Raw genomic sequence first — 115,343 nt, forward strand, 5'->3', positions numbered from 1 at the left:
TTGGAGGATTAGCTCAGCTGGGAGAGCACCTGCCTTACAAGCAGGGGGTCGGCGGTTCGAGCCCGTCATCCTCCACCATTTCTAAATGCCGGTGTAGCTCAGTTGGTAGAGCAACTGACTTGTAATCAGTAGGTCGAGGGTTCGACTCCTTTCGCCGGCACCATTTAGAGAGCCATTAGCTCAGTTGGTAGAGCATCTGACTTTTAATCAGAGGGTCGAAGGTTCGAGTCCTTCATGGCTCACCAGTTTTATAAAATTATACATACTGTCAGAGTAAATAGATCTTAAGCATTTTGCGGAAGTAGTTCAGTGGTAGAACACCACCTTGCCAAGGTGGGGGTCGCGAGTTCGAACCTCGTCTTCCGCTCCAAAATGCCGGGGTGGCGGAACTGGCAGACGCACAGGACTTAAAATCCTGCGGTGAGTGATCACCGTGCCGGTTCGATTCCGGCCCTCGGCACCATTTTATAAATCTTATCTCTAATAATGCGCGCCCGTAGCTCAATTGGATAGAGCGTCTGACTACGGATCAGAAGGTTGTGGGTTCGACTCCTGCCGGGCGCGCCATAATATATTTTTACTGACATATTCGGAATGTAGCTCAGCTTGGTAGAGCACTTGGTTTGGGACCAAGGGGTCGTAGGTTCGAATCCTGTCATTCCGACCATTATTAATGGGGCCTTAGCTCAGCTGGGAGAGCGCCTGCCTTGCACGCAGGAGGTCAGCGGTTCGATCCCGCTAGGCTCCACCATTTATATTTTATTCCCTTTGGAGGTATACCCAAGTCTGGCTGAAGGGATCGGTCTTGAAAACCGACAGGCGGGTAACACCGCGCGGGGGTTCGAATCCCTCTACCTCCTCCATTTTTAATATTTTTACTTTAGATGTTGGTCCCGTGGTGTAGCGGTTAACATGCCTGCCTGTCACGCAGGAGATCGCCGGTTCGATCCCGGTCGGGACCGCCATTTTTTTTATGGGTTTGTAGCTCAGTTGGTAGAGCATTAGATTGAAGCTCTAAGTGTCGGCGGTTCGATTCCGTCCAAACCCACCATACTATGGGCCTATAGCTCAGCTGGTTAGAGCGCACGCCTGATAAGCGTGAGGTCGATGGTTCGAGTCCATTTAGGCCCACCATAGTATTATTCCGAAGTAGCTCAGTTGGTAGAGCATCCGGCTGTTAACCGGCAGGTCGCAGGTTCGAGTCCTGCCTTCGGAGCCAATATTGGCCCGTTGGTCAAGTGGTTAAGACACCGCCCTTTCACGGCGGTAACACGGGTTCGAATCCCGTACGGGTCATATACACTTGAAAGAAAACACATTGCAGATTTTGCAATGTGTTTTTTGTTAATTTAAAAATGAATTCAACATATGGAATTATTTGAAATACTGAATGTTAAGGAGTTTGAAGAAATGAGTATGATAGTCTATATAGGCTTTAATTTTCCGATAAAACTAAATGAAGGTGATGTAGAACATGAATATGAAGTTGACTATGTTTGCCCCGATGCAGAACATCTTAACATAGTTAAACAAAAGCATTTTACGACACCTTATATCTTTGAGATTTTACAATTTGCAAATCCTATTTGGGAATTGACGGACTATAATAAGGCTTATTCTCCACATAACTATGAAAAATCCAAAAAAAATTTTCTCGATTTATGTCATTATCTAAAAGAATTGCTCCCGAAAGGTGATATTTGTGAAATATACATCTGCTGGGACGGAGAAGAAAATGAAGAGCTAGAAGTTGAATTGAAGATTAATTTAAATGATTTACAAATTGAAGCCATTGAAATATATGAAAAGTGCTTTATTCATTTAGAAAACTAAAAGGTTAAATTTAGTATGAGTATTGTCATGAAAGGAAAATAATTAGAGGAACTTAATTTGCTGAGCTCCTCTAATTATTTATTTCAAAGTCAACAATTAATTTAACAGAGCCTTTTATTTAGTAAAGGGAAAAATGAAGGTTACCTGATAGACTGTCCAGCTGTAATGAGGCCATACAAATAGTAAATCATACAGCTATTACAACTTTATACTTTAATAAAAAACATCCTACAGACAAATCGCTTTCGGCATGGACGATTTATCGATGTAGGATGTTTTTTTGAGATATATTATAAAAGGGATGCGTGGAAAATTGTTCAAAGTTCAATTGTTATACTGTGTGATTATAAATGAAGAATTTTACGATCTATAAAAATTGGGCAGAACTTTTATAGATGCTGCATTAACGGAATGCTGCTTTAAATTCTCCAGTCACTTCCTGGTGCCCATTATTCGATTCATATGCTTGCTCGATTTCTAGTTCAAAACGATCCATAATCGGAATATCGTTTACAGAGAATAAGTAGGAATCTTTAGAAGCAAAGTGCTCATACCAAGCCCAGTTTGGAACTACGAAATAATCGCCTTTCTTCCAATCGAAGCGTGTACCATTTATAACCGTGTAGCCTTCACCTCTATGCACCTGATAAACAGTAGAGTGCGTGTGGCGTAAAGCCTTTGTATGCATGCCGGCTGGTAAGTGCTGCATACGTGTACCTAATGTCGGGTTGGCTGCTTTACCTGTAGAAGGATTAATATATTCAACAGCAAAACCATGATGCGGGTCCGGATCAAATGACATTAAGCCATTAATTCCTTCAACCGTACGATCCCATTTATAGTTGGCAAGTGGTGCTACTGTATACTTGTCATCTCCGACAGGGCGTACCATTCCTCCACGATAACGCTTTTCCGTGAAGTTATCCGGAATATTCGGCTCTTGTAAACCGCCTTCATAAGGATCGAAGAAAGTACCGCCGATTCCGTATAAAGTCGGGATATCCAGCGCGTCTGTCCATAACATCGGCTCATCGCCAACGTGTTCATGCCCGTGCCATAAACCTTTAGGTGTAATTAAAAAGTCGCCTTCCTCCATGAAAATACGTTCGCCTTGTACGATTGTGTAGGCGCCTTGTCCTTCAGAAATAAAGCGCAATGCTGATTGAGAGTGACGGTGAGATGGGGCTTTTTCACCCGGCAACAGCATTTGGACCGCTACGTAAATCGTTTGTGTAGTAGATGCCCAACCCCATGGCTGACGATATGTTAATCCTGGATTTTGGAAATAGATTGCACGACGTTCTCCACCACGATCTGGTGTAAAGATTTGTGCTGCTTCGCCCATTTTCTTTTTAATTAGTTCATCACTCCAAAGGTAAGCTTGTGCTTGTGGCTTTGGTGTATGATTCATAATTTCCGGAATGGCTTCCCAAAGTGGACCTAAATGATATTGTTCAATGTCTTTCGTAAAATCCTTTACCGTGTCACTTTTCATAAACTCTTTTACTTCTTCTGATACTCCTGCCATACATCTTCACTCCTTTAATAGTAATTGTTTGCAAAAAGAAAACCGTTTACCGTCCTGAAATGTTATACACCTACAGGAACGTTTGCAGCAGCCACTTTATTTTCCAATGCGCCAACTTTATCAATTTCAATACGGACAACATCGCCGTCTTTCAAGAAAGTCGGAGGATTCATTGCAACCCCAACACCACCTGGAGTACCTGTTAAAATTACATCACCCGGCTCTAATGTCATTAAGTTAGAAAGGAAAGCAACTAGCTTTTGTACAGAAAATACTAAGTTAGCCGTGTTCGTTTGCTGGCGTACTTCGCCATTCACTGTCAATACAACAGATAACCCTGATGGATCCGGTAATTCATCAGCTGTTAATAAATAAGGTCCCATCGGTGCAGAACCGTCTACTGTTTTACCTTGCAGCCATTGTAATGTACGACGTTGAATATCACGATAAGTCACATCGTTCGTAATTGTATAGCCGGCTACGTAATCCAGGGCGTCTTCTTCTGAAACATTACGGGCTTGTTTGCCAATAACAAATGTAAACTCTGCTTCATAATCAAGCTGTTCAGAAATCGGATAGAATGGAATATCATCATCCGGACCTAAAAGTGTGTTGGCAAATTTAGCAAAAATAACGGGATGTGTTGGCAATTCACGGCCCATTTCCAGAATATGTTCACGGTAGTTGTGACCTACGCAAATGATTTTTCCTGGATTTAATACTGGTGCTCCAACATGTACTTCGTTACGATCAAAAACCGCTTTTGTAATAGAAGCATTTGGATTCTCTAAAATGAAGTCGACAGCTTGTTGCGCCAATTCAATAGTTTTTTTCCCGCCTTCATAAATTCCATCTGTAGTTGCCGGCACATAAGCATGGGCAATTTCCTTATAACGATATTCACCTTCTGCTTGCAATTTCGCTTCAAAAGCATGGTTTAAATCGATTACTTGTTCCTTCACAATCGCTCCAGCACGTGTAATACCGTTCACTGTATAGTTGACTAATTTCATAGTTATCCTCCTTTATCGAAATAGAATACAAAGTTCTCTATTTAAAGAAAATATAAAGTACTTTAGGTAGTAAAGTCAATATTTTTCAGAAAAATCTTTTAAATAAGTGATTTAGGACCTATTAAAATCAATTAATTATCAGTAAATTTAGAAATATTATTGACAAATGTTTCTCTTTTACGTTACATTTTCATTATAAGTAAACAAAGTTCTCTATTTATAGAATCGGAGGTAATGATATGACAAATATTAGTGATGTAATTGTAGTTGGTGGGGGAATTGGCGGTTTAGCGACAGCGCTTTCAATAGTACAACGCACAGATAAAACGGTAGCAGTATTAGAACAAGCACCTGCATTCGGAGAAATAGGAGCAGGTATCCAATTAGCACCTAACGCACTGCATGTATTGGACCAATTAGGTGTTAAAGAAGAAATATTGAATGTAGCGGTCGTACCGAAGCGCTTAGTGCTAAAAGATATTTATACGGCAAAGGAATTAGCTGTACTTGATTTGACTGACGGTTTCCAGGAGCGTTTCAAGCAGCCGTACGTTGTATTGCACCGCTCGGATCTACACCGTGTTTTATATGAAGCATGTTTGAAAAATAACCGTATTTCATTTAAAAACGATGAACAAATCCAAACAGTATCACAAACGCCAGGTCAAGTAACGATTACTAACCAACGTGGTGAGTCCTATACAGCAGAAGCAGCAATCGGGGCAGATGGTATTAAATCAAATGTACGTAAGCTATTTTCTCAAGACGAAATGATCTGTTCAGAGTATGTAGCATACCGTGGGACATTACCGATTGAAGAGATTACTGCTGAAGGCGATATTGCAATGGATGACGTTATTATGTGGATTGGACCAAACTTACACTTAGTACAATATCCTGTTCGTCGCGGTGAGTTATATAATCAAGTCGTTGTGTTCAAAACATATGACTATAAACCGGAAGGCGATTGGGGTACACCGGAAGAAATGCAACAACGCTTTGAAGGTGCACATCCGGATGTAGAACGTGCGTTAAAATATATTTCGACTCAATTCCGCTGGCCGATGTTCCACCGTCTTCCAATTGAAAACTGGACAGATGAAAATGTAACACTATTGGGAGACGCGGCTCATCCAATGCTTCAATATTTAGCACAAGGCGGTGCTCAGGCACTTGAAGATGCATATGTATTAGGCGAAGCTCTGGAAAATGAAGCAACATACAATGAAGCATTTCTACGCTACCAGAAAGAGCGCCAGCCGCGCACAGCAATGGTACAAAATTCAGCGCGTCGCTGGGGTGAAATTATTCACGCAAATACAGCTGACGACCTTGACCGTGCGCTTGTGTTATTACGTGATCATTTATTCGGCAGTCACAAGGAAACAAACTATGATGTAGCAGACTTTTTATATAATTACTTCAACACACGCAAAAGTGAAGTTAAGAGCTGAATAAGGGAAAATTAAAAAGAGAAAGGGGATTAGTTCCCTTTCTCTTTAAAGCCATATACAGTCGACATTTCTTTACTCATATCAATAATTTGCTGCATCATTTCAGATGAAGTGTCTGTAGGAACGTCCTCTTCAAAGCCAACAACTGTGATGGCACCGACAAGCTCATTTTTGTAATTGAGTATTGGTAAACCGATAGAGGAAACATGACGGACAAGAGGCTCGTGTGCAAACGAAAACCCGTTTTTGCGAATTCCTTTCAGCTCGCGTTGAAAAGCCGCAACATCAAAATTGGCAAGTTCATTTTGCTGAGCTTCAATCCAGTTCGTAATTTCCAAGGAATTAGCATAGGCCGCAAAAATTTTTCCTGTAGATGAATTAATCGGCAGTTTCGTACCGACTTGCGCACCGATACTTAAGCCAAAATTCGTATTCCAAATATTTGTGATAACCGGGGAATCATTTACCCAAAGCGATAGCAAAGTCGTCATATTTGTGAGATTGCTAAGTTCTTTAAAATAGGGTGTAAGGCGTTCGATAAAATCGTCGTTTTGCATGGCAGCATTCCCGTATTCCAAAAATTTATAGCCGAGTGAATAGCTACCGGTCTTTTGATCACGATAAAGCAAATCTAACTGGATAAGTGTATTTAAATATTTATAGAGATTACTTTTAGAAATGCCTGTTTGTTCCTGAATATCGGAAAAACGTAGTGGGTGGTCGCTTTGCGCAACGACATCGATAATTTGAATACCTAATGCTAATGATCCGATTGTAGTACTGCTTGACATAGTATTCTATTCACCTTTCTTAAAAAGTCATTCAAAATAAGGAGATTATATCATGAAAACTAATGTTATGGAAAAGAAGTTTGAAAGTTTCGAGAAAAGCATCAATAGTATGGTTGATCTAATAAGTGTAACAGAGAAGGATGTGCTGTATAAAAAACCATCCGAAGAAAAATGGTCGGTTATGCAAATCGCTGCTCATATTATTGAAGCAATCGAGTTTTGGGTAGCCGATTTAGAAGCGTTATTAGTCGTACCAGGAGCAAAATGGGGACGTAACCATGAACATGTCCGTCGTTTAGCGGCGGTAGATGTAAATTATGTAGCGACTGTTTCAAAGGAAGAAGCGATTGAAAGGCTCAATGCGCTCATTCCTTTAGTGAACGAAAGCTTTGCAAAAGTGCAACAGGAAGATTTAGAAAAAACTGCACCTAGCTACAACCCGAATTTTGATGGCAAGCCGTTATCATTTTTAATCAACCATCTAATTATTTTGCATACTGAAAGTCACGTAGGGCAAATGCAGCGCCATTTAGAATTGGTACAGCCGCAAAAGGTAGAGTAATAATGGAAGTATCCACTGTTTGATGTGCGTATAGTAAGGTATTATAAAGATACAATAGAGGGGCTGTCTGGAATGAATTTCGGGGCATGCCCTTTCTGCGTATAAAACAGTGGAAGCAGGTGGAAAAGTGGATGCAATAATAAAAACAGGGAATAAAGCAGTCTATCCGATTATTTTCCCTTCTGACTATAGTGGATTGGGGAGTATTAACTGTTATGTCTACCAAAATGGAGAAGACTATACATTAATCGATGCGGGCATTAAAAATGAGGAATTTGAGCAGTTTTTTTATAGGAAATTGAAAGAATATAATATAGAAATTAATCAAATTACCGGTATTATTTTAACTCATTTTCATAATGATCATATCGGGGTAGTAAATCAAATAACGAATGATTACCCGATTCCTGTCTATGCCAGTGAAATTGCCATTCCTCGTTTGAAGTGTGAGCATGATTATTTACAGCAGAAGCTTAGCTTTTACTATGATTTGTATGAGCAATACGGGGTACCAGAATTTGGACGTGAACGAATGGCAAAAATGGAGAATACCCTTCAAAATAAAGAACAGGTGATGATCTATCCACCGATTATGAAACTGGAAGACGGGCAAGAAATCGGAGGATTACGCGTAATGACTGCTCCTGGCCATTCACCGGATTCAATTTGTTTGTTTGATGAGGAGACAGGATGGCTATTCGCGGGGGACTTTTTATTGGCTACTGGTATGACGAATGCTTTAATCGATCATGACGAATCAGGAGACATAACAAACCCGATTAGCCAATATATAGACTCGATTGAAAAAATGAAAGCATACAATGTGCGCACTGTATTTGCCGGACATAAAGAGATTTATGAAAACTTGAATGAAGTGATGGAGAAAAGCTTAAGTAAAATAGAATACAAGCTGCAAAAGGTTGTATCCAAAATAGGTGAAGGAAATCATACGGCGAAACAATTAGGAGATGCAATCTATGGTGCCCGTTTTGCGAAGTATTTTACATTTATAATTTCAGAAATTATCGGATTAACGCTCCTGGCAGAACAGCGCGGTTTGATTGTGCGTGAGTTGCGGGACAGGGAATGGTATTTTACCGTTACAAGTTTGATTGAAAAATAAATGTAAACAGCTGCCCGGGAGAGGCAGCTGTTTTTGTTATAGCGTATTATTTCCATCTCACATAAAGTGTCGTCGGAGTCGTTTGAGGTTGATTCCATTTTGCGAAAGCTTTTGTATACTTACTCGTTGTATAAAGATTGTTCAGCGGTTTTGTATTGATACCAAATTCATATTTAGCAGATGCTTTATTAATGTCGGCGGATTTAATAATCGTTGTTTTCTTACCTTGTAATGTAATGGTTTTCAGCGGATTCATAAGCACTGAACTGAACTCTAATGACTGGACATTTGCAGGCACTGTCAGCTTTGTTAGCTTATTATTGAAAAACGCACCATTGCTGATTGTCGTTACTTTAGAAGGAATCGAAACCGAGCTTAGCGCATTGTTCGCAAACGCAGCTTCTTTCAATACTTTTATATTTTTAGAAATTTGGACTGATTTTAATTTGTTATTAGCAAATACATACGGTCCCATCGCTGTTACACTGTCCGGTATGACGAGGGAAGTTAACCTGTTCATATCAAAGGCATGCTGGCCCATTGATGTTAACCCGTATTTTAATGAAACAGATGTTAAAGCATTGTTTATGAATGCATATTGTTCGACAACTTTAATGTTTTTAGGAATCGTCACTTTAGTTAAATTATTATCCGCAAATACAAAGCTTTCAATCACAGTTAGTTTTGACGGAATGGTGATTTTAGTTAATTTATTATCGCTAAAGGCTCCGTACTTAATACTTTGCACATTTTCCGGGAGTGTTAGCGATGTTAATTCGTTTGTTTCAAAAGCTTGGTCACCAATTAGCTTTAATGTTGCCGGGAATTTCACAGATTTAAGTTTATTTGTATGAAAAGCGAATCTTTCAATGGCCACGACAGATTTTGGAATCGTTACATCTGTTAGTTTATTGTTGGCAAATGCATTGGCCGAAATAGTTTTTAATCCATCTGACAACGTTAATGCAGTTAAACTATTAAAGGCAAATGCATACTGTCCTATATTTGTTACGCTGTTCGGTAATGATAGGCGCGGCAGCTTATTGTACTGGAATGCACTGTGGCCAATTGTCTGTAATGTATTCGGTAAAGTTAAACTTGTGATGCCATTGTTCGCAAAAGCGAAGTCTGGAATGGTTTTAATCCCTTTGCCGACTTTTACTTGTGACAAGCGGTTTGCGTAAAAGGCTTTTTTGCCAAGGTGCGTAACAGAGTCTGGGATCGAGACGCCGGCAATTTTATTATTGCTGAATGCTTCCTTACCAATTGTTTTCAAGTTGTTCGGTAAGACAAGAGTTTTCCCCCAAAATATGTTTTCACTGAAGCTGAACGCATTGTTGCCGATTACTTCCACACTAGCAGGAAGTTGAAGCGGCATATTTTTATCGTAATTAACGGATGCAAATGCATAAGGTCCGATAACACGAATTGTATTTGGTAGTGTTACACTAAATGGCTTTTTATTCATTGCGTTGTCAGTAGCTGAAACGATGGCGTGTTTAGTTGTAAAGGCAAATGGTGCGATTTCTTTAACGGGAATGCCGTTGATGGCAGCCGGAATATTGAATGACTCAGCGCCTGCGTTTTCATCAAAGCCGGTAATTTTAATTTCCTGTTTTCCGTTATGTTCGGTAAAGGCATAATATAAATTTTCATATTGGTAGTCTTGATTACTTTGTAAATGAGCAGGCAAAATCACCTCTACATTACGATCGCTATATAGAGTGCCGACGATTGATGCACCAATTGATGTGACAGAATCCGGAACAGTAAGGAATGAAATGGAATTCCCCATAAAAGCTTCTGTCCCGATTTCTTCAAGTCCGGCTGGCAATGTAACGTTTTGAAGGGAGTTATTTGTAAATGCTCCATCACCGATTCGTTTCAACGTTTTGGGAAAACTAACGGTATGGACGATTCTCTCTTCATAATCAGGCGCATCATAATTAAACCATTCTGTATCAATCGCAAAAGCATTATCCGCAATTTCCGTTACAGGAAAGCCGGCGATTGTTTCGGGAATAGTTAAATTTTTTGGTGCAGAAGAGCCAATAATTCGTACCTCTTGTTTTCCATTTTCAGCTGTAAAAATTACATAATGAAAATTTTTGTATGTCTCATATGGTGCAGCAGTTGCAGAACTGCAAAATCCGATAATAGAAACGAGCATTAACGCACAGGAGATAATGATTTTTTTCATAGGTTAAATCCTTTCTTTATTTTGGAATTAACGTACAGACGGATTATTTGGAAATAAGTTTCAAAATTAAATAAATATTATTTAATGGTAAATTACAACTTGAAAAGGTTCCTGCCACCTTATTAGACAAGAACCTTTTTGCTACTCTAAAGTGAGCGTTCCACTATATGTTGTTCCTTGATCACGGCCGGCTTCACAATAAAACTCGGTTGTTTTAATTGTCTTATTAGTAAGCCGTTCGAATTCAATAACACAACGGTCACCATCTGCTGTTTTGGATAACCGCGCTTTTGTATCGGTTGTGAATGTCGCTGTTCCTTCAATAGTGCCTGATGCCCAGCCGTCATACGTATAATAGATCAATTGGAAACCGGTTTTCGTACTATTAGAGATTGTTAATACACGCCCCTTTGAATCCAAGTCTCCTTTCCCGTAAGTATGAAAATACGTATACTCGCCGTCCCAAGTTTTATTTGGCTTCTTGTCGGCAGCAGGGGACCAGTTTGCACCTGCGCGTAATGAGCGATCTAGCATATTGCGGGCTGAGGTAGCACGCTGATAAAGAGGGCTATTACTAGCAAAGCTTTCTTCTGCTATGTCAGAACGATAAAAGAAGTTTTTATTTTGCATGTTATAAAAAAATAGAACAAGCTGTGCACGCGTTAAATTATTTGTTGTACCGAAAAAACGCTGTAAATTAGTTTGCTCATACTTTGCATTTTGTCCGTTAGAAATATGATGATCGAGTAAAAAACGGATTGCTTTATTTAAAGTCGTTTGTCCATCTGCTATATAGGCAATTGCCTGTGCAACAGTCCCACGCTTTACAGCAGTTCCTCGGAAGTTGTTATGAAAATAGCCGTTTAAAGGTACTTGATAGGCAGCAAGCGTATTATAGTTTGCATCAGATGGGATCGCTTTCGGTGTGAACTTTTCCAGTTCTCCCGAGACAGGCTCCAAATCAAAGTATCCTACTAAAATTTGGGCAAATTGTTGTTCTGTGACCGGTTGGTTTGGACGGAATGTACCGTTAGCATAGCCGTTTATAATATTGAAATCATATGCCCATTTAATCGCATCATACGCATAATGGTCTGATGGAACATCTTTAAACACTTGCTTCGCTGCCAATGAGTTAGCCGGAAAAGTAAAAAAAGATAGCCCTAAAATAATAGAAATAAATGCTAAGTAGAAGCGTTTCATAAAAAAGCCTCCTTTATAATTGGATTAATTTTACTTTAACATGACTTTCTCTGAATTCCACTTACTTTATATTCTAAAATAGGGGATAAGAGCCGATATAATAAATACGGTATATAAAATGAGATAGGTAGTGATACATATGAATAAATCGAAGTTAATGCTAGCTGCTTTAGTTGCAATCCCAGTAAGTGTTGGCATGATGGGGGAAGTAGAGGCGGAGCAAACCGAAATGTTGGGAGACACTCTCTCAACGCCTGTAGATATTAACAAAGCGATAGGAAGTTTGAATACAAACTCGACTAGACTGGAACTAGAAAAAGTTCAGGAAGCTTATAACAATCTTTCGCTGGAATTGCGCCAACAAATTAATAACTTCGGCAAAGTGGAAGTACTTTTGGAAGACTTGGAGAAGAAGGAAGCGCAAATCGCCAATCGTATCGCCGCCGAAAAAGTTACCGAAATGATTCAAACATTCAACGATGAGCCAACGCCTGCTGAGATTAGTGCAGCCAGAAAAGCTTACGATGCATTAAATAGCGAGGCAAAAAAGCTAGTGGATGAGCGAGTAGTTACAAACCTGGAATACTTTGAAAGCCGTTTAGCTGTGCAAAAGGGCCAAGCTGAAAAAGAAGCAAAAGTCGTGATGGATCGCATTAAACGTATCGATAAAACAAAATATACCGAAGCTCAGATCAAGAGTATTCGGCTGGCGTACAATTCATTGAGTGATTTTGCGAAGTCGTTTGTAACAAACCTCCATCTATTAATTGATGGCGAGAATTATATTATTTATCAAAATACGGTTGTGAAGCAGGCAAAGCTTGATGCCAATGCATTTGATGTATACATGAACGATATTAGCCGCAGCTCGACGACACAGGAAATTGCGAGAGCTCGTTCCCTTTACAACAATTTATCGGCGGAAGCGAAGAGACATGTAACAGCGTTGGAAAAGCTTGTCCGCCTTGAAACTATGTGGAGAGATCCGCGTTATATTGAACTTGTTTATACGTATTACCCTGATTATATTCATGAAATAAAGCCAGGCGGAGTAGTCATTGAGAAGCCGGCATACGACCCGCTTTACATTCCGGACGATTCCGCAAGTACAGTGGCAACAACGATTCCAAAAACGGCAAACTGGTCCCAATATGAAACAATGACATACCAAAATGGGCGTTATACAACACAGATTACCGCTTCTCAAGTGAAAAACATCGCAGACCGGAATATGCGCTTAAAAGCAGGAGAGATTGAAATCGTTATTCCTACATCTGAAATACAGACTTCTAAAGCAACTGTGGGTGTATCTTTAAATGTGACGAATAATCAGCTGCACATCCAATTTACTGAAGGAAACCGTGCAAAAACATTTGAAAGTACAGTAGAAGTTCATGTTCCGGTAGCTAAATTAAAAGCGAATACTTCGCAAGTTATTCAACGTGTTCTATCAACCGGTACATCACCGGCATCATTTAAAGTGGATGGCTCAAAATTCATTATCCGCACAGTGACAGGTGGTACTTTTAAAGCATCGAACAGCCAAGTTATTTACACGGATATTCCGAACAATGATCAAGGACGTGCGATTCGAGAGCTGACAAAGCGTGGCATATTATTTAATACGAAAAGCCGACTAGTTCAAAGCTATAAACAAGTAAGCAAAATCGATGCAGCAGTGATGATTGCATCTGCACTTGATGTATCAAGTAACACTAAATCAAAATATTTGGATATAGCAAATACCCAGCAGTTAAAACTAGTTCAAGGTTTATTGGAAGCAGGTATCATGAGCGGGGCCACATCGAGCCGTTTCGCACCTAATGCCTCGCTAACAAAGCAAGAAGCAGCCATCATTATTGCCAACATGTACCGCTATTTAAATCAGGATTTGGCAAAGGCGTATAATGAGTTAAACTTCAGCTATCCGGATGTAACAAACCTGACATTGGAAGCACGTCAAAGCATTGCGATTTTAGAGCTGTTTGGGGTTGTTGATGGGGCAGGTCCGTTTAATCCTGAGAAAACATTATCACGCGGCGAGTTTGCTGAACTATTTTACAATGCATTAATAGCAATCGATTACTTATAAAATTCTCAAACCTATGATTTTCTATCCGGAAATCATAGGTTTTTTTAAGAAAAAAATCGCTAAGCTGAAAACGGAAAAACTGTCAGATCTTCTGACAATTCCTTTGCAAATACGCTATAATTAACAACTACAGCACACATGCACAAAAGGAGTTTTCGCATGGTCTATTTATCGATGATTTTCTTCAAAATTGTTGCACCGATTTTAATTTTGCTTATTATAGGTTCCATATTACAGCGCAAATTTCAGTTTAACCTTAAAGCATTATCCCATCTCATTACATACTGTTTCATGCCGGCAGCGGTGTTTATCAATATTTATGAAACATCCATTGAAATGAGTGTGCTCGGACAAATTACAATTTTTATTATTTTATTTATCGGTGCGCAAATGCTGTTAAGTCAGCTGCTCGCAAAACTGTTAAAACTTGATAAAAAGGAATCGGCTGTTTTTAAAAACAGTGTTGTACTTATAAACTCCGGCAACTATGGGATTCCGGTTGCCCAAATGATTTTCGCGACCCAGCCAATTGGGGTAGCGATACAAGTCATTCTTGTTATTTTTCAGAATATGACGACGTATACATATGGCTTGTATAATTTAATTTCATCAACAAAATCAGGAATTGCAATTGTCCGGGACTTTTTGAAAATGCCGATTGTCCATGCGCTTATTATTGGCGCGGCATTAAATTACTTTCATGTCCCGATTCCGGAAACGTTTAGTATTCCACTTGAACATATTGCAGACGGATTTGTAGCGGTTGCACTTATTACATTAGGGGCACAGCTTTCTACAATCGAAATGCGTTCGATGTTCAATAAAACCATTTTTGTCAGCTGCTTTACACGGTTAATAGTCGGCCCGGCAACAGCACTTCTTATTATTTTTGCATTGGGCTTAGACGGGGTAGTGGCACAGTCGCTATTTATCGCAAGTGCATTCCCGACATCGAGAAACAGTTCGAGCTTGGCACTTGAGTATGATATTGAATCGGCAACAGCAGCCCAGACAGTACTGTTTTCTACGATTATCAGCTGTTTAACAGTGACGTTTGTTATTTATTTATCGACAATATTATTTGCATAGATAGCGTTAAAAATATTTGTAAGAAACGGTTACTTTTAAAAATTGATTGGAATGAAGGGCGACTCCAACGGGAACAGCAAAATTTATTTTGCGACGAAAGCGAAGCGACAGGAGCACCGACGCCTGAGACTACAGGCTCTGGCCGTGCCCGCGGAAAGCGTCCCGGAATGGAAATCAATTTTACGCACAGCTAAAAAACCCATTTTTCTCATAGAGAAAAATGGGTTTTTGGGTTATGTGGTAGCTCTTTTCCCATAAAAAAAACCGCAAGTATCCCCTCAGATACTTGCGGTTGTAAGCGATTATAGTTGGATATCAATAACGCTTTCGTAATCTAGTAAAACTAAATTATTGAATAGCTATTGAATTTAACAATTTGAGCAAGAAGCTAAATTCATAGAGTAAATCTTAGTACATACTTACCGTATTAGCGTATGGGTTTGAAAGGTCCATACCATCTAATGAAAGACCCATTGCCTTCGCTACACCTTCACCATATGCTGGATCAGCTAAGTAGCAGTGTAAAATGTGACGACGTTTGATGAATTCTTCAACACCGTTCATTTCAGCAGCAGTTGTTTCAAATAAACGTTGTTGCTGTTCCGGTGTTTGAAGACGGAATAATTTACCTGGTTGCTCGAAGTAGTTGTTGTCATCTTCACGGAAGTCGTAGATGTCAGCTGGCCCATCAAGAGCTAATGCAGGATCTTTATATTGTGTTTGACCTTGTAGGGCACCGTAGCTATTTGGATAGTAAGTAATAGCTGCACCACGGTTTCCGTCAGCACGGCCTTGTCCATCACGGTGATATACCATGAATGGGCATTTTGGTGTGTTTACAGGAATTTGGTGGTGGTTAACGCCTAAACGGTAACGAGTTGCATCTTGGTATGCGAATAAACGAGCTTGCAACATACGGTCTGGTGAGAATGAAATACCAGGGACAACGTTTGATGGAGCGAATGCAGCTTGCTCAACATCAGCGAAGTAGTTTTCCGGGTTACGGTTTAATTCGAATTCCCCAACTTCAATTAGTGGGTACTCAGACTTGTACCAAACTTTTGTTAAATCGAATGGGTTGTCTTTAGAGTTGCGAGCTTGCTCTTCAGTCATCACTTGGATGTACATTTTCCATTTCGGGAAATCGCCTTTTTCGATTGACTCGAATAGGTCACGTTGTGAAGATTCACGGTCTTTACCGATAATTTCAGCAGCTTCTGCACCTGTTAAGTTTTCGATACCTTGTTGAGAACGGAAGTGGAATTTCACGTAAACGCGTTCGCCAGCTTCGTTGATCATTGAGTAAGTGTGAGAACCGAATCCGTGCATTTTGCGGTAGCCGTTTGGAATACCACGGTCAGACATTACGATTGTTACTTGATGTAATGCTTCAGGTAATGAAGTCCAGAAATCCCAGTTTGAGTTACCGTTGTGCATGTTTGTTTTTGGATCACGCTTAACAACGTGGTTTAAATCCGGGAAGTGTAATGGATCACGGAAGAAGAATACAGGTGTGTTGTTACCAACCATATCCCAGTTACCCTCTTCAGTGTAGAATTTTAATGCGAAACCGCGAATGTCACGCTCAGCATCAGCCGCACCGCGCTCACCTGCTACAGTTGAGAAACGTGCGAACATTTCTGTTTTCTTACCAACTTCAGAGAAGATTTTTGCTTTTGAATATTTTGTGATGTCATGAGTTACAGTAAATGTACCGAATGCACCTGAACCTTTTGCGTGCATACGACGCTCAGGAATTACTTCACGGTTAAAATTCGCTAATTTCTCAATTAGGAATACGTCTTGTAATAAGATCGGGCCACGGCGACCAGCTGTTTGAGAATCATCGTTCGATACTACTGGAGCACCAGTAATTGTTGTTAAACGTTCGTTTGTCATGTATAGTTCCTCCTAAATCTTTTTGAAAAACTCTTCATAAATAATATAACAAATCTAAATCATAATTTCTACTAGATTATAATAATTCTTTTTAAGGAATCTTTATATTAAAGAATTAGTTATTAATAATGGATATTAAAGAAGATTCTGATAACATAGTTTTCTAGTAAATTATACCTTTTATTAGCAAGAAAAGGTAAATATTACTCCGCATTTTAGTTAATAATAGCTTTTTATTTATTAATCGACAAAGGTGGGGAGTTCTCCTATTATTTCCTATATAATAAAAGCGACTACCATACGAAAGGACATGGTTATGCAACTTATATTAACTTTTATCATTTTGGCAGTTACGATTATCTTATTTACGACGAATCGATTGCGGGCAGATCTTGTCGCAGTAATGGCATTATTATCATTTGTTATATTAAATATTTTAACACCTGCTGAAGCGCTGGCAGGATTTTCGAATTCTGTAGTCATTATGATAGCAGGGCTATTTGTTGTCGGGGCAGGTATTTTAAGAACAGGACTTGCTGGTATGGCAGGAAATCTACTATTGAAATGGTCGGGAGATAATGAGCTCCGTCTCTTTATTTTGCTGCTGGTCATCGTCGCAATTGTCGGGGCGTTTATGAGCAATACTGGTACGGTCGCGTTAATGCTGCCGATTGTAGTTTCGATTGCAATCAGCATTAAAGTCAGTCCGTCCAAGTTTTTAATGCCGCTATCCTACATTGCGAGCATGTCGGGGCTGATGACATTAATTGCATCGCCGACAAACTTGATCGCTTCACAAACACTCATTGATCATGGCTTCGAAAAACTTGGATTTTTCACGATAACTCCAATAGGAATTATCGCGACGATTACCGTTATTATTTATTTAGTATTAGTACGTAATGTGCTGTTACCTAATGAGGAAAACCGATCTCAGTCAAATGCGGGATATAAGCTCTCTCCAAAGAAAATTGCCAAGGAATACGATTTGCATGATAAGCTGTTTCGCGTTGTCGTTAATGAGCATTCAACAATCTCGGAACAAAGGCTCGCTGATTTGAAACTTCCGGCAACCTATCATATTTATATTATGAAAATAAAACACGGTGCTGTGCAGGAAGGGCTTAATTTAAGGCCGATGACGTACCAGGAGCTGGCGGGACCGACAAGTATTATTCATGTTGGAGACGAGCTGTATGTACAAGGTTTGGCCGATGATGTAGCACAGTTTGCCCATGATTTTGCATTAACTGTTCAGCCATTTGAAGATCATGCGAAAGAGCTCGTTACGAAGAAAATCGGTGTAGCGGAAGTGTTATTAACACCTCAATCACGTCTTATTAAGGAAACGGTTAGTAAAATCGGTTTCCGTGAAAAATACAACTTAAACATTTTAGGAATCAACCGTAAAGGCGAATATTTATTGAAGAACATGGCCGATCAGAAGCTGCGTTTCGGTGATGCGATTTTAGTGCAGGGAACATGGGATGAAATTGAGCTGTTGTCCCGCGAAACACAGGATGTGGTCGTAGTAGGGCAGCCGCGCGAATTAGCAGGAGCTATTGCAGCAAACGGAAAGGCACCGATTGCCGGTATTATCATGCTGCTGATGATCGGGCTTATGGTGTTTGAAGTATTTGATGCTGTCATTGCTGTATTAATCGGGGCGGTTCTTATGATTATTACAGGCTGTCTGCGCAATATGGATGATGCCTACAGTAAAATGAACTTCGAAAGTATTGTACTTGTAGCGGCAATGCTTCCGATGGCGACAGCGCTTGAGAAAACAGGCGGGATGACGATTCTCGCTGAAGGCATTATCAATGTACTCGGTGATTTCGGTCCATATGGTGTATTGATGGGAATTTATTTATTAACCGTTGTTTTCGGGCAATTTGTTAGCAATACGGCAACGGCGGTACTGTTTTCGCCGATTGCCATCACTGCAGCACTTGCTATGGATGCGAACCCGTATACATTCATGATTGGGGTAGCAACTGCTGCTAGTATGGCGTTTGCAACACCGATTGCATCTCCGACAAACTCCCTTGTCTTAACAGCGGGCGGCTATAAATTTATGGATTTCGTTAAAGTCGGTGTTCCGTTACAAGTCATTATGTTTATTGTCATGATGATTGCAGTACCGTTGCTGTTTCCGTTTTAACCGGTACAGAAGGTAGAATTTTTATAAGGGGTATCTGAATAGGCATGTCATTCAAATACCTCTTTATTTTATTGTAACAGCCTGTACAATTTTATTTTCCTGTACGCCTAAATCAATGACACCATCTTCACTTTTAATTTCCAGGCGCATCACATCGCCAGGCTGTAAATAGCCGTTATCTTTTTGTGAATTATAGAATGCCTCTACTTTTTCTTCATATGAGATGGAGTTATCATAAATAATGCTTAAAATATCAGCATTCAGACGTAGACCTACACCAGCAGGAGTACCAGTTAAAATAAGGTCACCGGTTTTCAAATCAAAGATGCTCGACATTTCGGTTAAAGTTTCAGTCGGTTTAAACAATAGCTGATCTGTTTTCACCTGCTGCCGTGTCTCGCCGTTTACGGATAAATGGAGCTCCAACTTTTCCAAATAATCAATTTCGCCGTCTTCCAATAAGTAAAGATACGGTCCAGTAGGGCAGAAGCCGCGATAGCTTTTTCCTTTAAACCATTGCTGTTCAACGATTTGGACATCCCGTGCTGAAACGTCATTCGTAATAACCAATCCTGCAATATAATCTTTTAAATTATGCTCCGTCACTTCAACCGCTTCCGTCACGTCCTGCTTCAAAATAATGCCTAGCTCAATTTCATAGTCGAGTAAGCGAACATGTGCAGGGCATACGATATTTGCTGTTGCAGAAGTTAACGTACTTGGAGCCTTAGTAAATAATAGGTTATAGGGCGGCTTCTGCTGTGAAAAACCGGCTTCAACACGGTGTGCGCTGTAGTTAGTACCTTGGCAGTAAATGTTTGCATCGTCTGTTACAGGCGAAAGAATGGTAATGTCAGCTTGGTTCACAATATGACCAGACTGTTTTGCAGTAACAACATCCTCCATACCCGTTGTTAAAATATCCCGTAATGTTCGGTAAGAACCGTTGATTACATATAGTTCATCTTCTAACACACCCCATTGAATCAAATCACCTTTTTGAAAACGTACTAATTTAATTCCCATTACAACCCCTCCTAAAATAGTAAAGCTAACGTAATTTTAGATGAAAGAATAAAAAATAGTTAGTTGTAAATTAATGGATTTACAAAGAAGAAATCAATAAAAATTAATGAATAATAAAAAAACTGTTCAACTATGGGGATATCCATAGCGAACAGCTTTTTAATGTTAAGCAACTTCTGTCTGGCCTTCACTATCATTAATGGATAGTGGTGATTTTCTTGTTATAATAACTGCCCAGACAATTGCTAAAACAAATAGACCAATAGAAGATACTAGTAAAGTAGAGCGTCCGCCTTCCAAGCCAAATACACCTAGGAGAGTGGCAAACATATAAGGGCTTACAATACCGCCCAAGCCCTGACCTGCAGCAGCGATTCCGACATAAGAAATCCCTTTTGCCATGTTTGATAGCTCCGATACTCGTGCTAATACGCCAGGAAGTACGATTCCTAAACCCATGCCGCCGAGTACACTTGCTACAAAGATCATCGGTAAACTGCCTACTGCAGAACACCATAAAATCCCGGTAGCTGTTAACAGTACACCAAATGGTACGATCAGGTTTGGTATCACCGAACGCAGTTTACCGAAGATGAAGCCTGTTATTAATGTACCTGTTGTAAAGAGTGAAATCGCCAGACCGGCTTCCGTCGCATTTCCTAAACCTTCAGTCTGAATAATAATTGAGATATTTGTTACATAGCCATAAATGAAGGCAGAGAAAATAATTTGCCCAATTGTAAAGCCATATACTGTTTTTGGCGCTTTAAAAAGAACATCTTTAATTGAAGCATTGGGTACATCTTGTTTTTTCGGCTCCGGTAAGAACAGGAAAGTAATGGCTAAAATCCAAATAGGGAATAAGTATACTAGGAATCCATAGTTCCAACCGTAAGCGTCTGCCAGCATACCGCCAACTACTTGGAAGAAAATTGCCCCAACACATGCGATTGTCGATGTACCGAATCCAATCAGGAAATCACGTTCACGACCATCAAAGAAACCAGTAATGATATCAATGGATAAAGGTAAAGTTATACCAACACCAAGGCCTAATATACCGCGGAAAACAATAATTGCGAACAGATTGCTTAAGAAGAATGGCATGATACCACCGATTAAGAATAAAATTAAACCGGTCATTAATAATGCACGTTTAGAAAATTTATTTGCTAGCTTACCATAGAAAAGGGAAGGGAAAATTTGAAGCAAACCTGGCATTGTCGCAATTAACATAACAGTAGTAGGGCTAAACTCCGGGAAGGCTACAATAAGGTCTGCCATAATTGATCCCGCTACACCAGCAGCTACGTCTTGGAAAGCGATCAGGACAATTAAAAACTTTAAAAAACCTCTTTTGGATGTTGGAAACATTAAATACCCCCTAATTTTTATTTTGTTTGAATCTTAAAGACTTAGCATGTTGTGCAAAATACCCCCCTCAATCGGTTGAATATTCAGATATTATCATGTAAGCCCTTTCACGGTAACGATAATAATTTGCGGAAAAGTATTTTTTAATTAAACAAAAATTGTTAAATATCGTTACGGAGTTCTTTGTCTGAATGCGTTTTTAATAATCGAAAGTAACCACAAATAAAAAAAGTACAAAACTACGGAAATACCGTTGTTCTGTACTCGAAATTCAGTTATTCTATTTCAATTTCACCTAAAACTATTAATGATTCGATTAAAAGGATTAATTCAAAGAGGTTTTTAGAGCTGCGCAGGTTCCGATCGAGCAATTCTTCAATTTTTTGAATTCGGTAAACAAGCCCGCTCATCGATAAATTCAAGTCAACCATTGTCAGATTAAGGTTTCCGTTATGATTTAAAAATGTGTATAAAGTCTTCAAAAATTCGTCTCTTTTATTTGGTTTTAATGACAGAATAGGTTCCAGCTCACGATGAGCCAATTTCACTATAATATCGCTGTTTTGGTGATTAATTAACGAACCAAGTATATTCGTATTCTCGAAATATACGATCATGTCCCGCTTATTAATATTTAAAGAAGAAATTGCCTGACGATGTGCTTCCACAATGTCATCAATATCATTAATGACGCGGCTTAGTCCAATACGGAAATCATAATTTCTGAATTTGCGCTGCAAATGCTTTAATATATTTTGGAAAATATCATCGGTATCATCCTTTTTAGGGAATAAAAATACAATTTCATCCTGGAATTCTGTAATGAAAATCGATGTTTGATGCATTTCCAAATAGACAATGACTGACTGAATAATTTTTGAAATAGTGGATGCTTCATGAACGGGTATTCCTTTTTTAGTGATGCCAAGACTTCCGATATAAAAATCTTCATTTAAATCAATTTGTAGGAGGTAACTGCGGCTGATCATACTTTTCTTTGATGTATACTGCTGTTGCAGCAACTGTTCAAAAAAGTAAGCTTTAATATTTTCAGTCGCTTCCAGACTCGATTTTTCATTTAAATAACAAAGGGAGATGGAAACAGCCGAGCGTTGTAAATAATGCATTTCTTCTTTAAAATTCGTATCCTGCGAAAAATATATGAAGGATATATAGCCGATAATTTGCTTCTGTACGATAATCGGACTAATTAACCGGGTATGTTTCGGACAATCTACCTGACTTGGCTGCATAGGGTCGATTGGCTGGATTAAGATTTTTCCGGACTTCGTTTGGGGCATTTGCTGAATAAAGTCGTCTTTAATAAAATCCAGCTGCTCCTGAGTCATACCGATCGAGTGGTGTGTATTAAAGCTTAAATCCTGTACGATAGCAGGTATGTTCAATGTATTGTAAATTGTTTCCAAAATCTGATCGATATGCATTCCTTGTGAAATACCCAATGTTAAGTTGTTATGGAAAGTCGATACCTTTTCTGTATGTTTTTTCTCTTCGAAAAGCTCCATATATGTTTTGTTCAAGTCATCGATCATACGCGTCTGACTAATTTTCTTTAAGTCGGATTGAGTTTCAGGATCCCAATGCTCCAGCATGCGCATTTCAAATGCACAATGCTCGTCTCCTTTGGCACGACAAGTCATTTCCACAATATATACTTCCTTTTTCGTCAAATAAGAGGTAAAGCCGCTTGAATAACCGGCCAATGTATGACAAATACAAGAATCGCTTTGCCCGAAATGTTTCAGGTGCTCCTCAACTTCATAAGAATTAACCCAAATTCCTTTAGCGTACATATACTTCACCGTATCATCAGAGTGTAACTGTAAAACTCTTTCCGAAAGGAGATCTGTAATTTGTCCGGAGGCAAGATGATACCCAACAGCACTGTTTAATTTTTCGGTTAATGTAAGTGGTAAATAATCGACTTCTTTTGCGTGAGTAATACCAATATTCCAGCCGTAACGCTGTAAGAAAAATTTTGCGTATTCAAGGCCTAAGCTTTCGATCAATTCCTTCCTTAAAATTCCAAATGTATTAGTAGTAGTGTACAACGCTTTATCTACATAAGATGAGCCAGCCATTTTCAACCTCCTGAATATTCGGAATATTAACTATTTTTAAATGAAACATACCACACTTTACATTGAAATGAGAAGATAATTTTTAATTTTTGTTAAATATTAGTAAAAAAATTACTATTTTCAACTTGTTATTATTTTTTTATAGAAACTTTAATTCGGGTTCTGTCACTACGGTTTTTTCAAATATAACGTATTAAAATTATTATCCGAAAAGCTGCTCTACAAAGAAAAAGCGTTTAATTAAATCGGAAAAATGATTGCCGTATAGATGAAACAAAAAGGCTCGAACAATCTATAAAAACCGTATTTTTATATGATTGGACGTTTGCTGTACGATTAAGATTCGTTAATTTTTACTTATATTTGATTGTAAATTCCATAGATATTCACCATATTATTCGAAATTTAAAACCGTAATATTGGATTTAACAAATAAAAGGAGTTGAAATGATGACGACAGCGCTTACAGAAAGACAAATTGAAGTAATGAATAAAATGCAGGAGATTGCAGCGAATGTTCGTAAACGTGTAAAGGAAACAGAGGAAATTAGAAGAATACCAGAAGCCACAATGCAGGAATTGAAAGATTCTGGCTTAATGTATATTTTACGTCCCGAACGATACGGTGGTTTACAGGCAAATGTCGAAACTTACAGCCAGGTCATTATTGAACTATCGAAAGCATGTGCTTCAACTGGATGGATTGCTTCTCTTTGTGCAATTCGCGATATTATGGTGGCGGAATCATTCAGTGAAAAGGCCCACTTGGAAATTTTCTCTGACAACCCGGAGGATGTATTATTTGCAGGTGTATATGAACCAAGATCTTGTACTGTACGGAAAGTAGAAGGCGGTTACCTTGTTGAGGAAGGTCACTGGATGTTCTGTTCAGGTTCACTGCATGCGACATGGGGTTACTTCGGTATGTATACAAAAGATGAGAACGATAACATTTTAGAGCAGCTGTTAATGACAGTACCATTTGATGTACTGGAAATTGAAGACGACTGGCATACGTTAGGTCTTCGAGGAACGGGCAGTAATGCGGTGAAAATGAAAAATATTTTCGTACCGGAACACCGAGTTACATCATTTGTGAAAATTTTAGACGGAGATTTCCAATCACCGCATTTACGCGATATTCCATTATATAACTCTGCACTGTTCCCATGTTTAATTTTATCATTGGGCTTACCGGGTCTTGGTGTTGTGAAAGAGATGCTCGATAATTTCAAACAATCATTACCGTACCGTACTGCCCAGCATATGGGTGTGAAAATGATTAAAGATGCGGCGAGCACACATCAGTTATTAGCAACAGCTGAGTTAAAAGTAGAAACTGCTGAACTTTACTTTATGAATTTAGCAAAATCGATTGATGAGTGGGCAGCAAAAGGGGAGATTATGCCAAAAGATTTACGCCTGAAAGCTTTGGCGGATATTGGCTACGCAAATGAAATGCTGAATGACGCGGTTCAGGCAATTTTAAGAGCGAGCGGATCCGGCTTTGTATATGATGCGAGCCCGATGCAGCGTCTCCTTCGTGATTTCTTAACATTAAACTCCCACCGTTCATTGTCACCGGTTATTACAAGAGAAAACTATGGCAGACAATTAGCAGGTTTACAGCCAAATCAAATTCGTTATTAAGTAAATATTTACGGATTTTTCAGAAAAAACAAAAAAGTTTTCTTGTAGTTTGATAGTTGTCAATTAAAGTACAGTTACTTTTAAGTAAGGGGGCTAAGTGAATGAAACAAGCAATAGCAAAATTAGGGTATGTCGCATTACAGTCTTCGAATGTGGAAGCATCATTGCATTTTTTCCAAGATGTTATCGGCCTTGAGCTAACAGAACAGATTGGAGATACGTATTATTTACGGGCGTGGGGAGACTTCCAGCACCATACACTGTCCATTGCACCAGGTGAAGCAGGTCGGGTAACCCATATCGGTTTCCGTACAAAGCGCAAAGAGGATGTTGCTTTATTTGCGGATCAATTAGGCGGAAAAGGCTATGAAATTGAGCATATCGCTGCTTGGACAACACCGGGAATCGGTGAAGCAATCCGTTTTACAGCACCATCGGGTCATCGGCTGGAGCTTTACTATGATATTGAAAAACCGGTTGTGGAAGAAAGCCGTCGCTCTGTCCTGAAAAACCAAACGTATAAATCATACAACAAGGGCGCTTCTCCTCGACGTCTTGACCACGTTAATATTCATACGGATGCGGATTCAAGTATCACTTATAAATTCTTCACGGAAGAACTTGGTTTCCGGATCAATGAATGCGTTGAAACAGAAGAAGGGGATATTTTAGCCGGTTGGATGAGTGTAACACCATTGGTACATGATGTCGCTTTAGTATCGCATGAAAAACTTGAAACAACAGCGCGATTCCACCACATTTCTTACTGGCAAGACAACTCAGGCGATTTGCTGCGTGCAGCGGATATTTGCAAAGAGCACGGGCTGCAAATTATTGGACCTGGTAAACATAGCATTTCACAGGCAATTTACTTATATGTAATCGATCCTGGAAGCGGTTGCAGAGTGGAGCTGTTTACAGGCGGCTACTTAATTTTCGAGCCGGACTGGGAAACAGTTGTATGGCGTCCCGAAGAACGTGCATTTGGAAACACATACTGGGGGGACAGCATTACAGGCAATCCGCTTATTGTCCCAACAATTGATGCAACAGGTATTAAAGAAAAGAAAGCAGTTCCAGCATTAGAAGTATAGGAGGATGAAAAATGACAGTAGCAAATGAAGTGACAATCAAATCAGGTCACGTGAAAACAGGTAAATATACATCATTTGTCCATGAGGCAGGTTCAAAGACAAATGAAACGATTCTATTTTTACACGGTTCAGGTCCTGGTGTAACATCAATCGCCAACTGGAGTTATGCATTAAATGACTGTGGAAATGATTTTCACTGTTTAGCACCTGACCTATACGGCTTTGCGGATAGTGATCATCCGGATGAACCGCTAAAAAACCGTCAATTATGGATGGATTGCTGGGTTGAGCAATTAATTGAGCTGCTAGATTACTATGAAATCGAAAAAGCCCATGTAGTAGGGAACTCGTTAGGCTGTTCCATTGCGCTGGAACTGTTGCTTGAATATCCTGAACGTTTTGACCGCGTTGTATTAATGGGTCCGGGCGGCACACCTAATACGAAACTAAGCTTAGAATTGGCTCGCGCAAAATCATTCTATGACAATCCTTCTAAAAAACGCCTACAGCAAATTATGGGCTGGTTCGTTTACGACAAGGATGCGATGCAACCGGTTATTGACGGTTTAACAGATGCACGCTATGCCAATGCGATGCGTGAAGAAGTGAAGCGCTCAAATAACTCGATTTTCTCAACGGCAGCTGTACCGATTCCAGTCGTAGCATTGAACCGCATTAACCATGAGATTTTATTAATTCATGGTCAAAACGATAAAGTATGCTCAATCGAATCAAGCTATTATTTAGCAGAACATATTCCGAATGCACAATTGCATGTATTCCCTCAATGCGGTCACTGGACACAAATCGAGAAGAAAGAGTCGTTCAATTATTTAATTCAACAATTCTTCAACCGTAAAATTTAAGTCTTTCTGAGTGTTTTCCGCTGAATGATAATAAAGCGCTTACAAAATGAAGTGGAAGTGATTTGAAAATGTTAAATGAACAAGCAGATATCGTCATAGTAGGTGCCGGAAATGCCGCGTTATGCGCGGCCATTTCGGCAGCAGAACATGGCGCGAAAGTAACGGTACTGGAAATTTCCTCTGAAGAAGAAAAGGGTGGCAATACGACATACACGCACGGATCAATTCGCTTTGCTTTTAAAGATGGTGAAGAGGTTAGGCAATTGCTGCCGGATATGACGGATGAGGAATTTGCGATGACGGATTTCGGCAGCTATCCGAGTGAACAGTTTTTTGATGACGTATGCACAATGTCGAATTTTCGTACAGATTACGATTTAACATCGGTCATGACCGACAAGAGCTTTGAAACGATGCAATGGTTACTCAATCACAATATTAAATTCATCCCGATCTATGGTCGGCAGGCATATAAAATAGACGGAAAATTCAAATTTTGGGGCAACATGGTCATCGAAGCAGTCGGCGGCGGAAAAGGCTTAGTTGATGCGTTACATAATGAAGCCAATCGTTTAGGTATTACAATCCATTACAATACGGCGGCTGTTGATCTCGTCACGGAGCAGCGCAAAGTAAATGGGATTATCGTCCGTCATGCCGGTGAGGAACGCCAAATTGACTGTCAGGCGGTCGTGCTCGCAAGCGGCGGCTTCCATGCAAATGTGGAAATGCGAACAAAATATTTGGGACCTGGTTGGGATACGGTTCATACGCGCGGCTGTAAATATAACGTGGGAGACGGCTTACGCATGGCAATGCAGCTCGGGGCCCGTACTACAGGAAACTGGTCTGGTGCACACGCAGTTGGAGGCGACCGTTATTTGCCGGACTATAAGGAAGGCTTCCAGAAACTAAGCTATCCGTTCGGCATCCTCGTGAATAATGTAGGCAAGCGCTTTATAGATGAAGGCTCCGATTTCCGGAATTATACGTATGCCAAGCTGGGACGTGAAATATTAAAGCAGCCAGGGCAGTGTGCATGGCAAATTTTCGATGCAAAAACAAAACCTTTCCTGCGAGAAGAATACGAAGGGCGTCACGTTTCGAAAGTGTCCGCCCCTACGTTGGAGCAATTAGCCGAAAAGATGGACGGCATCAATAAAGATCATTTCCTGCAGGAAGTTCATGCATTTAATGCAGCAGTCAACCGTGATGCGGCATTCAACCCGAATATATTGGACGGCAAAGCAACAATTGGGTTGGACGTTCCGAAATCCAATTGGGCAAACCCGATTGAAAAAGGTCCTTTTGAAGCGTATGCCATCGGGTGCGGAATTACATTTACTTACGGTGGTTTGAAAATCTCGAAAAAAGCGGAAGTCATTCATAATGATTTCACAACAATAGATGGTTTGTATGCAGCGGGTGAAATTGTCGGTGGTTTGTATTACGACAATTATCCGGGTGGTGCGGGTTTAACTTCCGGTGCGGTATTTGGCCGCATTGCAGGTGAACAGGCCGCAAAATATAGCCGAAGAAAAATTACGATTTAAGGGAGGAAATTTTATGACAATTATAGAGCGCAAAGTAAAAACAGGCGATTACGAAACATTTATTATGGAGGGCGGCATCGGAAATAAAGATGCGGTTATTTTAATCCACGGATCTGGCCCTGGAGCAAATGGTAAAGCGAACTGGCAATTTGTCATCGATGAATATGCGGAAGATTTCCATGTAGTTGCCCTTGATCTATTCGGTTTCGGCAACACGGACCATCCGGAAGAATATCCGGAAAACGGTGTGCAATGGATGTCGGTACGCGTGAAGCAAGTACTCGATTTAATGGATGCGTTGAACATTGAAAAAGCAAATCTGATCGGGAACTCTTTAGGCGGCGTTGTAGCAACATATTTGAACATGGCTGCTCCAGAGCGCTTCAATAAAATTGTTCTGATGGGTGCAGGTGTCTCGTTGTCACAGCCAACACCGGAACTGTCAAAACTGGCAAACTTCCATTTAGACCCGACAAAAGAAAACTTGCGCAACTTACTGAGCTGGTTCGTCTATGACCTGGATCGTATGCAGGACTTTGTGGACCAAGTAGTAGAGGCGCGTTGGGAAGCATTCCAACGTCCGGAGATCCAACGTTCATACCGTGAAAACTTTACACGTTCAACAATGATAGAATTCCAAATTCCGCAAACGGCACTGGAGCGTATGCAAAATGAATTTTTATTAATCCATGGTTACCACGATCGTTTCGTGCCAGTACAAAGCAGCCTTTATGCGCTGGAACATTTACCAAATGCAGAGTTGCACATCTTAAAAAGATGTGGTCACTGGGCAATGATCGAACAGCGTGAAGAATTTTTACACGCGACAAAGCACTTTTTCACAAAGGATAAAAAAGAAGTACATTCTTAAACATAATAGGGGGCTATATCATGGGAGAAACAGTAGTAAGTACATTATCTGTAAGCGAAATGCTTGTTGAGAACGCTCGCCAGCTCATTCCAAAATTACGTGAAGCAACATTGGAAATCGATAAAAACAGCCAAATTCCAGATGAAATCATTCAGGAAATGCGTGAAAAAGGATTATTGAAGGTTTTACGACCAAAAATCTTCGGTGGACATGAAACAAGCATGCAAAATTACTTTGATGTCGTAACTGAAATCAGCCGCGGAAATCCGTCTGCCGGATGGTTCACAGCGTTAAGCAATATTCGCGATTACATGATTTCCTATGTATATGGCGAAAAAGCGCTAGCAGAAATTTTTGGACCAAACCGCGATAATGATGTGATTTTAGCAGGGAACTTTAAACCGATCCGTATCGATATTGAAAAAGTTGACGGGGGTTACTTCATTAAAGACGCACAGTGGCCGTTCGTATCGGGTGCTCCGTATGCTGACTGGTTCTACTGTGGCGCACCGGTTGACGATGGCAATGGTGGAATTGAAATGGCGATTTTAATCGTGCCTCGTGAAGATGTAACAGTTTTGGATGACTGGGATGTAGTCGGATTAAAAGGGTCAGGCAGTAACAGTATTGTCATTAAGGAAGTGTTTGTCCCGGATCACCGCATTTCATTAGACCGCTTAGCACAGCAGCGTCATTATATGATCGATGAATTAAAGGACAATCCGTTATACCGCACACCATTCGTACCGTCACTGACATTATCGATTGCAGCGCCGGTATTAGGTACTGCTCTTGGCGGATTCGATGTCCATATGGAACGAGTGAATAAAGCCGGAATCGGCAATACATTCTACAACAAAATGTCGGATGCACCACTAACGCATTTACAGATCGCAGAAATCGATATGAAATTGGAATGTGCAAGGTCATTATTCGAAAATGCGATTGAAATTTTAGATGAATATTCAACGAGCGGCAAAGAATTTACGCAAAAAGTGAGTATTCGCATTAAGGCTCAATACGGCTATGCCAACCAATTATGTAAGGAAGCCTATGATTTGATGCTGGCAGGAGCAGGTTCGGTATTTGCTTACAATAATAACGTATTCCAGGCATTTTACCGCGACTTTATTACGATGCATTTACATGCATTCATTACACCGTCAAGCTTGCTTGAAACACATGGACGTTTAATGGTGGATCTAGAGCCAAACACATATTTCGCATAGATAAATAATCAAAAAGGGGAATGCACTATGACAAATCCGGAAATTTCAAAACTTGGCCACTTTGGTTTAGTTAGTACAGATTTAGAAAAATCACTTTGGTTTTTTAAAGAAGTAATTGGACTTGAAGAAACAGAAGAAGCAGACGGTGTTCACTATTTACGTGCATGGGGTGACTTCGAGCACCATACATTAACACTTCGCGCTGGTGAAGAGTCTCGCCTTGATCATATTGCATGGCGTACAAAGCGTCCGGAAGATGTAGATGCTTTTGCGGAAAACCTGCAAAAAGAAGGAATCGAAATCAACTGGGTAGAGGAAGGCACGGAAAAAGGCCAAGGAAAAGCATTCCGCTTCCAGCTGCCTAGTAAACATACATTCGAAATTTATTTTGATATGGAAAAAACATTGGCTGCACCGGAAACACGCTCTGTATTAAAAAATCAGACGCATAAATCATGGAATAGAGGTGTATCGCCGCGCCGTATTGACCATGTGAATCTATTAAGCTCTATCCCTGCAAATGAATTTTCAGATTTTATGATACAACATTTAGGCTTTAACTTACGTGAATATGTGGAAGCACCGGACGGCAGCTATTTAGGCGCATGGTTAAGTGTAACACCACTCGTACACGACATCGCATTCAGCTTTGATCCGCATTCCGCTTCTACACATGAAGTACACCATATTTCATACTGGTTGGATAATGCACAGGATTTATTGCGCGCAGCGGATATTTTAAAGGAAAACGGTATTGAGTTTAAAGGTCCAGGAAAACACGGTATTTCACAGGCAATGTACATTTATGCAATTGACCCTGGCAGTGGCGTACGTCTGGAAATCTTCACAAACGGTTACTTAATTTTCGAGCCGGATTGGGAGCCAATTCGTTGGACACTAGATGAGATGAGCTTAGGTTTCACTTATTGGGGCGATCAAATGGACAATAACCCTGAAAATAACCCGACAATTAAAGCGTAACAATGTTTCGCGGTATAGCGGATAGTTTACGAAGTGAAAATATAATCTGCAAAGAGGAGGCTTCATTATGATGGATGATCGTTTATTTAGAAATGCGATGGGTAAGTTTGCGACAGGTGTTACCGTCATTACAACAGAGCACGATAAACAAGAGCATGGGATGACAGCGAATGCATTCATGTCTGTTTCTTTAGAGCCGAAGCTAGTTGTGATTTCAATCGGTGAAAAAGCGCGCTGCCTGCCAAAAATTAAAGAGAGCGGCATCTTCGGTGTCAATATTTTAGCTGAAGATCAACAAGATTATTCAATGGTTTTTGCCGGTCAAAAGAAAGATGAAGTAGTAGAGGTAACTTTCGAGCGTTTAGCAGGTGTACCGGTTTTACAAGGTGCCATTGCACAGATCAGCTGTGATGTTGTATCGGAGTACGTTGAAGGCGATCACACATTGTTCATCGGCAAAGTACGGGATATTAAGCTGGATGATTCGAAAGAGCCGTTACTATTCTATGCGGGCAAATACCGTTCATTAGAAACAATTACTGTATAACAGGGGGATTCAAATTGGATATTCAACAAGCTGCTAATGCATTATTAACTGCTGAACGTTCGAAACAGCCAATTGAACCTTTTACGTCGTCAACTGATATTTCAGTTGACGACGCTTATCATATTCAGCTGTTACAAATTAAAGAGAAATTGAAGGAAGCTGAACTGGTAGGCATGAAGGTTGGATTGACGAGCGAAGTCATGCAAAAGATGTTCAATGTAGACACGCCTGATTTCGGGCACATTTTGAGCACGATGGTTTATGAAAATAACAGTACAATTTCGAAATCGCAGTTTATTCAACCGAAAGTAGAATTCGAAATTGCTTTTTTATTAAAAGAAGATTTAAAGGGCCCGAATGTGACAGTCGAACAAGTATTACAGGCAACAAAAGCGATTGCACCGGCAATTGAAATTATCGATAGTCGCATTATGGACTGGAAATTTAAATTTGAGGATACGGTTGCAGATAACGGTTCATCTGCCGGCGCAATTATTGGTACACCATCTGATTTACCATCTTTTGAAGAACTCGCGAACATTCCGATTGTCGTGAAGAAAAATGGTGAAGTGATCGATCAAGGTGTAAGCAATGCGGTAATGGGGAACCCGGCGAAAGCGATTGCCTGGCTTGCCAATATGTTGAGTGAATATGATATTTCACTGAAAGCGGGTCAATTCATTTTAGCGGGTGCGATTACAGCGGCAGTATTTTTCGATGCAAATGACGAGTTTGAAATTGATTTCGGTAATTATGGACAGTTGAAAGTACAGTTTACAGATTGAGGATTGAGGTGAGCAAATTGACGAAGTTAAAAGTAGGTATCATCGGTTCAGGGAATATCGGGACGGATTTAATGTATAAAATTGAGCGTTGTGATGCACTGGAGATGGCGGTCATGGTAGGTATTGATCCGCAGTCGGAAGGTTTGGCACGTGCACGTGACCGTGGCTATATTGCAATCGAAAATGGTATTGAAGGGTTTAAATCACAGTTAGATCAAGTAGATATCGTTTTTGATGCGACGAGTGCCTATGCTCACAGAGAGAATTACGAGGTTATTAAAGCTGCAGGTAAAAAGATGATTGATTTAACACCGGCAGCAATCGGGCCGTTCACTGTCCCGCCGGTGAATTTAAGTGAGCATTTTGAAAAAGACAATGTCAACATGGTAACTTGCGGTGGACAGGCGACGATTCCGATTGTGGCAGCAATCTCACGTGTTGTACGTGTTGACTATGCAGAAATCGTTGCAACGGTTGCAAGTAAAAGTGCGGGCCCAGGTACACGGGCGAATATTGATGAATTTACACGGACAACTGCAAATGCAATTGAAGTAGTCGGCGGTGCGAAAAAAGGGAAAGCAATTATCATTTTAAACCCGGCAGAACCGCCTATTATGATGCGTGATACAGTGCATGCGCTCGTAGCGGAGACAGGGAAAGAAGATGAAATTCGCGCTTCTATTAAAGAGATGATTGAGGAAGTAAAAACATACGTCCCGGGTTACCGTCTATGTGGTGAACCGATTTTTGAAGGTAATAAAGTATCAGTTTTATTAGAAGTGGAAGGGATTGGCGATTTCTTCCCGCCTTATTCAGGAAATTTGGACATAATGACGGCAGCTGCTGCACGTGTAGCAAATGAATTAGCCAAAAATCTAATAGCGCAAGGAGCGGTTGTGCGATGAGAGACATTCATATTTTAGACGTATCGTTACGAGACGGCAGTCACTCCATGAAGCATCAATATTCCGAGCAACAAGTACGTGACATTGCGAGAGGATTAAATCAGGCGGGTGTTGAGTATTTTGAAGTTGCACATGGTGATGGCTTAGGCGGATCGAGCTTGCAGTACGGTCTGTCTGCTGTGGACGAGCTGAAGTTAATCGAAGCCGCAGCCGCTGAATGTACCGATTCAAAAGTAGCTGTCTTACTTATTCCCGGCATCGGAATTAAGGATGATTTAAAAAATGCCGTGAATGCAGGCGCAAAAATGGCACGTGTTGCAACACATGTGACAGAAGCTGATATTTCAGCACAGCATATCGCCTATAGCCGTGAATTGGGACTGAAAACTGCCGGATTTTTGATGATGGCACATATGGCTCCGACAAGCGTCATTGTCGAGCAGGCTAAATTATTTGAAAGCTACGGTGCAGAAATCGTGTATGTGACGGATTCTGCAGGTTACCTTTTACCAGATCAAGTGACGGAACGCATTCGGGCATTAAAAGAAAATATCAGCTGTGAAATCGGATTCCATGCACATAATAATATGTCACTGGCGATGGCGAACTCTTTAGCGGCAATTGAAGCGGGCGCTACTTATATTGACGGCTCATTACGTGCATTAGGGGCAGGCAGCGGCAATACGCAAACCGAAGTATTAGTTGCGGTATTACAACGGATGGGCATTCAAACAGGTGTTGATCTGTACAATATTATCGATGTCGCAAATGACATAGTCGCACCTATTTTACCGCGTCCTCAGGAAATTTCAGGTTCGAGCTTAATTATGGGTTATGCAGGGGTGTATTCTAGCTTCTTACTCCATACAGAAAAAGCTTCCAAACAATTCGGTGTTGATGAGCGAGATATTTTAGTTGAGCTGGGACGCCGTAAAACAGTCGGCGGACAGGAAGATTTAATTTACGAAGTGGCACAGAGTCTGCGGAAATAATGAAACCATCAGAATAGGAGAACTAAATGCTGAAAAATAAATATTCTATGTTACTTGGTGTACTTTGCTTATTGATGCTTGTTTTGGTGGCATGTTCAAATGACGAGGACAACTTAAATGGTGAGGGTGAAAATACAGTTTCAACTGTAGCTAAAGCCGAAGATACAAATGGCGAAGTACAAGAAGTGAAGGCGAAGTTAGCGCATTTTTATTCACCTGATATTTTCACATATGAAGGTTACGAGTTATTTTCTGACTTAGTATCTAAAAAAAGTGATGGTAAAATTCAAATTACAATTTTCCCGGCTGGTCAGTTATATAATGATGCAACTCTACCTAACGCCATTTCAAGTGGTCAAGTTGAGCTAGGTGCAACAGTTGCTGAAACATGGGCATCTAACATCGCGGCATTGGAATTTAACACATTACCAATTTACAAAGATACAGAGCATTTTCGAAAAGCTTTAAATGGTGGAATTCGCGAAATTGTTAGTGATCAATTAGCGACAATTAATGTAAAGCCACTAATTTGGACATACTTCGATTTTTCATATTTCGCATCTATTAAGGATCCCTTAGTAAGTCCTGAAGATTTTGTTGACAAAAAAATCCGTACAACAGGTCCTTTAATGGCAAAGTTTGTTGAGCTCTCTGGAGGAACACCTGTATCAGTACCTGCTGTTGATGTACCACAAGCATTACAACGCGGTACAGTTGATGCTTCAGTTTCAGGCGTTACTGGTTTCCAATCTTGGAAGTACTTTGACTACACAGAGTATTATAGCGGACCGTTCAATCCAGGTTTGGTATTACTAAACGCAAATACTAAATGGTGGGATTCTTTAAATGAAGCAACTCAAAATGTGATTTTAGAAGCAGCAAAAGAAACGGAAGATTTTTTAATCGAAAGTCACGACAAAGTAACAGTTGAAGCTAAAACATTCCTTGCCGAGCAAGGAATGAAATATGAAGAAGTAAATCTCGAGCAATTTTCAGACGCAATTGATGCTTTAAAAGAGCAATATTTAAACAATGCAGGAGAAGCAGGGCAACAGATCGTGGACATAGTCGAAGCAAGCCGATAATTATAAATGCTACCTTACAAAAATAAGGTAGCATTTTATTCATCTTAGAAATTCGTTTGGAGGTATATGATGAAAAAAGTAATAAAAGTAATCGACTCAATAATCGATTTTTCTGCTGTTTTAGCAAGTTTGTTTATTTTCTGTATTTGTTTCATAGTGACGTGGGGAATAATTGCACGGGAATTACATCTGAAAATATATTGGGTTGAACCATTGTCAATCTATATGTTTATAGCTGCTGCTTTTTTGACTATTCCTTATACAATGAAAATGAATGAACATATTCGGGTAGACATTTTACAGAGTAAATTATCACCAAAAGCAGCAAAAGTTTTAGATACGATACTGATGACATTTTCTTTAGTACTGTTCCTATACATTACGAAAGTTACTTACGATATGTTTTGGTCTTCTTGGACGATGAAAACAAAGGATTTATCTATTATCCAAGTACCTATATGGATTCCCCAATTATTCGTTGTAATTGGTTGGTCTGTTTTTGTGCTATCAATTTTCCGTTATATTTTAGCTATTTGGTTTGAAGAAAAGAAATCTGAATCCAAAGAGATAATAGGTGAATAAATGGAATATTTAATTATTATTTTATGCTTCCTAATATTATTACTTTTAGGTCTACCTGTCGCATTTACACTGATTACAGTGGGAGCAGCCATTCTCTTTATAAATATGGGTGGGGAAGTCGCTTCTATTCAGGTGCCACAAGTAATATACAACGCGCTCAACAGTAGTTTACTTGTAGCGATTCCGTCATTTATTTTAGCAGGGCAGATTATTATAAGAAGCGGTATTGGTAGCTTGGCATTTAAGGCAGCAGATAAATGGTTTGGTCATTTACCAGGGGGCCTTGCAATTGCGACCATTATTTGTTGCGCATTTTTCTCTTCATTGTCAGGTTCAAGTTTAGCTACGCTTTTAACATTCGGTTATTTAGCTTCCGAGGAAATGATACGAATTGGGTATCCGAAAAAATTTGCTTACGGATTATTAGCTGGGACAGGGACATTAGGGATTTTAATTCCACCTAGTACACCGATGATCTTATATAGTGCTATGACATCTCAATCAGCGAGTGATTTATTTATTGGAGCAACTTTTCCATCATTAATTATTGTTGTCCTATTTTTGGCCTATGTTATGTTTTACGCAAGAAAGTTACCAAGAAAAGAAAAAGCACCTATGTCAGAACGTATTCGGTCTTTAAGAGAAATTGTATGGATTTTTTTAATTCCTTTAGTTATTGTTGGCGGTATTTATTCAGGAATTTTCACTGTAACTGAGTCAGCTGGTATATCTTGTGTAGTTAGTATTTTTTTAGCGGTATTCGTTTACCGTACCGTTAAATGGAAAGAGCTTATTGATGTATTAAAAGCAGCAGCAACAAATACAGGAATGATCTGTTTGATTTTGGGTGGGGCAATGTTATTTGGCTTTTCAATTACTCTTATTGAACTTCCGCAGATGATTCAAACGTTCTTTGAAGATATCAATTTAAATAAATGGGCATTTTTAGCTGTTCTAAGTTTACTTTTAATTGTACTAGGTATGTTTATGGAGGTTGTATCAATTTTAATGATTGTTACACCGATTATGTATCCAATTATGTTAAGCTACGGATTCGATTTAGTATGGTTTGGTATTTATTTAGTTATTTTATTAGAGGTAGCAGTTATTACACCTCCAGTAGGTATGAACCTCTTTATAATGATGCAAGTATCTGAAAAACATGGAAATAAATTTGACATTATCCAAATGTCAAAAGCAGCACTACCTTACGTAGTCTTAATGGCGATTTTGGTTGTAATTATTATTTTATTCCCAAGTCTGGTTACATGGTTGCCAAATATTATTGAAACGTAATAATTTAATATAAATCAAAAGGACTTAAACAATTTTTGAAGAGAGAAATATTTAAATATATATAGATAGAGAAGGTGAGCGCATGAAGGTTTGTGGGAAATACCGCGCAAAATTTGCAGACGGTCCAATCTGGCATCAGGCATACGGTGTGATTTGGCTTGATATTGCGAATAAAAAAATCATCACATTCAATCCGGAAACGGAAAAAGAAGATGTGTATGATGCAATGGGTTGGATTCAATCGATCATCCCGACTACAGATGGTCAGTTTATTGGAGTTTATAAAGACGGCCTCTATTTTATCAATTTTAAATTAGGTCTGAAAAAACCATTTGTTTTGCCGCCCGATCTGTCTGAAATACATTTTTTAAATGACTCTAAATGTGGACCGGATGGACGACTATGGGTAGGCTCTACAGATGGTTTTTTTAAGAAATTTAAAGAAACACCGCAAACTGCATTTTCCAATTATCCATTCGAAAATGCAAAGTTAATGTCCATTGATGCAGAAGGCAAAATTCAGACACATTTATCAAAAGTAGCGATATCAAATGGTTTGGAGTGGGATCGCAAAACAAATAAATTTTATCATATCGATTCGTCGAAACATGCAATCTTTCAATATGAATTATCAGAAAACGGACAGCTGCTATTTGAAAAGATTGTTTATACTTTCAAAATGGACGAAGGGTATCCTGCGGGCATGACGATCGATAGTGAAGGCAATTTATATGTAACTTTATTTAAAAGCGGTCTTATGGCAAAAACGAGTAAGGAACAAACCCGTGTTGTATGTATTAGTCCACAGGAACAGCAGATTAAAGAAGAATTCATCATCCCTGTTTCCCATGTCACTTCCTGCACAATCGGCGGAAAAAATTTGAATCACTTATATGTGACAACAGCCTATGAAGCATTGCCGGAAGCGCGAGTTAAAGAGGAACCGCTAGCAGGCTATTTACTGCAGTTTCCGATAAAAACGACAGGTGTATTACCGTATGAGTTTATGCTGGCGAACAGCGGTAGTGATTCTTGAAATTCAGTAATTTTTTACTAAAAGTTAGATTTTTCTGAATAAAAGTTTCCTAGATATCAAAAAGTACATTTTGTAACATTGAAAACAATAACAACCTTAAACAGGTTACTCATATCCATCATTTTGAGGGGGAATTGCAGTGGCACCAGAAATCGCTAAATTAGGACATGTTGCTTTAGTGTCAACAGATTTGGAAAAGTCATTAGTTTTCTTTAAAGAGGTTATTGGATTGGAAGAAACAACTGAAATTGATGGTGTTCACTATCTACGTGCCTACAGTGATTTCCAGCACCATACATTGAGTATTGAAGCCGGTGAAAGTGCTCACGTCAAACATATCGGCTGGCGTACAAAAACAGCTGAATGTGTTCAAGGCTTCAAAGAACTTTTAGACGAGCAAGGAATAGACGTTCAGGAATATCCAAAAGGCACAACACCAGGCATCGGTAATTCGATCCGTTTTCAATTACCTAGCGGCCATACATTTGAACTCTATTATGACGTCGAAAAATCAAAAGCTGGATCGGATAATGCCTCGATTCTGAAAAACCAAATATATAAATCTTGGAACAAAGGTATTTCACCACGGCGATTTGATCATGTAAATATTCATACGACGACAGATGTAGATGAATCCTATGCATTTTTAACAGAAGTGCTCGGCTTCAATATGCGTGAATATTTACGTGGCGATGACGGCATTTTGGCAGGGTGGATGAGTGTGACACCCCTTGTACATGATGTGGCGATGATAAAAAAGGAAACGCTTCCAACACCGGCCCGTCTCCACCATATCTCGTACTGGCTGGATGATACACAGGATATTATACGTGCTGCAGATATTTTAAAAGAAAACAATCTGCCATTTATCGGTCCAGGGAAACACGGTGTATCTCAGGCAATCTATTTATATGTAATGGATCCTGGAAGTGGTTGCCGTGTGGAATTATTCTCGGGTGGTTACCTGATTTTCGAACCAGATTGGGAACCGGTTGAATGGACATTGGAAGAACGTGCCTTAAGTAATACATATTGGGGCGACAGTGTACAGGATAAAGAATTAAATAATATTACGATTGAAGCAAGGTAAGGACTTAAGGAAACCTCTAAATTACGCCATTTTAGAAAGGTAGTGAAGAAGCATGAAAACAATTATCGTAAATGAAAAAAATCTACCGATTGTCCAGCAAAATAGCGAACCGGCAGTAATGGCATTAGGATTTTTTGATGGTGTGCATAAAGGCCATCAGCAAGTGATTTTAGCAGCCAGAAAAAAAGCCCGGAAAAAAGGCTTGAAATTGGCTGTGATGAGTTTTTTCCCCCATCCGAAAACGGTCTTTTCAAATGAAGAAGTAGACTATTTAATGCCGATGGAGAAAAAGGCCGAACGCTTTCAGTCATTAGGTGTCGATTTGTTCTATATTGTGGATTTTACGAAATCGTTTGCTGCTCTTCAGCCGAAGCAATTTGTACAGCAATATTTAGTGGGGCTTCAAGTGCAGTATGCTGTAGCAGGTTTTGATTATACGTACGGAGCTAAAGGAGCCGGTACGATTGCGACGATCCAGTCAGACAGCGACTGCAAAATAAAAGTTGATGTTGTAAAGCGTTTTGCCATTTCAGGTGAAAAGGTGAGCTCGACATGCATTCGTGAAAAGCTGAAACGGGGCTATGTCGAGGAAGTAACAGCGTTATTAGGAAAGCCGTATAGCGTCCAATACTCGATGAAACACGGTTTGCAAGACTACTATACACTTCCTCAATGCGGAGAATACTATGTCACGATTTTAGCCGGCAAGCGCGCGATCTCGCAGAAAGTTTATATAAAGAATTCACAGGACATTATTTTTTACCATGATTTAAATATTGAAGATTGTTCGATTTATTTCCATCAACGCGCAACCCAAAAATACCAAGAAATTAGTTGAGAGGCTGGTTAAACTTGAAAAAAACAGAGATGTTTCAACAGTTATTAGCAGGTAAAGACACATTTATATTGCCGGGCGCCTTTGATGCAATGACTGCCCGCATTATTGAAGAAACGGGATTTAAGGCCATTTATGCGACAGGTGCCGGTATTTCAAATGCACAGCTTGGCTGGGCGGATGTCGGACTGACGACTTTAACGGAAATTGCCCAAGTCGTTTCCTGGATGAGTGAAGTGACAACGATCCCGATTGTTGTTGATGCCGATACAGGTTTTGGTAATGCCATCAATATGCAGCGAACGGTAAAGGTACTGGAAAAAGCGGGTGCGGCTGCTTTGCAAATTGAAGACCAAGTAATGCCGAAAAAATGCGGTCATTTCAACGGTAAAGAAGTGATTTCACAAGATGAAATGGTCGGGAAAATTAAAGCTGCTCTTGATGCACGTACCGATGATCAGTTAGCGATCATTGCCCGTACAGATGCATTAGGTGTCCTTGGTTTCGATGAGGCGATTGAACGAGCAAATGCTTATAAAGAGGCAGGTGCACATGCAATTTTTGTGGAAGCGCCAACTAATTATGAGCAATTGTCGCGTATTACAAAAGAGGTACCAGGAATCCCGCATATTATCAACCTTGTGGAAGGTGGTAAAACGCCTTTAGTATCGCGTCAAGAAGCGCAAAATTTAGGCTTCCAGATTATGCTATGTGCAAATTCGGCTTTACGCGGTGCGATCAAAGGTGCTACGGATGCCATGCAGATTTTAATGCGTGATGAAAGCCAGGAAAACATTCATGATGTCATTTGTACATGGGAACAGCGCCAGGAATTATTTAAGTTAAAAGAAATTCAACAACTGGAAAAACAATATTCTTAATATTCGGAAAGATGGTGTGGATATGAGCGGAGTGGACTATGATTTAGTCATTGTTGGTTGTGGTGCAGCAGGAACAGCGTCTGCATTAGCTGCAGCTGAACGAGCGAAGGAAGAAAATGAAAATTTAACGATTGCCATTTTAGAGCGTGCACCTTTTGAACAGCGCGGTGGAAATACACGCTGGACGGCTGCTTATATGCGTATGGAAAATATCGATAAGCCGGCAGATGGTCTTGTTGAGGATATGGTCTCATTTTCAGATTCATTCATGGATCGTGCCTATGCCGAAACATTACGTGATGAAGCAGGAGAAACATTACGTTGGGTGGAGTCGAAAGGTGTTGAATTTGACTATTTGCCGACGATGTTTTTGACAGCATCAAGACCCCGCCTGTTACCAATTGGCGGAGGACGCGCGATTATTGATGCACTCACTTTACGCGCACGTGCATTAGGGGTAGAAATCATTTATGAAACAACAGCATGGGATTTAACGCTCGGTGATGAAGGAGCGATCAATGGCATTAAAGTACGTATGGCTGACGGATCATCAATCGTTCTGAAAACAAATGCGGTCATTTTAGGTGCGGGTGGTTTCCAAGGAAATAAGGAAATGATGGCACAGTATATCGGCAGGGATGCACATAAAATTCCCCCTGTATCTGAAGGTGGCCTGTTTAACAAAGGCGAGGCAATTCGTATGGCACTAAAAATCGGGGCTGCCGGAAAAGGGCAGTTTGATGCTTTCCATGCCGAAACAGTTGACCCTCGTAGTAAACGTGAAGAAGCGGGCGTTATGTTGTTCCCGTATGCCATCCTCGTGAATAAACAGGGAAAACGCTTTACGGATGAAGGGGTTACGACTATTGATGAGCAGTATGAGGAAGTGGCACGTAAAATCTTTTACGAATGTGAAGACCATATCGCCTACATGATTACCGATCAGAAGATGTATAACATCCCAAATTATGAAGAGGCACTGCAAACTGATATCCCGGCAATCGTTGGAGAAACGATTGAAGATATCGCAAATCAAATCGGTGTGAATGCAGAAAACTTAAAGCACACAATCGATGAATTTAATGCAGCATGTCCGACAGGTGAATTTATTTATAACCGGGTCGATGGCCTTGCCACAACTGATTTGGAATTAAATAAATCGAACTGGTCCATCCCGATTAACGAAGGTCCGTTTATAGCGTATCCGATTATTTGCTGCAACGTATTTACAAATGGCGGATTAGCGACAGATTTAAATGGACGTGTCGTAACAGGTGATGAAGTAGCGATTCCGGGCCTTTATGCTGTAGGCGAAACTTCAGGTGTGTATTACGGCAAATATCCGGGCGGTACATCGGTGCTGCGCTGTTTAGTATTCGGTCGCCGTGCAGGGCATGATGCGGTGCGTTATATTGCGGAAAAGGAAAAGTCTTATCAATAGGAGGCTCATATGGAATTACTAGGTAAAGTAGCCCTTGTGACAGGCGGAGGACGGGGCATCGGCAAAGAATCCGCCTTATTATTAGCTTCAAAAGGTGCGAAAGTTGCTGTTTGCGCGCGTAATGAACAAGAGTGTGCAGAAGTGCAGCAGCTGATCGAAACAAAATATAATGTCCCTTCAATCGGAATTAAATGTGATGTTTCTGATTATGCACAAGTCCAGGAAGCTGTGGCTGTTGTCTCAAAGGAGCTTGGACCGATCGATATATTGATCAATAATGCAGGGGCGATGGCATTGAAGCCATTTACGGAAACAACTCCCGATGAATGGATTAAAATGCACGACATAAATGTCCATGGACCGTACTACTTCTGCTTTGAAACGGTTCCGTCGATGATTGAAAGACGTACAGGAGCGATTATCAATATTTCTTCGATCTGGGGAACGAAAGGCGGCCCAAACCGCAGTGCCTATATTTCTTCCAAACATGCGGTAATCGGGTTTTCAAAAGCATTGGGTGAAGAATTAAAACCATACGGGATACGCGTGAACGCTGTTTGCCCGGGGCCGGTTGATACACAAATGACGAATGATCTTGGAGCGAACTTGAATAAAGACGGCTGGTTGGATGCCATTGATATTGCCAATGTCATCGTCGACCTTGTACTCCCAAAAAGCAGAGCGATTACTGCCACTTCAGTAGAAGCTTTCGGATTCGGTGCACCAGTAGGTTTAGCTAAATAACAATGAAAAGGGGATATTAAAATGACAGAATTAACATATTCATTCCGACAAAACACAGTTACTTTAGATTTAGCAAAGAAGATGTTAGAAAAGGCAGAGGAAAAAGGGAAAGAGCTAGGCATGAAGTTCGCGATTTCAATCGTTGATAAAGCCGGGAATTTAAAAGCATTTTCAGCTATGGACGGCGCACCGGTATTGGCGCTGGAAATCTCACAAAATAAAGCATTTTCAGCGGCAGCGTATAATCGTGCTACACATGAATGGTACGACCGTTTAAAAGATGATCCGCCACTAATGGAAGGTCTTGTTCATACGAATCGCCTCGTTATTTTCGGAGGGGGTTATCCAATTCAATTAGATGGTGAATGCATCGGAGGAATCGGTGTAAGCGGCGGTCACTATACACATGATATGCAAGTTTGCGAAGCCGCTCTTGAACTGTTGGCCGAAACAGTTAAGGAGGCGTAGTACGCATGGGCCGTGACCATCTTATAATCGTTGGTGCGGGTATGGCAGGACTTTGCGCGGCAGTGGAGGCTTCTGCTGCTGGTGCAAAGGTTATTGTCCTGGAAAAACAAGCTGAAATTGGCGGCAGTTCTTTATTAAGCGGCTGTTTTATGGCCTTTGCCGAGACGGATTTTCAGAAGAAGCTCGGAATTGAAGATACGACAGAAAGCTTAATGGAGGATTTTCTCGCTGTAGGTCATTATAAAAACAAACGTATACTCATTGAGGCGTACGGTAAACATCAGCTTGCTACATACAACTGGCTTGTCGAACAGGGAGTCCAATTCCAGACATGCCAAGCTGTAAGCGGACATTCCAACCCGCGCGGACATACAATCATTCCTAGCCAGGCGATTAGCCAATTACGTGCAAATGCTGAAGCAAACGGCGTAGTGATAAAAACGAATGCACCCGTTGTACGATTACTAAAAGACAATGGGCAAGTTGTTGGTGTTGTATACGAAGAGAACGGTGAGCAGGTCGAACTTACTACGGATTACGGTGTCCTGTTAACAGCGGGCGGCTTTTCTCAAAGTGAAGAGCTGCTGGCACAGTTTGCTCCGCAGTTAGCGAACACTGTACGTCTCGGTGGTGCCGGTAATAAAGGTGACGGGATTAAACTTGCTGCTTCGGCAGGTGCATGGCTGGAAGACTTTACTTATTTGAAGGGCACATACGGCTTTCATCCAACATCGACAAATTCTAAAAAGCGGCAGGCCCATACGTTTTATAAAGGCGGCATCATTGTTAATGAACTAGGAAAGCGTTTCGTGAATGAATCGATTTCATATAAGCTGCTTGGTGATGCAGCATTACAACAACCGAATTGCCGGAGCTATCAAGTATGGGATGAGACGGTCATGGACAAAAGTGTCGCAAATGATGCACTTTATGATTTTGACTTACTTTACAGAGAAGGTTTAATTGAAAGTTTTGACACAATTGAACAATTAGCAGAGAAAGTAGGCTTGCCGGTAGAAGCACTAAAGCTAACGATTTCTAGTTATAATTCAGATGTAAAAAAAGGGCAGGATACAGCATTTGGCCGCACATCGCTCACACATAAATTCGGTACACCATCGGCAATCGAAACAGCTCCGTTTTATGTAATGGAAACAGCAACAGCGATGCTTGCTACGTATGCAGGTGTTCAAGTCGATGAACAGACGCATGTACTCGATCCATTCGGTGAGCCGATCAAAGGTTTATTTGCTGCAGGCGAAATGGTTGGAGGTTTCCACGGAGCGGGTTATATGACGGGAAGCTCGTTAGGAAAAGCTGCAATATTTGGTCGCATAGCTGCAAGAACAGCAATACAAGCAAACAAGCAGGAGGTACTTAAATGAAAATTTGGCACCAAAGCTTAACATCAATTGAAGATATTCCGGAATATCGCGATGCGGTCATTCAGCATATTTTAAAAATTGCGCGTCCAGATGTAGATGTCGTCCTTCACGGCATGACGAATGATACGTACCCTGAAAATTACCCCGGTCACTATATTACTTATAACTATTTGCAAAGCTTGCATAAGGAGCAGTTCATCCGCAATGCATTGATCGCGGAAAAAGCGGGCTATGATGCGGTGTTCATCGGAACGATTCCGGATGTCGGCTTAATTGAGGCCCGTGCACTTGTTGATATCCCGGTTATTGGTTACGGGCAAGCTTCGATGCATATGGCGTCAATGCTTGGATCAAAAATCGGAATCGTTAATTTCCTGGCGCCGTTAGCCGATCAGCTGCGTTTCAATGCTCAGCAATACGGGCTGGCGCAAAAGCTTGGACCGATCGTACAGGCGGATATCGGCTTTTACGATATTATGGAGGGCTATAAAAACCCTCAGCCAATCATCGATAAATTTATTGCAGCTGCTGAAATAGCAATAGCGCAAGGTGCCGATGTCATTATTCCGGGAGAAGGGCCAATGAATATCTTCCTGGCAACCCACCATATTCACCATGTCGGCAATGTACCGATTATCGATTCATTTGGCACAGGAATTAAAATGTGTGAATCACTTGTCGATCTGCAGAAGGTAAGCGGAATGACGATGACACGTGTCGGTTATTACAACGAAAAACCACCAACAGAGATTGTGGAAAAGTTAAGAGGTTATTATAACTTGAAACAAACAGCAGCCGATATGGATTTCGGGCTATCCGTTCGCGCTACGGCGTCTGTATAAAATACAAATACCTAGGCCATTTCAAAATGTGCCCAGGTATTTTTTATTTTCCTAAACAGTATTTCCGGCTGTTTTCCTCACCTGCAATCGGTAGCGGTAAGGGGTTAACTGATAGTATTCCCTAAATACCTTAGTGAAGTAATTGCCGTCCGTGAAGCCGACCATTTCCGCGATTGTCCCGATGCCCAAACTCGTTTCTATTAATAACTTTTCGGCTTGCTGTACGCGATACTGCTGCAAATATTTCCGGAACGGAATGCCGCGTTTCTTTGAAAATACATTGCTCAAATAATTTGTGCTTATATTTAATTTATTCGCCGTATGCTGTAATGTCAGCTCAGCATTATTATAGTCACGTTCAATTATTTCAACAGCCAACTCCGTATAATCGGCAATTTGCTGTTGCTGCAAATTTTTTCTCACATCGATCAACCGCTGTGTAAATAAAATAAACTCTTGTACAATCGCATATAAAATCGGATGCTCTAAAATAAAATGGAACAGTGCGCGGTATTGCTGTTCCATTTTCGCTTGCTGCTGCAGATGATATTTCATCATAAAACGGCGGATTTGCGCTAAAATACTCGTCAAATGAATGCGCACATCATCCTGGTGGTAATAGGTAGAACCTTTTGTCAGCGTATATAAAAAAGTCTTAATTGCTTTTAAATCACCATTTTCAAGACTTGTAATCCAAAGCTGCTGTTCCTCAGGGGTTAATAGCGGATCAAGCCTCGTCACATGAAGTGTTTGCGAGCTTTTAAAAATATGGGAATATCCTTTATAAAACCGCTGTGCCAATGTTTTTTTACAGGCTTGATACATTGTCAGCAGTGTTGTCTCATTACCATCGTAAACAGCGATATTCAGCGATTCCCCACTGAATTTCTCCCATTCCTGGCTCATGATTCTAAGCTGTCTGAATAGATTGGTAAAAACATCGATTTCAACAATACAAATCACCCGGTTTTGCAGCGGAAGGGCAATGAAATTATGGAAAATAGGCAGTTCAATGAGCCACTCATACAGCATTAAATTATGCTCGTAATCTGCACACTCAATTAAAAAGAAGGACTTTCCATCTAATGGGAAATTTCCAGGTTTATTTAAATACAAATCCGAATATAGTTGCGTCTCTACTGGAATCGTACTGCTTGAATTTGCTGCCGGCTTAGTCGAAGGGATTTTCAGTAGAGCAGACTTTAATTGCTCTAATGGTACGGGCTTCACAAAAAGATCGATTGCCTTTAAGCGAATTGTTTTCATTGCCTGCTGAAAAATAGGTTCTGCTGTAATACCGATAACGGGAATCGCCTGTTGTTGTAAAAACTGCTCTATAGAAGGAGAAACAATCTCCATTTCTATAAGAAGAACTTCCGGTCGTGTTTCTTCAAAAGTTTCAATTATGTTACTGCCATCTATTACGCCAATGACTTCAATATCCCGCATAAAATAATTTTTTAAATACCACTCAATTCCTGCAATTTCTTCAAAATCCCGCTCAACAATTAAGATTTTCAATCGAACACCACCTTTAAAAATTACTATTTCGTATATAAATTCTACAATTCACTCAAATTAATTTTACTTTATTCAAATATTACTATAATTAATGTTTTTATTCTATTTATTCAGAATTGAAAGAAAACTAGAATAGGAATTACAAAGGAGTGGTGGGATGACAAAGTACCAGGAGGAACACGAACTGCCGAAAGTTGGACAGTTTGAAGTGAGCATTTTCATTAAAATGGTGTTTTGCAGTTTAATCGGGATTATTAGTTTTTTTATTACATTTGAATGGAATGGAAAAACATCGATTTTAATCGACCATATCGTAAGTGCATGCACGACATTCGCACCAACGTTAGTAAACGGGTATGTGTTGATTCTTTTAGTACTTGGAGCATTTTATCCGTTTGTCACGAAAAAGTGGAAAACCTCAAAAGTAAACATAGTGTTATCAATTTTTAAATTGGGGGGACTTGTTGCAGGGGTAATGCTTATTTTTGGATTTGGTCCTGCATGGTTGTTTAATCCGGATATCGGTCCATTTTTATTAGAAAAACTTATTAAGCCAGTAGGACTCGTCATTCCGATTGGATCAGTTTTCTTAGCATTGCTTGTTTGCTATGGCTTACTTGAATTTATAGGGGTGCTCATGCAGCCGGTAATGAAGCCTATTTTCAAAACACCGGGCCGTTCAGCAGTCGATGCGGTAGCTTCATTTGTTGGCAGCTATTCGGTCGGCTTAATATTGACGAACCGTGTTTATAAAGAAGGAAAATATACAGCGAGAGAATCAGCCATTATTGCGACAGGCTTCTCTACAGTGTCAGCTACTTTTATGGTAGTCGTTGCGAAAACACTGGATTTAATGGAATACTGGAACTTATTTTTCTGGGTGACATTAGTTGTGACATTCGTCGTTACAGCAATTACAGCCCGAATTTATCCATTAAACAAAATTAAGGATGATTATTATGAAGGCTCAACTCCACAGCCTGAAAAGATTGTAAAAACTGATCGTTTAAAAGTAGCATGGGCAGAAGCGGTAGAAGCAACAAAGACAAACCCATCTTTGCCTAGAAATTTATATATTCATTTAAAAGACGGATTTATTATGGCGATGGGGGTCATACCTTCCATTTTATCTATTGGACTATTAGGAATGGTATTGGCAATTTATACGCCGCTATTTGACTGGTTGGCATATATTTTTGCGCCATTTACTTATTTACTGCAAATTCCGGATCCGATGCTGACAGCTAAAGCGTTGTCATTATCGATTGCGGAAATGTTTTTACCGGCAATGATTGTAACAGAGGCAGTTCTTGTAACGAAGTTTATTGTAGCCGTCATTTCGGTTTCAGCTATTTTATTCTTCTCAGCTGTTATTCCGGTTATTTTATCGACAGACATCCCGTTATCAATTCGCCAAATGATCATTATCTGGTTTGAGCGAGTTGTTTTAACACTCATTTTCGTTACACCAATAGCGTTTATCTTGTTCTAACTTCAAATTAAAGGAGAGATTTTTTATGGTATATAAAACAAACATCCGTGCACCACGTGGTTCAGAGCTTTCATGTAAAGGGTGGACACAGGAAGCGGCAATGCGCATGCTGATGAACAACCTGGATCCGGAAGTAGCGGAAAATCCGGATGAGCTGGTCGTATATGGCGGTATCGGGAAAGCGGCACGTGACTGGGAAAGCTACGAAAAGCTTATTGCGACATTAAAGGAACTGGAAAATGATGAAACGATGATTGTACAGTCCGGAAAACCGGTCGCAGTATTCAGAACGCATGAAAATGCACCGCGCGTCCTGATCGCCAACTCGAATCTAGTGCCTGGCTGGGCAAATTGGGACCATTTCTATGAACTGGAAGAACGCAATTTAATGATGTACGGGCAAATGACGGCAGGCTCATGGATCTATATCGGGGCACAAGGAATTCTCCAAGGAACGTATTTAAGTTTTGTGGAAGCCGGGAAAAAGAAGTTTGGAACAGCGGATCTTCGTGGTAAGTGGATATTAACTGGTGGTATGGGCGGCATGAGTGGTGCCCAGCCATTAGCCGGTAAAATGGCGGGAGCGGTCATTTTAGTTGTTGAAGTGGACCGTGCACGAATCGAACGCAAAATAAATGAAGGCTACTGTGATTATCTTGTTGAAACAGTAGATGAGGCGATAGGGCTTGTAAATAAGTTAACGGCTGCTAAAGAACCTGCGTCTATTGGTTTAGTAGGAAACTGTGCGGACATTAACCGTGAGCTGTTGAATCGCGGCATGATTCCGGATTTCGTTACAGACCAGACATCTGCCCACGACCCGATTAACGGCTATATTCCAAACGGGATGACGTTGGAGGAAGCGCTTCAATTGCGCAAAACAGATGTGAAAACATATGAGCGCCGTGCAAAGGAAACGATGGCTGAGCATGTACGAACAATGCTTGAATTCCAGCAGGCAGGTGCGGAAACATTTGACTACGGAAACAATATCCGTGCCTATGCAAAGGAAATGGGTGTGGAAAATGCTTTTGATTTCCCTGGTTTTGTACCTGCCTATATCCGCCCGCTATTCTGTGAAGGAAAAGGACCATTCCGCTGGGCAGCACTGTCAGGAGACCCTGAGGATATTTACAAAACGGACGCTTTGGCAAAAGAAATGTTTGCTGAAGACACAGCATTAGTAAACTGGATTGATATGGCACAGAAAATGGTGAAATGGCAAGGCTTACCTGCCCGTATTTGCTGGCTGGGGTATGGTGACCGCCACCGCTTTGCACTGCGCGTGAACGAGATGGTCGCAAATGGTGAACTGAAAGCGCCGATTGTATTCGGCCGTGACCATTTGGACTCCGGATCAGTCGCTTCACCAAACCGTGAAACAGAAGGGATGCAGGACGGATCAGATGCTGTATCAGACTGGCCGTTATTGAATGCGCTCGTCAATACAGCAGGCGGTGCGAGCTGGGTGAGCATTCATCATGGTGGCGGTGTAGGAATGGGGTATTCCCAACATGCCGGCCAAGTACTTGTTGCTGACGGCACAAAGCTCGCAGCAGAAAAGATCAATCGCGTGCTTATTTCAGACCCGGGTATGGGGGTTGTACGCCATGCAGATGCAGGCTATGACATTGCAGTTCGCACAGCAAAAGAAAAAGGTATCAATATGCCGATGCTAAAAGGATGATGAACTTTGGCTATTTTAATAAATAATGCAAATGAAGTATTAACAATGGAAAGTGATGTTAAATTACCTCGCCGTCGTGAGCAGATGAGCGAGCTCGGCCTGAAAAAAGAGGTAAGCGTATTAATTGAAGGAGACCGCATTGCAATGATTGCGCCTCTTGATGAAATAAAACAGGAATATCCGCATCTAGTAAGCGATGCCGAGGTAATTGATGCACGAGGGAAGATTGTCATGCCGGGCCTTGTGGACTGCCATACACATTTAGTGCATGGGGGAACGCGTGAACATGAGCTGAATATGCGCCTTGCCGGAAGGTCCTACATGGATATTATGAATGCTGGTGGCGGGATTCACTATACGACGACAAAAACACGTGAAGCGAGTTTTGATGATTTATACAGCAAAACCGTTCAGCACTTAAACGAGTTTTTGCGTCACGGCGTTACGACGGTTGAAGCAAAATCAGGCTATGGCCTTGATCTTGAAAACGAAATCAAACAGCTTTATGTTGTGAAGAAACTGCAGGAAGAGCATGTTGTCGATATTGTCTCGACTTTTATGGGTGCACATGCTGTTCCGAAAGAATTTAAGGGCAATGAAGATGAATTCGTAAAAATTATCATAGAGCAGATGATTCCTAAAGTGGCTGAGCTGGAGCTTGCGGAGTTCAATGATGTCTTTTGTGAAAAAGGAGTGTTCACACCAGCGCAATCCCGTTTGATTTTGGAAGCGGGGAAAGCATACGGGCTGACACCGAAAATTCATGCAGATGAAATCGAGCCATATGAAGGTGCAGAACTTGCTGCAGAAGTCGGGGCTATTTCCGCAGAGCATTTACTCGTTGCTTCAGATGAAGGGATTGCTGCAATGGCGAAGGCCGGTACGATTGCTGTGCTCTTGCCGGGAACTGCATTCTTTTTACGTGCACCATATGCAAGAGGCCGCCTAATGGTCGATAGTGGCGTACCTGTAGCCATTTCAACGGACTTTAATCCGGGTTCGTCGCCAACGATCAGCTTGCCGTTCATTCAAAACTTGGCGTGCATGAACATGGGAATGACGATGGAAGAAGTACTTTGTGCAACAACGATCAATGCTGCCCATGCGATAAAACGTGCAGATCAAGTCGGTACGCTCGAAAAAGGAAAACAGGCAGATGTACTGATTCTAGACGTTCCGAATTATAAGCAGCTTCAATATTTCTACGGGATGAATCATACCGATACTGTAATTAAAGCAGGAAACGTCGTTGTGAAAGGTGGCAGCTTACTGTGAGCAAGTTCCTAGTAAGTCCGGCAACTTCTTGGAATCGGGTGGAATCTGAAGATTTGAAGGTAAAAGACTGGATTGTGCCAAGTTATGGGGAGCTTTCAGATTCCTTTGATGTGGTCATTACAGGAGTACCACTGTCACGTTCGTCAATTAGTGCTTCAGCAGCTTCGGAATATCCGGATTTTTTCCGAAAAAGCTGGAATCTGTTTACTACGTATTCAATTGATGAAGATGTAGATGTGCGGGAATTTCGGGTTGCTGATGTCGGTGATGTGAAAATGCACGGAACGAATATTTTGCAATGTCATGACAATATTGAACAGGCGATGACGGATGTATTGAAAGATTGTCCTGAGAGTTTCTATGTACAAATTGGCGGGGATCATTCGATTACTGCGCCGGTTGTGAGAGCATTTGCCAATTCTTCTGGGCAACGAATCGGTATTTTACAGTTCGATACCCATCTGGATTTACGGACAACGGAATCGGATGGCCCGACAAACGGTACACCAATCCGCCAGCTGCTTGATGCTGGTGTAGTGAAGGGTGAAGATGTGTATAACATCGGGCTGCACGGTTTTTATAATGCCCCGAGTCTAATACGTACTGCGAATCATTATGGTGTAAACCGCATTACATTAAAGGATTTCCGTCGCCGTGGCGCGGAGGCTGTAATTGCGAATGTCATGAAGGAGCTTTCCAAGAAAGTAGATCTTGTTTATGTGACAGTAGATATGGACGTACTTGATATTGCATACGCACCGGGAGTTCCTGCTTCTACACCAGGAGGCATGCGGACAGAAGAGCTGTTCGATTTGCTGTATGAAGTAGGGAAATACGAAATTGTAAAAGGCATGGATTTCGTCTGTGTCGACCCGCATCGTGATACACGTGAATTACAGACGGTAAAAGCCGGAGTGTACGCATTTTTAACGATGATGGTATCGAGATTTGTTCATTTGAAATAGTGAGGGGAATGGGCTGTTTGAAAAGTTTAACCGCTTTTCGAATGGCTCATTTTTTGTTAAAGAGATTTGGTTTTCTAATAAGTTCTAGAGATTTTCTAATATCTGCACTCGAGTTGCTAATAAACCGGTCATTTTCTATTAGAAGTTATAGGAGTAAATTAGAAAACTCATAGAAGATATTTGAAACTTTCGGCTCTATATTCGAAAATTTGGAATCGATATTAGAAAATCAATATGCTTTAAAAAAAGCCAACTGCCCGACAGGAAAAATTATGAAACTATTCCTTGCCCCCATTCGTAAATAGAAACAATTACTTTCACAAAGGGAGGTCTTGCATGAAACGTAAATTCCTGTTTGCAATCATCGGAGCACTGCTTTTACATATTCTATATTTCACCGCACAACTGTTAATCGGTTTAGTTCAAACATTTTTCTACAAACCGCAATTCGCACCGGATACGGTTGTGCTTCAATCTGAAATGACATTCGGGTTTGTTAACCAAGGATCTCCAATATTACTGCTTGGTAGTTATATTGGTGTCGCAATTCTTATATTCGGTGTACTCAGTTTAAAAAAGAAAGGCGTGAGCAGCATTGATTGAAATTAACGGAAAATATACAAACGCTAAAATTTATACGAACACACCACAGGAAACGGCGATTCAGCAAATTGATGAACTCGTCAATCAGTCGTTTATGGAAGGGACAAAAGTACGGATTATGCCCGACTATCATGCCGGAAAAGGCTGTGTAATTGGCACAACAATTCAGTTGAATGACCGTGTTGTACCGAATCTGGTCGGTGTTGATGTAGGGTGTGGGGTGCTCGTTTCGGAAATCGGTAAAGGCAAAATTGATTTTAATGAACTCGATACAACGATCAGACGTTTCGTACCGAGTGGCAACGAAATCCATGAAAATGCGCTAAATATAAAGGATAGTGAACTTTTTGCAAACGAAAACTTTATCGCACGCGGATTGCAAAATGAGTATACAGGACGCTCGCTAGGTACATTGGGTGGCGGCAATCATTTTATTGAGCTGGCAAAAGACGAGACGGGAGTTCATTATTTATTGATCCATACGGGCTCGCGCTATGTCGGGGCAAAGGTTGCAAACTGGCATCAAAAGCGGGCATTCGAGTCATTGCAGCGTGAAGATTTAACTGAAAGAATTGCAGCACTGAAGGAAGCCGGAAACAGCAAAGACATCCAAAAAATGATAAAAGCATATAGGAACGAAAATCCGGTTGTACCAAAGGATTTGGCTTATTTAGAAGGCGATCTGTTCCGGGATTATATTGCCGATATGAAACTGGCACAGCGTTTTGCACATGAAAACCGAGTGCATATTGCCAATACAATCGCCGAGCATATGAAGTGGGAATTCGCGGAACAGTTTGATTCTGTACACAATTATATTGATACGGATGCCATGGTTTTGCGTAAAGGGGCAGTACGGGCTGCAAAGAATGAAAAGCTCGTTATCCCGATGAATATGCGGGACGGTTCTCTTATTTGTATCGGAAAAGGGAATTCTGACTGGAATGAATCCGCCCCACATGGAGCTGGCCGCATCTACTCGCGGACAGCCGCAATGAAAAACTTGTCGATGGATGATTTTAAACAGACGATGCAAGGAATTTGGACAACTTCGGTAACTGAGGAAACGCTCGACGAAGCACCAATGGCCTATAAGCCGATGCAGGAAATTGTCGAGCAAATTGGAGAAACGGTGACAATCCAGAAACACGTGATACCAGTTTATAATTTCAAAGCGAGTGATAAATGGAAGAGGTAACAAAAAACCACTTTATGAACAAATTTAGTCATGTATGAAATATACATGTTTTAATCGGTTGTTGATTCATTGAGTTTCCCTTTCTAAGAGGCCAAAATATAGGCTAGAAGGAGATGAAATAGATGGCAACAACGACTGCAGTATTGCATGAACGAATAGATTTCCTTACTTTATATAAAAAAGAAACAAACCAGACAGAAGAGTGGCTGAAAGAACGGTTGGAAGAGGCACAACATCCGGACTTTACCTTAACAACAGATGAGCTTTCGTACGGGGCGCGGGTTGCATGGCGCAACAGCAATAAATGCATCGGACGCCTGTTTTGGAATAGCTTAAACGTGTTTGATGAGCGCCATTTATTAAATGAAGTTGAAATTTATGATGCGCTAATAAAACACATTGATTTTGCGACCAACAATGGGAAAATCAGACCGGCCATTACACTGTTTGAACCGAACCGTGTACGCATCTGGAATCATCAGCTAATCCGCTATGCTGGGTATGAAACAGATGATGGAATTATTGGAGATTCCGATTCACTCGAGTTTACGAAAATATGTGAAGGTCTCGGCTGGCAAGGCGCACGTAAAAACTACGATGTTTTACCGCTTGTCATTCAAGTGGACGACCGGGAGCCAAAGTTTTTTGAAATGCCAAAAGAGCATGTACTGGAAGTTGCGATTACCCATCCGGATTATGATTTTTCGCCTTTAAATATGAAATGGTATTCAGTCCCGATTATTTCGAGTATGCGTTTTAATATTGCCGGCACCGATTTTCAGGCAGCGCCGTTTAATGGGTGGTATATGGGAACGGAGATCGGGGCGCGCAATTTAGCGGATACGTACCGCTATAATTTCCTCCCGAAAGTGGCGGAAGCAATGAGACTGGACGCTTCGGTGAATGCGTCGCTTTGGAAGGACCGTGCACTTGTTGAACTGAATGTTGGTGTTCTTCATTCATATAAAAAAGCGGGTGTAAGTATTGTCGATCATCATACCGCTGCCCAGCAGTTTCAGCTTTTTCAAAAGCAGGAACATGCAAGCAACCGTGATGTAACGGGAAACTGGGTATGGCTTGTACCGCCATTATCTCCTGCAACTACTGATTTGTATCATGAGCCGATTGCCAACACGATAAAAAAACCAAACTACCTATACCAGCAACAGCCATATTAAAAATAGGGGTGCAGGAAGCGAAAGCCTCTGCACACCTATTTCTTTACCTTTTATTTAACATAATCTTAATCAATTCATCACGATCGATTAAGTAAACGTCATTGATGTCGGCAAGTTTTTCGGCTTGGCGGGTAAAATGACTGTTTGTAACAACCCATGCTTCAGTTGCCTCATACATCTTCACTGCACCGATAATTTCCTGAACCGCTTTTACACCGACCGTACCGGAATAGCGTTTTGCCTGGACCGCAATAATATCTTTTCCGTCCTTTAAAATAAGGTCGGCACCGTAGTCACCGCTCGTTGCGGTATAGCTCACTTTAAATCCGCGGCGTTTAAATAACTCGCCTAAAAATCTCTCGAAATCTTCACCGGTCATTTTATCGACTTCGCGAATGCCGGACTTTCGTAACTTCCTCGTCTTCAGCGATCTTAGCCAAATTTTAAACGCGATATATAGTACGAAATAAGCGACAATTCCAATACCGATGCCTTCAGCTGTCCGCGTTACATAAAAGCCAGCTGCACCAGCTGATGCGATGAAAAATAGCGGGATGACCGGGAGGCGTTTTTTATTTCGTCTTCTCTTTTTACGCAATAGTCCTGTACTCCTTTTATTTACTAACGCTATTATATCATAAAAGGGTACATACGTTTGGTTATATCGTACGGTTGTTTGCGCTCATAAAGGAAGCGAAAAATAGCAGAACAGAAATTAGAATAAACAGTACAATCGGAATTGACCAGCTGTCAGTTAAATCATGAACATAACCAAACAGAACCGGTCCGATTGCGGCAACGAAATAACCGATTGACTGTGCGAACCCGGAAAGTTCAGCTGCATCATAGGCTGTCTTCGTACGCAATGAAAACAGCATCAGCACTAAACCAAACGAAGCCCCGCCCGCAAAGCCTAGTAAAATCATCCATACGACGGCAAGGCTAGTCCATTCCATCAACACACCAGTAAAACCGACTAAGTAACATATCGTAAAGAAAACAACGATTGGACGTTGTGAAGCGATTTTACCGGCAATAATCGGAATAATAAATGTCATCGGAATTTGCGCAAACTGCATTACGGATACCATCCACCCGGCAGCCGCAGCATCCAGGCCTTGGCTAATGAAAATCTCCGGTATCCACGCAGACGAACAGTAAAATATAAACGATTGAAAGCCCATTGCTCCAGCGACTGCCCAGGCAAGCGGTGATTTCCACATATGCGTTTTCTTTGTTTGCGAAGAGGGCATATGTAATTCCACTTTTTCCTGGCGCAAAATCGGCAGCCAAATCAGCAATGTAAGAATACCTAAAATAATCGTAATACCTGCTGCAATTTGCCAGCCTGCGCTTGCAGCAATAGGATAACTGAAGCCCGCAGCAAGTCCGGAAGAAATGTTCATCGATACGGAATAAATCCCTGTTAATAAGCCAATATGTAATGGGAATTTCCATTTAAAAAAACTAGGGATAAGGACATTACCAAATGCAATTGCGACGCCGATTAATATTGTTCCTAAAACGAGTAAAGACGTTAGCCCAAGGGAACGCATTAAAATCCCTACACATAGCAAGATGACGGAATAAAATAATGTCCATTCCATCCCAAACTTACGGGCAATACGCGGTGCAAATGGTGAAACGATCGCAAAGGCAATTAAAGGGATAGTCGTTAAGAAGCCTGCAAGAAAGTTCGAAATCCCAAGGTCGTCACGAATAAATGAAATAATTGGACCGATTAATGTAATCGGTGTACGTAATGTTGTCGCAAATAAAAATACGGCAACCATAAAATAGATGAGTGTTCGGTTGGATAGTATTTTTTTGCTATTTTGATTTAATTGTTCGGTGTCCATATTAATTCTCCTTTTGACTAGTAATATATATTTGAGTAGTGTGAATACTCTTAAAAAACAGAATAAAGATGAAGCCATTGCTATCAAAAAAATGTTATGTTAGACTTTTAATCAATTAAATAAAACATTACCTCATGTAGATGTATGAGGTAGAGGTCGCAATCATTAAGACTAGTATAGCTGAGATTAGGAAGAATCGGTGAAGCTTTATGAAAGGAATGGTTGCCGAAGTGTTATTTTTCTTCTTGAAAATAATGCTGGGGCTGTTTTCGATAAGGAACAGAACTGTCACATGTGTGAGCATGTGTTGAGCTATCTTTCAAGTTTGATGAGGTGTAAATATAACCATCACAAAAACTTGTGGTGGTTTTTCTTTTACATTTCACAAGCAAAACAAAAAGGGAGTTTTATATTCATGAGTGAGATTAAAATAGATCAGCTCGGTAATAACGGGTTGAAAAAGAGTTTGAAAAGTCGCCATGTAACGATGATTTCGCTTGGCGGAACAATCGGAACAGGTTTATTCTTAGCATCAGGTGGTGCGATTGCACAGGCAGGTCCTGGCGGGGCATTGCTCGCATATGCACTGATCGGCGTTATGGTGTATTTCTTAATGACCTCATTAGGGGAAATGGCTGCCTATATGCCAACATCCGGTTCGTTTAGTACGTATGCAACAAAATTTGTGGATCCAGCATTAGGCTTTGCGCTTGGCTGGAACTATTGGTACAACTGGGCAATTACAATTGCAGCAGAAATTGCAGCTGTTTCGTTAATTATGAAATACTGGTTCCCGGACAGTTCTTCAATTTTATGGACAATTTTATTTATCGTAGTTGTTTTATCATTTAACTTAGCTTCTGTAAAAGCGTTTGGTGAAGCGGAATACTGGTTTGCGATGATTAAGGTCGCGACAGTAATTGTCTTCATCATTGTCAGCTTCTTAATGATTTTCGGAATTTTAGGCGGGAACGATCCGGTCGGCTTCACAAACTTCGTTAAAGACGACGCCCCATTTAATGGCGGTTTCCTTGCATTGTTCGGTATTTTCCTTGCTGCCGGTTTCTCATTCCAAGGTACAGAAATGCTTGGTGTAACGGCAGGGGAAACAGATGACCCGGCCAAAAATATTCCAAAAGCTGTACGTTCAGTATTCTGGCGTATTTTACTGTTTTACATTTTCGCAATCGGTGCGATTGGTTTACTGATTCCGTATACGGATTCACGTCTTTTATCAGAAGATATTGCGACAAGTCCATTTACATTAGTATTTGAAAACTTAGGTGTGGCATTTGCGGCATCTGTTATGAACGCAATCATTTTAACGGCGATGTTATCTGCAGGGAACTCAGGGTTGTATGCAGCAAGTCGTATGCTTTATCAGTTAGCGGTGGACGGAAAAGCACCGAAACTATTCATGAAAGTAACATCGCGCGGTATTCCGATGTATGCACTGTTAGCAACATTGGCAGTCGGTTCATTAGCATTCCTTGCATCGTTTTTCGGAGACGGTGTAGTATACATTTGGTTATTAAATGCTTCTGGTATGTCCGGCTTCATCGCTTGGCTAGGCATTGCAATCTCTCATTACCGATTCCGTCGTGCCTATGTCGCACAAGGACATTCATTGAGCGATTTACCGTATGTATCCAGATTCTTCCCATTCGGTCCGCTATTCGCGTTTGCCCTATGTATGATTGTCGTGCTAGGTCAAAACTATATGGCCTTCATGGGCGGAACAATTGACTGGTACGGTGTTGTCGTTTCATATATCGGCTTACCACTGTTTGCCGCTTTATGGTTTGGCTACAAATTTAAACACAAAACGAAAATCGTTCCTTTAAAGGACTGCGATTTAACAAATAAATAATTTCTGAAACGCAATGTGAGCTTGTACGCTTTCATTGCGTTTTTTTATATTGAGGATTATTTGTTTTCAAGTGAGGAATATATAGGGGGAAGTGAGGATTATTTATTCTCAAGTGAGGATTAAATGAGAGCTATTGAGGATTAAACATTTTTCGAGTACGATGAATACAAGAATGTTATTATAAAATAAACAAAATTCCCGTATTTTATTATGCTGGAAATAAATTATGTAACACTGAAGAATAAGGAAGTGAAAACATGCCTATTTCAAAAGGTTTCTATAAAAAAGTGTATCCGTGGTTAAAAGGGGAAGATAGAAAAGATGTGTTATATCGACCGTTTCTTACAAAGGGAAACCCGTACAAATCACGTATTTTCCTAGTAAGTTCGCATGCGGTACCGTTATTTAAAGTGGAAGACAGAAGCGAGCAGACTTTTGCAGAGTCATTAGTGAATAGAGAGCTTTTCCACGACCTTTATTTAAGTGAAATTAAAGGGGCACCCCGGGAATTTAAAGGCTCGTTACAGTTTGAAAACTGGCTGGAAAACGAGCACCAGGAATCCCTGATTTATACGTCGCTGAATACATATCAGCTGGAATCAGCCGATGAAGCGAAGGTAGCGAAAAAAGAGGATCCAGCTAATTTTGAGCGGGGGAATCTTATTTTTAAAGAAGTGGTAGAGGAGTTTCAGCCGGAAATTATTATTTTGCAAGGGACTGCCGCATATGAGCAATTTAAAGCGCGGTATGCTGATTGGTTAGCTATTTTTAATGAAGATGTGACAAAAATCCAATTACTGGAACAGACTGGCCCATTCGCAGAGATGGTTTATGAAGATGGCAAAAAAGTGTTAATTTTCGTTAGCCGCAGCATGAGCTACTTCGGCGCGGACGGTTCGAAGTTCGAACAATTTAAAGAGAATTTAGCTAAAACATTAGAAAATAATGCTTAAAACCGAACATTATCCCACATATAATTTACTTTTTTACCAAATTTCCGAAAAATAAGAATAATTTTATTATTTAAATGTTATTGCAAACTATCATTTCCATGATTATAATTGGAACATTCATATTGTTAAATTAAATATTCGCCACTCATATAATAGCAAGGATAAGGCTTGCAAGTTTCTACCGGTTTACCGTAAATAAACCGACTATGAGTGAAGCATGCTTAATGAATGTATTTGTCCAATTATTATAGATTTGCACAAAACATTTGTTATTACTTTTGAACTTACTCGGAAGTCTTGCTCCACTCATTGTAGGGAGCTTGCCTTTCGAGTTTTTTGTTTACATTCAAATGGGAAGGAGCTTTTATCATGAAGCTTTTAAAGGAAAAAATAGAAAAAGAGGGCCAAGTGCTTTCAGATACAGTATTAAAGGTAGATTCATTTTTAAATCATCAGATTGACCCATTGTTAATGAAAGAAATCGGCGACGAATTTGCGAGACGTTACTCGGACCAAATCATTACGAAAGTACTGACGATTGAATCATCTGGTATTGCACCTTCAACTTTTTTAGGATTAACACTAGGTGCTCCTGTTGTCTTTGCACGCAAACGCAAATCACTGACATTAACGGACAACCTGTATACATCAAAAGTACATTCATTCACGAAAAACGAAACGAACGAAATTTCGGTATCGAATAAGTTTATTACGGCGGATGATAATGTCGTAATCATTGATGACTTTTTAGCGAATGGTGAAGCGTTGAAAGGTTTAATCGATATTGCGAACCAGGCGGGTGCAACGATTGTCGGTGCCGGTATTGTAATTGAAAAAGGCTTCCAAGAGGGCGGGAAAATTTTACGCGAGCAAGGATTGCGCATTGAATCATTGGCAAATATTAAATCATTGGCAAACGGCAAAGTAGAATTTTACGATTAATTAAGCAGCACATATTTCTAAAAGGTAATAAAGTTCAAACGATGTAAATTGACTCAGCAAGAGTACACATATATTGGAGGAAAACTTTTTATGAATAACACGAAAGCAACAATGCTTGGAATTCAGCATTTGTTGGCAATGTATGCAGGAGCCATTTTAGTACCGTTAATTATCGGTGGGGCATTAGGATTCAGTTCAGCGCAAATGACGTATTTAGTAGCGATCGATATTTTCATGTGTGGGGTAGCAACACTGTTCCAAGTATGGAAGGGGAAAGTAATCGGCATTGGGTTACCTGTTGTATTAGGCTGTACATTTACAGCGGTAAGCCCGATTATTGCAATCGGTTCTGGCGGCGGCTTAGGTGATGTTTACGGCGCGATAATTGCTTCAGGTATTATCATTGTATTAATCGGAGGCCTTTTCGGGAAATTGATTAAATTCTTCCCGCCTGTTGTAACAGGTTCGGTCGTAACGATTATCGGAATCAGCTTAATTCCGGTAGCTATTAACAATATGGCTGGTGGACAAGGGGCAGCAGACTTTGCATCAGGTTCAAATGTGGCACTAGCGTTTATTACATTATTAATTATTTTAGTAATTTACCGCTTCACAGTTGGCTTCGTTCGTGCGATTGCAATTTTACTAGGTATGGTGTCAGGAACAGTAATCGGTATTTTCATGGGCAAAGTTGATTTTGCCCCGGTTGTTGAAGCATCTTGGCTGCACATTATGCAACCATTCTACTTAGCAACACCGACATTCAATGCTTCTGCTATTTTAACGATGACATTGGTGGCGATGGTATCACTAGTTGAATCAACAGGTGTTTACTATGCATTAAGTGATATTACAAAAAAAGATTTAACTTCAAAAGATTTATCTAAAGGGTACCGTGCAGAAGGACTAGCATCGATTATCGGTGGTATTTTCAACGCATTCCCGTATACAACATTCTCGCAAAACGTAGGACTGATCCAAATGTCAGGCGTACGCGACCGCAAAGTAATCTTCATTACAGGCGGTATGCTGGTAGCACTTGGATTCCTGCCAAAATTAGCAGCATTAACTACTATTATCCCAACACCAGTACTTGGTGCAGCGATGTTGGCAATGTTCGGTATGGTTATTACACAAGGTGTTAGAATGCTAGCACCAGAAATCGCAAAATCAATGGAAAACGCAATGGTCGCAGCACTAGGCGTCGGTCTAGGAATCGGCGTTGCAACAGTACCAGGCATTTTCGAAAACCTTCCGTCATGGATGTCGATTTTGACTTCTAATGGGATTGTTGCGGGATCTGTAACGGCGATATTCTTGAATGTGTTGTTTAATATGGTCGGGACGAAGCGTGTTGATCCGATGCATGTGATGGAGTAGGTAGAGCTAATTTAAAAAGAATCCCACAAAAGAGCTAGGTAGTTGACTCTTTTGTGGGATTTTCTTTTTTAAAAATATGAAATGAAAATATTTTTATCTAGCATTCTATTAGTAATCAATAAAGTTTAACAACCTTAACGTAAAATTACAGTTAGATTTCATACATAGGAGATTCTGTTAGTAAATCAACAGCTGGCTGATATTGTATAGGATTATTAGGCGTGACTGGAATTGGGATGATACTGTCTCCATAATTAATCGATACACCTCCATCTGCGTAAATTGTTTTGGCAAGTACAGTGCCGGTAATATTTCCACCTTGTGTAAGGTTAATCTTTGCATGGGGAGCAATAATATACTGACCATTCGTTGGGACACCCCCAGAAATAGAGATATTTCCCCCGCCAGAATAAATATTTCCTTTTAAAGCTGCTCCTCCAGTAAGTGTTAAATCGGTTGTTTTTGTATAAAAGGAACCGAAGAGGGAAGTTTCGTTTGAAAACGTTACTGCTGATGTTCCCTGATAATAAAAGTTTACCTGACCAGGTTTTCCATTATTATTGAAAGAGCCTTTAATATCGATAGAATCTTTCACGAAAATATTTAGCTTACCCGAACCTATAATTTTGATATGTCCTTGGGTAATATCTAGTTTATCTATATATAAATTAATATCTTTATTACCGATATTTAATGTAATCGTATTGTTTTCTCTTACTTTAAAGCTCTTAAAATAAGTATCTTTATTTAAGTTTAATTCATATTTATCCGTCATCCAGTTTGTTGCTAAAAAATTGCCATCTTTAATAATGTCAGTTTTATTGGAATTATCTTTTATGACTTCGGTATTAGGTAAAACAAGATTAGTCACATTATTAAAATCTATTGAAGGGAATGGTGGTAAATAGTCATTAAGGTTAACTGAAATAGGAGTTACGGCGATGTTACCAGTGATAGAAGCCCCTTCATCCAATTTTACTATGCCACCACTGGCAACATCTCCGTATATTATGGCTCCCCGAGTTAATGTTATGTTGCTGCTTGTTACTACCGTCATATCTTTAATCTGTAAACTAGGTGGTGATGGGTTTCCCCCGTTACCATTTCCCCCTCCTACAGGCGGGGGAGCGTTAAGATCAACTAAAATTGTTTGTTCGAGTGTACGTTTCTTAGAAGGAGCATTTACTAAAAAACCTTTAGAGTTGATTGTAAATTCACAACTAATGGTTTTAGCAACAGATTTACAAATCCCCTTTATTGTTGTCTTAGCAACCGGTTGCTCTTTAAACTGTTGTGAAAATTTATCGTAAGTATTTTCATAATAAATATCATTATTAATATAGCTGCATTTTTGTTTTTGAATTTCTTTATTATATTCAGTACAAAAACTAGATTTGATAATTGAGTTATAATAACTATCAAAGCTGTCATATACAGTTAAAATACGCTGTTGTTCTTCATAAGTTAAAGCATTCATTTGTGAAATAGTAGTTGAGTGAATAGTTTTCAAGGTCTTAGAGATTTTTACTTTCTCTAAATTGATCCCTGCCTCGGCAATATAATAAATTGATTGATCAAAACGTTCATTAACTGTTGTTTTATTAGAATTGGTGGTAATTGTAAAGAGCCCTAGAGCAATAACAGATAGGAGTACAATAGTTAAGATTGTTAAAAGTAAAGTATTGCCTTTAGTATTCAAATACTTCATTATTTGTCTCCTTTTCTAAATGCTATTGTTGTAGTGTAGTCCTGATTATTTAAAGTAAAATATATTGAAACCGTATGTTCATTCCAACTCATATTAAAATCTTCAATATTATTTACAATAATGACATCATTACGTGACAATGTCTTAGTTTCCGAATTGTAAGTGTAATTAAAAAGTAAGTTATCATTTTCATCCATAAAGAGATATGGATTTTTGGAAGGATTAATTTTATAACTTTTTCTGATATCCTTGGTAATTTGTTTAAGCATAAAGGCAGCATCATTAATTTGAAAAGCTTCAGCAGTCTGCTCCTTATTTTGTTCGACAGATGAATTTAAGGTACTAAAGACTAATATCATCACAATAGAAAATATAACAATAGCAGCTAAAGTTTCTACCAATGTAAAGCCGATATAATTTTTAAAGTATCTTTTCATTTTATCTCCTTCCTAAAAATTTATCGCCAAATATAAATATTTTCAATATTTGCTTTTATAATGTTGGATGGCTTTTCTAAAATTTCAATAGCAACATTTGCTGTATTAGTATAATGACAGAGCGTAGAAATTGTTAAGTTTATTGTATATTGCTTTTGAGTGTCATTCCGATCTGAATCTCGAGTATATGAATAAACTTTTTCATAAGCAGTCGGATCATCCGGTAATTTTTTGGAACAAGTGTTAACGTGCACCATGGGTTTCTTTAATTGATAAGTAACAGCATCTATAGCTAGTGGTGTATTAGTTAGCTTTGACAAAGAATTAGGAGAGGTTGAAAAAATATAAATCCTTTCCATTTCTGTTTGAGCTAAATAAACTGCCTCGTGTATAGTCTCTGACTGAACATTTGTTTTTTTTGTTTGTAAAAGTAGGCTGAAAAATGAAATTAAAATAATTGTAACTAATACAATAGAAGCTACTACTTCTACTAGAGATATTCCGTTGTCTTGCCGTAAAAATTTCATTTTAACGACTCCTCTTTATAAGATTGGTCCTTAAGTAATATTTTATTATGTAATATTTAAATATTAAGATAGTATATTTATGTAATTTAAATAGTAAAAAATGATTACAAAAATAAAATACACAAAAAATACAAACCATATATAGTCATAAAGTAATCTTTGTTGTATTATATAAATATTAGCATAAAGGAAACACTTGGTAAAATAAAATCGTTTTTGCTAAAATTGGTGGTACAGATGTCACTAATTTTTTGGTAATTATTACTTATAAAATAACGTTTTAAAATAAAAAATATTATTATGGGGTGAACGCATGAGGAATATTATTAAATTAATAGTTCTATTTACCTTATTTTCTATAATCCTTGCTATATGGGTACCACGCTTCATTGCTAGCCCTATTGAATCATCTGTTATGAAAGTCAAAGGTCCTACAATAGCCGGAATAGAAGTCGGCGATATGAACAGCAAGGAATTAGAAGTTGTGTTAACAAATGCAGTTAATGATTGGTATACCCACAATTTTATTGTTTCAGGTGGAGGTAGTTCGATTGAACTCAGTTCTTCTACATTCCAATTTGATATAAAAAGTACAGTTAATAATTATGAAGAGAATTACCGCAAACCATGGTATAAATTTTGGTCAGGTGAAAAAACGGTTCATCTTCCATTAAATATACTTCCAAATGAAGTTGTAAAAGATGAAATTAGCAATATTTCAATATGGGATACGGATTCAACTTATGAAAAAGTGTTGCTAAATGCTTCTTATTTAAAAAAAGAGGAAGTTGAAGCGATAGTCACTGATTTATCAACAATACAAACAGAGCGTATTTCATTATCAAGTGAGACAATGCCAGAGAGTACAATGGGAATAAATGAACTTGTACTTGCACTGAATGATACAGTAGTTGAGCCGAATATGGATTTTTCAATGATTAATCAATTAGGGGACGCGATTAATTTGTCAAATCGTGAGGCCATCAATTTTATTGCTTCCAATCTATACAATGCAGCTCTTAATAGCAATGGCAAAATTATAGAACGCCATTCTCAAAATAAAATTCCTTCCTATTTTAGCCCTGGTCTAGAAGCGAAGGTAGATGTATTGGCAGGTAAAGATTTGAAATTTGCCAATACGCTAACAACACCTATCTTATTAAAGTTGTCAATGGACGGTGAAAAATTATTAACAGAAATTTATACGTCGCGCAAAGAGGCCGAGGTTTCTATATCAGTAACACGTGATGAAACGGTACTGCCGCGTACGATCACTCGCTATTCAAGTGATCTGTCAACCGGTCAAAAACAGCAAATTCAGGAAGGTACAGAGGGTTTGCGAGTATCTGTGTACCGAACAGTTTATGGTGAACAACATTTAGTAAGCCGTGATTATTATCCACCGGTTAATCGCATTGTTGTAGAATCACCTCCACAAAGAGAAGGACAAAATACTTGGAATAATACGAGTGATGAACAACAAGATCCGATTGATTTAGATGGTGATGGATTCCCTGATGAAGATTTTACCGTGGGAGATACAATTAAAGATGAACAAAACGCCAATTCTAATATTCCAAATGAAGAAACAGGCAATACATATGGAGATGAAAATCTACCGCCGGGCAGCTATTACGATAAAGGTGGGAATTTAATAACTCCATAGTAGGAGGTGCAACTATGAAGGCATCAAGAAAACGCTTAGGAGACCTGCTCCTTGAATCAGGGGTAATTAGCGAGCAACAGTTAACGTATGCACTCGAAAATAAAAGTCGTGATGAAAAATTGGGCGACTTTTTTATTAAGGAAAATGTACTTACCGAGCAACAACTTATTGAAGTGCTGGAGTTCCAGTTAGGTATTCCCCACATTACATTGAATAAATACGCAATAGACCCGGAACTATTACAGCTTGTGCCGAGGGAGCTGGCGAAACGCGTTAACATTATGCCGGTACGTCGTGATAAAAACAAGTTGCTAATTGCGATGTCTGACCCGATGGATTATTTTGCAATTGAAGAAGTCCGTATGGCGACCGGTTGTCAAATTGAAACAAGTATTGCTGCAAAGGATGATCTATACCGGACTATTACTAAATATTATGATTTGCAGGCTTCAATGGATGCTGCTTTATCAGAAGTAGAGGTAAACAATCCCGAAGTTCAACAGGAAATTACGGATGAAGATTCTCCAATTGTAAGATTAGTCAATCAAATTATTGCTAATGGTGTTGCCCAGCGTGCATCGGATATTCATTTTGATCCGCAGGAAACAGAGTATAAAGTTCGTTATCGTACCGATGGGATATTGCGTACAGAGAGATCACTGCCAAAGCATATGCAGAATATGATGACGGCCCGTGTAAAAATTATGGGTGGTCTTAATATAACAGAAAATCGGATTCCGCAAGATGGACGTTTTAAAGTGAACATTGAATTTAAACATATTGATATTCGTCTTTCTACATTGCCTACCGTATATGGTGAAAAAATTGTTATGCGTATTTTGGATGTCAGTAACGTTGCAACCGATATTTCGCAGTTAGGATTTACAAAGAAAAACGAAACACTGTTCCAACAGATGATTGCAAAACCAAATGGCATTGTGCTTATTACTGGTCCTACAGGTTCAGGTAAATCCTCGACTTTATATGCAGCACTCTCAAACTTGAATGATGAAGAAGTAAATATTATTACGATTGAAGATCCAGTTGAATATCAGCTTAACGGCGTTAACCAGATTCAAGTTAAAGAAGAAATCGGTTTAACATTTGCTACCGGTTTACGGTCTATATTACGTCAAGATCCAGATATTATTATGGTCGGGGAAATCCGTGATACAGAGACAGCGCAAATTGCAATTCGTGCATCGCTGACAGGACATCTTGTTTTGAGTACATTACATACAAATAATGCGGTAGAATCTGTGTCACGTCTGCAAGATATGGGAATTGAACCATTTTTAATTTCTTCTTCACTTGTCGGTATAATGGCCCAGCGTCTTGTACGCCAAATTTGCAGGGATTGCAGTACGGAAATCGAGCCTTCAAATCGGGAAAGGGAAATTTTCCAATCAAATGGATTTATGGTAAATAAACTTCGTAAAGGTCGAGGTTGTGCGGCATGTGGAAACACAGGATATCGTGGTCGGCTTGCTATTCATGAATTTTTACCGGTAGACCGTGAGTTAAAGGAATTGATTTTAAAACATGCAAGTAGTTATGTAATGCGCGACTATATGAAAAAAGCAGGACATCATACGTTATTGCAGGATGGCTTATTGAAAGTGCTAGATGGTGTAACAACTACTGAAGAAGTACTAAGGGTTGCAACGATTGATTAGGAGGGGTGCAAGATGACAATGAACATACAGGATTTATTACGACGTGCATATGATGAAAAAGTATCAGATTTACATGTAACAATCGGCATTCCTCCAGTTTACCGTGTAAATGGTCAATTAAAACAGTTTGGTGATGTAAACGTAACTGCAGAAATGGTTGAACAGATGATACATCATATTTTACCCGAATATAAAGTATCGGAGTTTGAAGAAAAGGGAGAAACGGATTTTAATTATTCGTTGGAAGGGCTTTGTCGTTTCCGTGTCAATGCCTATCATCAACGAAATGCGGGGGCAATTGCCGCACGTTTAGTTTCAAGTCAAATTCCAACGATTGAATCTTTGAATATGCCAAGAATCCTCTATGATTTGTCGGAAAAACCTCAGGGACTCATTTTAGTCACTGGTCCTACAGGTTCAGGTAAATCAACTACTTTAGCCGCAATGATTGATTATATTAATGAAACGAAATCAAAGCATATTATAACTTTAGAAGATCCAATTGAATATTTACACTCGCATAAAAAGTCGGTAGTGAATCAGCGCGAAATTGGTATTGATACAAACTCGTTTGCCAATGGGCTACGTGCAGCACTTCGTCAGGATCCAGATATTATTCTAGTCGGAGAAATGCGGGATTTAGAAACGATTTCAACAGCAATTACAGCAGCAGAAACCGGACACTTAGTGTTTGCGACACTACATACATCGAGTGCACCAACAACAATTGATCGTATTATCGATGTATTCCCGCCCCATCAGCAAGGCCAAATTCGTATTCAACTTGCGAATGTACTGCAAGGTATTATTTCACAGCGATTGTTCATACGTAAAGATGCTGCAGGTCGAGTTGCAGCAACAGAAATTTTAATAGGTGTTCCAGCGGTAACTAATTTAATCCGTAATGAAAAAGTCCATCAAATTCCTAGTATTATGCAGACAGGCCGAGCGTTGGGAATGCATACATTAGAGACTTCAGTTCAATCACTTGTTTCTTCTGGTCAAGTTTCATTGAAGGAAGCCAGTTCATTTTTGAACGTTGGTGAGTATAATTGACGGTTTTTAAATATGTAGGTAGAACAAAGATGGGGGCAACACAAAAAGGAACAATCGATGCCGTAAGCAAAGCGGCAGCAATTACGAAACTCCGTGAAAAAGGAATTAACCCACGTGAGATTGAAGAATCAAAAAGTATCTGGCACAAAGAAGTCAGTTTAAGCAGGGGAAAAGTGAAAACACAGGATTTTGTAATTTACTGCCGTCAGTTTGCAACTCTAATTCGTGCAGGTGTATCACTAGTAGAAGCGACTAATATTTTAGCTAAACAAGCAACGAGCAAACCTTTAAGAAGAGCACTTGAAAAGGTGGAAGAGGATATTCGTTCCGGTATTCCTTTTTCAGACTCAGCAAAAAGTCATCCAAAAGTGTTCCCGGAGCTTTTCGTTAATATGATGAAATCCGGTGAAGCAACAGGGAATATTGATGAGATACTTGAACGTCTAGCAAATTCTTATGAAAAATCATTCCGGCTAATTAAAAAGGTGCAGTCTACATTAACTTATCCTGCAATGTTACTAATACTGATAGTTGTTGTTGTGTTTTTTATGCTCGTTTTTATCGTGCCTATGTTTGTTGAGTCGTTTGAATCGATGGATGCAGAACTGCCAATGTTAACTGTCGCAACCGTTAAACTAGGGCAATGGCTAAGACAATATTGGTGGTTACCGATTTTTATTTTCATAATCGGTATTATTGTATTCCAATATTTATATCGAAATAATAAGCAATTTAATTATATGGTGCATTACATGATGTTAAAACTGCCGATATTCGGACCACTTTTACAGAAAAGTGCAATTGCAAGATTAACTCGTAATCTATCGTCATTATTTAGCAGCGCTGTACCTATTTTACGGGCATTGACAATTTCCGAAAAAATTTTAGGGAATCCGGTTATCGGGAAAGTAGTTTTGGATGCCCGTAGTAGCCTTGAAAAAGGCAGTACATTAACCGAACCATTAGAGAAAAGTTGGATTTTTCCACCGATGGTAACGAGTATGACAAAAATTGGTGAATCAACCGGTTCTCTTGATTATATGCTGGAAAAGATCGCGGATTTTTATGAAGAAGAAGTAGAACGCAATGTGGATACGTTAAAGTCACTTATTGAGCCGCTAATGATTGTAATATTAGCGGGAGCAGTTGGGCTTATAGTAGCAGCTATCTTTATGCCGATGTTAAGTCTCTATGAAAATATATAAAAGGAAAATAGACGTTTTGCAAGGGGGCATCAAAGGGGTACAAAGCGTCAGTGCAAAAGAAAAATAGATAAAATTAAAAGGAGGATTTAATTTGTTCAAAACATTAAAGAAACGTATTAAAAATGAAAAAGGTTTATCTTTGGTAGAGCTTTTAGCGGTAATTGTTATTTTAGGAATTATTTCGGCGATTGCTGTTCCAGCGATTGGGAGTATTATCGAGAATACAAGAGATAAGGCAATTCTTTCAGATGCAGCTGGATTACTTGCTGGAGCGAAAATTGCAATTGCTGATGGTTCATGTGGTGAAGCGAGTAATAAGGTAATTATATGTAGTAATACTGTTTTGACAGAAGTTTTTGAGGGAGTGTTGATAAGTACTGATAAAGTAAGCTTTAACACTTCGACTAAAGAATATACGGTAACTTATGAAGAACTAAAAAATATTCAAAATACTGATAAATTTACTGGTGGGGGTTTCACGCCGTCAGCCACTAATAATACTATTACTGGAAATCAATTAACAGCATTACTAGGGAAATAATCACCCCTCAAAGAACACCCAACCCATAGCGCTTGGGTGTTCCATTGAGCGATGATGATACTTAGCAAGCTTAGATATAGAAGTCAAAGTATAAGGGGGAGGGGGTTCCTCTATGTTCAAAATGAAAAAGAAATCACATATGGCGCTCATTTATAATGACTATGTTGTTCGGGTACTTATTTCTAAAGAGGAAAAGCTGGAGCATCCAATCATTAATGAAATTGCATTGCCGAGAAATATTGTACAAGAAGGAACTATTGTCGATGAGATGGCAATGTTTGAATTAATAAAAGCAAATGTTCAAAACTGGGGCGGTAAAAAGCAAAATGTCCGTTTTCTAGTGCCGGATACATCGGTACTGTTGAAATCTTTTGAACATCCACCTGATGTGAACGGTAACGACCTGAAAGAATTTGTTCAGATGGAGCTGGGACGGTCGATTCATTTACCTTTTCAAGAACCGCTGATTGGTGTATACGATTCAGTAGAGGGAGATGGAAAAGCAATGTTATTTGCTGCGCCTCCTGATGAAGTAGGGAAGATGATCGGCTTACTATTGGACAATCATCTCCAACCGCAAGTCGCGGATATTTGTTCATTATGTAATTTACGTTTGCTTGAGCATATTGAATTCATAGATTCAAATCGTACATATTTAGTAACGGACTGGTCGATTAATGAATTATCGATTTGTATCTATTCTGGTGGAGAGGTCGAGTTTTTACGTTTCCAAACAATTGAAACGGCTACTGAAAATTGGAAACAGGAAGTGCTTGGAAATAATGAAATTCAATTTACTTATACAGGTGATTTGGGCAATTTCCGTACTGCTGCAACAGATCAGGTTCTTGAAATTGATCGGATGATGAACTTTTTCAAATTCTCACTTCATAAGGGCGAAAAAGAGGTCAATGAGATTGTAGTTATGGGGGACCACCCATTACTACCTACAATTGAAACGCTCTTACGGGACAATTTACCAACTGCTGTTCGAATTGTTGACGATACTGTGGTTGAAAAATATTTTCCAAACTGTAAAGCTAAGCATGCCACATTACTGGGACTTGCTTTGAAGGAGGTTAATGAATGATACCAAATATTAACCTCATGCCCAAAATTGAAAAGGGCCCGACCAGTTTAAAGTTTGCATTTATTTTGGTTGGAATATTATCAATGTTAACAATAATATTATTGGCTTTCCTTTATTACAGCGCAAAAAATGAAATAGCAGATGCCATATCAATGCGTGATACATTAATTGCGACACGTGATGAATTGCAAGTAAATGTCACATCTTTAGATACGGAAAATCAAGAGTCTTTACAAGAATCGGTGACATTTGTTGAACGTGTTTCCTACCCGGTTACACCCATTATTAGTGAAACCAAAAATTTATTACCACCCAATACGTATATGCGTTCCTATGAATTTTCTACATTAGGGGTAACGGTGATTGTGGACTTGGAAACATTAAACGCAGTATCTGTTTATGTAAGTGATCTTAAAAACAACCCTTATTTTAATGATATTAAAGTGGGGACAATCGAAGCGTTTGAAATCGACTCGATGAAAGAAGAACTACGGGAGCCACAGTTTGCTGAAGTTCCTCGCTATGAAATAGAAATTGAACTTACTATTAATGAAGAATATATAGCTGCTGGAGGTGACGAACAATGAATTCCATCTCAAGCAGCAAAAACGGAACGCTTTTACTTATCATCGCTTTAGCGATGGCTATGTTATTTGCACTCTACTCTTTTGTTGTAAAGCCGAAGCAGGAAGAAGCACAATCGATTCGTACAGAAATCAATTATTTAAATACAGAAATTAAATCGCTTGAGCAAAATGTGGCGGACAGGCAATCACAGTATTCGGAAACGGATGTAAATGAATTTATGTTACGCAAAAAGGTTCCAAATGACAGGAATATTGATTCGTTAATTTTATCTATAGAAGAAATTGAGTATGTGACAGCTTCACAGATTCGGCGTATTGAATTTAATAATTATGATACGCTCGTATCGAATTCAAACTTATTAAACTCTACCGAGAACTCTGAAGATGATGAAAGCCAGGGAATATTAGACGAGCTCCAACAAACTGAGGAATTACCTGTGTCTACCATATCCGAGGAGCCATTGCCACAGTCATTGAAATTAGTCACATTTATTATCGAGGTTACATCACCAAATGAAACAAGCCTGCTACAGTTCATCAAAGAAATTGAACAAATAGAACGGATTATGCATATTGACAGCATTGATTTTGATCTTGCTGGTGAAGAAGAGCAACTTTTTGAAGATACATCAGAAGTGGTAACAGCAGAAGTCCAAGTCACTACTTTCTACTACGAATAACAAATGGGCAGGTACAAGTAAGGAGCATCTAAAATGGAGATTATGTATACAATATTTGCGGGGATTTTTGGATTGGTATTTGGCTCATTTTACAATGTAGTCGGATTACGGGTACCGAAAAAAGAGTCGATTGTGACACCGCCATCTCACTGTGTCCATTGCAATCGACGTTTAAGCGCTTTTGAACTCGTACCTGTTTTTTCATACCTATTTCTACGAGGGAAATGCCGGACTTGTGGTGTGAAAGTGTCGCCGATTTACGCATTTACGGAACTGGTAACAGGACTTTTATTTGCGTTTGCTACATGGCAGCTTGGCATCACGTGGGAATTGGCAGTAGCTTTACTGTTTATTTCTCTATTGGTCATTATAAATGTTTCGGATATTGCGTACATGCTTATTCCGGACAAAATTCTATTGTTTTTCCTGCCGTTTCTAATCATTGGTAGAATTCTTTCGCCGCTTGATCCGTGGTGGGATAGTATAATCGGCGCCGCAATTGGATTCTCAATTTTACTGTTAATCGCCATTATTTCAAAAGGTGGAATGGGCGGCGGGGACATTAAGCTGTTTTTACTGATTGGATTAGTGTTGGGGACATTCAATACGTTATTAACCTTATTTTTGGCATCGGTGATCGGGATGATTGTCGGTATCGTCATCTTGAAAATCCGTGGGAAAGGGCGCAAAACCCCTGTACCGTTCGGACCATCAATTGCTATAGCTGCAATCATTGTTTACTTTTACGGTGACCAGCTCATCGATATGTATTTAAACCTTCTATAACGTAAAAAAAGAGGTGCCCTGAATTCATTTTCTGGGCATCCCTTTAAATATGTCTTAATAATCTATTATAACTTTCTCAAATGGGTGATTAGTCAGAAGCTCATGTGTTGCAAGTTCCACTACTTTTTCTACAGTATCTCCTAAAACTAATATGCGGTAGTTGCCAAAATCATTATAATAGGCGTCTGCTTCAACATATTGAGTCGTTTCGTTCTGTATATTTCTGCGAATATTTATGACGATTTCATAACCATCCTTTACAAATTGAATTTTTTTCAATAAAAACAACCTCCTCAACAATAGTTTATTACCGGCTGAAAGTAATTGACTAAACTTGTTGGAAGGTTGTGTAGGATCGCTAAAAATTATTCAGCATTTGGATAAATCATCGTTTTTGGATCAACATAACGGTCAAATTCCTCTTCTGTTAAAAGACCTGATGCAATAGCAGCTTCTTTTAAAGTTGTGCCTTCTTTATGTGCTGTTTTTGCGATTTTCGCCGCATTTTCATAACCGATATACGGGTTTAACGCCGTAACAAGCATTAACGAATTTTTCAAGTTAGCATCCAATACTTCCATATTCGGCTCGATACCGACTGCACAATTGTCGTTGAATGATTTCATCGAATCGGCCAACAAGCGTGCTGATTGCAGGAAGTTGTAGATGATCACTGGCTTGAATACGTTCAATTCGAAATTACCTTGTGATGCTGCAAAGGCAATTGTTGCGTCATTGCCGACAACTTGAGTCACGACCATTGTCATTGCTTCACTTTGTGTCGGGTTTACTTTACCTGGCATGATTGATGAACCTGGTTCGTTTTCAGGAATCGTAATTTCACCGATACCAGAGCGCGGACCACTTGCCAGCCAGCGTACATCATTGGCGATTTTCATTAAATCCGCAGCCAATGCTTTTAATGCACCGTGCGCTGTCACGACTTCATCATGGCTTGTCAAAGCATGGAATTTATTTTCCGCAGATGTAAATTCAATGCCTGTTAGTTTGCTGATTTCTGCAGCTGTGCGGGCACCGAATTCCGGATGGGCGTTAATGCCTGTACCAACGGCAGTACCGCCAATCGCAAGCTCTTTCATGAACTGCGTGTTCACCATAATCATTTTTTCGCATTTTAACAGCATATGGTGCCAGCCGCCAATTTCCTGACCAAGTGTAAGCGGTGTTGCATCCTGTAAATGGGTACGACCGATTTTAATAATATCGTTAAACGCTAACGCTTTTTCTCTTAATGTCGCCTGTAACAGCTTTAAGCGCGGCATTAGGTAGTTCTCTACGATTTCGACTGCAGCAATATGTAGTGCAGTAGGGAATGTGTCATTTGAGCTTTGTGACTTGTTGACGTCATCGTTAGGATGAACCTTTTCATCCGATCCGGCTGCCGTCAGCTTTTCATTCGCTAAGTGGGCAATTGTCTCGTTCACATTCATATTTGTCTGTGTACCACTGCCTGTTTGCCAGACGACAAGAGGGAAGTGTTCATCCCATTTACCTGCAAGAATTTCATCGGCTGCTTCTACAATCGCATTTTTCTTCGCATCGGATAACTTGCCTAATTTATTATTGGCAATCGCCGCTGCTTTTTTCAAAATAGTCATGGCACGGATAATTTCAATCGGCATTCTTTCTGTGCCAATTTGGAAGTTTTCTTTGCTTCGCTGTGTTTGTGCACCCCAAATTTTGTCTGCTGGTACACGAATTTCACCTAAAGTGTCTTTTTCAATACGGAATTCCAACTAAATCATCTCCTTTAATATATGTATACCCAATTTTTCATGAAAAAATGGCAAATCGTGAGGGGATTTGCCATTCTTCCAGGAGAAAAGATCAATCCAATTAATCTTTTCGAAATATGAGAAAAGTAATTAATGAGTTTCGAATCTGAACTGGGGGGAACAGTATCGAAAAGGTTTTACTAACCTTACAATGATAATGATAATCTTTATCAATTAGAAAGTCAATGCTTTTATTAAACAAATTTTTAGAAAATTCGATTTGCTGAATCTCCCAATATGTAAAACAACGCCGAAAGCACCGAACCCAATAGGATACTTTAGACGTTGTTGTTTTTGGTATTCACTTAGGAAGTCATCCCCTTAATTTTGTTAAACTATTTTTACATAAAAATCCCGGCCGTTTGTCAGTTCAGGAATTTCTATATTTTTTTCGTTTTTATAATAGTCTGAAATAATATTAGCAAGACCGGTATAGCCATTTAATAATGTTCCTTGTTTAATTTCTTTCGCGATATTATGGAACTCAAAATAGTGAAGTGCATCATCGCTCATCCCGTATAAAATTCTCTCGATATCTGCAAGGGGAATGTTGATTCCTCTCGTATATCGGCACTCACGCTTATACGTATGGTGCGGTATATTGATTGGTGTTGTTTCATTAATCATCGTCAATTGGTTCATAATGTGGCCTCCTTAAATAGTAAAATATAATTTGTTTAATATATTATACCCCAAAACAAAAATCTGTAGTCAGAATATTTACTGAATTTAGATATTTACATAACTTTTACCAATCATCTCCTTGCTGCATTTCCTCAGCCACCACTTGTAAATCATAAGCATTGATCATCAACAGCTCATATTGATCATGCTGCTCCATATACTTCTGGATGAGGCTAAGCACATATTTTGGAGATCCTTCATTTTCTTCATCGTAGACGAGCAATGTCGCATCCGTGTTATCGATAATGAACTTGTCCTTTTCAATAAACTGCCATGGTGCTTCGTAAGGGCGCTTCGTCACGCTTGTCACAAAATCTGCCTTACTTACTATATGCATATAGGTCTCTTGTTTATGCTCATTCCAATTTTTTTCCTGTTCCAAGAAGGGGGTGATAATAGAGTATCTGAGTTCTGGGTAGTCATTTTTAAGTTCCAGTACAACTTGTGCCGCCCATGTTTCAACACCTTGCTGGCCGCTGATTACGACCCATTCCAGTCCGTCTTCTATTAGGATGCGCAGCTGGTTTTCCAGTGCCTTTTTAATAACCGGGACACCAGGATGCTTGTCATTGAATATTCCTAATTCATGTGGACGGTAGCCCGTAATATAAAGTGATTTCATCATAAGTCTCCTTTGCTTAACCATCAATAAAATAAGGGCACTATGCATAACACAGCGCCCTCTAAATATACTACCTATTCACTAAAAACAGCTTTAATTTGCTCAATTGCCCAATCCAGATCTTCTTTTGAAATAATGAGCGGTGGGGCGAAGCGGATTACTGTGTCGTGTGTTTCTTTGCAAAGTAATTTACGTTCTGCCAGCTTTTCGCAGTAGGGACGAGCTGATTCGTGAAGCTCAACGCCTATGAAAAGACCGCGCCCGCGCACATCTTTAATGACCGGGTTCTTAATTTCCTGAAGTTGTGCTTTAAAGTAATTGCCAAGCTCCAATGAACGCTCTGTCAGCTTTTCATCTATTAATACATCAATCGCTGCAATCGATACGGCACATGCCAGCGGGTTACCGCCGAAAGTTGAGCCATGTGAACCTGGATTGAACACACCGAGAATATCGTCATTCGCGACAACTGCTGAAATCGGATAAACACCGCCGCCAAGCGCCTTACCTAAAATGTAGACGTCCGGTGTAACATCTTCCCATTCGCAGGCAAACAGTTTTCCTGTTCGTGATAAACCTGTTTGGATTTCATCTGCAATAAACAGAACATTATTTTCTTTACATAAGTTATATGCTGCTTTTAAGAAGCCTTCAGTCGGGATGATAATGCCTGCCTCTCCCTGAATTGGCTCGACGATAAATGCCGCTGTATTCGGTGTAATAGCTTCCTTCAGTGCATCAATATCACCGTAAGGAACTAATGTGAAACCTTCCAGCATCGGGCCGAAACCGCGCTTATACTCTGCTTCCGAGGATAAAGACACAGCACCCATTGTACGGCCATGGAAATTGCCGTTACAGCCGATAATCTGCGCTTTGTTTGCTTCAATGCCTTTTACTTCATATCCCCAGCGACGGGCTGTTTTAATCGCCGTTTCAACAGCTTCAGCACCTGTATTCATCGGCAGTACCATATTTTTTCCTGTTAGCTTACTAACTTTTTCATACCAAACGCCTAATGTCGCACTATGGAATGCACGTGACGTAAGTGTCACTGCATCTGCCTGATCTTTTAACGCCTGAATAATTTTCGGGTGGCGATGACCTTGGTTTAAGGCAGAATACGCCGAAAGCATATCTAAATAACGGTTGCCTTCAGGGTCTGTCACCCAAGAACCTTCTGCTTTTTCGATTACGATCGGAAGTGGGTGATAGTTGTGCGCCCCGAATTTTTCCGTAGTTGAAATAAGTTGTTCTGATTTTGATTTTGTTGTCATGATGAAATCCTCCTTAAGCAAATTTACTTGTAAAACAGATAAATCTATTGCGAAAGACAGAAAAAATTACATATACGATGCAGGTTTCTTCCAAATTAATGTTAACAGAATACCGAAGAAGATGACAACCGTTGCAAAGTAATATGGGTAGTTAACATCAATATCGAATAACATCCCGCCTAAAATCGGCCCGAATATATTCGCCAAACTTGTAAACATCGAATTCATTCCTCCGACGAAACCTTGCTCATTGCCGGCAATTTTTGATAAATAGCTCGTAACGGCAGGACGGAATAAGTCGAAGCCGATAAAGACGATACATGTTACAAGTAAAATAGCAAAATATGAGCTGACAACAGTCATTAAAAATACAAGAACCCCCGATAAAATTAAGCTGTAGCGAATGAGTTTAATTTCTCCCCATTTTTGTGCAAGCCGGTCAAACAGTACTACTTGCGCAACTGCTCCGAAAATCGCGCCGCCTGTAATAATGATTGCGATATCCACAGGGGTAAACCCGAATTTATGATCGACAAACAGACTGAAGAACGATTCGAATGCCGCGAGTCCGAATGATGCGACAAAAATTAAAATAAATGCAATCAAGTACATCGGTTCTAAAATGCGTTTAAATCCGGATGTTTGTGCCGGTGCATTTTCCGCATGTTCCGTATTGCGTTCCGGTTCACGCAGTAAAATAATCGATAAAATTGCTGCCGTTGTACCGAGCGCCCCTGCAAAATAGAAAGGCACACGTGTACCGAAATCAGCTAAAAATCCGCCGATGCCCGGTCCGATAATGAAACCTGTACTAATTGCCGCACTCATGTAGCCAAGTGCTTTTGATCGTGTTTCCATTGTTGTAATGTCCGCAATAAAAGCCGTAACAGCAGGCATAATAAACGCTGCACTGATTCCGCCTAGAACACGGGAAATGAAAAGAACTTCTATCGTTTTTCCTAAACCGAATAGAAATTCCGAAATACCGAAAATAAATAATCCGAGGACGATCATAATTTTACGTCCATATTTATCAACCGCTTTACCAGCGAGAGGTGAAACAATCAGTTGTGCAATCGCGAATGCTGCTGTTAAATAGCCGATAACTTGGCCGCTTAATTGCAGTTCATTCATTAGAGTAGGGAGTACCGGGATAACCAAACCGATTCCTAGAAAGGCGATGAACAGGTTTAATAATAGTAACCCTAATGTTATTTTATAGTCTTTCATTGTTATTGCTCCTTATTAAGTTGTAAAAAAATCGTTAATCCGCACTTTCTAACATAAACCCTACAGTAGCTATAGAGTCAATAGAACTGTTTTAAATAGTTGTAAAAATTAGTTAAAGCAGCTTAATCTTTAATTCCACGATGAATTGATCTTCTTCGTTTGGAGAATAGTTAAGAGGCATGAAGATTTCATAGACAACCGGAACAACCTGTATATGCTGCTCTTTTATATAATGATAAAGTTTTTGGTATTGGGTTAAATAAGTGTCCCTTTCAAAAATAAACGCAATGCATACGTAGCGTCCTGCAGGTATCGTTTTCACGTCCATATCTGTTGTTAAATGGGTAATATACCTATCTGTAATCAGCGGTGTGAAAACATGGCTGTAATGCAGCTCATCCAGACTGTCGTATTGCTCGTAAGGAAAAATACATCCATAACGATTGCTCAGCAAGCTGTTTTCAACTTCCAATGTTTTAATTAAGGAACTGTAGTACGTATTTGGAATATAGTACGGCGTCAGTTCATTTGTTTTAATCGATAAAATACGGACGGATTCTTCATTTTTGAAATAGACTGTATCCATTACATCGATCGCCAGCTGTTCTTCCATCTGCCTTTTCGTTTTATATAAGGACTGCTGAATTTCGTACATACGGTTCATTTGCTGTTCAATGACACTTTCCTGCTGTTGCAAAAAGGAGAGAAGTTCGGCAGGGGTAAACTGTTGCGCCGCTTTAATTTCCTCCAATGAGACACCGATATATTTCAATGATTTAATAATATCCAAATGATAAAATTGTGAGTCTTTGTAGTAGCGGTAATTTGTTTTAGGATCGACATAGGAAGGTTTGAATAAGCCGATCTGATCGTAGTAGCGTAATGTTTGAATAGAGATATTCGTCAGTTTGGAAACTTCACCGATTGAATAATGTTTTTCTTCCATAGGATGTCCTCCGAAGTACAATGTTATCGGTATCTTAACATTAATGGGGGATAGGGGTAAATTATTTTGGAAAACCGAAAAAATCACATCTCCATAATTTCATGAGATGTGATTGAGGTTCAATATTTTATATCCGCAGCTAGATGAACAGGGCTTTTCCTGCTGTAGAAATACCCGACGAGTAACAGTACAAGCGCGAGTGTAACGGTACCTCCTGCAAACAGCAGGGGGGCTTTAAACGTACGGAAATGAGTTTCCAGACGAGATGCAATGACCGGTCCGATAATTTGTCCAATAGCATAGAACGTAGTCAGTATTGATACGACATAGTTGCTTTGCTTTGGAAACAGTTGTCTGGAATAGGCAGTCGACATCGTTACGAGTCCGACAAACGTAAAACCAAATGACATCGCCGACAATAGTACGCTCCATGCCGATTGTGATAAAACAGGAAGCAGAATGCCGATAATCTGCAAGGAATAGGCGGTAGTCATCATCGAAACAGGTGAAAAACGAGACATGCACTTCATCCAGATCGGTGCTGACGGAATAGCAGCCAGCCCAGCAAGTACCCAACTATATCCGGCATAGGCACGCAATGATTCAATATTATAAATAATGTCGACTAAAAAAGTACCTGTAATAATATAGCCTAGTCCTTCCAAGCCGTATGCAATAATCAGCCATGGCATAAACCCGCGCCAAATATTGTTGTCCGCAGACTTTGGTTCCTTTATATGATTCGCAACTCTTAATTGTCGCCATAAAAAGATTGTCGTTGCTAAAAATAGGACAGATAATGCGCCAAGACCAAGCCAGGATCCTTGCCAATTAAAGCTCGCTTCAAAAAATGGTACGAAAAGTCCTGATAACGCGATACCCAATCCGACTCCGCTAAACAAATAGCCGCTCCAGCGGGTTAATAAATTTGCTGCTAAATAATCCATCACGATGCTTGATGTAAGAACAAATATGAAGCCACTCGTTAAGCCGGCGATAAAACGTAACACTATCCAAATTAAATAAGATTCAACCAATCCCATTAAAATGATTGAGAACACATTCAGAAATACATTAATTAATAGGAAGTTCTTTTTTGACTTGTAAACAAAGCCGGCACCTAAAGCTCCGATGAAATATCCGATATAATTGCTTGATGCGAGCCAACCGCCTTGTGCAAACGATAAGTTTTCATCTACACGCATGAACGGTAAAATCGGTGTGAAAGCAAATCGGCTAATCCCCATTGCAACAGCTAAAAATAAAATGCCCCCTAAAATAACACTGAAATGTTGACGGTTCATGAACATCCCCCCTGGAAAAACAACCCTTACAGTAATTGTAACACTCTTAAATTCAAGAGTAATAGAGAAAATACCCGCAAAACTAAGAGAAAAAAGAAAAGAGATGAAGCGAAAGTTGGATACCTTCGTTTCATCTCTATATAATCCCCTTATGAATGAACAGGTTCTCCCTGTTTCCCTTTGTGTTTTGTACTTGCTTCTTCTTTTGCGCGTTGTTTTTTCATTTTGTTGACATTCGAGCGCATTAATAAAGAAATTCCTAATGAAATTGCAATTAAGAAACTGAATAAGTAAAACAATGGTACATAGCTATTTGCAGCTTCATAAACAGTTGATGCGATTAGTGGACCGAAAATCCCACCAAGTGACCAAGTTGTTAATAAATATCCGTGAATAACACCAAGTTGTTTCGTACCGAATAAATCACTTGCAAACGCTGGTAAATTCGAGAAACCACCGCCATAACAACTAACTACTAAGAATATGAACAATTGTAATAGAATGGCGTTTGTAGTGAATGGTAGTGTAATAAAGGCAATTAATTGAATCGTGAAGAAAATAACGAATACGTTAGAACGCCCGATATAATCTGATCCAGCTGCCCAAAGTAAGCGACCGCCACCATTAAATAAGCCCATTAATCCAACCATTGCTGCAGCTGCAGCTACAGATAAACCTGCAATTTCCTGTGCCATTGGAGAAGCAACAGAAATTAACATTAAACCAGATGTAACATTAATTAAATGCATTGCCCAAAGCATCCAGAACTGCTTTGTACGTACAGCTTCACGTGCAGACATTTGTGCAATTTCAGTTGTTTTTGCTTTTCCTGATGCAATTGCTTCTTCTACTTCGCCCGGTTTAGGCGGAGCGATATAAAGTGCACCAATCATCATTAATACAAAATAGCTAATACCTAAAATAAAGTAAGTGTTTGAAATACCGAAAGACTCCATTAAGTTTACAGCTACCGGTGCGGTAATTAATGCACCAGACCCGAATCCTAATACTGCCATACCTGTCGCCAGACCTCGACGATTAGGGAACCATTTAACAAGTGTAGATACTGGAGCGATATAACCAATACCCATCCCAAGTCCACTTAACAGTCCGTAAGTCAACCAATATAAAACAACCGAATCCATAGCGATTGCGATCCCTGCGCCACCTTGACCTAAACCAAAGAGTACTGCGGCAACCATCGCTGCTTTTCTCGGTCCTAATTTCTCTACTGTACTACCAAATAGTGCGGCAGCAAAACCTGCTAACCCCATCATAATTGTAAACGCGATTGTAATTTGCGATGCATCCCACCCAAGCTCTTCAGCAATTGGATTTTTATACACGCTATATGCATAAGCTCCACCGATTGAAAGGTGAATAGCGATTGCTGATGCAGCAATTAACCAACGATTCTTTTTCAAAAAATTTCCCCCTCACACGAAAATAAATATCAGTTATACGACATTTCTCTACTTGAAGTAGTTATGTCTAAAGTATGAACGTCCATGTACATTAACTTAACATTAACTTATTATGTTGTGCAAGTAGAATTTCACAAAATATATTATCTCGAAAAAACATATATTTCTCTTTTGGGTAATAAAATTGTACTTAAGGCAATTATTTTTTGATGGTAAAAATGCGCTTTAACGTTGATAAATCAAGGTTTTGCCGGTGGTGAAGTATTAGTTTAATATAGCAATATGTTAAGGGTGGGATAATATTGTAAACTGTAATAAATTCTATTTAAATAACTAAAAATACTTAGTTGTGCAAGTAATTTCTCTTAAATGTTCGAAACGGATTATTGGAAAATACTTTTGAACTCATAATATAACAGTTACTAATACACATAAAAAACCTCATAAATAGCTTTATGCACTGCTAAATCAACGTTTTTGCTAAAGTTTATAATCTAAATAGCCCTGTTTTTATACTTTCCTTATAGAATGGCGAAACTGTTTATAACAGTTAGTTGAATAGGAAATATTTGAAGTTTCGCTGAAGAATTTTGATTGAAAAAGAAAAATATCTAGGAGGAGGTAGAGGGATTTTGTTTCAATAACCTTGAAAAAGCCTATTAAAACAGCCTTTAAATCACACAAAATATGGAACGAATTAAATATGTATAAAAGTATTTGTCCTAAATTAAAATGCAGAAAAACTATTTGACGTGTTGCAATCAGTTCTCTAAAGTCAAATTAGTGATAAGAAAAGAGGCGAGTTTTTATGAAGAAAATTGATCCAAAACAAATATCAGAACGTGAAAATTATAAATTTCTGATAGGTTCCATCATTCCAAGACCAATTGCCTTTGTTACATCGATATCTGAAGATGGGGTTGTGAACGCGGCGCCATTTAGTTTTTTCAATATCGTTTCTTCAAATCCTCCGATGATTTCGGTAAGTATCCAACGGAAAAAAGGGGAGCCAAAAGATACTGCAAGAAATATTCTTGCAAAAGAGCAATTTGTTGTCCATATTGTTGATACTGAAAATGTAGAACAAGTAAATAAAACAGCTGCAAACTTACCACCGGATGAAAGTGAGATAGCAGTTGCAGGTCTGTCATTAGTAAAGAGTGAAAAAATCGATGTTCCGGGTGTAAAGGAAGCGAAAGTCCGACTGGAATGTGTCCTTGAAAAAGCACTGGAACTTGGCGGCGATGATGAAACTGCAGGCTGCGACCTGATCATCGGAAAAGTCGTGTACTATCATATAGAAGAAACTCTGTATGAAGAAGGCCGAATTGATCCGGTAGGACTTGGCGCAATCAGTCGTCTTGCTGGAAATGACTATGCAAAAATCGGTGAGCAATTCACAATTAAACGCCCGCTTTAATAAAAGGAGAACAACGAAGAATGCAAATCAAAACAATTGAATTATTTAATATTGAATTACCATTAATTGAACCGTTTATCGTAAGCTACGGAACATATCCGAACATGCCGTCCATTATTGTAAAGATGACATCACAATGCGGTTTAGTCGGCTGGGGTGAGGCAGTTCCGGATGAACATGTGACAGGTGAAACATTGGAAGGCACTTATGCTGTATTGAAACATACATTGGCACCGGCGATGATCGGGGAAAACCCGATGAATTTTGAAAAGATCCATGCCAAAATGGACGCGCTCATCTATAGTGCGCCAGCTGCCAAAGCGGCAATTGATATCGCATGCTTTGATCTGGCAGGGAAAAAACTTGGAGTACCTGCCTATCAGTTAACAGGCGGGCGTTATTATGAGAAGTTCCCGATTACACATGTGTTAAGCATCGGAACACCTGAAAAGATGGCAAATGAAGCTGCAGAACGTGTAGAAATGGGATACAACTCATTCAAAATGAAAGTCGGACGCGATGTAGCGAGTGATGTTGCCCGCATTAAAGCAGTACGTGAACGTGTCGGGAATGAAATTGCGATTCGTGTTGATGTCAACCAAGGCTGGGTAAACAGTTCAACAACGATGCAAGCAGTTCGCGAGCTTGAACAATTGAATATCGACTGGCTGGAACAACCGGTACGTGCGGATGATATTGATGGCATGGTTGAAATTAAATCGAAAACATCGATTCCTGTCATGATTGATGAAGGTTTACGCGGTGTGCGTGAAATGCGCGAAATTATTGCAAAGCGTGCAGCAGACAAGGTAAATATTAAATTGATGAAATGCGGGGGAATGTATCCTGCAATGAAGCTAGCACATATGGCGGAAATGGCAGGGATTGAATGCCAAATCGGTTCAATGGTCGAGTCTTCGGTCGGTTCGGCGGCAGGTTTCCATGTTGCCTTTTCGAACAAAGTATTTACGAGTGTGGAATTAACAGGACCGTTAAAATTCTCAAAAGATATCGGAAACCTTCAATATAATGTCCCGTATATTCAGTTGAATGAACGTGCAGGTTTAGGTGTCGATGTGGACGAAGCGGTTTTAGCGGAATTAACACGTGACCATTGTGTGGTGCAGTAAATGATTGCGTCAGGATTTTTAGGGAATGAACGATATGAAGTGTATTTATTGGATGAAACACGTATCCCGGAATTAATCACTTTGCAGCAGGAAGTAGTCGATGCACTGCCGGACAAAGCTATATTACAGCCGCTCGATAATGAAGAGCTGAGCTTTATTTTAAGCGGGAACGGACTGATGATTGGGGTCTTCATTGAAGGAAAATTAATTGCCTTTCGAGCATTGCTGGAACCAATGATTGATGAAGAACATTTAGGCTATGATATTGGCTTGAAAACAGAGGATGAATTGCGGAAAGTACTGTATCAGGAAATTTCCAATGTTCATCCGGGTTATCGTGGTTATCGTTTGCAGCGTACGATGGCAGACATCATTATGCAGCAAGTGGATGAATCGAAATTTAATACCGTTTGTGCGACGGTCATGCCGGGCAATATCGCAAGTTTAAAGGACAAGTTTTCACAACATATGCATATTGCAGCATTAAAGCTGAAGTATGGCGGGAAACTGCGCTATGTATTTAAGAAATCACTTCCTTATAAGGCGTATGAGTGGACTGAAGAGCAATTTGTCCCAATGGATAATACGGAGGCACAGCAGCAACTTCTAAAATCAGGCTTCATTGGTATATCGATGAGAGCGGATGGGGCAGACTGGTTTATTCAATATGTAAAATAATAAAGGATGTGGCGATAATCAGTTATTCGCCACATCCTTTATCGATTTAATTCCGTCCATGTCGTATGAATACTCCTTTAAATATCATTGTCGTCAAAGCAATCCAGATCGTAACAATCACTGTTATCTTCGTATAGGTAAGATACGTCATTTTCGTCAGATGCAATGTAAGTATAGTTTGGCATGTGTATCAACTCCTTTTTATAATTATAAAATATTCAGAAAATTAAGTAAAGTACTTTTTTAAAGTACATCAACTTAGAAAAGTGGCAAAGAACGCCATGAAATCTATATTTACAGGCAATGGTTTCGCTTTCATTTCTATAAAATGACTATTTATATAATTAGTTTTCATACAGGTTTTCATACATAATTGGCTGACAACGAAGTTTTAAATTTCTTAGCTTTCTTTGAAACTTTCTGTACTGAAGAATAGTACATATTAAAAAAGAGAGGGTGATTTGATGGAGAAAAAACCGTTCAACGATTCCGATGAGCACTATCAAAAGCATGTCGGTACCCCAACTTCCTATAAGATGAAGCAAATGCCCAAGCCGATTCGATTAATTGGCTATTTTTTCTTCGGTTTCATGGCAATCGCTACTACTTTAATAATTCTATTAATGCTGTTGGACAAAATTCTCTAGTGTAACATAGAGAATTTTTTCTTTTCTTAAATAGTTATAATATTCAACATGAAAGATTAATATACTATATATTAGTCGCGTTTTATATAAATTCTGTATTTTAAAGAATAATTTTCTGCTTTATGATAATATGTTTGTAATTAATTACAGATGGGGTGGGAAGCATGGAGCAACATATTTTTGTCTCGAAACTTATACCTCCGACACCAGTCAATAACTATTTAAGAAGAGCAAAGTTAATGAAAAAGCTTTCGGATTGGCCGCATGCAAAGTGTACCATTTTACATAGTAGTGCAGGTTACGGGAAAACATCGCTTATTAGTCAATTTTTAAACGATCAAAAAACAAAATCCTCCTGGTATCAGATTACGCCGGATGATGACTCAATATTTCCGTTTTTACGTCATTTCATCTATAGTATTCAGCAGCATTTCCCATCGTTCGGCGAAAAATTAAAAGGTTGGGATGAGACGTTAAAGTTTCATAATATGGAAGAGTTACTGCAGCTTTCAAAACAAATCGCCAATGAGCTGCACTATATAAAAGATCCTTTTTTAATTGTACTGGACGATTATCACCATGTGTCGCACGTATTTCCGATCAATTACATTATGAATCAGCTGCTTCAATTTTTACCTGCCAACCTCCATATCATTGTCTCGACGAGGAAAATGCCTGAATGGAGCTGTTTGTTGACGCTTCGTATGAATAATCAGCTGATCGAGTGTTTAGAGCCGGAATTTACTTTTGCGGAAGAAGATGTTCAATATTTATTTGAAGCTTTTTTTGACCGGCAAATAACGGACGAACAAAGCGAATTTATTATGCAAATGACTGAAGGCTGGGCGATGGCGATCATGCTGCTTGGCTATAAAGCGAAATATAGTCAGGAACAGCTCATCGATATCGCGGAAGGTTCGGTCGGGAATTTTTTTGCCTACCTTTCCGCGGAAGTATTCGATAGGCTGGACGAACAACTGCAGCTTCAGCTTTTAAAGCTTGGCATTCATCAAGTGATTTCCCTTGATGTCATTACGGAATTGTACGGGGTGGAATGGATCCAGCAAGTGAAGCCGAAGTTGGATGATCTTGCGTTTATAACACCATTGGCAGGAGGAACAAAATACCGGTTCCATGCACTGTTCCAACAGTTTTTGCAGCAAAGGCTGAGCGAATACTATCCGGATCTGCATGAAGAATTCCATAAACAGGCAGCCCGGTATTATGCCAATCATAATTTAGGTGTATTAGCTGTTACCCATGCAACCCAGCTGAAAAATAACCGGTACTATATCGAGTTACTGATGCAATTTGCACCACAGTTTATTGAAGCAGGGCAGTTTGAATTTTTACTGGAACGGCTGAAAGATTTTGCGATTGAAGAAAAACCTTATCAGCTTCTTTATTATGAAGGGGAATGCCAGCGTTACCGTGCGCAATATGAACGGGCAAAAAATGCGTACAATGAATGCTTTATAAAAGCGCAGCTGCAGCAGGACCGGTTGTTTTTAATGCGCTCGCAGTTTGGGCTGGCCAATATTTATTTGGATACTCTTCAGCCGGTTTTTGCGGAACATCATCTGCAGCAGGCAATCAGCTTATTGAACGAAGTAGATGTGAATGATACAGAACGCCATCTTATTAATAGTTTGTATACCGAAAATCTGATTAATTTAGGGAAAGCGGGGGAGGCGCTGCGCTGGAGCCAGTCGCAAAACCTGCAGCTAAGCATTAATAATATCGATGCGCGTCTTTATTTGCGCCACGGTCAGCTGAATAAAGCGAAAGAGTTGCTGAATGCGCGTGTGTCAAAGCCGTTCCAGTGGGAAGAAGCACACCGAACGACCGATTTACTGCTCGTTTTGATCGATGTATTAATGGGTGAAAATACGCAAGCCTATAGCCGAATAATAGAAGGCGGAAAAGAAGCGCTCGTTGATATGCCATATACACTTGCGCTGACAAAGTTGCGTAAAGGACTGGCGCTGTTAAATATGGAGATGAAAGATTTTGAACGTGCGAAAGGCTGTTTTGATGAGACGCTTGAGCTCCTCAATCTCATTCATGTAAAACGTATTACTGCCGAGTGTTACATGGGACTTATTTTGTACCACCGCGATAATGTGTTGGAGGCGAAACGCCATGCACAAATCGGATTGAGGGAAACAAATAAAGTGCAGGATTTCTGGATGTCGGCACTGCTGTTGACGGCATTGACGAAAGTGTTGGCAGAAAACAGCCTTTTTGAAGAAGCGATTGATACGGCAAAACAGGCATTATCCTATTATGAACGCAGTGAAGATACGTACGGTCAGATGATATGTTTCTTTTGGCTGGCGTATTGTTTTGCCAAATTAAATGATCAAGAACATGCATTAACATATCATCGTCGCTTTTGGGATTTATGTGTGAATGACTATCCGTTTTTCATGGAGAAGAAAACCCTTTTCGGACCGCGCTATTTAATCGTATTTATCCAACTCGCAAAAGAGCTGCAGCAGGATTCGCTCGTATTTAGTCAGTTAAATTTAAATGCAGCGCCAAGTACGGAGCTATCATTGACGTTATTTGGTCCTGTGCAAATTTTCCGTGAGAATGAAATGATTCAGGATAAAGAGTGGAAGCGTTTGAAGGCGAAGGAACTGTTTTTGTATTTATATATTCACCGCGAGCAGTTTGTATCACGCCAGCAAATTTGCGATGCGATCTGGCAGCAGGATGAAGAAGCGATGCAACGTGATTTTAAAGTTGTTTTTAATGCGATGTTAAAAACGTTGGAGCCGACAAGATCAGCACGTGAGGAAAGCAATTTTATTAAACGCCATCAGCATTTATATAAATTGGAAGAACGCTGGATTCATAGTGACGTTGCCCACTTTATGTATTATGTGCATCGCGGATTGGAAGAAAAGACCGCCAAGCTTTCAAATGAATGGCTGAAGCTGGCGATGCGGCTTGTGGATGGCCCGTTCTGTTCTGACATGGAACGGGAATGGCTGGAACCTATTCAGGCACAATATAATGAACAAATACTGCTCATTTTAGAGCGTGTCGCCCAAAATTACGTTCGCCTGCAGCAGTTCGAAAAGGTGATTCGGTGGGCAGACCGAATTATTGCTCTTGATGACGGTCATGAAGAGGGCTACCGGTTGCTCATGCTTGCCCATTACTATTTAGGGAACCGCCGGGAAGCAATCAAATATTATGAGCGCTGTGTAGATGTACTGGACGACCAATATAAAATCACACCAATGGAACCGACCGAACGACTCTATGAGCTTGTGTTGAAAATGTAAATAAATAAATTGAGAGCTATGTTGAGGATGCCATTCAACATAGCTTTTTTATTTGGGTCCAGGAGGATCAACGCTGTTTATTAGAAAAATGGAGCGGGTTATTAGAAGAAGTGGTCTTCCGTCAATATTTCGGACAAACGTTAAGAGACTTTTTTTGCTACCGCCCTTCGGTTGCTCTGCTTTTCATCCCTCAGTGCCCAGGTCTGGGCATGGAGGGATGAAAACCCTGTAAGAGAACTTTATGAGGCATTTTGACAAACAGACTCCTGTTGATTTCTCTCAAATTGGTTTGGTGATAAATAACCGATTGTTGAATGACGTCGTCGTTCATTGTAAAAGTTTACGATATATGACTCCACGCTCTTTCTTGCTTCTTTTTTGGATTCGAAACGGTTACGATAGATCCATTCTTTTTTGATTGTGGCGTGGAAGGATTCGATACACGCATTGTCATAGGGATCTCCTTTACGACTCATGCTAATTTTAATTCCATGTTCTTTTAAAGTTCTTGTATAGCTTGTGGCACAATATTGTGCGCCTCGATCTGAATGATGAACTAATCCCTTCTCGGGTTTTCGAACTGCTAAAGCATGCTTCAAGGCTTGATCTACTAATGTTTCTTCCATATGATCTGCGATGGCCCAGCCGACGATTTTACGAGAATATAAATCCATGATTGACGCAAGATACACCCACCCCTCCAGTGTTCGGATATAAGTTATATCTGCGACCCATACTTTATTTTTCTCTTTTACTTGAAATTGACGTTTGACTAGATTCGGATAAATAAATTGATGGTGATTGGAATCCGTTGTTCGTTGAACAGTTTTCGGGATTATGGCACTTAACCCAAGGTTTCGCATCATATTCGCAATTTTCTTTTGCGAACAGACATAACCTAAACTCGCTAAGTCTTGCGCAATTCGAGGGCTACCGTATGTACCAAAACTCCTCGCATACGATCGATGAATCTGACGGGCAATCTCTGTATCACGTACTTCTTTTTCCGATAAGGGCTGTATCTGTTTTTTACGCCAATCATAATACCCGCTTTTTGAAACCATCAATACTTTACACATCATCGCAATGCCAAAGTCGTTTTTATGCTTTTCAATGAAGGCATAAATCACTCGGGGTTTTTCGCGAAGATGTGCATAGCCTTTTTTAGAATTTCATTCTCTTCTTCCAAATCGCGTAACTTCTTATCAAACGCTGCCTGCAACTTATCTACTTCGCTAGAAGTAAAGTATCGTGTGACATCCTGATTTTTCGATTCACGATAATCTTTAATCCATTTATGGATCGTTGAAGACCCGATTTCAAACTTAAATGCCAGATCTGAAACTTTTGCGCCATCTTCTAAAACAGACTTTAAAATGTATTCTTTTGTTTGTGCGTCTAATCGCTTACGAGTTTGTTTTTCTTTCATGGGTTCCACGTCCTTTTTTAGATATCTTAATCTTAAAGTGTCTCTTAAGACGTGTCCATTTTTTATACTAACCTCAGAAGTCGGTGGGATATTGAAAGATTGAGAACTGATATTCGAATATCTAGATGTGATATTAGAACAACCGCAAGAAATATTAGAAATCGCAATTATATTAGAACGAATTAATTTTTATTAGAACAAATCAGCTTTTTTTAGAACAAATCTTCAGCAATTCGCGCTCCTCAATAGTCCCACTCATCCAATGTAACTCATTTGTAACTTCGCGATGTTACATTACGGTTAAGCAGTTAGCTATGCTGAAAATTTTGCTAGGAGGGACATTGAATGAAAAAGCGTTTATGGTTAATTTTTGCGGTATTATCGATTTTCTTATTGGTTGCATGTAACAGTGATTCAACAGACAGCGATGATTCATCAACTACAAATTCAGCTGAGCAAGGTGAGAGCGGAACAACGGAAACAGCTGCATCAACTACTCCGATAAAAGTCGGTGTACTTGCATCGTTAACGGGAGCTCTTGAATCATACGGTAAGCAAACGAAAAACGGATTCGAATTAGGTCTTGAATATGCGACTGACGGCACGATGGAAGTGGAAGGCCGTAAAATCGAAATCGTTTGGGAAGATACAGAAACGAAACCCGAAGTAGCCGTTCAAAAGGCAACGAAGCTTTTAGAGGATGACGCGGTTGACTTTTTAGTCGGTTCATCAAGTTCAGGTGACACATTGGCAGTACTTCCACTAGCAGAAGAATACGAGAAAATTATGATTGTAGAACCAGCAGTAGCGGACAGTATTACAGGTTCAGAGTTTAACCCTTACATTTTCAGAACGGCGCGTAACTCTTCACAGGATGCATACGCAGCAGCAGCGGCAATTGCTGGAGAAGGTGTAAAAATTGCAACGTTCGCACCGGATTATTCATTCGGTTGGGATGGTGTATCTGCATTTAAGGCAGCAGCTGAAGGATTAGGTGCTGAACTTGTCCTAGAAGAATATGCAGACCCGGCTGCAACAGACTTTACATCAAACTTGCAAAAAATTATTGATGCGAAACCGGACTTCTTATTCGTAGTATGGGCAGGGGCAAACTCTCCTTGGAACCAGATTGCGGATTTAAAACTGCAAGAAAAAGGGATTAAAATTTCAACTGGTGCACCGGACATTATTGCACTTCAATTTATGGAGCCATTAGTAGGCATGGAAGGATTCTCTGTTTACCACCATACACTACCGAATAATGAAGTGAATGATTGGTTAGTAGAGGAACATAAGGCACGATTCAATGGTGAAGTGCCAGATCTATTTACACCAGGCGGATTTACAGCGGCAGTTGCAATTGTAGAAGCACTGAAACAATCAGGTGGAGATGCGGACGGAAATACGTTAATACCATTAATGGAAGGTATGTCATTTGAAACACCTAAAGGAACGATGACTTTCCGTGAAGAAGACCACCAGGCATTACAGACAATGTACGCAATCCGCCTTGAAAAAGTAGCGGAATTTGATTATCCGGTACCAGTATTACTGCGCGAATTACTTCCAGAAGAAACGGAACCTCCTATTTTAAACTAGTAAATAAGTGAGGCTGTCTAAAAAGTGTTGAACTTTCAAGACAGCCTTTTGTTGTAAGGATCACCATGTAAATGAAAAACGAGAGGGTGAGATGATGGAACCGATTTTAAAAACGAACAACTTATCGATTAAATTCGGCGAGCATAAAGCGGTGGACAGCATTAATTTTGAAATGACAGCAAAGCATTTTAAATCCATTATTGGGCCAAACGGTGCAGGAAAAACAACATTCTTCAATTTAATTAGCGGCGAGCTGGAGCCGACTGAAGGGGATGTATTTTTTAAAGGTCAATCGCTTCGAAAAAAGTCATCGGTGGACCGGACGCGATTAGGAATTGGAAGGTCATTTCAAATTACAAATGTGTTCCCGAATTTAACGGTGCTGGAAAATGTACGCCTTGCTGTGCAATCGAAACGCAAAGTGCGATTCCATATGCTCAATCATTTTTTGAAATATAAAGAGATTACGAATGAAGCGGTTGAGATTTTGGAACAAGTGTTATTAACCGACAAAATGCATCAAGTGGCGAATCAGCTTTCACACGGTGAAAAAAGAAAACTGGAAATCGGAATGTTACTGGCACTTGATACTGAAATTTTACTATTGGATGAGCCGACTGCCGGCATGTCATTGGAAGAAGTACCTGCAATATTGGATGTGATTCGTTCGATTAAGGAGCGCGGCGATAAAACGATTTTATTGATCGAGCACAAAATGGATATGATTATCGACTTGTCCGATTCGATTATGGTGCTGTTCAACGGTGCGTTGTTAGCTGACGGGTCACCTGAGGAAATCATGAACAATGAAACGGTACAACAAGCGTATTTAGGAGGCCTTGCATATGAATAATATTTTAACGCTGGAGCGTGTGGAGACATTTATTTCACAATATCATATTTTGCAAGGCATCAACTTTGAAGCAAAAGCGGGAGAAGTATCGGTTTTACTTGGGCGGAATGGCGCAGGAAAAACGACGACACTTCGAACGATTATGGGTTTAACACCGGCATCGAAAGGGGCAATTCATTTCGACGGGAAAGATATTACAAAAATGACGCCTTATGATATTGCGAATAGTGGTATTGGCTATGTGCCGGAAGATCAAGGCATTTTCGGACAGCTGACAGTAGAGGAAAACATGAAAGTGGCGATCCGAAAAGAAACGGACGCAACGATGCAAAAGCAGGCGTACATTTTAGAGTTATTCCCGGATTTAAAAAAGTTCTGGAAAAAGCAAGGCGGCAATTTATCGGGTGGCCAAAAGCAAATGCTTGCGATGGCAAGGGCTTTTGTCAATGACAGCAAGCTGCTTTTAATCGATGAACCATCCAAAGGTCTTGCGCCAATTGTTATCGAGAAAGTAATGGAAGCTATTAATGAAATGAAAAAGCATACATCGATTGTACTTGTCGAACAGAACTTTATGATGGCGAGTAAAATCGGCGACACATTTACATTGATTGATGACGGGCGGACTGTGCAATCAGGGGAAATGCAAGGTTTAATCGAAGACGAACAGCTTAAGCGTAAATATTTAGGGATCGGATAAGGGGGGAAACGGATGGAACTAATAATCAGTTTAACGATAAATGGACTAGCGACAGGAATGCTTATTTTCTTACTGGCAGCCGGATTGACGCTTATATTCGGGTTAATGGATGTGCTGAACTTTGCGCATGGCGGACTGTTCGTATGGGGTGCCTATACAGGGGTATTCACCTATTTATGGAGCAACAGTTTTATAGTCGGAATTGTTGTAGCGATTCTCACAGGTCTAGTTCTTGGATTTATTACGGAAAAGCTTATTATTAAGCCGGTTTACGGAAATCACGTACAGCAAATTTTAATTACGCTCGGGTTCATGCTCGTGCTTCAGGAAATGATTAAAGTCGTTTTCGGTCCAAACGGTGTACCTGTTAAAGTTCCTTCTTACTTGGCAGGCAGCTGGCAAATTGGCGATCTAACGATTATTAAATACCGGATTTTTATTATCGTTGTAGGTTTTGCTTTATTTGGTGTTCTGTATTTCATTTTAAACCGGACGAAAATCGGATTGGTTGTTCGGGCTGGTGTTATGAACCGGGAAATGACACAGGCATTAGGTATCAACATTAAGCGCGTATTTTTACTTGTCTTTATGTGCGGTGCAGCATTGGCGGCGTTGGGCGGAATGCTGATGGCTCCGTATTCAGGGGTTGTGTATGCGGAAATGGGAATGGAATATGCGATTTTAGGATTTATCGTTGTAGTCATCGGTGGAATGGGAAGTTTCCAAGGATCATTGATGGCAGCGATTTTAGTAGGGCTTGCCGGAAGCTTTATGGCGTATTATGTGCCGTTTCTATCCGTTGCGGTCAATATGATTTTAATGGCAAGTGTCCTGATTTTCCGTCCACAAGGCTTATTCACAGTTGCGAAGGGGTGATTCTATGTTAAAACAGCCATTAATTTTATCGAAAATGAATTTAGTGTATGCAGTCGTAGTAGGAATCATGGCCGTATTACCGTTTGTACTGGATTCTCGAACGATGACAATTTTATTAACGCAGTTTTGTATTTTTGCAATACTTGCGATGAGTTACGATATTTTACTAGGTTACACGGGTATTATCTCATTCGGTCACGCGATGTTTTTTGGAATTGGTGCGTATACGACAGCGATTATGCTGAGTGATTTCGGTCCGTCAATCGGTATATTCGCTGCTTCAATTGGGGTCGGAATCGTGTTATCCGCCATTATTAGTGTAATAAGCGGCGCATTGACGCTCCGGTTGAAAAGTCACTTTTATGCCATGTTTACATTAGCGATTTCAGGATTGTTCTTAGTGTTGGCGGAAAAGTGGCGTACCGTTACGAAAGGGAATGACGGGTTTACATTTCGTGCACCGGAACTGTTTCGTGAGCGACTGTATTTTTACTTTTTAGTGCTCATTTGCCTAGTTGTGATTTTCATTTTACTGAAACGAATTGTTGCATCACCATTCGGGAAAGTTCTTGTTGCAATTCGTGAAAACGAGCAACGTACACGATCGCTCGGGTTTAAAACGCTAGGTTATAAAATCATCGCTTCTGTTATTGCGGGTGCTGTTGCAAGTTTGGCAGGTTCGCTTTACGCGATATCGTTGCGCTTTGTCAATACGAGCGTTCTGACAATGGACATTACACTCGATGCATTGATGATGACGATTATCGGAGGAGTTGGAACGTTAATCGGGCCGATCATCGGGGCAGGTGTCATTGAGTTTGCCCAGCATTATTTATCGGGTCTTGCAAGAGACTATCCTATTTTTGAACGATGGATTATCTTCTTCGGTATTCTGTACATTTTAGCTGTAATATTCTTCCCGCGAGGCATCGTAGGTACAATTTCAATGCGTTACCATGAGTGGAAGATGAAAAAGGGCCAAAAAACAAAGGCATCTGTAAAGCTTCGTGAAAAGGAGATACAGCGATGATCGGAATAACGGGATTAGGGATGTATTTACCTGAAGGAAGAATGACCGGTGCCCAAATTGCGGAAAAAGCAAATATTCCAACGGCTGTCGTTGAGACGAAAATGGGCATTATTGAAAAAGTAGTTGCTGGTCCAAATGACCATCCAGTTGAAATGAGTGTGAAAGCGGCGAAGGAAGCCATTTCTGAAGCGCAAGTGGATGCAAAAGATATTGATGTCGTGATTTATATCGGGGAAGAGCATAAAGAGTACCCGTTATGGACGGCTGCAATAAAAATTCAGGAAGAAATCGGTGCGGTGAATGCTTGGGCATTTGATGTCCAGCTTCGTTGCGGTACGGCAATTATGGCGATGAAAGTAGCAAAAAGCTTAATGCTGGCGGATGATTCCGTCAAGACCGTGCTTTTGGCTGGAGGGTACCGCAACCATGATTTTATCGATTATGAAAATGAGCGGACTCGCTTTATGTTCAATTTAGGTGCAGGTGCAGGTGCGATGATTTTGCAGAAAAATGCGGGCGGACATGAAGTACTGGAAGCATCGCTTATTACAGACGGCTCATTTTCGGGAGATGTCGTTGTTCCGGTAGGGGGCACAAAGGAACCGCTAACAGTTGACCATATTCAGGAAGGTCGTTATATATTGGATGTTCTAGATCCTGAGGGTATGAAGCTTCGTTTGGAGCAGAAATCATTAAGCAATTTTTTAAAGGTAATTCGCCAATCGCTGCAGAAAAGTGGATATAGCGATAATAATTTACATTATGTTGCGATGCTCCATATGAAAAAGTCTGCACATGACTACGTATTAAAAGAGCTCGGTCTCTCAGAAGAAAATTCGATTTATTTATCGCATTACGGGCATATCGGGCAAATCGATCAGATTCTATCTCTTTGCCTCGCGCGTAAGGAAGGGAAACTGCAGCAAGGGCAAATTGTTTCATTAGTGAGTGCAGGTATAGGATACGCATGGGGTGCTATTACAGTAAAGTGGGGGGTTTAATATGAATAGGCTGGACGTTTTAGCAAAAGTGGAATTATTAAATGGTGAAACTTTATCATATCGGAAGCGGGAAGGCGGCGATGAACTTGTTCTATTAGTTCATGGCAATATGACAAGTTCGAAGCATTGGGATTTACTGATGGAATCAATGGATGAGCGATTCACAATTTATGCGGTAGATATGCGCGGCTTTGGCGAATCTACGTACAACAAACGGATTACATCGATTAAAGATTTCAGCGATGATATTAAGCTTTTCGTTGATACGCTTGAGTTGAAGGACTTTACGGTCATTGGATGGTCCACAGGCGGTAATGTGGCGATGCAGTTTTGTGCAGATTACCCGCGCTACAGTAAAAAGCTTGTATTATTTGCTTCCGGTTCAACACGCGGTTATCCATTTTATAGTTCAAATGCGGACGGTACACCGGATCTTACAAAGCGCTTGGCGACAATCGAGCAAATTGAGCAGGACCCTGTCAAAACAATCCCGATGCAACAAATGTATGACATGAAAAACCGCGAAGGGCTGAAGTTTGTATGGAACAGTGCTATTTATACGCAGAAGCAGCCGGATGAAGCGCGGTATGAACAATATGTGGACGACATGCTGACACAGCGGAATTTGGCGGATGTGTACCATGCATTAAATACATTTAATATAAGTGCAGTCGATAATGAAGTCGCAAAGGGAATGAATCAAGTGAAGGATATTCACATTCCGACTTTTGTTTTATACGGCGACCGTGATTTTGTAGTAAATGGGGCAATGACAACCGAAATTATCGAGGATTTTGAAGGCCGTGCACAAATTATGAAACTGGCAAACTGCGGACACTCACCGCTAGTCGATTGTTTGGATGAAACGAAAGAAGCAATCGAGGAATTTATCTTATCTTAAAAGGGGTCGGGGCTAAATGCGTTTAGAAAATAAAGTAGCAATTATTACAGGTGGTGCGGGCGGTATTGGCCTTGCAGCGGTAAAGCGTTTTTTGGAAGAAGGCGCAAAAGTAGCCATTGTAGACTATGACAAACAACAAGGCGAAAAAATTGAAGCAGAGCTGGGGGAGAATGTCGCTTTCTTTGCAGTTGATGTATCGAAACTGGCTGACGTAAAGGAAATGATTGAACAGGTTGTTGATCGTTGTGGCAAAATCGATATTTTAATAAACAATGCAGGGATTACCCGTGATGCAACGCTTGTAAAAATGAGTGAGGAGGATTTTGAAAAGGTCATCCAAATTAACTTAAATGGTGTTTACTACTGCACACAAGCAGTAGCTCCTCATATGATCGCACAAGGGTCAGGTAAAATTATCAGTACTTCATCGGTAAGTGGTGTATACGGTAATTTTGGTCAAACAAACTATGCGGCAACAAAAGCGGCCATCATCGGGATGACAAAAACATGGGCAAAGGAACTTGGGCGTAAAGGAATCAATGTAAATGCTGTTGCTCCTGGATTTACCGCAACGCCAATGGTCGAAAAAATGCCGGAAAAAGTGCTCCAGCAAATGGAGGGCATTACAAGTTTGCAGCGATTAGGGAAACCGGAAGATATCGCAAATGCTTATTTATTTTTAGCATCGGATGAAGCGAGTTATATTACAGGTCATGTTCTGCAAGTTGATGGCGGCATTATGATGTAGAAGGTGGGATGGCTAATGCAACAGCTGGACTTTTGGATTGCGAAACGAGCGGGCCAAACACCGGATAAAACGGCTTTAATTCAAATAGAAACAGGTGAGACGTGGACATATAAAGAGCTGATGCAGCATGCTAATGGATGGAGCAGCACTTTTTCCAAACAGCAGTTACAGCAGGGAGACCGAGTCGTAACGTTGATGGAAAATTCAATTGAAAGCTTTGCCATTTTAATTGCTTGTCGTTTAAATGAATTGATCTATGTTCCGTTGAATACAAAATTATCTATATCCGAAATACAGGTGGTTTTATCCGATTGTACACCCGCTTTATTAATTACGGATGATACGCATTGTGAACGCGCAATGCAGCTCTCGCCAGCCAAACTTTTAACATGCGGTAGCTCTGAATTAGTTGAGCCTACTACATATAAGTGGCGTGATGAACCTCAGCTTCCATGGATGATTATTTACACCGGGGGGACGACCGGTAAACCAAAAGGTGTTGTCCTGTCATATGAGGCTGTCACTACGAATGCGATGAATACCGTCATTAGCTGGGGGTTAAATGATAAGGACTGCACGCTGAATTATATGCCCCTTTTTCATACAGGAGGAATTAATGCACTTGCATTGCCGATTTTAATGGCAGGCGGAACAGTAGTAATCGGCCAAAAATTTGATCCGGAAAGAGCAGTTCGGGCCATTAATGAATTTAACACGACAGTTTCATTGTTTGTACCGACAATGTATCAGTCGATTATTGAAACTGAGTATTTTAAACAGTCCAGTTTCCCGACAGTGAAGGTATTTTTATCGGGAGGCGCACCTTGTCCGAAGCCTATATATGAATGTTTTAAAAAAAGAGGGCTGTTTTTTAAAGAAGGGTACGGGTTAACTGAAGCAGGTCCGAATAACTTTTATATCGATGCAGAAATAGCGATGAACAAAAAGGGTGCAATCGGAAAAAGTATGCTGTTCAACGAAGTAAAAGTTATCAATAAAGAAGGTCAGCGATGTGCAGAGGGGGAAGTTGGCGAACTGTGCTTAAAAGGCAGCCATGTTTTTACGCACTACTGGAAAAATGAAGAGGCCACAACCGAGACATTTGAGGATGGCTGGTTAAAGACAGGTGACTTGGCGAAATTTGATGAAGACGGCGATTATTATATTGTCGGACGGAAAAAGGAAATGATTATAACGGGCGGAGAAAATGTATATCCGCAAGAAGTCGAACAATGTTTAATCGCCCATGAAGCCGTGCAGGAAGTTTCGGTTATAGGTATTCCAAATGAAAAATGGGGCGAATGTGTTGTAGCGTTTGTAATTTCTGAACATCCCTCCGAACAACTTCAATCGAAGCTTTTAAAGTACTGTAAAGAACATCTCGCCAATTACAAAGTACCAAAGCAAATCTACTTTCTGCAGGAACTTCCGAAAACCGTCGTTGGTAAAATTGATAAAAAGCAGCTAATGAATTGTGTATTAATAACGGAATAGAAAGTGTATGCCGCTGATAGTTAAAAGACCAAAATGTTGGAAATTGGACATTTTGGTCTTTTGTATTGAATTGATTTACCGGAAAGTTTATATGAAGTTCATATAGCTCCTTTATAATGCAGAAGTGTTAAAAAGGAGGATATCGATGAATAAGTTTTTAAATCCAATTACAGATTGGGTATCAACAAAACGCGGTGCCTGGATTACCCTCATTGTCTGGCTAGTATTGATGATTGGCTTAAGCGCCGGTCCGATGCTAAGTGAATATAAAGTGACAAACTTCCAATCACTGCCGGATGATGCACAATCAATTATCGCTGAAAATAAATTAAGCGAATACTTCCCGAATGATGAAGGAACTCCAGGTATATTGGTTTTCCATAATGAAAACGGGGAAATTAATGTCGACAGCGTAAAAGAAATTTTAAACGCAATAATTGCGGAAAATATTGAAGGTGTTGACCAAATAGTTGACATTGCGAACTTGCCGCCACAAGCTTTAGCAGGATTCACGTCGGAAGATAAAACGACTATGATCGTGCCAATGACGCTGGAGCAAGGTCTTGGAAATTCGGAATATGCGGAAATTAATGATTTTGCATCTGAAATCGGAAATGAAGCAGCTGAAAAAACAGGAGATACACAGTTCTATATTACTGGTCCAGCAGGGATTGCCGGCGATACAGTAAAACTGTTTGAACAAGCAGACTTACAGTTATTATTCGCGACAATCGGGATTATTTTAGTATTATTAATCATTATTTACCGTTCTCCGCTTTTAGCGATTATTCCATTACTGGCAACGGTTATTGTTTATCAAGTAGTAAATCAGTCAGTTGCTTTAATGGGGGCAGCTGGTTTAGAAATTAATAACTCTACAACATCGATTATGAGTATCTTATTATTTGCTGCAGTAATCGATTACTCATTATTCGTGTTCTCGCGTTACCGCGAAGAATTGAACCATTACGAAAACAAATATGAAGCAATGAAATATGCGATGCGTGCAACTGGCGAGCCGGTATTCTTTGCGGGCGGAACAGTATTGGCGGCAATGCTTGTGCTATTCTTCGCAGACTTCCGTGACTACCAAAACTTCGCACCAATCTTTGGTACAGCAGTATTTGTTATTATGCTAGGTTCAATTACATTAGTTCCAGCGTTATTTGCCTTATTTGGCCGTAAAGCATTCTGGCCAAAAGTACCGAAATTCGGTGAAACAAAGGAAGTAAAGCATGGAATTTGGGGAGCAATTGCCAAGTTTGTTGTAAACAAACCTTATTTATCAGGCGGATTAGTCCTGATTTTCATGATTATTACTTCATTAAATGTGTTCAATTTAGATTATGAATTTGATACGGTAAAATCTTTCCCTGAAGAATTGCCGTCACGTGTCGGCTATGAAATCGTCGAGTCGCGCTTTGATAAAGGGGAACTTGCACCGACTTCATTATTAGTAGAAAGTAAACAAACATTAACTGAACAGCAAAAGCAAGATTTAACGGAAGCTTTATTAGCCGAAGATGAGATTGCGTCTGTTCGTTCATCAGCCGTTTCGGAAGACGAAACAAAACTGAAATTATCAATGGCTTTTGATTTAAATCCATATGATCCGGAAGCGATCGATAAGCTTGAAGAAATGCGTAAAAACAGCGCGGAATATTTAGCAGCAGCCGGAATTGACGGGGAGCTGCACTTTGCGGGAACAACAGCTAAACTGCTGGATGAACGTAATGTAAACAACGATGATATTATTAAGATTGTAGTTTTAGAAACAATTTTAATTCTAGTACTATTATTTGTCCTTACGAAGTCTTGGAAAATGCCGATTTACATGATGGCAACAATTTTAGTGTCGTATTTATCGGCATTGGGATTAGGGTTATTCTTAGTTGATGTATTATTTGGCTACGATGCAATCAGTACACGTGTACCTGTCTATGCATTTATATTCCTGGTTGCGCTGGGTATCGACTACAATATTATTTTAGTGTCCCGATTCCTTGAAGAGCGCAAACGTACAACAGTGAAACAGGCGCTGGAAATTGCTATCCGTAATACAGGCGGCGTTATTTCGTCAGCAGGTATAATACTCGCAGCAACTTTCGCGGCATTAATGACAATGCCGATTGCCGATCTATTCGTATTCGGCTTTATCGTTGCAGTAGGTATTCTTATTGATACATTCCTAGTACGTGGTATGTTATTACCGATGTTGATATTAACATTTGAAAAAGACAAGAAGTAATGGTTAGATGAAGAGACATCGAGTAATTCGATGTCTCTTTTTATGGATAGAATGAGAGTAAATATACATGAAATAGAACTTCAATTATTAAAGGCGGTGATTCAATGCGGATATTAGTTGTAGATGATGATGCATTTATACGGAAACTAATCGGCATCCATTTGAAAAAAGAGGGGTTCGAAGCGCTGTTTGCGAGTGATGGCATGGAAGCGTTAAATATATTGCAGCAGGAGCCGGTCGATTTGGCGATTGTCGATGTAATGATGCCGAAAATGGATGGCATAAGCTTGACGAAAAATCTCGCTGAAATCGGTGTACCTGTATTGATGCTAACTGCCAAAACGACACTCGATGATAAGGAAAGAGGATTTTTGGCAGGGGCGGATGACTATATGGTGAAGCCTTTCGAACCGAAAGAATTGTTGTTTAGAGTGCGCGCGATTTTACGGCGCTTTCAAAAGGTTGAACGAAGTCAAATAAAGATTGCCAATATGCTCATTGACCGGCAAACGTATGAAGTAAAAGTAGGGGAGCAAGTATCATTATTGCCTTTAAAAGAGTTTGAGCTATTAGGCATTTTATGTTCCAGACCGGAAGTCGTATTTACACGAGACCAGCTAATGGAACAAGTATGGGGTTATGATTATGACGGGGATGATTTTACACTGACAACACATATTAAGCGTCTGCGCAGCAGGTTGGAAGAAGTGAATGCACAGGTGAAAATTCAAACCGTACGCGGAATCGGCTATAAAATAGAGGAATTAAAATGAAAACATTATACAGGCAATATATTATCGTGACATTGGCTGTAATTATTATAAGTATTACGATGTCGATGTTGTTAATCGGACAAATATATAAATCGCAAATACGACCTGATACAGATGCCAAAAATTATGGGGTAGCCCAGGAAGTACAGCAAATTTTAAAATCAATGCCTAAAGAAAGTGCAGATGCCTACTTTGAGTCCATTGCAAAGCTTGGCTACCAAATAGGGGTTATTTATCCTGATGGTAATTTAATTTCATATGGAAGTGAGTTTAAAAAAACAAAGCTCACGCCTGAGATGGTAGGCATCGTCGGTACGGATGAAGTGTATCACGGCATTCGGGATTATAACGGATCTTCCTACTTTATGAATCATTTCGCGAATGATATTCGAAATACAATCGGTGTGTCGTTTCAACTTAATGATGAAAGCTATGCATTTTTTATTCGTCAGGAAAATGCCACACTGTTTTCTGAAATGCATTTGTTGATCGTTAGTTTCATTATTATTACTGCTTTAGTTATTTTATTGACGATGATTTTGCTTGCCCGTCAGCTTGTAAGGCCATTAAAACAATTGCAGCAGGCGACAAAGCAAATCGCTCTTGAAAATTATGATATTCAATTAACGATTGATCGTAATGATGAGCTAGGTCAGCTTGCAACACAGTTTCAAAAGATGGCCAATCGCCTTGCAGAAAATGATCAGATTAAGAAAGACTTCATCAATAATGTATCGCACGACTTTCAATCGCCGTTGCTCAATATTCAAGGCTACGCAAATGTACTTAAGGACGCTGACAATACGGAAGAAGAACGTGTGCAATATTTGGAGATTATTGAGCTGGAAACGAAGCGTCTTTCGGCATTGACAAAGCAACTGCTTTTACTAAGCTCGCTTGACCAGAAGAATTTACCGGTTGAAAAAAAGACTTATTCGTTAGATAAACAGTTGAAAGAACGGCTGTTTTCAAAGCGATGGAAACTGGACGATAAGCAGATGGAGCTTGTATACGAGCTGGAACAGGTTGAAGTTTTTGCTGATGAACAGTTAATGGAGCAAGTTTGGGATAATTTGCTGTCAAATGCCATTCGCTACAGTGAGGATAAAGGAAAAATTATAGTAACATGCAGTAAAAAGGACAATCAGATTTTTGTAACGATAAAAGATAACGGGATCGGTATTCCTGAACAATCACTTGAAAAGGTGAAAGAACGATTTTACCGGGTTGACCCTTCACGCTCGAGTCAAAGCAGCGGGTTGGGTTTGGCGATTGTAACAGAAATCGTTAACCGGCATGCGGGCCAGTTTACTATTGATAGTGAGCTTGGAAAGGGAACTAAAGTGACAGTTGTTTTAAATGTTCATTAATAGAAGAAGGGCGCGTTAAAAGTGGAATGTAACTTTTAACGCGCTCGTTTTATTATTGAAGTTCTTTTAATGCAGATAGGGCTTCAATTGCACCGACTTTTTCGCATACTTTTGATGCAGCACGGTTGGCAAATTCGATAACGGTTACCCATTCATTAAACGAGAGATTTGTGTCTTTAAATTTACTTAACTGATACAAAACGGCACCGACAAAAGCATCACCTGCACCGGTTGTATCGATGGAGTTTACGGGAAATGCAGGAACGGTTGTAATTTGCCCGTTTTGAATAAGCATTGTACCGGAAGCGCCTTGTGTAATGGCGATTGTCTTTTCATTAAACTTTGTAAGCCATTCGATTGCCTGTTCGAAGTTTTCTGTCCTTGCGAATAGTAACAGTTCCTCATCACTCATCTTAATGAAATTTGCTGCTTCAACGAAAGGTTCGCATTTATGAATGAATAAATCAGAATCACCCTTCCATAAGTCTGCCCGGTAGTTTGGATCAAATGAAATAAAATGGTTTTGCAGGTGCAAAGTTTGCATTAACTGTTCGTAAGTTTTACTGAAAGGTTCGCTTAAAAGGGCAGTGGCAGAGCCGAAATGAATCAAATTCATTGTCATGAGTTGTTGCAGATCCAAATCTTCAACACTGAGCAACTTGTCGGCACCACGATTAAAGATAAAATCCCGCTCACCATCTTTCTGTCTTGAAACAAAGGCCAAAGTAGTGGGTGCAGAAGGATCCATTATCAAGTGATTTGTATGAACACCTGCTTGCTCCAACGTTTGTTTTAAAAAGTGACCAAATGCATCTTCGCCCACTTTTCCGCAAAAATGAGCCTGTCCTCCAAGCATCGCAATAGTTGCGGCTACATTTGCCGGAGCACCGCCTGCCTGTTTTTCAAACGTTTTCGCTTCTATAATGGATACTTCCGTATGAGTTGTAAAAAAATCGATGAGCAATTCGCCAATGCAAAGAATTTTTTTCATAGCCGTTTCCTCCAAATATATGTGTTTCACTAAATATTGGCATAAAATTACTAGAATTAAAAATATTTACCCTATGAGTTAATAAAAGTACAACAAAAAACGTGAGTACATTACTCACGTTTTATCTACTAATTGTAATTTCAACTTTCAGAAGGTGGATTTATCTTATAAAATTCTGGGGGAATGTTATAGAGAAAAATGTGACACCTTTTTGAAAATATGAAATTGCACCTTATATATCGAGAATGAATGATTAACTTACCAAATCATATCTGTTAAGATGAATAACAGGGTAGGGCAAAGTAAGCAGCCTAATCCTGTGTAGAAAGTAGCTGTAACGGCGCCATACGGGACCAATCGTACATCCGTTGCAGCTAATCCTCCCGTAACACCGGAAGTAGTACCCATTAAACCACCGTAAACCATTGCTGTTAATGGATTGTTTAAACCAATGAATCGTGCAATAAACGGTGTACCTACCATTACTAATACCGATTTTACTAACCCTGCTGCAATACTGATTGCAATAACTTCTGAACTTGCACCTAATGCAGCTCCCGTTACTGGACCAACAATATAAGTAACTGTTCCTGCACCGATTGTAGCAAGACTTACAGCATCTGTATAACCAAAAATAAGTGCAAAAATAATACCAACTACAAACGATAATCCTACACCGATAAACAGTGATGAAATCCCGCGAATACCTGCTTTTTTAATTTCGTCAAAGTTTGCTCCGAATGATGTAGCTACAATAGCGAAGTCACGAAGCATACTGCCACCTAAAAGACCGATTCCAGCAAAAATTGAAATATCAGCTAAACCTTTTGTACCGTCACTATAAACTCCTCCGAAGTAAGCTAATACTAATCCGAGAACAATCGCAATAGCCGAGCCATGAATAAGCCCCTTCGTTAATTTATTTGAAATCAAGTAAGCGACATACATAGTAATTCCGACAATAACGAATCCGGTAATTAAACCATTAGATTCTAGTGCAGTTTTTAGAGCTTCCCACATATTAGTTTACCTCCCCTGTTGCTGGGTGATTTTTATTGAACTCAATGGCAGATTCTTTCGCCTTTTTCCCACTTAACAATGGAACAACTAACCAACTAATAAGAACAACTGCAATTCCTGCAATGATCGCTAGAGGACCTCCAGTTAATGCACCTAATACATTTTGACTCGCTGCCATTGCGATAACGATCGGGATATACATTGCATTCCAGAAAGCCAAGCCACTTTGAGCAGGCAGACTGATTTTCCCATCCTTCTGTAATTTATCAACGACTACGATTAATAGTAACATCGCAATACCTACGCCACCCACATTTGAATCAATCCCCATTAAAGTTCCGATTAATTCACCACAGAACATCCCGAATAAGAAACATCCAGCTAAAATGGCAACACCATATATAACCATAACTACACCCCTTTGATTGTTTAGAACAGTCGACTGTATTCTGAATATAGAATAAACAATAATATATACATAATCAAGAAAAATATTATTTTTTTTAGAGAAAAGTAGATAATACGATTGAAATTTATGTTTTAAAGATATATTATGGATTGTATACAGTCGACCAAGTTCTTATAGAAGGAGAAGGTTTAATTGAATTATTTTGAAAGAGCATTGGACAATGCTTTATCGATTAGAATCGCCAATAACTTGCTCGAACAAGTATTAAATGGTGAGTTAAGACCGGGAGATCAAGTCGTTGAATCGATATATGCAGAACAATATGAAACGAGCCGCTCTCCTGTAAGAGAAGCAATATATTTATTAGCTACAGAAGGAATTATTGAACGTGTACCTCGAAAAGGGGCGTTCATTAAGGGCTACACATTGGATGATATGAAAGATTTACTGGATGTGCGAAATCATTTGGAAATGCTGGCAGCCGAACGTATAGAAAATCCTAGTAAAGAAAAAGGCACACTGAAAGAAATGAAAGCCGTCCTAACGAAGATGACAAAAACGAAAAGCTATACAGAATATACGCACTTAAACTATCAATTTCACTTTCTCATATTCAAATTAAGTAATAGCCTAGTGCTAAATGATATGTACAGTAAAATAGCACTTCCGTTACTTCGAATTCAAGTAATCCATTTTTCTAATAATGAAATTATCGAAAAATCGATTATAGAACATACAAGTATTTACGAATGCTTAAAGAATGATGACTTGGATCAGCTGAAGTCCATTTTAAGAAAGCATACAGAAGATGTAATTTTCAGTGTCCGGAATAAGCAATTATAAAGCAAAGGGAGGGGAAGTTAACGATGAAACAGGCATGGCTTTTTCCGGGACAAGGTTCGCAATATGGCGGGTTTTTAGAGTCACTTCCTACACACCCTACTATTAAAGAAACTTTAGATGAAGCTTCGGATGTTTTAAAAACGGATATTAAGCTGCTTGCAACAGCAGAAAAATTAAAGAGCACAAAAAACGTCCAGATTACAATGCTGGCAGCCGGTGTTGCAACAGCGCGCACCTTTCTAAATGAAGGTGCAAAACCAGATTATTTGGCAGGTCACTCGGTAGGTGCATTTGCCGCCGCGGTGACGAGCGAGGTACTAACATTCAATGATGCCCTGAATTTAGTTTCGCTTCGTGGGGAACTGATGGAATCTTTACAGGATGAGGCGTATGGAATGGCGGTTATTGTAGGATTGCCTGAATCAACTCTTATAGAAATTACACAGAAATTCCATACGGATGAAAAACCGGTCTATGTATCCAATCGTAATGCACCGCAGCAATTGACTTTATCAGGTCATAAGGAAGCAATGCAAAATGTATTGGACTACGTGTCAGGAAAAGGGGCAAGTTCAGCAAAGATGCTGAATGTTTCTACACCATCCCATTGTCCATTGTTTTTACCGGTTCAGGATCGATTGGCAAAGGAGATGGAGAACATAACGCTCCAAAGGCCGAAATTTCCGTTGATTTCAAACCGAAATGCACGGGTACTTCGCCAGTCTTCCCGTATCGTTCAGGATTTGGCTGAAAGTATTGCTTTACCCGTCAGATGGCATGATGCAACTTCGATTTTATTTGAAAACGGAGTACGTCAGTTTATTGAAATGTCGCCAGGGGATGTGTTAAAAAAACTTGCCAAAAATGCATTTCAAGAGGCGGATAGTTACAGTGTCGAAAAGGACGGATTTAATAATTGTCTATATTTAGCAAAAAATGAAGGGGTGTAAATATGGTATTAATTCAACAGCAACGTTCTTGGTCAACAAGGTTGGAAGGAAAGAAAAAGAGATTGGCGGAAGTGGAGCATCTAGTAAACGGTGTAACAATTCCTACAGAGAAAATTGTAGATGTTCTTGAGTTGCTTATTAAACCGGGGGATCGGGTTGTTCTTGAAGGTAACAATCAAAAGCAGGCGTCATTTTTATCACAAGCTCTAGTAAAGGTCGATCCTGAGCGTGTACATGATTTACATATGATTATGTCCAGTGTGTCGCGTCCGGAACATTTAGATATTTTTGAGGAAGGTATCGCTAAGAAAATCGACTTAAGTTTTGCGGGACCTCAAAGTTTACGTATCGCACAAATGATAGAAGATGGCCGATTAATTTTAGGGGATCTGCACACATATGTTGAGCTTTATGGAAGATTGTTTATCGATTTAATTCCGAATGTAGCGTTAGTTGCAGCTGATAAAGCAGACCGTTTCGGAAACTTATATACGGGACCAAATACGGAAGAAACACCGACAATTGTAGAAGCAGCAGCTTTCCGTGATGGAATTGTCATTTCTCAAGTAAATGAAATTGTAGATGAACTGCCACGTGTCGATATTCCGGGTTCTTGGGTCGATTTCATCGTTGAAGCGGATGAACCGTATGAGCTTGAGCCGTTATTTACACGTGACCCGCGTCATATTACAGATATTCAGATTTTACAGGCGATGATGTGTATTCGCGGTATTTATGAAAAACACGGCGTTCAATCATTAAATCATGGGATTGGTTTTAATACAGCTGCAATCGAGCTGCTATTACCTTCATATGGTGAGCAATTAGGCTTGAAGGGGAAAATATGCAAAAACTGGGTTCTTAATCCGCACCCGACACTAATTCCAGCGATTGAAACTGGCTGGGTAGAAAGTGTCCACTGTTTTGGCGGTGAACTAGGGATGGAAAAATATGTGCAGGCACGTCGCGATATTTTCTTCACAGGTAAAGATGGCAGTCTTCGTTCAAATCGAACGTTGGCACAGCTTGCAGGTCAGTATGCAGTTGACTTATTTATCGGATCGACGTTGCAAATGGATGCATATGGCAATTCTTCGACGGTAACAAAAGGGCGCGTTGCAGGTTATGGTGGTGCACCGAATATGGGACATGATCCTGGCGGACGCCGTCACTCAACAGAAGCTTGGTATAACATGATGACGAGTCAGGATGAATTGGCTCGCGGGAAAAAGCTGGTTGTGCAAGTAGCTGAAACATTCCAGGATGCCAACACACCAGTCTTCGTTGAACGTCTAGACGCAATTGATGTAAAGAAACAGGCGAATCTGGCAGTCGCACCGGTCATGATTTATGCCGAAGATATTACACATGTTGTGACAGAAGAAGGGATTGCCTACCTGTATAAAACAGATAGCCCGGCAGAACGAAGAGAAATGATTGCTTCCATTGCAGGGGTAACACCATTAGGGATGGAAAATGATGTGAAGCGTACAAAATCACTTCGCGAGCGCGGTTTAGTGGCAATGCCGGAAGACTTAAATATTTTACGCGGTGAGGCGAATCGTTCATTGTTGGCAGCAAAAAATATTGATGAGCTTGTTCAATGGTCTGGCGGTTTATATGAGCCACCATCGAAATTCAAAAGTTGGTAAGGAGCTGAAGGGATGAAACAGCATGTGATTTGTAAACGGATTGCTGATGAGGCTGTTGCAGCATTGATCGAAGAAGTTCAATTAACACCAAAGCCTGGTTTAGTAGATACAGAAAATAATGGTGCGCATCATGATTTATCTTTAACAAAAATGCAGAATTCAGCACATTCATTGCACAATACGTTTTATCAAATGGCAATGCTGAGTTTCAACCGACAGCCAACAGTAGAAATAAGGGAACAATTTGGCGCAATTGGACGGAATGGCGAAAAGGAAATGTTTGCGGTTACTGAAAATAGTAATACGCATAAAGGGGCGATCTGGTCGATTGGTTTACTCTGCTCCGCAATAGCAAGAAGACAGGGCAAGGTACTCTTTCCGCAAGTATTTAATGATGCTGCAGAACTGGCCAATCTTCCGGATCAATATATTCCAAAGTCCAAAACGAATGGGATCAAAGTAAAAGAGAATTATGGGATTCCAGGTGCCAGAGAAGAAGCGCAGCAGGCATTTCCGCATATCCAAAAGTATAGTTTGCCAGCGTTTTTACAGGCGGCTCAGAAGATGTCGCTAAGAGATGCGAAACTTACTACATTATTAGTATTGATCGCAAATTTAAACGACACGTGTTTACTTCATCGAGGCGGTCTTGAAGGATTGGAGTTTGCGAAACAGGAAGCGAAGAAACTGCTAACAAGCTTTTCAATTTCAAATATGAAGAAACTAGATGAGTTGTATATTAAGCACTGGTTATCTCCAGGGGGATCGGCTGATTTGTTGGCGGCCACATTATTCGTAATTAATATGTCAGATAAACTGAAAAGGGGTGCACAGCATGGAAAAGTTGAATTACACGTTTCAGGCAAATCGTCCGGTTACTAAGCAAGCGCATATCGGGGTTGTAGGATCGGGGGATTTAGAAATACTGATCCAGCCAATCGAAGGCTCGGAAACAAAAGTAGAAGTTCGTACAGGAATTACGGGTTATGCTGAAACTTGGCAAAAAGTAGTGGAGCGTTTTGTTTCTCAGCAGGATATATTGGCTTCAATCAAAATTAATGATTTCGGTGCAACACCAGGTGTCGTATCGATACGACTTGCACAGGCGGCGGAGGTGGTTTTCGGTGAATAATTCTATTACATTACCTGTAAGTATAGTAGAAAGTAAAGCAAGAGAACGTGCACTTTTACTATTAGATGAAGGAACAGCACATGAAATATTAGGTCCTTTCGACTTTTTTGAATCACCTCATTTGGAAGCACAAAACATCGTGCCGCAAAGTGATGACGGAATGATTATAATGCAAGGGACAATTCGAGGTCGTCGTTCATTAGTTATTTCAATAGAAGGAAGTTTCCAAGGTGGAGGAATCGGTGAAGTTTCCGGTGCAAAATTTGCAGGTGCTTTAGAGCGTGCATTTGTGTCATGTGAAGCAGGGGAACTGATCCATCCGGTCATCATTTACGATACAGGCGGCGTTCGTCTGCAAGAAGCGAACTACGGGTTGCTTTCAATTGCTGAAATTAGTTCTGCAATTGTTGCATTGAAAAAATATGTACCTGTAATCGGTATTATTCCGGGGAAAGTCGGTTCTTTCGGAGGAATGTCGCTAACAGCTGGTCTTTGTTCCGCTTTAATCATGACACGAGAAGGGCGACTTGGCATGAATGGCCCTGAAGTAGTTCAGCAGGAAGCGGGTATCCAAGAGCTAAATGCAAAACAAAAGCCGTTTATCTGGAAAATGATTGGTGGATCAATGCGCTACAATTCGAATTTAGTGGATGCCATCGTTGAAGATGATGTTGTCAATTACTTAGATGCGCTGGAAGACTTATGGACAAAAAACAACTTCAAACACAGAACAACTGAGTACGATACATTTTTAAATATGCTGAATCATTTGCAGTTTGAGGAAAAGATCAGCCCTGAAGAAGCACAGGAAATTTTAAGAAACCGATCTGACTTGGCAACTGCAGATTCAAAGGTTGCAGACGGGGAAAACTCAAGCAGAGGCCGTACGTGGTTTAATGCATTTACAAATAACGCACCATCAATTTCAGAAACGCCATCTGTTTTAGTGGCAGATGCCCATTTAAATGGAGAAAAAGCTCGTTTCATTGCTGTAGTGCCAAACAGTGAAAATAAATTTTACCGTGCCAGCAATGGGGAGTTTGGTCTGCAGGAAGCGTGGACTGTTGCAAAATATGTACGTCAGGCAATTGAAGAAGATAAGGATTCAGCGGATAAAAGATTAATCGTTCCTATTGTCGATGTTCCGGGTCAGGCATTCGGCTATCATGAAGAATTATTCGGCATTTACTTAGCATGTGCAGCAAGTGTTGAAGCGTATGCATATGCACGTCAAAGCGGTCATCCGATCGTCACATGTGTTGTAGGTAAAGCGATTTCAGGAGCATTTTTAGCACACGGCATGCAAGGTAACCGTATTATTTCGCTTGATGATTCAGAAGTGCAAGTACATGTAATGTCCAAAAAATCAGCAGCGCT

At 39.9% G+C, this 115,343-nt stretch carries 102 protein-coding genes, 14 tRNA genes and 2 riboswitches (1 of these 118 running past the window's edge); of the genes, 87 read left to right on the plus strand and 29 right to left on the minus strand.

Annotated features, from left to right (window positions below):
- Nucleotides 1–2 precede the first annotated feature (2 nt).
- From M3166_RS13765 to M3166_RS13835, 15 genes are all read left to right on the plus strand, one after another.
- Nucleotides 3–78 (plus strand) — tRNA-Val (locus M3166_RS13765).
- Between the two features lie 9 nt (nucleotides 79–87).
- A tRNA-Thr gene (locus tag M3166_RS13770) sits at nucleotides 88–163 on the plus strand.
- Between the two features lie 6 nt (nucleotides 164–169).
- A tRNA-Lys gene (locus M3166_RS13775) sits at nucleotides 170–245 on the plus strand.
- Nucleotides 246–295: 50 nt separating this feature from the next.
- Nucleotides 296–370: transfer RNA gene (locus tag M3166_RS13780), tRNA-Gly, on the plus strand.
- Nucleotides 371–374: 4 nt separating this feature from the next.
- Nucleotides 375–463: transfer RNA gene (locus tag M3166_RS13785), tRNA-Leu, on the plus strand.
- Nucleotides 464–490: 27 nt separating this feature from the next.
- Nucleotides 491–567 (plus strand) — tRNA-Arg (locus M3166_RS13790).
- Between the two features lie 23 nt (nucleotides 568–590).
- Nucleotides 591–667: transfer RNA gene (locus tag M3166_RS13795), tRNA-Pro, on the plus strand.
- Nucleotides 668–675: 8 nt separating this feature from the next.
- Nucleotides 676–751, plus strand: a tRNA-Ala gene (locus tag M3166_RS13800).
- 19 nt (nucleotides 752–770) lie between these two features.
- Nucleotides 771–863, plus strand: a tRNA-Ser gene (locus M3166_RS13805).
- 26 nt (nucleotides 864–889) lie between these two features.
- Nucleotides 890–965, plus strand: a tRNA-Asp gene (locus M3166_RS13810).
- Between the two features lie 10 nt (nucleotides 966–975).
- Nucleotides 976–1,051, plus strand: a tRNA-Phe gene (locus M3166_RS13815).
- A gap of 6 nt (nucleotides 1,052–1,057) precedes the next feature.
- Nucleotides 1,058–1,134, plus strand: a tRNA-Ile gene (locus M3166_RS13820).
- Nucleotides 1,135–1,143: 9 nt separating this feature from the next.
- A tRNA-Asn gene (locus M3166_RS13825) sits at nucleotides 1,144–1,219 on the plus strand.
- A gap of 5 nt (nucleotides 1,220–1,224) precedes the next feature.
- Nucleotides 1,225–1,296, plus strand: a tRNA-Glu gene (locus M3166_RS13830).
- Between the two features lie 114 nt (nucleotides 1,297–1,410).
- Complete coding sequence (locus M3166_RS13835; protein WP_251690458.1) at nucleotides 1,411–1,833, plus strand: hypothetical protein; 423 nt, start codon at nucleotides 1,411–1,413, stop codon at nucleotides 1,831–1,833.
- A 403-nt stretch (nucleotides 1,834–2,236) separates the two neighbouring features.
- Here M3166_RS13835 and M3166_RS13840 read toward each other — a convergent pair whose 3' ends face one another.
- Nucleotides 2,237–3,361 carry a cupin domain-containing protein gene (locus M3166_RS13840; protein WP_251690459.1) on the minus strand — a complete coding sequence of 375 codons (1,125 nt, stop codon included), beginning with the start codon at nucleotides 3,359–3,361 and terminating at the stop codon, nucleotides 2,237–2,239.
- A gap of 62 nt (nucleotides 3,362–3,423) precedes the next feature.
- Complete coding sequence (locus M3166_RS13845) at nucleotides 3,424–4,374, minus strand: fumarylacetoacetate hydrolase family protein (protein WP_251690460.1); 951 nt, start codon at nucleotides 4,372–4,374, stop codon at nucleotides 3,424–3,426.
- A gap of 239 nt (nucleotides 4,375–4,613) precedes the next feature.
- Between M3166_RS13845 and M3166_RS13850 the strand changes: the two genes are divergently transcribed.
- Nucleotides 4,614–5,828 (plus strand): FAD-dependent monooxygenase, encoded by a 1,215-nt coding sequence (locus M3166_RS13850; RefSeq protein WP_251690461.1) that lies wholly within the window; start codon nucleotides 4,614–4,616, stop codon nucleotides 5,826–5,828.
- Between the two features lie 29 nt (nucleotides 5,829–5,857).
- Here the strand turns inward: M3166_RS13850 and M3166_RS13855 are convergent, their stop codons facing one another.
- Nucleotides 5,858–6,619: an IclR family transcriptional regulator gene (locus M3166_RS13855; RefSeq protein ID WP_014824986.1), complete on the minus strand. Its 762-nt coding sequence runs from the start codon at nucleotides 6,617–6,619 to the stop codon at nucleotides 5,858–5,860.
- A gap of 52 nt (nucleotides 6,620–6,671) precedes the next feature.
- Here M3166_RS13855 and M3166_RS13860 point away from each other — a divergent pair, with 52 nt between their 5' ends.
- Together M3166_RS13860 and M3166_RS13865 are read left to right on the plus strand one after the other, a co-directional pair.
- Nucleotides 6,672–7,181 (plus strand): DinB family protein, encoded by a 510-nt coding sequence (locus M3166_RS13860; protein WP_251690462.1) that lies wholly within the window; start codon nucleotides 6,672–6,674, stop codon nucleotides 7,179–7,181.
- Nucleotides 7,182–7,308: 127 nt separating this feature from the next.
- The gene (locus M3166_RS13865) at nucleotides 7,309–8,304 is read left to right on the plus strand and encodes an MBL fold metallo-hydrolase (protein WP_251690463.1); all 996 of its coding nucleotides are present in this window, start codon (nucleotides 7,309–7,311) and stop codon (nucleotides 8,302–8,304) included.
- A 46-nt stretch (nucleotides 8,305–8,350) separates the two neighbouring features.
- Here the strand turns inward: M3166_RS13865 and M3166_RS13870 are convergent, their stop codons facing one another.
- Entirely contained in the window at nucleotides 8,351–10,504 is a 2,154-nt protein-coding gene (locus tag M3166_RS13870; protein WP_251690464.1) for a leucine-rich repeat domain-containing protein, read from the minus strand.
- Nucleotides 10,505–10,645: 141 nt separating this feature from the next.
- Nucleotides 10,646–11,707 (minus strand): S-layer homology domain-containing protein, encoded by a 1,062-nt coding sequence (locus tag M3166_RS13875; protein WP_251690465.1) that lies wholly within the window; start codon nucleotides 11,705–11,707, stop codon nucleotides 10,646–10,648.
- A 139-nt stretch (nucleotides 11,708–11,846) separates the two neighbouring features.
- Here M3166_RS13875 and M3166_RS13880 point away from each other — a divergent pair, with 139 nt between their 5' ends.
- The gene (locus M3166_RS13880) at nucleotides 11,847–13,799 is read left to right on the plus strand and encodes an S-layer homology domain-containing protein (protein WP_251690466.1); all 1,953 of its coding nucleotides are present in this window, start codon (nucleotides 11,847–11,849) and stop codon (nucleotides 13,797–13,799) included.
- 159 nt (nucleotides 13,800–13,958) lie between these two features.
- The gene (locus tag M3166_RS13885; protein WP_251690467.1) at nucleotides 13,959–14,888 is read left to right on the plus strand and encodes an AEC family transporter; all 930 of its coding nucleotides are present in this window, start codon (nucleotides 13,959–13,961) and stop codon (nucleotides 14,886–14,888) included.
- A 408-nt stretch (nucleotides 14,889–15,296) separates the two neighbouring features.
- Here the strand turns inward: M3166_RS13885 and M3166_RS13890 are convergent, their stop codons facing one another.
- Nucleotides 15,297–16,787 carry a catalase gene (locus M3166_RS13890; protein ID WP_251690468.1) on the minus strand — a complete coding sequence of 497 codons (1,491 nt, stop codon included), beginning with the start codon at nucleotides 16,785–16,787 and terminating at the stop codon, nucleotides 15,297–15,299.
- A gap of 316 nt (nucleotides 16,788–17,103) precedes the next feature.
- Between M3166_RS13890 and M3166_RS13895 the strand changes: the two genes are divergently transcribed.
- The gene (locus M3166_RS13895) at nucleotides 17,104–18,951 is read left to right on the plus strand and encodes an SLC13 family permease (protein WP_251690469.1); all 1,848 of its coding nucleotides are present in this window, start codon (nucleotides 17,104–17,106) and stop codon (nucleotides 18,949–18,951) included.
- A 63-nt stretch (nucleotides 18,952–19,014) separates the two neighbouring features.
- Here the strand turns inward: M3166_RS13895 and M3166_RS13900 are convergent, their stop codons facing one another.
- The 3 genes from M3166_RS13900 to M3166_RS13910 all read right to left on the minus strand — a co-directional run bounded on the left by M3166_RS13900 (nucleotide 19,015) and on the right by M3166_RS13910 (nucleotide 23,453).
- A complete protein-coding gene (locus tag M3166_RS13900) occupies nucleotides 19,015–19,977 on the minus strand; it encodes a fumarylacetoacetate hydrolase family protein (protein ID WP_251690470.1) in 963 nt (320 codons plus the stop codon).
- Between the two features lie 165 nt (nucleotides 19,978–20,142).
- Complete coding sequence (locus M3166_RS13905; RefSeq protein WP_251690471.1) at nucleotides 20,143–21,351, minus strand: MFS transporter; 1,209 nt, start codon at nucleotides 21,349–21,351, stop codon at nucleotides 20,143–20,145.
- Nucleotides 21,352–21,626: 275 nt separating this feature from the next.
- On the minus strand, nucleotides 21,627–23,453 hold the full coding sequence (locus M3166_RS13910) for a V4R domain-containing protein (RefSeq protein WP_251690472.1): 1,827 nt from the start codon (nucleotides 23,451–23,453) through the stop codon (nucleotides 21,627–21,629).
- A gap of 450 nt (nucleotides 23,454–23,903) precedes the next feature.
- On the opposite strand from M3166_RS13910, the gene M3166_RS13915 reads away from it, so the two are divergent.
- The 23 genes from M3166_RS13915 to M3166_RS14025 all read left to right on the plus strand — a co-directional run bounded on the left by M3166_RS13915 (nucleotide 23,904) and on the right by M3166_RS14025 (nucleotide 46,611).
- A complete protein-coding gene (locus M3166_RS13915; protein WP_251690473.1) occupies nucleotides 23,904–25,103 on the plus strand; it encodes an acyl-CoA dehydrogenase family protein in 1,200 nt (399 codons plus the stop codon).
- Between the two features lie 101 nt (nucleotides 25,104–25,204).
- Nucleotides 25,205–26,197: a VOC family protein gene (locus M3166_RS13920; protein WP_251690474.1), complete on the plus strand. Its 993-nt coding sequence runs from the start codon at nucleotides 25,205–25,207 to the stop codon at nucleotides 26,195–26,197.
- Nucleotides 26,198–26,208: 11 nt separating this feature from the next.
- Nucleotides 26,209–27,063: an alpha/beta fold hydrolase gene (locus M3166_RS13925; RefSeq protein WP_251690475.1), complete on the plus strand. Its 855-nt coding sequence runs from the start codon at nucleotides 26,209–26,211 to the stop codon at nucleotides 27,061–27,063.
- 68 nt (nucleotides 27,064–27,131) lie between these two features.
- Nucleotides 27,132–28,616, plus strand: coding sequence for an FAD-dependent tricarballylate dehydrogenase TcuA (gene tcuA / locus M3166_RS13930; RefSeq protein ID WP_251690476.1), 1,485 nt, complete (start codon nucleotides 27,132–27,134; stop codon nucleotides 28,614–28,616).
- Between the two features lie 13 nt (nucleotides 28,617–28,629).
- The gene (locus tag M3166_RS13935) at nucleotides 28,630–29,487 is read left to right on the plus strand and encodes an alpha/beta fold hydrolase (RefSeq protein WP_251690477.1); all 858 of its coding nucleotides are present in this window, start codon (nucleotides 28,630–28,632) and stop codon (nucleotides 29,485–29,487) included.
- A 20-nt stretch (nucleotides 29,488–29,507) separates the two neighbouring features.
- A complete protein-coding gene (locus tag M3166_RS13940) occupies nucleotides 29,508–30,716 on the plus strand; it encodes an acyl-CoA dehydrogenase family protein (RefSeq protein ID WP_251690478.1) in 1,209 nt (402 codons plus the stop codon).
- Nucleotides 30,717–30,743: 27 nt separating this feature from the next.
- Nucleotides 30,744–31,697, plus strand: a complete 954-nt coding sequence (locus M3166_RS13945) for a VOC family protein (protein WP_251690479.1) — start codon at nucleotides 30,744–30,746, stop codon at nucleotides 31,695–31,697.
- A gap of 70 nt (nucleotides 31,698–31,767) precedes the next feature.
- On the plus strand, nucleotides 31,768–32,244 hold the full coding sequence (locus M3166_RS13950) for a flavin reductase family protein (RefSeq protein ID WP_179946262.1): 477 nt from the start codon (nucleotides 31,768–31,770) through the stop codon (nucleotides 32,242–32,244).
- Nucleotides 32,245–32,258: 14 nt separating this feature from the next.
- Nucleotides 32,259–33,029: a 2-keto-4-pentenoate hydratase gene (locus tag M3166_RS13955; RefSeq protein ID WP_251690480.1), complete on the plus strand. Its 771-nt coding sequence runs from the start codon at nucleotides 32,259–32,261 to the stop codon at nucleotides 33,027–33,029.
- A 17-nt stretch (nucleotides 33,030–33,046) separates the two neighbouring features.
- Entirely contained in the window at nucleotides 33,047–33,934 is an 888-nt protein-coding gene (locus M3166_RS13960; protein WP_251690481.1) for an acetaldehyde dehydrogenase (acetylating), read from the plus strand.
- Nucleotides 33,931–34,926 carry a 4-hydroxy-2-oxovalerate aldolase gene (gene dmpG, locus M3166_RS13965; protein ID WP_251690482.1) on the plus strand — a complete coding sequence of 332 codons (996 nt, stop codon included), beginning with the start codon at nucleotides 33,931–33,933 and terminating at the stop codon, nucleotides 34,924–34,926. The genes M3166_RS13960 and dmpG overlap by 4 nt, the downstream gene beginning before the upstream one ends.
- 26 nt (nucleotides 34,927–34,952) lie before the next feature.
- Nucleotides 34,953–36,011, plus strand: coding sequence for a TRAP transporter substrate-binding protein (locus tag M3166_RS13970; protein WP_251690483.1), 1,059 nt, complete (start codon nucleotides 34,953–34,955; stop codon nucleotides 36,009–36,011).
- A 69-nt stretch (nucleotides 36,012–36,080) separates the two neighbouring features.
- Nucleotides 36,081–36,593, plus strand: coding sequence for a TRAP transporter small permease (locus tag M3166_RS13975; RefSeq protein ID WP_251690484.1), 513 nt, complete (start codon nucleotides 36,081–36,083; stop codon nucleotides 36,591–36,593).
- A complete protein-coding gene (locus M3166_RS13980) occupies nucleotides 36,594–37,889 on the plus strand; it encodes a TRAP transporter large permease (protein ID WP_251690485.1) in 1,296 nt (431 codons plus the stop codon).
- Between the two features lie 82 nt (nucleotides 37,890–37,971).
- The gene (locus M3166_RS13985) at nucleotides 37,972–38,925 is read left to right on the plus strand and encodes an SMP-30/gluconolactonase/LRE family protein (RefSeq protein WP_251690486.1); all 954 of its coding nucleotides are present in this window, start codon (nucleotides 37,972–37,974) and stop codon (nucleotides 38,923–38,925) included.
- 139 nt (nucleotides 38,926–39,064) lie between these two features.
- The gene (locus tag M3166_RS13990) at nucleotides 39,065–40,015 is read left to right on the plus strand and encodes a VOC family protein (RefSeq protein WP_251690487.1); all 951 of its coding nucleotides are present in this window, start codon (nucleotides 39,065–39,067) and stop codon (nucleotides 40,013–40,015) included.
- Nucleotides 40,016–40,067: 52 nt separating this feature from the next.
- On the plus strand, nucleotides 40,068–40,853 hold the full coding sequence (locus tag M3166_RS13995; protein WP_251690488.1) for an FAD synthetase family protein: 786 nt from the start codon (nucleotides 40,068–40,070) through the stop codon (nucleotides 40,851–40,853).
- A 14-nt stretch (nucleotides 40,854–40,867) separates the two neighbouring features.
- Nucleotides 40,868–41,731 carry an isocitrate lyase/PEP mutase family protein gene (locus M3166_RS14000; RefSeq protein ID WP_251690489.1) on the plus strand — a complete coding sequence of 288 codons (864 nt, stop codon included), beginning with the start codon at nucleotides 40,868–40,870 and terminating at the stop codon, nucleotides 41,729–41,731.
- Between the two features lie 22 nt (nucleotides 41,732–41,753).
- Nucleotides 41,754–43,172: an FAD-dependent oxidoreductase gene (locus tag M3166_RS14005; RefSeq protein WP_251690490.1), complete on the plus strand. Its 1,419-nt coding sequence runs from the start codon at nucleotides 41,754–41,756 to the stop codon at nucleotides 43,170–43,172.
- Nucleotides 43,173–43,181: 9 nt separating this feature from the next.
- On the plus strand, nucleotides 43,182–43,916 hold the full coding sequence (locus tag M3166_RS14010; RefSeq protein ID WP_251690491.1) for an SDR family NAD(P)-dependent oxidoreductase: 735 nt from the start codon (nucleotides 43,182–43,184) through the stop codon (nucleotides 43,914–43,916).
- 21 nt (nucleotides 43,917–43,937) lie between these two features.
- Nucleotides 43,938–44,384, plus strand: coding sequence for a GlcG/HbpS family heme-binding protein (locus tag M3166_RS14015; protein WP_251690492.1), 447 nt, complete (start codon nucleotides 43,938–43,940; stop codon nucleotides 44,382–44,384).
- Nucleotides 44,385–44,389: 5 nt separating this feature from the next.
- Nucleotides 44,390–45,769: an FAD-dependent oxidoreductase gene (locus tag M3166_RS14020; RefSeq protein ID WP_251690493.1), complete on the plus strand. Its 1,380-nt coding sequence runs from the start codon at nucleotides 44,390–44,392 to the stop codon at nucleotides 45,767–45,769.
- Entirely contained in the window at nucleotides 45,766–46,611 is an 846-nt protein-coding gene (locus tag M3166_RS14025; protein ID WP_251690494.1) for an aspartate/glutamate racemase family protein, read from the plus strand. Before M3166_RS14020 ends, M3166_RS14025 begins: the two co-directional genes overlap by 4 nt.
- A 51-nt stretch (nucleotides 46,612–46,662) precedes the next feature.
- On the opposite strand, the gene M3166_RS14030 is transcribed toward M3166_RS14025, so the two are convergent.
- Complete coding sequence (locus M3166_RS14030) at nucleotides 46,663–48,132, minus strand: response regulator transcription factor (protein WP_251690495.1); 1,470 nt, start codon at nucleotides 48,130–48,132, stop codon at nucleotides 46,663–46,665.
- A gap of 157 nt (nucleotides 48,133–48,289) precedes the next feature.
- Between M3166_RS14030 and M3166_RS14035 the strand changes: the two genes are divergently transcribed.
- The 7 genes from M3166_RS14035 to M3166_RS14065 all read left to right on the plus strand — a co-directional run bounded on the left by M3166_RS14035 (nucleotide 48,290) and on the right by M3166_RS14065 (nucleotide 56,530).
- Entirely contained in the window at nucleotides 48,290–49,624 is a 1,335-nt protein-coding gene (locus M3166_RS14035; RefSeq protein WP_251690496.1) for a YjiH family protein, read from the plus strand.
- 25 nt (nucleotides 49,625–49,649) lie between these two features.
- Complete coding sequence (gene hutU, locus M3166_RS14040) at nucleotides 49,650–51,311, plus strand: urocanate hydratase (protein WP_251690497.1); 1,662 nt, start codon at nucleotides 49,650–49,652, stop codon at nucleotides 51,309–51,311.
- A gap of 45 nt (nucleotides 51,312–51,356) precedes the next feature.
- On the plus strand, nucleotides 51,357–52,586 hold the full coding sequence (gene hutI, locus M3166_RS14045) for an imidazolonepropionase (RefSeq protein WP_251690661.1): 1,230 nt from the start codon (nucleotides 51,357–51,359) through the stop codon (nucleotides 52,584–52,586).
- On the plus strand, nucleotides 52,583–53,551 hold the full coding sequence (locus M3166_RS14050; RefSeq protein WP_251690498.1) for an agmatinase family protein: 969 nt from the start codon (nucleotides 52,583–52,585) through the stop codon (nucleotides 53,549–53,551). Before hutI ends, M3166_RS14050 begins: the two co-directional genes overlap by 4 nt.
- Before the next feature lie 336 nt (nucleotides 53,552–53,887).
- A complete protein-coding gene (locus M3166_RS14055) occupies nucleotides 53,888–54,154 on the plus strand; it encodes a hypothetical protein (RefSeq protein ID WP_251690499.1) in 267 nt (88 codons plus the stop codon).
- On the plus strand, nucleotides 54,147–55,352 hold the full coding sequence (locus M3166_RS14060) for an RtcB family protein (protein WP_251690500.1): 1,206 nt from the start codon (nucleotides 54,147–54,149) through the stop codon (nucleotides 55,350–55,352). The genes M3166_RS14055 and M3166_RS14060 overlap by 8 nt, the downstream gene beginning before the upstream one ends.
- A gap of 122 nt (nucleotides 55,353–55,474) precedes the next feature.
- A complete protein-coding gene (locus M3166_RS14065; protein WP_251690501.1) occupies nucleotides 55,475–56,530 on the plus strand; it encodes a nitric oxide synthase oxygenase in 1,056 nt (351 codons plus the stop codon).
- A gap of 43 nt (nucleotides 56,531–56,573) precedes the next feature.
- On the opposite strand, the gene M3166_RS14070 is transcribed toward M3166_RS14065, so the two are convergent.
- Both M3166_RS14070 and M3166_RS14075 read right to left on the minus strand, forming a co-directional pair.
- Complete coding sequence (locus M3166_RS14070; protein ID WP_251690502.1) at nucleotides 56,574–57,128, minus strand: restriction endonuclease; 555 nt, start codon at nucleotides 57,126–57,128, stop codon at nucleotides 56,574–56,576.
- 61 nt (nucleotides 57,129–57,189) lie between these two features.
- Nucleotides 57,190–58,389, minus strand: a complete 1,200-nt coding sequence (locus M3166_RS14075) for a CynX/NimT family MFS transporter (RefSeq protein ID WP_251690503.1) — start codon at nucleotides 58,387–58,389, stop codon at nucleotides 57,190–57,192.
- A gap of 142 nt (nucleotides 58,390–58,531) precedes the next feature.
- Nucleotides 58,532–58,712: riboswitch (Lysine riboswitch) on the plus strand.
- A gap of 92 nt (nucleotides 58,713–58,804) precedes the next feature.
- Between M3166_RS14075 and M3166_RS14080 the strand changes: the two genes are divergently transcribed.
- The 4 genes from M3166_RS14080 (at nucleotide 58,805) to M3166_RS14095 (ending at nucleotide 63,534) form a co-directional block, all read left to right on the plus strand.
- A complete protein-coding gene (locus M3166_RS14080) occupies nucleotides 58,805–60,259 on the plus strand; it encodes an amino acid permease (protein WP_251690504.1) in 1,455 nt (484 codons plus the stop codon).
- Between the two features lie 257 nt (nucleotides 60,260–60,516).
- On the plus strand, nucleotides 60,517–61,212 hold the full coding sequence (locus tag M3166_RS14085; protein WP_251690505.1) for an RNA 2'-phosphotransferase: 696 nt from the start codon (nucleotides 60,517–60,519) through the stop codon (nucleotides 61,210–61,212).
- Between the two features lie 125 nt (nucleotides 61,213–61,337).
- Nucleotides 61,338–61,439, plus strand: a riboswitch (purine riboswitch).
- Between the two features lie 142 nt (nucleotides 61,440–61,581).
- Nucleotides 61,582–62,154 (plus strand): xanthine phosphoribosyltransferase, encoded by a 573-nt coding sequence (locus M3166_RS14090; protein ID WP_251690506.1) that lies wholly within the window; start codon nucleotides 61,582–61,584, stop codon nucleotides 62,152–62,154.
- A 90-nt stretch (nucleotides 62,155–62,244) separates the two neighbouring features.
- Entirely contained in the window at nucleotides 62,245–63,534 is a 1,290-nt protein-coding gene (locus M3166_RS14095) for a nucleobase:cation symporter-2 family protein (RefSeq protein WP_251690507.1), read from the plus strand.
- Between the two features lie 151 nt (nucleotides 63,535–63,685).
- Here M3166_RS14095 and M3166_RS14100 read toward each other — a convergent pair whose 3' ends face one another.
- The 3 genes from M3166_RS14100 to M3166_RS14110 are packed head-to-tail and all read right to left on the minus strand — an operon-like array spanning nucleotide 63,686 to nucleotide 66,206.
- Nucleotides 63,686–65,242, minus strand: coding sequence for a DUF7305 domain-containing protein (locus M3166_RS14100; protein ID WP_251690508.1), 1,557 nt, complete (start codon nucleotides 65,240–65,242; stop codon nucleotides 63,686–63,688).
- Nucleotides 65,242–65,679, minus strand: coding sequence for a type II secretion system protein (locus M3166_RS14105; RefSeq protein WP_251690509.1), 438 nt, complete (start codon nucleotides 65,677–65,679; stop codon nucleotides 65,242–65,244). The genes M3166_RS14100 and M3166_RS14105 overlap by 1 nt, the downstream gene beginning before the upstream one ends.
- Before the next feature lie 20 nt (nucleotides 65,680–65,699).
- A complete protein-coding gene (locus tag M3166_RS14110; protein WP_251690510.1) occupies nucleotides 65,700–66,206 on the minus strand; it encodes a type IV pilus modification PilV family protein in 507 nt (168 codons plus the stop codon).
- Between the two features lie 415 nt (nucleotides 66,207–66,621).
- On the opposite strand from M3166_RS14110, the gene M3166_RS14115 reads away from it, so the two are divergent.
- From M3166_RS14115 to M3166_RS14155, 9 genes are all read left to right on the plus strand, one after another.
- Nucleotides 66,622–67,872 (plus strand): VanW family protein, encoded by a 1,251-nt coding sequence (locus tag M3166_RS14115; RefSeq protein ID WP_251690511.1) that lies wholly within the window; start codon nucleotides 66,622–66,624, stop codon nucleotides 67,870–67,872.
- A 14-nt stretch (nucleotides 67,873–67,886) separates the two neighbouring features.
- Nucleotides 67,887–69,548 carry a GspE/PulE family protein gene (locus tag M3166_RS14120; protein WP_251690512.1) on the plus strand — a complete coding sequence of 554 codons (1,662 nt, stop codon included), beginning with the start codon at nucleotides 67,887–67,889 and terminating at the stop codon, nucleotides 69,546–69,548.
- 12 nt (nucleotides 69,549–69,560) lie between these two features.
- A complete protein-coding gene (locus M3166_RS14125) occupies nucleotides 69,561–70,604 on the plus strand; it encodes a type IV pilus twitching motility protein PilT (protein WP_285848924.1) in 1,044 nt (347 codons plus the stop codon).
- Complete coding sequence (locus tag M3166_RS14130; RefSeq protein ID WP_251690513.1) at nucleotides 70,601–71,809, plus strand: type II secretion system F family protein; 1,209 nt, start codon at nucleotides 70,601–70,603, stop codon at nucleotides 71,807–71,809. The genes M3166_RS14125 and M3166_RS14130 overlap by 4 nt, the downstream gene beginning before the upstream one ends.
- 91 nt (nucleotides 71,810–71,900) lie before the next feature.
- Nucleotides 71,901–72,350, plus strand: a complete 450-nt coding sequence (locus M3166_RS14135) for a pilus assembly FimT family protein (protein WP_251690514.1) — start codon at nucleotides 71,901–71,903, stop codon at nucleotides 72,348–72,350.
- Between the two features lie 112 nt (nucleotides 72,351–72,462).
- Nucleotides 72,463–73,440 carry a type IV pilus biogenesis protein PilM gene (gene pilM / locus M3166_RS14140; RefSeq protein ID WP_251690515.1) on the plus strand — a complete coding sequence of 326 codons (978 nt, stop codon included), beginning with the start codon at nucleotides 72,463–72,465 and terminating at the stop codon, nucleotides 73,438–73,440.
- Nucleotides 73,437–74,027 (plus strand): malate synthase, encoded by a 591-nt coding sequence (locus M3166_RS14145; RefSeq protein WP_251690516.1) that lies wholly within the window; start codon nucleotides 73,437–73,439, stop codon nucleotides 74,025–74,027. Before pilM ends, M3166_RS14145 begins: the two co-directional genes overlap by 4 nt.
- Nucleotides 74,024–74,707: a potassium transporter gene (locus M3166_RS14150; protein WP_251690517.1), complete on the plus strand. Its 684-nt coding sequence runs from the start codon at nucleotides 74,024–74,026 to the stop codon at nucleotides 74,705–74,707. Before M3166_RS14145 ends, M3166_RS14150 begins: the two co-directional genes overlap by 4 nt.
- A 33-nt stretch (nucleotides 74,708–74,740) precedes the next feature.
- On the plus strand, nucleotides 74,741–75,493 hold the full coding sequence (locus M3166_RS14155; RefSeq protein WP_251690518.1) for a prepilin peptidase: 753 nt from the start codon (nucleotides 74,741–74,743) through the stop codon (nucleotides 75,491–75,493).
- A 54-nt stretch (nucleotides 75,494–75,547) separates the two neighbouring features.
- Here the strand turns inward: M3166_RS14155 and M3166_RS14160 are convergent, their stop codons facing one another.
- The 9 genes from M3166_RS14160 to M3166_RS14200 all read right to left on the minus strand — a co-directional run bounded on the left by M3166_RS14160 (nucleotide 75,548) and on the right by M3166_RS14200 (nucleotide 84,776).
- Complete coding sequence (locus M3166_RS14160) at nucleotides 75,548–75,772, minus strand: hypothetical protein (RefSeq protein ID WP_251690519.1); 225 nt, start codon at nucleotides 75,770–75,772, stop codon at nucleotides 75,548–75,550.
- A gap of 86 nt (nucleotides 75,773–75,858) precedes the next feature.
- Nucleotides 75,859–77,250 (minus strand): class II fumarate hydratase, encoded by a 1,392-nt coding sequence (gene fumC / locus M3166_RS14165; RefSeq protein WP_251690520.1) that lies wholly within the window; start codon nucleotides 77,248–77,250, stop codon nucleotides 75,859–75,861.
- A 369-nt stretch (nucleotides 77,251–77,619) separates the two neighbouring features.
- Nucleotides 77,620–77,931 carry a hypothetical protein gene (locus M3166_RS14170; RefSeq protein WP_251690521.1) on the minus strand — a complete coding sequence of 104 codons (312 nt, stop codon included), beginning with the start codon at nucleotides 77,929–77,931 and terminating at the stop codon, nucleotides 77,620–77,622.
- Between the two features lie 106 nt (nucleotides 77,932–78,037).
- Nucleotides 78,038–78,598: an SLOG family protein gene (locus M3166_RS14175; protein ID WP_251690522.1), complete on the minus strand. Its 561-nt coding sequence runs from the start codon at nucleotides 78,596–78,598 to the stop codon at nucleotides 78,038–78,040.
- Between the two features lie 71 nt (nucleotides 78,599–78,669).
- Complete coding sequence (locus M3166_RS14180) at nucleotides 78,670–79,872, minus strand: ornithine--oxo-acid transaminase (protein ID WP_251690523.1); 1,203 nt, start codon at nucleotides 79,870–79,872, stop codon at nucleotides 78,670–78,672.
- Nucleotides 79,873–79,938: 66 nt separating this feature from the next.
- On the minus strand, nucleotides 79,939–81,102 hold the full coding sequence (gene norA, locus M3166_RS14185; RefSeq protein ID WP_251690524.1) for a multidrug efflux MFS transporter NorA: 1,164 nt from the start codon (nucleotides 81,100–81,102) through the stop codon (nucleotides 79,939–79,941).
- A 112-nt stretch (nucleotides 81,103–81,214) separates the two neighbouring features.
- Nucleotides 81,215–82,048 (minus strand): MerR family transcriptional regulator, encoded by an 834-nt coding sequence (locus M3166_RS14190; protein ID WP_251690525.1) that lies wholly within the window; start codon nucleotides 82,046–82,048, stop codon nucleotides 81,215–81,217.
- A gap of 119 nt (nucleotides 82,049–82,167) precedes the next feature.
- A complete protein-coding gene (locus M3166_RS14195) occupies nucleotides 82,168–83,352 on the minus strand; it encodes a YbfB/YjiJ family MFS transporter (RefSeq protein ID WP_251690526.1) in 1,185 nt (394 codons plus the stop codon).
- Between the two features lie 149 nt (nucleotides 83,353–83,501).
- On the minus strand, nucleotides 83,502–84,776 hold the full coding sequence (locus tag M3166_RS14200) for an L-lactate MFS transporter (RefSeq protein WP_251690527.1): 1,275 nt from the start codon (nucleotides 84,774–84,776) through the stop codon (nucleotides 83,502–83,504).
- Nucleotides 84,777–85,584: 808 nt separating this feature from the next.
- Between M3166_RS14200 and M3166_RS14205 the strand changes: the two genes are divergently transcribed.
- The 5 genes from M3166_RS14205 to M3166_RS14225 all read left to right on the plus strand — a co-directional run bounded on the left by M3166_RS14205 (nucleotide 85,585) and on the right by M3166_RS14225 (nucleotide 91,947).
- On the plus strand, nucleotides 85,585–86,196 hold the full coding sequence (locus M3166_RS14205; protein WP_251690528.1) for a flavin reductase family protein: 612 nt from the start codon (nucleotides 85,585–85,587) through the stop codon (nucleotides 86,194–86,196).
- A 20-nt stretch (nucleotides 86,197–86,216) separates the two neighbouring features.
- Nucleotides 86,217–87,326, plus strand: a complete 1,110-nt coding sequence (locus M3166_RS14210) for a mandelate racemase/muconate lactonizing enzyme family protein (protein ID WP_251690529.1) — start codon at nucleotides 86,217–86,219, stop codon at nucleotides 87,324–87,326.
- On the plus strand, nucleotides 87,327–88,004 hold the full coding sequence (locus tag M3166_RS14215; protein ID WP_251690530.1) for a GNAT family N-acetyltransferase: 678 nt from the start codon (nucleotides 87,327–87,329) through the stop codon (nucleotides 88,002–88,004).
- Nucleotides 88,005–88,468: 464 nt separating this feature from the next.
- Complete coding sequence (locus M3166_RS14220; RefSeq protein ID WP_251690531.1) at nucleotides 88,469–88,651, plus strand: amino acid transporter; 183 nt, start codon at nucleotides 88,469–88,471, stop codon at nucleotides 88,649–88,651.
- Nucleotides 88,652–88,815: 164 nt separating this feature from the next.
- Nucleotides 88,816–91,947 (plus strand): BTAD domain-containing putative transcriptional regulator, encoded by a 3,132-nt coding sequence (locus tag M3166_RS14225; protein ID WP_251690532.1) that lies wholly within the window; start codon nucleotides 88,816–88,818, stop codon nucleotides 91,945–91,947.
- Nucleotides 91,948–92,186: 239 nt separating this feature from the next.
- Here M3166_RS14225 and M3166_RS14230 read toward each other — a convergent pair whose 3' ends face one another.
- Complete coding sequence (locus tag M3166_RS14230; protein ID WP_251687583.1) at nucleotides 92,187–93,077, minus strand: IS3 family transposase; 891 nt, start codon at nucleotides 93,075–93,077, stop codon at nucleotides 92,187–92,189.
- Nucleotides 93,074–93,376, minus strand: a complete 303-nt coding sequence (locus M3166_RS14235) for a transposase (RefSeq protein WP_014822792.1) — start codon at nucleotides 93,374–93,376, stop codon at nucleotides 93,074–93,076. The genes M3166_RS14230 and M3166_RS14235 overlap by 4 nt, the downstream gene beginning before the upstream one ends.
- A gap of 345 nt (nucleotides 93,377–93,721) precedes the next feature.
- Between M3166_RS14235 and M3166_RS14240 the strand changes: the two genes are divergently transcribed.
- The 12 genes from M3166_RS14240 to M3166_RS14295 all read left to right on the plus strand — a co-directional run bounded on the left by M3166_RS14240 (nucleotide 93,722) and on the right by M3166_RS14295 (nucleotide 106,969).
- Nucleotides 93,722–94,975 (plus strand): substrate-binding domain-containing protein, encoded by a 1,254-nt coding sequence (locus tag M3166_RS14240; protein WP_251690533.1) that lies wholly within the window; start codon nucleotides 93,722–93,724, stop codon nucleotides 94,973–94,975.
- Between the two features lie 94 nt (nucleotides 94,976–95,069).
- Complete coding sequence (locus tag M3166_RS14245) at nucleotides 95,070–95,828, plus strand: ABC transporter ATP-binding protein (protein WP_251690534.1); 759 nt, start codon at nucleotides 95,070–95,072, stop codon at nucleotides 95,826–95,828.
- Nucleotides 95,821–96,528: an ABC transporter ATP-binding protein gene (locus M3166_RS14250; protein ID WP_251690535.1), complete on the plus strand. Its 708-nt coding sequence runs from the start codon at nucleotides 95,821–95,823 to the stop codon at nucleotides 96,526–96,528. Before M3166_RS14245 ends, M3166_RS14250 begins: the two co-directional genes overlap by 8 nt.
- A gap of 12 nt (nucleotides 96,529–96,540) precedes the next feature.
- Complete coding sequence (locus M3166_RS14255; RefSeq protein ID WP_191701282.1) at nucleotides 96,541–97,404, plus strand: branched-chain amino acid ABC transporter permease; 864 nt, start codon at nucleotides 96,541–96,543, stop codon at nucleotides 97,402–97,404.
- 4 nt (nucleotides 97,405–97,408) lie between these two features.
- Nucleotides 97,409–98,434: a branched-chain amino acid ABC transporter permease gene (locus M3166_RS14260; RefSeq protein ID WP_251690536.1), complete on the plus strand. Its 1,026-nt coding sequence runs from the start codon at nucleotides 97,409–97,411 to the stop codon at nucleotides 98,432–98,434.
- Nucleotides 98,431–99,435 carry a 3-oxoacyl-ACP synthase gene (locus M3166_RS14265; protein WP_251690537.1) on the plus strand — a complete coding sequence of 335 codons (1,005 nt, stop codon included), beginning with the start codon at nucleotides 98,431–98,433 and terminating at the stop codon, nucleotides 99,433–99,435. Before M3166_RS14260 ends, M3166_RS14265 begins: the two co-directional genes overlap by 4 nt.
- 1 nt (nucleotide 99,436) lies before the next feature.
- Nucleotides 99,437–100,336, plus strand: a complete 900-nt coding sequence (gene phaZ, locus M3166_RS14270) for an intracellular short-chain-length polyhydroxyalkanoate depolymerase (protein ID WP_251690538.1) — start codon at nucleotides 99,437–99,439, stop codon at nucleotides 100,334–100,336.
- 16 nt (nucleotides 100,337–100,352) lie between these two features.
- Nucleotides 100,353–101,084 carry a 3-oxoacyl-ACP reductase FabG gene (gene fabG / locus M3166_RS14275; protein WP_251690539.1) on the plus strand — a complete coding sequence of 244 codons (732 nt, stop codon included), beginning with the start codon at nucleotides 100,353–100,355 and terminating at the stop codon, nucleotides 101,082–101,084.
- A gap of 15 nt (nucleotides 101,085–101,099) precedes the next feature.
- Nucleotides 101,100–102,578 carry a class I adenylate-forming enzyme family protein gene (locus M3166_RS14280; RefSeq protein ID WP_251690540.1) on the plus strand — a complete coding sequence of 493 codons (1,479 nt, stop codon included), beginning with the start codon at nucleotides 101,100–101,102 and terminating at the stop codon, nucleotides 102,576–102,578.
- Between the two features lie 145 nt (nucleotides 102,579–102,723).
- On the plus strand, nucleotides 102,724–104,826 hold the full coding sequence (locus M3166_RS14285) for an MMPL family transporter (RefSeq protein WP_251690541.1): 2,103 nt from the start codon (nucleotides 102,724–102,726) through the stop codon (nucleotides 104,824–104,826).
- 104 nt (nucleotides 104,827–104,930) lie between these two features.
- The gene (locus M3166_RS14290; protein WP_251690542.1) at nucleotides 104,931–105,599 is read left to right on the plus strand and encodes a response regulator transcription factor; all 669 of its coding nucleotides are present in this window, start codon (nucleotides 104,931–104,933) and stop codon (nucleotides 105,597–105,599) included.
- A complete protein-coding gene (locus tag M3166_RS14295) occupies nucleotides 105,596–106,969 on the plus strand; it encodes a sensor histidine kinase (protein WP_251690543.1) in 1,374 nt (457 codons plus the stop codon). Before M3166_RS14290 ends, M3166_RS14295 begins: the two co-directional genes overlap by 4 nt.
- A 52-nt stretch (nucleotides 106,970–107,021) precedes the next feature.
- Here M3166_RS14295 and M3166_RS14300 read toward each other — a convergent pair whose 3' ends face one another.
- The 3 genes from M3166_RS14300 to madL all read right to left on the minus strand — a co-directional run bounded on the left by M3166_RS14300 (nucleotide 107,022) and on the right by madL (nucleotide 109,389).
- Nucleotides 107,022–107,960 (minus strand): carbohydrate kinase family protein, encoded by a 939-nt coding sequence (locus tag M3166_RS14300; protein ID WP_251690544.1) that lies wholly within the window; start codon nucleotides 107,958–107,960, stop codon nucleotides 107,022–107,024.
- 258 nt (nucleotides 107,961–108,218) lie between these two features.
- Nucleotides 108,219–108,980, minus strand: coding sequence for a malonate transporter subunit MadM (gene madM / locus M3166_RS14305; RefSeq protein ID WP_251690545.1), 762 nt, complete (start codon nucleotides 108,978–108,980; stop codon nucleotides 108,219–108,221).
- A gap of 1 nt (nucleotide 108,981) precedes the next feature.
- Nucleotides 108,982–109,389, minus strand: a complete 408-nt coding sequence (madL, locus tag M3166_RS14310) for a malonate transporter subunit MadL (protein WP_251690546.1) — start codon at nucleotides 109,387–109,389, stop codon at nucleotides 108,982–108,984.
- Between the two features lie 192 nt (nucleotides 109,390–109,581).
- On the opposite strand from madL, the gene M3166_RS14315 reads away from it, so the two are divergent.
- The 6 genes in view from M3166_RS14315 to M3166_RS14340 are tightly spaced (at most 23 nt apart) and all read left to right on the plus strand, a layout consistent with a single transcriptional unit that may run on beyond the window.
- Nucleotides 109,582–110,232, plus strand: coding sequence for a GntR family transcriptional regulator (locus M3166_RS14315; RefSeq protein WP_251690547.1), 651 nt, complete (start codon nucleotides 109,582–109,584; stop codon nucleotides 110,230–110,232).
- Between the two features lie 23 nt (nucleotides 110,233–110,255).
- The gene (locus M3166_RS14320) at nucleotides 110,256–111,182 is read left to right on the plus strand and encodes an ACP S-malonyltransferase (RefSeq protein WP_251690548.1); all 927 of its coding nucleotides are present in this window, start codon (nucleotides 110,256–110,258) and stop codon (nucleotides 111,180–111,182) included.
- A 2-nt stretch (nucleotides 111,183–111,184) separates the two neighbouring features.
- Nucleotides 111,185–112,834, plus strand: coding sequence for a malonate decarboxylase subunit alpha (mdcA, locus tag M3166_RS14325; RefSeq protein WP_251690549.1), 1,650 nt, complete (start codon nucleotides 111,185–111,187; stop codon nucleotides 112,832–112,834).
- Between the two features lie 12 nt (nucleotides 112,835–112,846).
- Nucleotides 112,847–113,716, plus strand: a complete 870-nt coding sequence (locus M3166_RS14330) for a triphosphoribosyl-dephospho-CoA synthase (protein ID WP_251690550.1) — start codon at nucleotides 112,847–112,849, stop codon at nucleotides 113,714–113,716.
- Nucleotides 113,670–113,966 (plus strand): malonate decarboxylase subunit delta, encoded by a 297-nt coding sequence (locus M3166_RS14335; protein ID WP_079523867.1) that lies wholly within the window; start codon nucleotides 113,670–113,672, stop codon nucleotides 113,964–113,966. Before M3166_RS14330 ends, M3166_RS14335 begins: the two co-directional genes overlap by 47 nt.
- On the plus strand, nucleotides 113,959–115,343 hold the 5' portion of the coding sequence (locus M3166_RS14340) for a biotin-independent malonate decarboxylase subunit beta (protein WP_251690551.1). Its footprint extends 304 nt past the window's final position; 1,385 of the gene's 1,689 nt are visible here — the first part of the coding sequence; it begins with the start codon at nucleotides 113,959–113,961; its stop codon lies beyond the right edge, outside the window. Before M3166_RS14335 ends, M3166_RS14340 begins: the two co-directional genes overlap by 8 nt.

It is taken from the genome of Solibacillus isronensis, from assembly GCF_023715405.1.
Taxonomy (GTDB): domain Bacteria; phylum Bacillota; class Bacilli; order Bacillales_A; family Planococcaceae; genus Solibacillus; species Solibacillus isronensis_B.

Bases quoted from the DNA above. Each gene is read 5' to 3' on its own strand.
- M3166_RS14075 (WP_251690503.1), bottom strand. From the start codon at position 58,389: ATGGACACCGAACAATTAAATCAAAATAGCAAAAAAATACTATCCAAC.
- M3166_RS13840 (WP_251690459.1), bottom strand. From the start codon at position 3,361: ATGGCAGGAGTATCAGAAGAAGTAAAAGAGTTTATGAAAAGTGACACG.
- tcuA (WP_251690476.1), top strand. From the start codon at position 27,132: ATGTTAAATGAACAAGCAGATATCGTCATAGTAGGTGCCGGAAATGCC.
- M3166_RS13845 (WP_251690460.1), bottom strand. From the start codon at position 4,374: ATGAAATTAGTCAACTATACAGTGAACGGTATTACACGTGCTGGAGCG.
- M3166_RS14175 (WP_251690522.1), bottom strand. From the start codon at position 78,598: ATGATGAAATCACTTTATATTACGGGCTACCGTCCACATGAATTAGGA.
- M3166_RS13950 (WP_179946262.1), top strand. From the start codon at position 31,768: ATGGATGATCGTTTATTTAGAAATGCGATGGGTAAGTTTGCGACAGGT.
- M3166_RS14295 (WP_251690543.1), top strand. From the start codon at position 105,596: ATGAAAACATTATACAGGCAATATATTATCGTGACATTGGCTGTAATT.
- M3166_RS13915 (WP_251690473.1), top strand. From the start codon at position 23,904: ATGACGACAGCGCTTACAGAAAGACAAATTGAAGTAATGAATAAAATG.
- M3166_RS14005 (WP_251690490.1), top strand. From the start codon at position 41,754: ATGAGCGGAGTGGACTATGATTTAGTCATTGTTGGTTGTGGTGCAGCA.
- M3166_RS14120 (WP_251690512.1), top strand. From the start codon at position 67,887: ATGAAGGCATCAAGAAAACGCTTAGGAGACCTGCTCCTTGAATCAGGG.
- dmpG (WP_251690482.1), top strand. From the start codon at position 33,931: ATGAGAGACATTCATATTTTAGACGTATCGTTACGAGACGGCAGTCAC.
- M3166_RS13850 (WP_251690461.1), top strand. From the start codon at position 4,614: ATGACAAATATTAGTGATGTAATTGTAGTTGGTGGGGGAATTGGCGGT.
- M3166_RS14015 (WP_251690492.1), top strand. From the start codon at position 43,938: ATGACAGAATTAACATATTCATTCCGACAAAACACAGTTACTTTAGAT.
- M3166_RS14330 (WP_251690550.1), top strand. From the start codon at position 112,847: ATGAAACAGCATGTGATTTGTAAACGGATTGCTGATGAGGCTGTTGCA.
- M3166_RS14215 (WP_251690530.1), top strand. From the start codon at position 87,327: ATGATTGCGTCAGGATTTTTAGGGAATGAACGATATGAAGTGTATTTA.
- M3166_RS14255 (WP_191701282.1), top strand. From the start codon at position 96,541: ATGGAACTAATAATCAGTTTAACGATAAATGGACTAGCGACAGGAATG.
- M3166_RS14125 (WP_285848924.1), top strand. From the start codon at position 69,561: ATGACAATGAACATACAGGATTTATTACGACGTGCATATGATGAAAAA.
- mdcA (WP_251690549.1), top strand. From the start codon at position 111,185: ATGGTATTAATTCAACAGCAACGTTCTTGGTCAACAAGGTTGGAAGGA.
- M3166_RS14225 (WP_251690532.1), top strand. From the start codon at position 88,816: ATGGAGCAACATATTTTTGTCTCGAAACTTATACCTCCGACACCAGTC.
- M3166_RS14090 (WP_251690506.1), top strand. From the start codon at position 61,582: ATGAAGCTTTTAAAGGAAAAAATAGAAAAAGAGGGCCAAGTGCTTTCA.
- M3166_RS14100 (WP_251690508.1), bottom strand. From the start codon at position 65,242: ATGAAGTATTTGAATACTAAAGGCAATACTTTACTTTTAACAATCTTA.
- M3166_RS14080 (WP_251690504.1), top strand. From the start codon at position 58,805: ATGAGTGAGATTAAAATAGATCAGCTCGGTAATAACGGGTTGAAAAAG.
- M3166_RS14095 (WP_251690507.1), top strand. From the start codon at position 62,245: ATGAATAACACGAAAGCAACAATGCTTGGAATTCAGCATTTGTTGGCA.
- M3166_RS14280 (WP_251690540.1), top strand. From the start codon at position 101,100: ATGCAACAGCTGGACTTTTGGATTGCGAAACGAGCGGGCCAAACACCG.
- M3166_RS13995 (WP_251690488.1), top strand. From the start codon at position 40,068: ATGAAAACAATTATCGTAAATGAAAAAAATCTACCGATTGTCCAGCAA.
- M3166_RS14065 (WP_251690501.1), top strand. From the start codon at position 55,475: ATGGCAACAACGACTGCAGTATTGCATGAACGAATAGATTTCCTTACT.
- M3166_RS13935 (WP_251690477.1), top strand. From the start codon at position 28,630: ATGACAATTATAGAGCGCAAAGTAAAAACAGGCGATTACGAAACATTT.
- M3166_RS13920 (WP_251690474.1), top strand. From the start codon at position 25,205: ATGAAACAAGCAATAGCAAAATTAGGGTATGTCGCATTACAGTCTTCG.
- M3166_RS14025 (WP_251690494.1), top strand. From the start codon at position 45,766: ATGAAAATTTGGCACCAAAGCTTAACATCAATTGAAGATATTCCGGAA.
- M3166_RS13860 (WP_251690462.1), top strand. From the start codon at position 6,672: ATGAAAACTAATGTTATGGAAAAGAAGTTTGAAAGTTTCGAGAAAAGC.
- madL (WP_251690546.1), bottom strand. From the start codon at position 109,389: ATGGTTATATATGGTGTTGCCATTTTAGCTGGATGTTTCTTATTCGGG.
- M3166_RS13880 (WP_251690466.1), top strand. From the start codon at position 11,847: ATGAATAAATCGAAGTTAATGCTAGCTGCTTTAGTTGCAATCCCAGTA.
- phaZ (WP_251690538.1), top strand. From the start codon at position 99,437: ATGAATAGGCTGGACGTTTTAGCAAAAGTGGAATTATTAAATGGTGAA.
- M3166_RS14220 (WP_251690531.1), top strand. From the start codon at position 88,469: ATGGAGAAAAAACCGTTCAACGATTCCGATGAGCACTATCAAAAGCAT.
- M3166_RS14155 (WP_251690518.1), top strand. From the start codon at position 74,741: ATGGAGATTATGTATACAATATTTGCGGGGATTTTTGGATTGGTATTT.
- norA (WP_251690524.1), bottom strand. From the start codon at position 81,102: ATGAAAGACTATAAAATAACATTAGGGTTACTATTATTAAACCTGTTC.
- M3166_RS14055 (WP_251690499.1), top strand. From the start codon at position 53,888: ATGAAACGTAAATTCCTGTTTGCAATCATCGGAGCACTGCTTTTACAT.
- fabG (WP_251690539.1), top strand. From the start codon at position 100,353: ATGCGTTTAGAAAATAAAGTAGCAATTATTACAGGTGGTGCGGGCGGT.
- hutI (WP_251690661.1), top strand. From the start codon at position 51,357: ATGGAAAGTGATGTTAAATTACCTCGCCGTCGTGAGCAGATGAGCGAG.
- M3166_RS14020 (WP_251690493.1), top strand. From the start codon at position 44,390: ATGGGCCGTGACCATCTTATAATCGTTGGTGCGGGTATGGCAGGACTT.
- M3166_RS13900 (WP_251690470.1), bottom strand. From the start codon at position 19,977: ATGGGAATTAAATTAGTACGTTTTCAAAAAGGTGATTTGATTCAATGG.
- M3166_RS14320 (WP_251690548.1), top strand. From the start codon at position 110,256: ATGAAACAGGCATGGCTTTTTCCGGGACAAGGTTCGCAATATGGCGGG.
- M3166_RS13925 (WP_251690475.1), top strand. From the start codon at position 26,209: ATGACAGTAGCAAATGAAGTGACAATCAAATCAGGTCACGTGAAAACA.
- M3166_RS14250 (WP_251690535.1), top strand. From the start codon at position 95,821: ATGAATAATATTTTAACGCTGGAGCGTGTGGAGACATTTATTTCACAA.
- M3166_RS14205 (WP_251690528.1), top strand. From the start codon at position 85,585: ATGAAGAAAATTGATCCAAAACAAATATCAGAACGTGAAAATTATAAA.
- M3166_RS14170 (WP_251690521.1), bottom strand. From the start codon at position 77,931: ATGAACCAATTGACGATGATTAATGAAACAACACCAATCAATATACCG.
- hutU (WP_251690497.1), top strand. From the start codon at position 49,650: ATGGTATATAAAACAAACATCCGTGCACCACGTGGTTCAGAGCTTTCA.
- M3166_RS14035 (WP_251690496.1), top strand. From the start codon at position 48,290: ATGACAAAGTACCAGGAGGAACACGAACTGCCGAAAGTTGGACAGTTT.
- M3166_RS14290 (WP_251690542.1), top strand. From the start codon at position 104,931: ATGCGGATATTAGTTGTAGATGATGATGCATTTATACGGAAACTAATC.
- M3166_RS13985 (WP_251690486.1), top strand. From the start codon at position 37,972: ATGAAGGTTTGTGGGAAATACCGCGCAAAATTTGCAGACGGTCCAATC.
- M3166_RS14335 (WP_079523867.1), top strand. From the start codon at position 113,670: ATGGAAAAGTTGAATTACACGTTTCAGGCAAATCGTCCGGTTACTAAG.
- M3166_RS14240 (WP_251690533.1), top strand. From the start codon at position 93,722: ATGAAAAAGCGTTTATGGTTAATTTTTGCGGTATTATCGATTTTCTTA.
- M3166_RS14245 (WP_251690534.1), top strand. From the start codon at position 95,070: ATGGAACCGATTTTAAAAACGAACAACTTATCGATTAAATTCGGCGAG.
- M3166_RS14105 (WP_251690509.1), bottom strand. From the start codon at position 65,679: ATGAAAAGATACTTTAAAAATTATATCGGCTTTACATTGGTAGAAACT.
- madM (WP_251690545.1), bottom strand. From the start codon at position 108,980: ATGTGGGAAGCTCTAAAAACTGCACTAGAATCTAATGGTTTAATTACC.
- M3166_RS13875 (WP_251690465.1), bottom strand. From the start codon at position 11,707: ATGAAACGCTTCTACTTAGCATTTATTTCTATTATTTTAGGGCTATCT.
- M3166_RS13975 (WP_251690484.1), top strand. From the start codon at position 36,081: ATGAAAAAAGTAATAAAAGTAATCGACTCAATAATCGATTTTTCTGCT.
- M3166_RS14300 (WP_251690544.1), bottom strand. From the start codon at position 107,960: ATGAAAAAAATTCTTTGCATTGGCGAATTGCTCATCGATTTTTTTACA.
- M3166_RS13870 (WP_251690464.1), bottom strand. From the start codon at position 10,504: ATGAAAAAAATCATTATCTCCTGTGCGTTAATGCTCGTTTCTATTATC.
- M3166_RS14145 (WP_251690516.1), top strand. From the start codon at position 73,437: ATGATACCAAATATTAACCTCATGCCCAAAATTGAAAAGGGCCCGACC.
- M3166_RS14235 (WP_014822792.1), bottom strand. From the start codon at position 93,376: ATGAAAGAAAAACAAACTCGTAAGCGATTAGACGCACAAACAAAAGAA.
- M3166_RS14115 (WP_251690511.1), top strand. From the start codon at position 66,622: ATGAAAGTCAAAGGTCCTACAATAGCCGGAATAGAAGTCGGCGATATG.
- M3166_RS13895 (WP_251690469.1), top strand. From the start codon at position 17,104: ATGCAACTTATATTAACTTTTATCATTTTGGCAGTTACGATTATCTTA.
- M3166_RS14265 (WP_251690537.1), top strand. From the start codon at position 98,431: ATGATCGGAATAACGGGATTAGGGATGTATTTACCTGAAGGAAGAATG.
- M3166_RS13980 (WP_251690485.1), top strand. From the start codon at position 36,594: ATGGAATATTTAATTATTATTTTATGCTTCCTAATATTATTACTTTTA.
- M3166_RS14150 (WP_251690517.1), top strand. From the start codon at position 74,024: ATGAATTCCATCTCAAGCAGCAAAAACGGAACGCTTTTACTTATCATC.
- M3166_RS14195 (WP_251690526.1), bottom strand. From the start codon at position 83,352: ATGAACCGTCAACATTTCAGTGTTATTTTAGGGGGCATTTTATTTTTA.
- M3166_RS14180 (WP_251690523.1), bottom strand. From the start codon at position 79,872: ATGACAACAAAATCAAAATCAGAACAACTTATTTCAACTACGGAAAAA.
- M3166_RS14260 (WP_251690536.1), top strand. From the start codon at position 97,409: ATGTTAAAACAGCCATTAATTTTATCGAAAATGAATTTAGTGTATGCA.
- pilM (WP_251690515.1), top strand. From the start codon at position 72,463: ATGTTCAAAATGAAAAAGAAATCACATATGGCGCTCATTTATAATGAC.
- M3166_RS13835 (WP_251690458.1), top strand. From the start codon at position 1,411: ATGAGTATGATAGTCTATATAGGCTTTAATTTTCCGATAAAACTAAAT.
- M3166_RS13910 (WP_251690472.1), bottom strand. From the start codon at position 23,453: ATGGCTGGCTCATCTTATGTAGATAAAGCGTTGTACACTACTACTAAT.
- M3166_RS13855 (WP_014824986.1), bottom strand. From the start codon at position 6,619: ATGTCAAGCAGTACTACAATCGGATCATTAGCATTAGGTATTCAAATT.
- M3166_RS14010 (WP_251690491.1), top strand. From the start codon at position 43,182: ATGGAATTACTAGGTAAAGTAGCCCTTGTGACAGGCGGAGGACGGGGC.
- M3166_RS13885 (WP_251690467.1), top strand. From the start codon at position 13,959: ATGGTCTATTTATCGATGATTTTCTTCAAAATTGTTGCACCGATTTTA.
- M3166_RS14085 (WP_251690505.1), top strand. From the start codon at position 60,517: ATGCCTATTTCAAAAGGTTTCTATAAAAAAGTGTATCCGTGGTTAAAA.
- M3166_RS14285 (WP_251690541.1), top strand. From the start codon at position 102,724: ATGAATAAGTTTTTAAATCCAATTACAGATTGGGTATCAACAAAACGC.
- M3166_RS13945 (WP_251690479.1), top strand. From the start codon at position 30,744: ATGACAAATCCGGAAATTTCAAAACTTGGCCACTTTGGTTTAGTTAGT.
- M3166_RS13940 (WP_251690478.1), top strand. From the start codon at position 29,508: ATGGGAGAAACAGTAGTAAGTACATTATCTGTAAGCGAAATGCTTGTT.
- M3166_RS14190 (WP_251690525.1), bottom strand. From the start codon at position 82,048: ATGGAAGAAAAACATTATTCAATCGGTGAAGTTTCCAAACTGACGAAT.
- M3166_RS14110 (WP_251690510.1), bottom strand. From the start codon at position 66,206: ATGAAATTTTTACGGCAAGACAACGGAATATCTCTAGTAGAAGTAGTA.
- M3166_RS13890 (WP_251690468.1), bottom strand. From the start codon at position 16,787: ATGACAAACGAACGTTTAACAACAATTACTGGTGCTCCAGTAGTATCG.
- M3166_RS13905 (WP_251690471.1), bottom strand. From the start codon at position 21,351: ATGTTTCCAACATCCAAAAGAGGTTTTTTAAAGTTTTTAATTGTCCTG.
- M3166_RS14210 (WP_251690529.1), top strand. From the start codon at position 86,217: ATGCAAATCAAAACAATTGAATTATTTAATATTGAATTACCATTAATT.
- M3166_RS13970 (WP_251690483.1), top strand. From the start codon at position 34,953: ATGCTGAAAAATAAATATTCTATGTTACTTGGTGTACTTTGCTTATTG.